Origin of the sequence: Peribacillus loiseleuriae (genome assembly GCF_001183985.1) — a bacterium.
GTDB classification, from domain to species: domain Bacteria; phylum Bacillota; class Bacilli; order Bacillales; family DSM-1321; genus Peribacillus; species Peribacillus loiseleuriae.
The window spans coordinates 2,583,736-2,692,244 of the sequence record NZ_LFZW01000001.1 but is presented as its reverse complement, the minus strand read 5'-3'; the positions used below and the strand labels follow the sequence as shown (position 1 = coordinate 2,692,244).

The window sequence follows — 108,509 nt, the reverse complement described above, 5'->3', positions numbered from 1 at the left end:
CTGCAACGATTATCTCTGAGATTGGTGAAATCGATCGGTTTAATCATCCCAAAAAACTCGTTGCCTTCGCTGGAGTCGATCCTAGTGTTCACTCATCAGGTAAGTTTACGGCAACAATCAATCATATTACTAAAAGAGGTTCGAGCAGACTACGCCATTCCCTGTATCTTGCCGTATTATGCGGTATAAGGAGTTCAAGAAACAAAAAGCTTAAAGCATTCTATGATAAGAAAAAATCAGAAGGAAAGCCCGCCAAAGTGGCGATCGTTGCCTGTATTAATAAACTTCTTCATTGGATTTATGCTTTATTAAAGAGAAAAGAAACGTTCCTTGATTTAGCTTAATTAACGGTTTTGTGAAACAAAGAGAAATCCTTCCAAAAGGGTTTTGGAGGGTTATTTGGCATGGCCAAAAATAGTATAACATAAGGGAAATGAAAATTTTAGAGAAAGATATTGACTTCCTATTAGCTGGTTTACTTGAAGAACAATGAGTTGCATAGGTGTTCTTTTTTCTTATTGAACTAACGAAGCAGAATAGTTGAATAAAGCTGTGTATAACTAAATGAGCCCAATTAATAAACTATCAAATATTGGCTTTAATTTTTAGCAGGAAAAGTGTACTCTAGAATATAAAATACTTAAAAGGAGGGGGGAGTAATGTGCAGTTTCCAACAAGAATAGATGTAGATAATGACGGGTATATCTTAAACAAAACCTCGTTAAATAAAATTGATGGTGTATACCAAGGACTTCTTAGTCAAGTTGTTGAGATTTTAAAAAGGTGTGCAGGAACAAAATTACATAGTGTTTATATCTATGGCAGTGTGGGTCGAGGCGAGGCTTTATTAGGTACTTCAGATATTGATTTATCAGTAATTTTGACATCTCCACTCTCTCCTCAAGAAATGGCACGTTTAGATGAAGAAACAAAAATGTTTATATGTGACAATCCAATCGTGCCAAAAGTAGATTACGATATAGGAGTTACAGCAGATGTATTTAAAGAAAATAGCCAATATTATTGGGGATTTTGGTTGAGACACGTCTGTACTAGTATTTATGGAGAGGATTTGTCCGTACACTTTCCTAAAATGAAGCCAAATGTTCATATCAGTAAGGCATTAAATGAAAATCTTATCGATTCACTCACAAGTTATCGTGATGTAATTCTGGAAAAAGAAGTTGACCATTATACATTACTATCGATATTAAAACGTATTGTAAGAGGAGCATATTGCTATGTAGCTGAAAGAGATAAAAGTTGGTCTACAAGTATTCAAGAAAATCTTATAATTCTTCAGTATTATTTCCCTAGAGAAGAATATTTTAAAGAAATCGAGTATGTATTTCTTCAACAAAAGGTCCCAACCTTGGATGAGGTATTAAATTACATTGATTATTTTATTATTTGGTTTAACGAGAATACCATTGAAGGAAAATAGAAAATGTGACCTTTTAGAGCTAAAAAGCGGTATTTATTTCGAAGGATTGCTTTTTATGTAGCTAATTAATTTGTGAAGAATCACACTTAAACAAACGGGTAGCTTTAGTGAAAGAAGAATTTGCATAAAATACCCCTTTTTATGCAGCTACCAGGCTTCTTCAGAAGCCGAAGATGTTGATATTCATCAACAATGTCTAAAATCATGTATAAACGATAAAAATGGACCCTTCGGTACCCCTTGAGTACCAAGGGGTTTTATATTTCGGAAGTTCCGAAAATTAGCATTATGTTAACTAGATTTGTATAATCTATTCATCTGATGCTTTGGGATCTTGTTCAATTATAGGGCCATTTAATGGAATAAGTTATGTTAATATTGAATCAATTTAAAAGCGGAAGAAAGGGGGATATATAATATGGACTTAGCTTTGGACATTGCTCGTATTTCACTGCCTGTTGTAATAGTGGGTGGAATTGCAGTATTTGTAATTCTAAGAATGAAACATAAATATAAGAAAGGTACCCTGGGTAAGAAAACATCTAAAAGCGCTCAAATTTTATTAGATAGTTTAATACCATTCGGAATGATGATTGGTTTTGCTGTTGCTGTACTTTTAAGCATATTTTCCTCAATTTCCTTACTATCTACAATCGCTTGGGGACCCGGGATAGGTTTTTTATTTGGATATTTTGCTTATGAAATTTATAGCAAAAAAGAAGAAATTCATTCGTAATAACTGTCTCCCAGAAAAGGGCGCTTTAATTAGACAAGCAGCTAAAAAGATCTTCCAGTCGAAGATCCTTTTTCAGGTGTGCCAGGCATGGCAACTATCTAGGTGGTGAAAGTCCACTGTGGGGGTGCACATCGACCAACCACTAAGGAAGCGTAAGGTACTTATCGCGAGGTAAGGGCTGGAGGAAGCGTGGAATAAAATCTTGGCTCGACGAACAGAAATCTGATACTAAGGCTCTATAAAAGGATGAGACTCCTTGACAAGTCAAAGTCCAAAAGATGTGCGTAACTTTGTAGGGTAAATCAGGCGAGTAAAAGAGGAAAGATAGTTGTCTTACCCTGGAGTAGTACAGTCGAAAAAGGTTAGTCGCAAGAAGTCAGCAGAAGCCATAGTAATGAGTAAAATCATGAAGGGCTGAACAATTTATAGTGTTTCAACGCCGCGAATGCGTAAGTGACGAACTCCGAATGGGTTAATGGTGAAAGTATGAGCGTATCTCAAAGGATAACCAAAATGGAGCTATCACTTACTACGTGAGAGGAAAGGAGAAACGAGTGTGAAACTTTTAGAACAAATTCTAAGTAATCAAAATATGAATGAAGCCTACTTACGTGTCTATAAAAATAAAGGTGCCAGTGGGGTTGATGGAGTTACGGTCGACGAACTAAAGCAATATCTGAAAGAGCACAAAGACGAGCTGCGTCAGCGCATCAGAACAAGAAAATACCAACCACAAGCTGCCTTAAGAGTGGAAATTCCAAAGGAAAATGGCAAGATGCGCAAATTGGGAATACCAACAGTAGTGGATAGGGTAGTTCAACAAGCCATTCATCAAGTACTCAGTCCGATATTTGAAAAGCAGTTCAGCGAATTCAGTTACGGCTTTAGACCGAAAAGAAGTTGTGAGATGGCCAATATAAAAAGCTTGGAATTTCTGAATGATGGACACACTTGGGTTGTGGATATCGACCTTGAAAGATTTTTCGATACAGTCCAACACGATAAACTCATGCGAATCAATTCTAATACAATAGATGACGGAGATATCATTTCTCTAATAAGAAAATATCTTGTCAGTGGGGTTATGGTGAATGGGAAATATGAAGAAACACCAGTTGGAACTCCGCAAGGAGGAAACCTAAGCCCACTGTTAAGTAATATTATGTTGAACGAACTGGATAAGGAACTAGAAAGTCGAGGACTCCAATTCGTGAGATACGCTGATGACGCCCTCATCTTCGTGAAGAGTGAGAAAGCAGCGAATAGAGTGATGGATTCAATCGTGAGATTTATAGAAAAGAAATTAGGGTTGATAGTCCATACAGAAAAGAGTAAAATCTCCCGTCCAAAGGATTTGAAATTCTTAGGATTTGGATTTTACTACGATTCTAAGAATGAGAAATATCAAGTAAAACCTCATCTCACATCCATACAAAAACTTCAAAGGAAGCTTCAAAAATTAACAAAGCGAAATTGGAGTGTTCCGTTGGACTACCGAATTTTAAAACTAAAACAAGTCATACTTGGGTGGGTTAACTACTTTAGAATCTCGAATATGAAAAAAGCGATGACTGAGATAGATAAGAAACTTCGCTCCAGAATTAGAGTTAACATCTGGAAGCAATGGAAGGTAGCGAAGAAACAAATCAAATCGCTTGTTCAATTAGGGATTCCAGAGGAAGAGGCGAAAGGGTTAACTTTCTGTAGAAGAGGTTATCGGTACATTGGACTATCGAAAGTTATTCAAAGAGCAATCTCAAACAAAAGATTAAAGCAGAGGGGGGTTCCCTCTGCTTTAGAACATTATCTAAAAATACACACTGTAATATAAATTGAACCGCCGTATACGGAACCGTACGTACGGTGGTGTGAGAGGGGCGAAAATAGTTAAATTATTTTCCCTCTACTCGATTGCCCATAAGAATGATTATGTAAACTCTTCTTGAAATAAAATAATAGGAGTTTTTTAATCTAGCTTATTAAACTAAAGGGGCAGGTGTGCGGCCGAGCCTAGGTCGTATCATATAACGGGTGGGATTCCCGTCGAGTAAGAATTAGCCATTCGCTCGTAGCGAGTCTTGGAGGGCTAAAGGTAACTTTAGTCCTTAAGCGTAGACAGTTAGGTGGCGGGCCGAAAGCCAAAAGGTTGAAGGGATTGAGCTCCATAATGTTAGTGAATCGAGAGGGCTGATGCCTTACCTGCAGCAGAAAGCTACATTTTATCCTTCGTTAAAAGGCAAGAAGGATAAAACCTCTCTGGAGTCAGAGACCTTGGCACGTTACACATTGATATGATACGGCAACTCGGGAGACCCTACCGGTCTTTTCTTCCTTTTAGAAGAGTATGGTGTACAAGCGATAATAAGCAAGGAAACCAAATGCCGATGTAGGGAGTCGGATAGCAGCGTAGTACCAATGAAGTTGGGTAATGCCGATGGAGGAAAGGCTAGCTACCAGTTATCACCCTTATTAGGGACACATTTACTACACACAGAGGTAGGTATAATAAATGGAAACAAAACTACTAAGGATAGCAGAATTAGCAAAATCTGATCCTAAAATGAAATTTACATCTCTTGCACATCTTTTAAATAAGGAAGCATTAGTTCAATGTCATCATGAACTTCCCAATAAGAGGGCAACTGGGATCAACGGTACAACTAAAGAGCAATACGGTGAAAGTTTAGAAGAAAACATAGAGGATTTAATAAGTAGGCTTAAAAGCAAAAGTTACCGTCCTGTTCCAGTAAGGAGAATGTACATTCCAAAGCTCAATTCAAACAAGAAAAGACCATTGGGAATACCTGAACATGAAGATAAAATTGTTCAAAAAGGCATTACAAAGATACTTAATACCATTTATGAAAATGACTTTCTAGATTGTTCATTTGGATTCCGTTCAAATAGGAGTTGCCATGATGCTTTGAAAATACTGAACCACTATATTGAAAAGAGGTCAGTAAATTATGTAGTAGATGTAGATATTAAAGGATTCTTCGACAACGTTGACCACATATGGATAATGGAGTTCTTAAAACTGCGAATCTCTGACCCTAACTTACTAAGAATGATTGGTAGGTTTCTTAAAGGTGGATATATGGAGGAAGGTAAGAAACATAGAACAGATAATGGTACACCGCAAGGTGGAGTGATATCTCCGGTATTAGCCAATGTGTATCTTCATTATGTCCTCGACCTTTGGTTTGAGAAAAGGGTAAGAAAACAGTGCAAAGGACAAGCATACATAGTGAGATATGCAGATGATTTTGTCTGTTGTTTTCAATATAAGAGCGAAGCTCAGGAATTCTTCCAATCATTAAAACTTAGATTAAAGAAGTTTAAACTAGAGATAGCTGAGGATAAAACTAAAATTATTCCCTTCGGGAGGTTTGCGGAGAAAGATGCGAAACAAAAGGGAAATAGAAAACCAGCAACCTTTGATTTCCTAGGTTTTACACACTATTGTGGGAAGAGTAAACAGGGAAATTTTCGAGTGAAAAGGAAATCAAGCAGGAAGAAAGTCCAAGGCAAACTTAAGGAATCAAAAGAATGGTTGAAGAATAATAGAAATAAAGATATTCATATGATTATGGATAGATTTAAACGCTCACTAATAGGTTATTACAACTATTACTGCATCACAGATAACACCCAAAGTGTAAACAAATTCAAAGACAAAATCGGATACATACTGTATAAATGGCTCAACAGAAGAAGTCAAAGGAAATCCTTTACATGGGATAAATTCAGACTATTTCTTGATAAATATCCACTACCTTCACCAAGAGTTAAGGTCAATATATATGACTTAAGAAAAGAGATTAGCTACATTTTGTGAATGATAACTAGGAGGAGCCGTGTGCGTGAATAGCGCAAGCACGGTTCTGTGAGGGGGGAGGAACACAATCTACCGAAAGGTAGAAAGGTTCCCTTCTACTCGACTAGTAAAAAAATGAGAAACCTTTTTAATATTCTTAACGACAAATTATAGAGGGGTGGGAAATTTGAAAAATATTATTGTGTTGCTTTCTTTAATGCTATTAGTTGCTTGTAACAATGAAACAACTTCTGAAAATCCCGAAGTAATCACTACTTCGGAAGCTTCTTGGGCGTATGAGTTTGTTAAAGTAGATAATCAATCTTACCAATTAACAAATGAAGAGGTTGATAAAGACGTTGTCGGTGAATTTATTGGAGAAGTTAAACGAAATATTGTAGATGGTGATACAAATCCTAATCTGAATGAAGAGAACTTTGATTCAAATTCATTAACGCCTGGAACGAAGTTATATAAAAATTTAGAAGATAAAAAGTCGATTATATACGAAATCAACGAAAAGTATTTTAAAGCAACTGTTTATTAGATTCAATAAATAAATTGTTCAACTACAGGGTGCTTGTGCGGCCGAGCCTAGGTCGTATCATATAGCGGGTGGGATTCCCGTCGAGAAAGAACTAGCCATTCACTCGTAGCGAGTCTTGGAGGGCTAATGGTAACATTAGCCTTTAAGCGTAGACAGTTAGGTGGCGGGCCGAAAGCCAAATGGTTGAAGGGATTGAGCTCCATAATGTTAGTAAATCGAGAGGGCTGATGCCTTAAGCACAGCAGAAAGCTACATTTTATCCATCGTTAAAGGCAAGAAGGATAGAACCTCTCTGGAGTCAGAGACCTTGGCACGTCACACATTGATATGATACGGCAACTCGGGAGGCCCTACCGGTCTTTTCTTCTTATAGAAGAGTATGGTGTACAAGCGATAATAAGCAAGGAAGCCAAATGCCGTTGTAGGGAGTCGGATAGCAGCGTAGTACCAATGAAGTTGGGTAATGCCGATGGAGGAAAGGCTGCTACCAAGTTATCACCCTTACTAGGGACACATTTACTACACGCAGAGGTAGGGATAATAAATGGACACAAAACTATTAAGGATAGCAGAATTAGCAAAATCTGAGCGAAAGAGATTAGCTATATTTTGTGAATGGTGACTAGGAGGAGCCGTGTGCGTAAATAGCGCAAGCACGGTTCTGTGAGGGGGGAGGAACACAATCTACCGCAAGGTAGAGAGGTTCCCTTCTACTCGACTAATTCAACAACGTGACCACCAATTTGGTGGTCTTTTCAATGTACTAAAATAACTAACATCATACATTCAGAAAAATCCCTTATTCAACTAAAATTTGAAAAATATGTGTGTTAAACTAGTAATAAAATTATAGGTGCAATGGGGGATATAAGTGGTTGAAAAAACTCAAACAAATAGTCATTCGATAATTTCGTTAATTAATGGTATTCTATCAATTTTAATTCCATTTATCGGCTTGATCCTTGGCGTTATCGGGGTTGTATTTTCAAGAAAAGCTGTAAAACAAATAGAAAAGACAAATGAAAGTGGTAGAGGGTTAGCAATTGCGGGTTTAATTTGTGCTGTTGTTGGAATTACACTTCAATTTTTAAGTGTGTTGGGCCTCATTCTTTTTTATTCTGTAACAATTACTAGTAGTATCAATATCCTCTAGAAATTCTTATTTCGGAACGTTCGAACCTTTGCTATTACTAGGTTTTGTTCTAGTTGAGGTATCGTCAGGAAAGTGCAGATATACAACGAATACATTAAAAAGCGCTAGCTTTGGGCTATAACGGAGGTGGACTTTTTGATAAAAGTTTTAATCCTTGCATCCACAATACTTTTATCAATGTTGTTTGCCTGTCAATCAATTAAGGATACCTCAGATTTAGTTATACCTACTAAGGATAGTATTATAAGCGATGGTTATCCAACAAATGAAAACGGGCAAACTTATGGTCCTAATATGGAAAACTTAATGCTTGTTGAACCTGATTTAATGTTGGCAGAAGGTGTGAACGGTGTATTAGGATATATTTATCAGCCTGAAGGTATATCTTCGCCAAGTGAGTTAGATGCATATAATAAATCATTCAAAGAATCGACACCATTATATTTACAAGATGGTAAAACGATTATTGGTACATTTTATTTTACGCATTGATTGTAAGTCGAAAATAAACTGAAAACATCTTTTTCAACAATAAGGGGAGGGTTCTTTATGAATTATGAGTATAAAGAGAAAGTAAATAAAAATGGTAATCAATTTGCATCGATTAGGGATAAGGGTGAGAATTCCTTGTTGGAAGTAGAAAGAAAAGGGAATCAGATAGAACTAGTTACATATTGGCGTAATGAGAAAACAACTAAAATCACCATTCCAGTGGACCTGTTTGAGAAAATTTACAAGGGTATGATCCAAGGTTAATAAAAAGTGTTATTACATAAAGGGCGCTTTAATTGAAAAAGCAATTAAAAGGATATTCTAACCAAAGATCCTTTTTTAGTACCGATAAGCAATTTTATGTTAACTAGATTTGTATAAAGTATTTATGTTTCCCTTAGAAACCTTGTTCAATTAAAGGGCCAGTTTTTGGAACAACACCTTTAAAGAAATTTGATATCTATGTTAAAGTTTTAAAAAACAAGAGAGGAAAATATATTTATGATTGTGAAAGTCGAATTTATGTACGAAGAGGATAACGAATATATACGTTGTCCTGCGAAAGTAGGGAGAAACATTTGTCAATTACAAAGAGATTTTGATAAATGGTTATATGACGGAGAAAACAATCATCCTTATTGGGTAGTAGCTGACGAAGACGAGGAAGGCAATAAAATCTATGGAGTTTGTTTTAATGCAGAGGCTTTCGTATTTTGGCTTAATAACGTAAGGTTTAACAAAGGTAAAAAAGTTGCAAAGTTAATAGAAACTCCAAATAAACCAGCTAAAAAGAAAATTAGGTTTTAAACTCAACCAGCTAATAGAAGCTATTCTGCTTATTCAATTTTTAATTGAACCGCTGTATACCGAACGGTACGTACGGTGGTGGGAGAGGTCGGGAGTTAATCACTCCCACCTACTCGATTTTAGCTTATGATTCACATTTCCAATCACCCATAGTCGGTTTACCACATTCTAGATGAACATCTTGGTACACTATAGACGAAACAGTCAAATTGGTGTTAGATATTTACATAGTATCCTTATTCTTTGATTGTGCTTTAACACGGCAATACAACGGTAAATATGCTACCTTTATCCTGATAACTTTGCACACCAACTTCACCCCCACATAGTTCTACTATGCGTTTTACAAGTGGAAGTCCAAGTCCGTATCCCTTTACGGTATGGGAAAGTATCAACCTGGTAAAATTTATCGAAAATGTGGACTTTAGAATGATCATCCATACCAGATCCGTCATCCTGAATAACAAACCGAATTTCGTCATCTACCTTTACAAGGGTAATATTTATTAATCCACCCTGGTAGGAAAATTTAATGGCATTATCAAAAAGGTTAAGCCAAATATGTTGTGTCAAATCTTCGTTTCCTTTATAAATTACTTTATCTAATTCCAAATTTACGGTAATGTCTTTTGCAGACCACTTGGGTTCCATTAATACGATTGTTCTTCTAATTTGTTCATCTAGTCTAAACGGAGCTTTATCTGCAATAATTCCAAGGTTTTCGTATTTTGCTAATGTAAGTACATTTGTGGAAAGTGTGGCTAACCGCTCTGATTCCGTTATGATGATGTCAAGAAAATCCCGTCGATCTTCCTCACTAAGATTATTGTCCTTTAGAAGCTTTGCAAAACCGCGTATAGATACGATGGGTGTTTTAAATTCATGGGAAAAGTTGTTGACGAAATCACTTCTTAGTGTTTCTATACTAGAAAGTTCTTGTGTCATTTTATTAAAGCTCTCAGATAGCTCTTCCAATTCTCCAATGCCTTTTATTTTTACCTTAACGCTAAAATCGCCTCCAGCTACTTTATGCGTGGCATCAATTACCTTGCTGATTGGATTTAGCGCTTTTTTTGCTCAGAAAGGCAGTAAGTGCTGTTCCAAGCAAAATGCAGAGACTAAAAAGTATGAATAAGGGGAATAGAGGGTTGCCGTTGTTTCCTCCCGGATTCTGTGGAGGGTGACCTGAAAAGGAAATAATCCCCAAATGTTGTAATAGTGCGGCAATACCTTCCATAACCAAAAATGTTGTCACCAAAACACCAAACACAAACATTACCAAAGTTATAGCAAGACTCAATCTCTTCTTAAAAAATCCCCTCATCTTTTCTTCACCGCCTTATAGCCAAGGCCCCGTATTGTCACGATTTCAAAATCCGACCAATCTCGAAATCTGTCTCTCAACCGGTTTATATGAACATTTAGTGTGTGGTCATTGGTTTCGGATTCCATTCCCCAAATCTCATCCATAAGTTGCAGACGTGTAAAAATCATGTTCGGATAGGATAGTAGCTTAAATAAGAGGTAAAACTCTTTTTGTGGCAGCGTAAAAACCTTATTTTCATGGGATACGGTAAGCGTATCATATTCAAGTACAATCTCACCGAATGTTAGTTTGTGGTCGCTGGCAATCTGTGCCCTGCGGAGAAGTGCTTTAATACGAAGTATCATCTCCTGCTCATCTACAGGTTTTGTCATATAATCATCTGTACCGACAATAAATCCTTGCCTTTTATCTTTTGGTTCCTGTTTGGCTGTGACCATCAAGATAGGTAAATTCCCCCACGAAAGCCTAAGTTGTCGTGTCAATTCATAGCCGTCCATATTTGGCATCATTAAATCAAGTACCACTAAATCAACGTGCTGTTTTTCCATTAAATTAAGTGCGGCAATGCCGTCCTCCGCTCCGTATGTTTCAAATCCGTTCTGTTTCAATACGGTACGCATTAACTTTCTGATATTCGTATCATCCAACTACTAATATCTTTAACAAATAAAGCGCCTCCATTTGACTTTGTTTTTTCATAAAAAATTATACCTTTAGAATATAAACTGAAAATCAATTGCATATTTCCATCTAGTTTATATTCAGTTTACTTTACAGGGATACAATACAAGAGTAGAAAGAAGTGGAGGTATGTTTATGTTGAAACTTAAACTGGACAATATTAGAAAAACATATGACAGCGGTGAAGTTGTTACCGCATTAAAAGGTGTATCTATTGGATTTCGTGAAAACGAACTTGTTTCCATACTTGGTCCGTCAGGCTGTGGGAAAACTACACTTCTTAATATTATTGGTGGTTTAGACCAATATGACAACGGCGATATGATAATAAACGACGTGTCGACGAAAGAATTTAAAAATAGTGACTGGGATGCATACCGTAACCGATCTATAGGCTTTGTATTCCAAAGCTATAATCTTATTGCACATCAAACGGTGTTGCAAAATGTTGAAATTGCTATGACTTTATCAGGCGTATCAGCCTCCGAGAGAAATCGTAGGGCGAGGCAAGCACTAATAGAAGTTGGGCTTGCAGATCAAATGAAAAAAAAGCCGAATCAATTGTCAGGTGGTCAGATGCAGCGTGTTGCTATTGCAAGGGCGCTTGTGAATGATCCCGATATTATCCTTGCGGATGAGCCGACTGGAGCACTTGATAGCCATACGAGTGTTCAGGTCATGGATATTTTAAAGGAAGTGGCCAAAACACGCCTTGTCATAATGGTCACTCATAATGGCGAACTCGCGGAAGAATATTCAGACAGAATCATCCGAATTTTAGACGGTGAAGTTCAGTCGGACAGCAATCCTGCTACAGAAACCAATGCGGAAAAGGCATCCAAACCTTCAAGTGAAAAACAGAAGTTTAAGAAAACCTCTATGTCACTATTCACGGCAACATCGCTTTCCTTTAAAAATCTACTGACAAAACGAGGCAGAACAATTATTACAGCATTGTACAGTCAGATACACTTTCAGGCTTTCCAATCACCATCAACACAGGTGAACAAACTTTAGACTTGATGGGACCCCCTGCTCCTGGTGATCTTGTGGGGAATAACGGTGCTTCGGAATATACAGAATACCCCCAAAAAGATATTGTGTATTCCTATGATAGGGAGAAAAATAGTAAGAAACATAGCAACATCATCACACAAGATTATCTAAATTATATAGGAAAACTTGAAACAAAGTTGCCAAATGCAATCAACAACATTTCCTATACACAGGGAGTTAAAGTCAATCTTTTGGCAAAAGGGCAAGATACAGCTGTAAAGTTTGGAACCACAGCCATTCCAGGTGAAATGCGAATGCCAGGTGGCAATAATGCTTATTGGCAGGAGATCCCCGACAATAACGAATTCATTTTATCCTTATATGACCTAATTGGTAATGGAAGCCGTATGCCTAAAGGAAAAAGCGAAGTTGTTTTAGTTGTTGATAAATATAACAGCATAGACAAAGCGTTTTTTGATAAACTTGGTATTACTGACAAGACAGAAGATTATAAGACGACTGATTTTGTTGGCAAAACTATCTTAAAAGTTATACCCAATGACGACTACTATTTAAAAAATGGAGATTTATTCAATGCGGTAGATCCTACTGGTTATGAGAAGCTGTATGACAGTGATACTGGGACAAAATTAACAATTACCGGCATTCTTCGTCCCAAAAAAGATCAGTCAAGTAGCTATTTATCACCGGGCATTGCTTACACTACCGCTTTAACTGCCAGCGTAGTTGAGGATGCGCAAAAAAGCGAAATTGCATCTACACAAAAAGATTCGAATAAGGATGTTTTGCTTGGTACTCCTTTAGACAATAAAGCGAAGGATAACGCATTGATTATGCTTGGAGCAGATACTACTCCTACGGGTATCAATATTTATCCAACAGATTATGAAAGCAAAGACAAGATAAAAGAATACCTTGATAAATTCAATAGTGGCAAAGCAGACGATGATCAGCTGATTTATTCTGATATGGCGGAAACGATTTCTTCCATAACAGGAAAACTACTTGATACCGTAACCTATGTATTGACCGGATTTGCCGCGATATCTCTTGTGGTATCCACAATTATGATTGGTATTATAACATATGTTTCGGTAATTGAGCGTACTAAGGAAATTGGGATCCTTCGTAGTGTTGGTGCACGGAAGAAAGATATTTCAAGGGTATTTAACGCAGAAACGCTGATTATAGGATTTGCGGCAGGAATTCTTGGAGTGGGCCTTTCATATCTGATGCAAATACCAATTAACGCCGTAATATCAAACTTGGCAGGAATATCTGGATTAGCGAATCTTAACCCACTTCATGCAGCAGTCCTTGTTGTTGGAAGTATGCTGCTCACCTTAATTGCTGGTTCTATTCCATCAAGAATGGCTGCGAAGAAAGACCCGGTTGTTGCACTTCGAAGCGAATAATATTCATGCTGTCTATCATTATCTAGTGGTGAAAAGGGACTGCACCTACAGTTACTTTTCACCATTTTCAAATAAACACTACAGTTCTTTCGTCATTTAAATTTATTTAAACCGTACGCATCCCTAGAGTTTTCCTTTCCAAAAAGGCAAATTTACGGTTCAAGTCACATAAGTGAATGTGGAGTGTTGCACTAAAATAAAGTTTCCGTTAGATTGCCACTAAATAATAAATTTGAGATTTCTCTGAGAAGAATAATAATATAATTATCATTTAAGTCCATACAATTGTCCCACTTCTTCTTTAAAGCAAGTATATTCAAGAAATTGAAACAAGGTGAGTGGAATGATTATAAATAAAAAAAGTCGATTCCTTGAGACTGGAAATCGACTTTTTTAGGACAAAACTTTCTTATCGTTGTAATTCTGCATTCTACCCCTTATAAAACAAAATTCTTTAGCGTTTCGTCGATTTCCTCTTGTGTAATCCCGATATAGCGTTTGGTGATCGACGGTGCGGAATGGTTAAAGATATTCTGCAGGAATGCCAGATCTTTCGTTCTTCGATAATAGGCATATCCAAATTTTTTACGCATTGTATGCGTGCCAATGTCATCCCTCCCAAGTACTTCTCCGGCCTTCACAAGCGCTCTATAAGCTTGAGTTGGTATATAATGGGGGTAAATTCCCATTCCGACTTGGAAACAGGTACTCTCCGTCGCTCATATGAGCCGTATAATCCTCAACTTCTTCACGAAGCTTCACGGGCAACATAAATCGCTTTGTTTTAGTCGTTTTTTTCTCTCGAATCACCACATGCGTTTTTCCTCGTACATCCCCAACGGTCAACGGAACCATATCGCTCACCCGTAAACCCGTGTTAATGCCAAAAACAAATAAAAAATAGTCCCGTTCGGAACTATATCGCCGTAGCTGTTGGTTTGAAATAAAGATGTATTGTTTATAAGAAAGTCGTACCGTTTCGAACAAAGTTTAACCGTTTACAAAAAAACGAACAGGAATTATCATATTCCCGTTTTTTTGAACTGATATTTTAGTATGATAAGATTTATTGTAAATGATATGTCGAAATTAAGGAGAGATTATGGAAGCGAAATTACGGAAATTCATCATTGTAGGCATCATTTTATATACAATTTTAATTTTATATTTTTTGTTCTTTGCTTTTAATAGAGTAGATCATGCAACCAGCGATTATGGATATACATTTATGCTTGTTCCGGAAAACGTTCCTCTTCGATTTCCAAAACCAACTTTTTCATGGTTATACGAATTTGGAAACATTACTGCTTTTATCCCTTTTGGAGTAGTAATACCTTTGTCGTTTCGTTCCAGTTTTGTGAAGTTCATATCCTTGTTTGTCTTGACGATTCTCATTCTGGAATCGCTGCAGGCTTTAACTTATCTTGGCAGCTTTGATGTAGATGATGTTATATCCAATACATTAGGTGCAGCGATAGGTTTTATCGCCTATAGAGTTGGATTTTCTTCAAAAATTACCTATAAAAAGCTTATTGCTTCGGCTTTATCTGTTGGTGTTCTTCTAGTTGGAGTAATCGTGGTCTCGGAAACTATCAAATATGTTGTAGCGACAAGAGAAAGCCCGATTCAAGCATTGCACGATGTGAAAGAAATGAATGGAACCATGCCTATGACTGAAAATCTTCCAAGCTTCACCGTAGCAGGCAAGAAAATAGAACCTAAAATGAACGTGTATAACAGTGAAGGGGATAAAAGCAAATCATACACTTACATCTTGGGGAACAAGAAAGATGTGATACTCTATTCTTATTATGGCATTCCAGACAACGGTGATTTCAAGGGTGAAGTCACTATACTGGCAGATGGAAAAGTAAGAGCTCAGTACAATGAACAATATAATAAAGGGGCAGAATCTTTAAACGTACCATTTTTTGACATGGTAAACGAAATTACGATTATCGTTTCCGGGAAAGCTAAACTATGGGACGTTGGGTTCAGTGAAATGAAGCATTGGTGGGAGTGAAGTATCAACATTCTAAGGGGCTTGCTTTGCAATGTTTTCAACAAATATGGCACGATTGTAGAGCAGACAGATAGAAAATAATTAAACTTTTTTATAAAACCGAAACTTAAATCTGCTGGATAAGAATCCATTTTGATCAATCTTTTTTCAAAATGGATTCTTTTTATTTATCGTAAAATGCCGGCTTATGAGGTGTTATTGATCAAACTTTATTTCAAAGCAACAGTAGCGCCCATTTCATATCCTCGATTTCTTTGGCCGTTCGCAACGGCTGCACGTTCTTTTCTTTCATGTTTTTCCGCCGATATCGTACATTAAACGTATGATAATGGTAGTTTATCAAAAATACCCAGTGATATCAAGGAAATGAATGTACGAAAATATACTAAATCATACATTCAAAAAAACTTACTTCAACTGACGGGCAGATTATTTGAAGAAAGATGTAGAGAAAATAATGGGTGGAAGAGATATATGAACAAGTCAATTGGTTCATTAATGCCGATATGACCCAGATTGCGTAGCAACAGGAGCGATTAAATGTATTCTTACAAAAAAATAATGGTGATGTCTTTATCTGTACTTGTCTTTGTGTTTCAAAGTGGATTCATCAAGGAAGGTCGTGAAGAATGTTTACAATGTGTAAAGTGCTATGACAAATAATGGGATGACGACTATAAATCAGGAAAAGCAACAGGAGCAGTTAACGAAAGATACAGCATAATTCGTAATCTTATTAATGCCCAGATGAACGATGAACAAATTATTCAATACGTACATACATCCTATGTGGAATTAGAAGGTGTCAAAAACCAATTAAAAATTTTCAAAGGTCGATTTGAATTTGAAATGCCTCAATGACCCATTGTTGAACTAACAAGTACTTTAGTGAAAGAAGAAGTTGCATAAAACACCCCTTTTTTATGCAACTACTAGGCTTCTTTAGAGGCTGAAAATGTTGATTCATCAACCATGTATAAAATCATGTATAATCGATAAAAACGGACGATTCGGAACCCCTTGAGGATTGACCCATTTATTAGGATTTAAATTTGCTTCAAGAAAAGAGATTTATCGGACTCAAAATTATTTACAATAGATAAAGCAATTGAGTATCCAAAACTAGAAACCATTTTACGTGGACAAATAGATACAAAGGTCATTAAAGAAAATTATGAGGATGTTTTGCGATTAGCTCATTCTATAAGGGAAGAAACAGTTTCAGCATCCCTTATTATGGGGAAACTAGGTTCTTATTCAAGACAAAACAGCTTAACTACATCCTTACGTGAGATGGGCCGAATAGAAAAAACGATCTTTATTTTGAATTACATTTTGGATGAATCATTAAGAAGAAAAATACAAAAAGGATTGAATAAAGGAGAAGCTATGAATGGACTGGCAAGAGCTATTTTCTTTGGAAAACAAGGAGAGCTTAGGGAACGAACCATACAGCATCAATTGCAAAGAGCCAGTGCATTAAACATAATTATCAATGCCATCAGTATCTGGAATACCCTACATCTAACAAAAGCAGTTGAATATCAAAAACGGACAGGTTGTTTTAATGAAGACTTATTGCATCGTATGTCACCTTTAGGCTGGGAACATATCAATTTACTAGGAGAATACCATTTTAATTCAGAGAAAGTGGTCTCATTAGATTCTCTAAGACCACTGAAACTTTCTTAGCGTTGTTAAAAATGGGGGAATCGTCTTGGAAATGGGCTTAGCGTTGTAAATCTGCATTTTCCTGACGATACCCCTACTTTAATTTTGTTCTGATCGGGTCATATTATTGAACAACACTTTTAAAGAAAATTGGTAAGTGTGAAGTGATTATGGAGATTTTTAATTAAGATACGGAAAGTTTACTTTAAGAAGGATTGCTTATATTAGTAGTGATACATTTTTTCTACTGTGGATTTGTTGACGAGAAGATAGGGTAGAAAATAAAAATATATTTTCAATACACACTTGACACATAGGAATTATATTGTTAATGTATGGATATTAAATACTTTGACATTAATTTTCTTAACAGTCATTATTTAACACTAAAACAATTTAAATAAGCTGTTTGGACAACCAAAGGCACCTATACATTTCATCATTCATGTATTATGAATGTTCAGAAATGTGTTCGGTGCCTTTTTTGTCTGCTTAAGGCTTGGAATGGAGGAGATATGGATACGATTAATCACGATGAGTTATTGGAAGTAGCAGATTGTCTGTTTCGCAAATTTGTAAAGGAACGCGACAAAATCAATATTGAAGGCATTATGTTGCCGGGGTTCATGATTCTAAAAAATTAATCAAGATGGTGAGCAACGATTAACAGATTTGGCTGAAGAGTTTGATTTCACTTCGGGGTCAATTACTGCACTTTGCGATAAGCTGGAAGAAAGAGGATTTGCTGTTCGAAAACGTCATAAGGAAGATAGACGAATCGTGTGGCTGGACATTACTGATGATGGCCGGGACTTTATAAATCGAAATAGCAACATATGGGTGACTACTATTTCTGTTTTGTTCGACGGATTTTCAAAAGAATTCAATCATTTTTATCAAATAATTCAATCACATTATTGGAGAGCAATCTAAAATTTTCCTCATTATGTATGCAACCTTCTTTATTGTCACCATTAACACCATTACTGGTGTGCAGGCTGTTGAGGAAGATAAAATTCGCTCAGCGAGAAGCATGGGAGCATCAAAATGGAAAATTATGCTCCATGTTATTATTCCCGCTTCCCTTCCTTATAATTTCACCGGTGCAAAGCTTGCGATGGGATCGTCTTTTATGGCCATTGTCGGGGCTGAGATGGTTGCTGCCAATGAAGGAATTGGTTATATGATTTGGAATTCACGGTTGTATTTCAAAACCGATTGGATTTTTGTCGGTCTTATATTACTCGGATTGATGGGGTTCTTTATGGACCGTGTATTTAATCAATTTGGAAAAGTTGTCTTAAAAAGATATCACGTTGTGAAAAAATAATTGATGAAACATTCGAAATTCGAGAAGTGTAGTAACTGTAGAATAAACGACAGTTTTAAGTAGAACTTATTAGGCCGTAACAGCTAATAGGAACTCCTGGTTATTCCATTAAAGGCGCTTATGATAATACTTAAAAATAGGAGTGGGCTATGCAGCCATTAATTATTAATTTGACAGGTAAAAAGGTCGTTATTGCCGGTGGTGGAAGGATTGCTGCTAGAAAAGCAAAGACTTTAGCGGATCAGAAAGCGGAAATTACTTTTATAGCTCCTGATTTTTGCGAAGAAATTCTGGAGCTATCTCGAGAAAAGGATTACATCTTCATTCATCGAAAGGCCCTACCAAATGACTTTGAGAATGCATTCCTTGCCATCCTCGCAACAAACGACAGAAATGCTAATAAAGACTTGGGGAATCTCCTCTCACCTAATCAATTAGTTTGTGTAGTTGATGAATCTGAAGAAGGAAATGTCTCTTTTCCCGCGACAATTCAAAGAGGGTATCTCCAAGTAGCGGTAACAACAAATGGTTCGAGTCCAAAGCTTACAAGGAAGCTGAAAAAAGAGTTAGAAAAAAAATTTGATCACTCTTGGAAATCTTATTCAGAATTTTTGCATCAATGCCGAAGAAAGCTGAAAAAGCTGAACATTACCTCTGAAGAAAGAAATGAATTATTAGAAGAAATTATTGATGAACGTTATCGTATAGATGAATCCGCTAAGGAGGAGATATTAAAGCATCTTCAAAAAATAGGATTTTGAATGCCTAAAAGAATGAAGGACCTAATTACTATTTATTGAAAAATTCAATTATCTTATTTAAATTATTCCTATCTGTATAGTGTTATTAATGTAAATAATTAACAACATTATTGAAGCGGTTTATGGAAAATAGACAATAATCTTGCAATCAGCTGGGATATAACGGTTATTCTAGTCATTAATTCTACATATGGGGCTTACCTATCCCATTTATAAAATATTTTGAAAGGGGGGACGAATCAGCTGACTATCGGGGGGAAGGAAGAGCTGTATTCTCAGCTTGATAAAATGCTAGTTTCTTTAAAATTTGGCTCCATCACAATTGTTGTTCAAGATGGAAAAATCGTACAAATCGAGAAAAATGAAAAGGTTCGTCTACAATCAAATAAAACTCGCTGACTAGATAAACTAGAGGCGGCCTCCATTTTATAAAAGTGGGAGACTGCCTTTTTTTATTGCAATATCCTAATTCTTCATAATTCCGCTTATATAAATTGTAAGGAGGTTTACCAATAATGGAGATTCCTGTCACATATAGAAACTGGGTTCAAGTTTCAGATCGTTTTAATATAAACGATGAAACAAAAGGGGCAAGGAAGGTTCTTGAATGGGCATACAGTTCCTATTCGGAAGAGCAAATCGTCTATGCCTCAAGCTTTGGGGCAGAAGCAGTTGTTTTAATAGATTTAATTCAACAATGTCAACCAAACGCCCATATTGTTTTTTTAGATACTGGTTTACATTTTCCAGAGACTTATGAAGTGATTGAAAAAATTAAAACCCGTTTTTCAAACTTAAGAATCGAGCTAAAAGAGCCAAGCTTACTACTGGATGAACAAGCAGCTCAATTTGGAACTGCATTATGGAAAAGAGATCCTAACGAATGCTGCCGCATTCGAAAAGTAATGCCATTGCAAAAAGTACTTTCGACAAAACAAGCATGGATATCTGGACTTCGCAGGGAACAATCGCCTACTAGAGTCAATACTGAATTCATTAATAAAGACGAAAAGTTCAAAAACGTAAAAATTTGCCCGCTCATCCATTGGTCATGGAGCGAGATCTGGGAACATATTCGAAAAAGAGATCTTCCATATAACAAATTACATGACCAAAAGTACCCGAGTGTCGGTTGTATTCCTTGTACCCAGCCTGTTGGTATAGATGGCGACTCACGTGCAGGTCGATGGCGTGGCAGCGGCAAGACAGAGTGCGGTCTTCATACCCGATGAGGAGGACATGAAAAGTGATAGCCATATTAGCAGTTATTATTGGATTATTTTTTGCTGTGAATATAGGTGGAAGCGGCGCGGCCGCTTCAATGGGAATTGCATATGGCTCAGGGGTCATTAAAAAATGGCTGGCCCTAGTGTTTTGCAGCATCGCCGTATTTTTAGGTGCTTGGCTTGGCGGCGGGGAGGTAGTAAAGACAATTGGGAGTGGAATTGTCCCATCGGCCACGTTCACAGTTCCAATTGCTTTAATCGTTTTAGCTTCTGCGGCTTTATCATTATTTTTGGCCAATATCTTTGGTATTCCGCTTTCAACGAGTGAAGTCGCAGTAGGATCAATCATAGGTGCAGGAATTGTATATCAGTCTGTTTATGTATGGAATCTTCTCTGGATTATGAGCTTCTGGCTAATTACACCGCTCGCTGCATTTTTGATTGCAGTCCTAGCTAGTTATCTATTAAAAAGTACAATCCTTAAACGGATCATGAAAGTACCTAAAGCTATTCCAATTCTAACGATTTTAGTTGTATTTATGGGCTTATTTGAAGCATTTTCAGCAGGGATGAACAATGTAGCGAATGCTGTTGGACCACTTGTGGGTGCAGGCATTCTTTCTACAGAAAGCGGGATATTTTGGGGCGGGCTATCAGTTGCATTAGGTGTCATTCTGCTTGGGCAGCGAGTGTTAGAAACAAACGGCAAAAAGATTACGGATTTAAAACTTGAGGAGGGCTGTGTTATTTCAGGAACAGGTGCAAGCATTGTCACAATCGCATCATTTTTCGGTATTCCTGTGCCGCTCACACAAATAACGACCTCTTCCATTATAGGAATTGGTTTTGCAAACCAAGGAAAAGCAGTATTGAAAAAGGAAATAGTTGTTCAATTGCTCACCGTTTGGATCGTATCACCTGTTCTATCTATGGTTTTATCCTACACGCTTATCCAGCTGCTTATAGAACAAAATTTTTACTCAGTCATTGTGATGGCAGGCGTCTTGATTTCTGTATTTGGAGTTCTGTCATTAATGAAACGGAAGAAGGCAGTGATCCATCCTTCACCTTTAAAAGAATAGCAATATATCTATCTTATAACTTAGTAATGTAGAAAACAAAAAATAATGAAAGGTATGATACGAATGTCATTTTTGCCAAAACCACATGGAGGAACATTAATACAAGCATTTCATCCAGACTTTGATTTTTCCCATATCGATAAAGAAATTGAAATTGATGCGGTAGCTTTAAGTGATCTAGAGCTTATCGGTGTTGGCGTATTCAGTCCCTTAACGGGTTTTCTTGGAAAAGAAGACTATGAATCTGTTGTAGCCAATATGCGCCTTGCGAACAACACCATTTGGTCCATACCAGTCACACTCCCTGTATCTTATGAATTTGCAGAAACACTTAAAAAAGACGAGGAAGTTAAGCTTGTTTTTAGTGAAGAGGTTTATGGTGTGATAAAAATTTCCGAATGGTATGAACCCGATTTAAATAAGGAAGCACTTTTCGTTTATCAAACGCAGGAGCTTGCCCATCCGGGTGTGAAGCGACTATTTGATAGAGGGAGGGTTTATGTCGCTGGGGATATTACATTAATTAATAAGCCAGAAAAAGGGATATTTAGGGATGTATGGTTTGAACCGAAGAAAACCCGGGCTCTTTTTGAAAAAAATGGTTGGAAAACAGTAGTGGGGTTTCAAACGCGCAATCCGATTCACCGAGCACATGAATACATTCAAAAGGCTGCACTAGAAACGGTTGATGGGCTGTTTGTTCATCCACTTGTAGGAGAAACGAAGTCTGATGACATTCCAGCTGATATACGTTTAAAAAGCTACCGCACCCTGCTTGAAAATTACTATCCAAAAGATCGTGTCCAGCTTGGGGTGTATCCAGCGGCAATGAGATATGCCGGACCGAGAGAAGCTATTTTCCATGCCATTGCCCGCAAAAATTTTGGTTGTACTCATTTTATTGTTGGTCGCGATCATGCGGGTGTAGGTAATTATTATGGAACATATGATGCACAGAAAATATTCGGCAATTTTTCAGAACAAGAATTAGGGATTAAACCATTATTCTTTGAACATAGCTTTTATTGCAATAAATGTGAGGGAATGGCCTCAGATAAAACGTGCCCTCACAATATAGAGGACAGAGTCATCCTTTCGGGAACAAAAGTAAGAGAAATGCTTCGCTCTGGTGTGACCCCGCCTTCCACCTTTAGCCGGAAAGAGGTTGTGGAAGTGCTCATCGATGGATTAAAGGATCATGTAGAGGTATAAGGAGGGGGAAAACATGTCCAAAGCAACAAATATTACATGGCACGACGCTGCTGTTACAAAAAATGACCGGCGAGCAAGTAACGGTCACGGAAGCTGTGTTTTATGGTTTACGGGCCTTTCAGGATCGGGTAAATCTACGATTGCAAATGCTGTTTCAAGTAAATTATTCCAACAAGGAATAAATGAGTATGTTCTGGATGGCGATAATATTCGCCACGGACTTAATCAGGATCTTGGCTTTTCTGACGATGACAGAACCGAGAACATAAGACGGATTGGCGAAGTGGCTAAGCTTTTTGTCGATAGCGGAAAGATCGTGACAACTGCTTTCATTTCTCCATTTCGTACCGATCGCGATCATATTCGCTCTCTTTTTGAAGAAGGGGAATTCATTGAAGTTTTTGTTGAATGTCCAATTGAAACATGTGAAGTTCGTGATCCAAAGCAGCTTTATGCCAAAGCACGAAGAGGGGAAATAAAGGATTTTACCGGGATAGATTCTCCATATGAGAGACCGCAGCATCCAGAAATCATTATTCAGTCCCACCTATTATCGGTTGACGAAGCGGTGCAGAAAATTTTTTCCAAACTTCGAGAACGTTTCATTATTTAGGATTTACCATAAAAATTTTACGAAAATAAAGAAAGGGTGGTAATGCAATGATAGGCAAGGTCTATTTAGTAGGAGCAGGTCCTGGGGATCCAGACTTGATAACGGTAAAGGGATTGAGATGCCTGAAAGAAGCAGATGTCATTCTTTATGATCGTCTCGTAAATCCGGAGCTCTTGCAGTATGCAAAGGACGGGGCACAGCTTGTTTATTGTGGCAAGCTTCCTCATTACCATACGATGAAGCAGGAAACGATTAATCATTTCATCGTGAAGTATGCAAAAAAGGGCTATCAGGTTGTCCGATTAAAGGGTGGCGATCCTTTCGTTTTCGGACGGGGAGGTGAAGAAGCAGAAAGCTGTGCAAAGCACGTCATTCCTTTTGAAATTGTTCCTGGTATCACAGCAGGTATTGCTGCTGCTGCATATGCAGGCATTCCTGTGACCCATCGACAATTGAGCAAAAGCTTTGTTTTTATTACTGGTCATCAAGTTGGTGATCAAGCAGCGGAACACAAATGGTCACATCTTGCTAATGGAGTAGACACTATTTGTATTTATATGGGAGTATCGCAGCTTCCGATAATTATTAAAAATTTAATCGAAAACGGCAAATCGAGGCAAACGCCTATTGCACTGATTAATTGGGGGACTCTTAGCGAACAGAGGACTGTGGTCGGAACCCTTGGAACGATTGAAGAGCTAGTTAAGAAAGCAGAAATTTCAAACCCTAGTATGATTGTGATCGGTGAGGTCGTTCATTTACATCAAAAATTAAACTGGTTCCAGGAAGAAATCAAGTCAAAAACACCTGTCATCCATGGATAAAGAAAGTTTCTATCAGTGGGAGCTTACTGCCATTAAAATAGCTATTTTCATCATAATTGGTGAAGTCTTGCTTCATGGTTGGCTGCCCGTTAAGAGTGGGGTAAAGGCAGGAAGGAGGATGAGATGAGAGCAATTCTTTATATTGCCCACGGCACACGTTCCAAAAAGGGGGCTAATGAAGCACGAAAATTTGTTGAACAAGTAATGAATCGGGTCGATATTCCCATTCAAGAAATTAGTTTCCTTGAGCTGACAGAACCACTAATGGATGAGGGTTTTAAGCGATGTGTGGAAAGGGGGGCGACGATCATTTCCGTTATTCCTCTTTTCCTGCTTGCAGCGGGGCATATTAAACAGGATATTCCTCAGACCTTGTCCTCTTTGCATGCCAGATTTCCTCTTATTCAGATACTGGTAGAGGATCCATTTGGTGTGCAGGAGAAGATTCTTGATGCTGCAGCCGAGCTTGTTAGGGGAACTGCAGGTGACCTTCAGCAAAAAGATCGACTTTTGATTGTCGGAAGGGGGAGCGGTGATCCGCAAATCCAGGCAGATTTTTCAATGATTGCAGGAGGGATGAGGAAAAGACTTGGGATTCAGCATGTATCTGTTTGTTATTTGGCAGCGGCTGAGCCAAGACTGAAGAGCGGGATGGATACCGTATTGAAAAATGCGGGTGGAAGAGTGATCGTTCTTCCTTATTTATTATTTTCCGGCCTTCTTAGTTCAGAAATAGAACGCGAAGTGATAAAGCGGATTAAAGAAGGAAAGCAACTGTTAAACATAGGCCCATTGAGCAGACATCATATATTTGAAGAGATTGTTATTGAACGAGCAACTGAAAATTGGCTACCCAGTGATTCACATAAAGTCTTATCTAGTTGAGTCTAATATATTGATAGATTCATATTTTCCCAAAAAATGATAATGAGGTGTTTTTCGTTGCAACTTCAGGTTTTAAGTAATCCGTTTAATCAGGAGCAGGCAGATCTTCTTAGTCGACTTCTGCCTACACTAACGGAAACACAAAAAGTATGGTTGAGCGGTTATTTAGCCGCAGCGATTCAGTCGGAATCCACTGCCACACAGATAGGGTCCCTTTCCCCAAAAGGAGCTGGAGGGGTTGCATCTAAAGATGTAACGATCCTTTACGGTTCACAAACGGGAAATTCCCAAGGACTAGCGAAGGAAACAGCAAAAAGGCTGGAAAACAACGGTTTTAACATAACTGTATTATCGATGAGTGAATTTAAACCAAATCAATTAAAGAAAATCCAAAACTTATTAATTGTTGTAAGTACACATGGAGAAGGGGACCCACCGGATAACGCATTAACTTTCTTTGAATACCTTCATAGTAAAAGAGCGCCAAAGCTAAATAATCTGCACTTTTCTGTTTTGGCGCTTGGTGACAGCTCATACGAATTCTTTTGCAAGACAGGTAAAGAGTTTGATCAACGCTTAGAGGAGTTTGGAGGAACAAGACTTTACCCGCGTTTTGACTGTGATGTTGATTTTGATGAGTTGGCGACTGAGTGGATTCAAGGAGTTCTTAGTAGCTTAAAAGCTGGGGGTAAGGAAAGTATTTTTAAAGCGGCCGCAGCACTGCAAACAGTCGAAACCGAGTATTCAAGAAAAAATCCGTTTCAAGCAGAAGTATTGGAAAATATTAATTTGAATGGACGGGGCTCGAATAAAGAAACTCGCCATCTTGAATTATCATTGGAGGGCTCTGGCCTATCATTTGAACCAGGTGATAGTCTTGGGGTTTATCCAGAAAATGAACCGGCGCTTGTCGAACTAATTCTTAATGAATTAAAGTGGGATCCCGAAACGACAGTGACAGTGAAGCAAGGGGATGTTCGTACACTTAAAGACGCCCTTCTCTCATTCTATGAAATTACTATACTAACAAAGCCGATTCTTGAGAAGGTGAGGCCGCTTTTATCCAATAATGAATTGCAAGAGCTTTTAACACCGGGAAACGAAGAAAAAGTAAAGGAATATATAGAAAGCCGTGATTTGCTTGATTTGATTCGTGACTTTGGTGCATGGGGTGAAACAGCACAGGAGTTTGTTTCCGTTCTTCGGAAAATACCAGTTAGACTTTATTCAATTGCAAGCAGCTTATCCTCAAATCCTGATGAAGTTCATTTAACGATTGGTGCCGTCCGCTATGAAGCACATGGTCGGGAACGTAATGGTGTTTGTTCAATTCTAGCAGCAGAGCGCCTCAAGCCTGGGAATTCCCTACCTGTTTTTATTCAGCATAATGAAAACTTTAAGCTGCCAAAGAGTCCAGAAACGCCAATTATCATGGTTGGTCCTGGTACAGGTATTGCGCCTTTTCGCTCATTTTTGCAAGAGCGTGAGGAAATAGGTGCTGAAGGGAAATCATGGCTATTTTTCGGGGATCAGCATTTCGTAACAGATTTTCTTTACCAGCTTGATTGGCAAAATTGGCTGAAGAGTGGAGTTTTAACAAAAATGGATGTTGCTTTTTCTAGGGACGGTGATAACAAGGCTTATGTGCAGCACCGTATGCTCGAACATAGTAGAGAATTATTTGAGTGGCTGGAGGAAGGGGCGTATTTTTACGTGTGCGGTGACGAGAAAAACATGGCACATGATGTCCATAATATTTTAATAGAAATTATCCAAAAAGAGGGTGGCATGAGCCGTGAACTGGCGGAACAGTATTTGGCTAGCCTTCAACAGAAAAAGCGTTACCAGCGTGATGTATACTAAATTTATTCAGCAATTTTTGTTGCGACGAAAGCGTAGCGACAGAGCAAAAGTCTTCCACTTTGATAAGCGGTTAGATGAACTTAAATGAAGAAAGGGAGTTTGTTCGTCATGGATTTTAAGCAAATATTAAAAGCACCGGACGGTCCACCAAGTGATGTTGAGCAGATTAAAGAGGATAGCCATTATTTGCGCGGGACATTAGAAGCAACTATGCAGAATCTTCTAAGTGTAGGAATAAACGATGATGATAATCGTTTAATGAAATTTCATGGCAGTTATTTACAGGATGACCGTGATCTTAGAAGTGAGAGACAAAAGCAAAAGCTTGAACCGGCCTATGGATTTATGCTGCGCGTACGAGCCCCAGGAGGTGTCGTAAGTTCAGAGCAATGGCGTGTTCTTGAGGAGCTTGCTGATAATTATGCCAATGGAGCTTTAAAGCTGACAACACGGCAATCCTTTCAAATGCATGGCATATTAAAATGGAATATGAAAAAGACGATTCAGGAAATTAATAGCATTCTATTAAACACGCTTGCTGCTTGCGGTGACGTAAATCGGAATGTGATGTGCAACCCTAATCCATATCAATCTGAAATTCATTCCGAAGTATATGAATATGCAAAAACTTTAAGTGATTATTTACTGCCGCAAACAAGGGCTTATCACGAAATTTGGCTTGATGAAGAAAAAGTAGCCGGTACGCCGGAAGTAGCTGAAGTTGAACCTATTTACGGAAAGTATTATTTGCCGCGAAAGTTTAAGATTGGCATTGCAGTACCGCCATCAAATGATATTGACGTCTTCTCTCAAGACCTTGGATTTATAGCGATTGTGCAGGAAGGCAATCTTAAAGGCTTTAACATCGTCATTGGAGGAGGAATGGGCTTTACACATGGTGATAAAGCAACTTATCCTCAAGTGGCCAAAGTGATCGGCTTCTGTACACCAGGAAAAATTACTGAAGTGGCAGAAAAGATCATTACCATTCAGCGGGATTACGGAAATCGTTCTGTTCGTAAAAATGCCCGGTTCAAATATACGATTGATCGGTTGGGACTGGAAGTGGTTAAAAAAGAACTTGAAAACCGACTAGGCTGGTGCTTGGAAGAAGCGAGAGCCTATCATTTTAATCATAATGGCGACCGATACGGCTGGGTGAAAGGGATTGATGGAAATTGGCACTTTACCCTTTTTGTTCAAAATGGCCGAGTAATGGATTATCCAAATTATAAATTGAAGACCGGCCTGCGTGAAATTGCAAAAATCCATACTGGAGATTTCCGTCTAACGGCCAATCAAAATTTAATTATCGCTAATGTTTCAACTGAAAAGAAGGAACAGATCGGTGAACTTATCGATAAATATGGATTGATGAATAGTGATTTTTATACAGCCCTTCGTCGCAGTTCTATGGCATGCGTAGCTCTTCCGACTTGTGGATTAGCGATGGCGGAAAGTGAAAGATACTTACCCGTCCTAATCGATAAAATAGAAGAAATAATTGATGAAAACGGTCTGAGAAATGAAGAAATAACCATTCGTATGACCGGCTGTCCTAACGGATGTGCCCGTCCTGCCCTTGGGGAAATTGCTTTTATGGGTAAAGCCCCAGGAAAATATAATATGTATCTCGGTGCAGCCTTTGATGGAAGTCGCCTAAACAAGATGTACCGTGAAAATATTGGTGAGGAAGAGATCTTAAGTGAATTACGTGTGCTGTTTTCACGCTACGCAATAGAACGAGAAGGGAATGAGCGCTTTGGTGATTTTGTCATCCGCGCTGGTATCATAAAAGCTGTAACCGACGGGACGAATTTTCACGAATAATTGAGACGGAGAAAATAGAAGCTGGGATTGATGGCTTCTATTTTTATTTATGTGACAGGGGGATGTGAACGATGTCCCAATCATACAAGTAAGTTGGACACGAAACAAGATAAAGAAGGCAATGTACCACATTCATGGCAACGGATGACGGAAGTAAAAGTAGGAGATCAAATATTTCACTTTGATAGAATTGCATATACCAAAGCGAAGGAACCGTTTATTCAAAATGTAATTAAGAAGGTAAAAGAAGAAAGAGTTAAGTAAATCCTTATCCAAGTAACGGGGAGCGTTAGCGCCATAAAAAGGCCGCCAATTGGGGGCCTTTTTTACACTCTTTTCAATGTATGAAAATATATGAAATCATACATTCAGAAAAAAACCTTCTTCAACTAACGAAGCAGTTTAGTAGAACAATAAAATTATCGGAATTAAACAATTAATGTGTTAACATTATTAATAAGTGGGAAATCGTGGATATTGACTTGGTGTGATAGGAGGGTGGAAATGTACCTAAATATGATGTCTATGGATAATGAGATATTTTGGGGAACTCTTCTAATAATTATCAGTTTGATAATGGGTAGCTTAGCATGGGTTGTTTTTTCTTCTCTAATCCGCAATAACAAGAAAAAAAGATATATATATTTATTGTTATTGCTTGGAGTAGCTGTTATATCTTTAAAAAATGTATTTAATTATTCATCAATTGTTGGTTGGATTGTGGTTTTTATATATTTCATAATTCCACTCACAGATTTTATCTTTAGACATGCAAGAAAAAGGGAATTAAATTAATTTTAGTATTGAATTTATATTCAACTAACAGGTGCTTCGTATTAAAAGGTTAACCAGTAAAAATTACTGGTTGACCTTTTTTTAATAGAATCTATTATATCAGTAGCCAGGGTAGGACGTACGGGTGCGTGGGACATAATCCCCGTGAGCTAAACTGTCCGCCCCCTACTTGTAGAAACATGTTTGAGGCTGGTTGGGACGTAGATCTCGTATAACAAGCGAAGCTATGACACTACATGGAGGACTAGGGGTACTGGTTAGTAAGTAGAGGAGGAAAAAATGATGAATCCAGTAGTTGGTCTGGATGTGGCAAAGGGCGAGAGCCAAGTTCAGGCATTTTTAAATAACTCAAAACCGTATGGAAAGAGCTTTTCAATAAAGCATACTAGAGAGGAATTAGATCATTTTATAGGATTTTTAAAAGAGATCGAAGAGGTAACAGGGAAAATGCCTATGATCATTTTAGAATCTACAGGGCATTATCATACGCCCGTTATTCAATACTTGGAGGAACAAGGGGTCCTATATATCTTACTAAATCCCATTATTTCTTATCAGGCAAAGAAGTCTAGTTTACGAAAGGTAAAAACAGACGCAATCGATGCGTACCAGTTGTGTGTGCTGTATTACAAAGAGGATTTTGAACCTCATAAAATTAGAGGAATTAAGCTTTTAGACCTTCGGAATTTGTCAAGACAACAGGAAATCGTAACGAATATGTATGTGGAAGCTAAACTTCAGTTTCATACTAGTTTAGATCAAGTGTTTCCTGAATACCGAAAGGTTTTTGGCGATTTATTTTCAAAGGTTTCATTATTGATGTTAAAAGAATACCCTACTTCAGAGGCGGTATTAACAGTCGGGGAAAGTAAACTAGCAGAGAGTGTAATGGAGTTCTGTCCTAGCCGATCTGGTCAATGGGCATGGGAAAAATCCAAAAAAATAATGGATTCCGCATCTCGAAATCCATTTCGAACAAACGTGTATCAAAGTCACTTAATTAATCTACGTATGTATATTGAGCTTCTTTTTCAATACCAGGGACACCTTTCCGATTTGGAAGAACGTATCGTTGCCTTGGCAAATGAAGTGGAGGAATACAAGATCATCCAATCGATTCCGGGAATCGGAGAAAAAATCGCTGCCACGATTATCTCTAAGATTGGTGAAATCGATCGGTTTAATCATCCCAAAAAACTCGTTGCCTTCGCTGGAGTCGATCCTAGTGTTCACTCATCAGGTAAGTTTACGGCAACCATCAATCGTATTACTAAAAGAGGTTCGAGTAGACTACGCCATTCTCTGTATCTTGCCGTATTATGCGGGATAAGGAGTTCAAGAAACAAAAAGCTTAAAGTATTCTATGATAAGAAAAAATCAGAAGGAAAGCCTGCCAAAGTGGCGATCGTTGCCTGTATGAATAAACTTCTTCATTGGATTTATGCTTTATTAAAGAGAAAAGAAACGTTCCTTGATTTAGCTTAATTAACGGTTTTGTGAAACAAAGAAAAATCCTTCCAAAAGGGTTTTGGAGGGTTATTTGGCATGGCCAAAAATAGTATAACATAAGGGAAATGAAAATTTTAGAGAAAGATATTGACTTCCTATTAGCTGGTTTAGCTGAAGTTTCTTTATGGAACTATCGGGGCAGAATAGTTCAAAAAAGATAACAAACAATATAAGTGAATAGTTTTGATTGAGAGGAAAAGTAAATGGATAAGGTAAAACTCTATTTAAAATATCGAAAAAAATCATATTTTTTAAAAGCGATACTTTTTATTTCACTTTTTATTATCGTTATCTTAGTATTTGGACCTCCGAAGTATTATGTTGTGCCTATTTTATCAATGATAACAGTTTTCGGTATTTCTGAATTTGTAGAATATAAACGTTGGAAAAAAGATAAGTATTGAATTTAGCATCCTCAACTAACGGGGGCTTGTGCGGCCGAGCCTAGGTCGTATCATATAGCGGGTGGGATTCCCGTCGAGAAAGAACTAGCCATTCACTCGTAGCGAGTCTTGGAGGGCTAATGGTAACATTAGCCTTTAAGCGTAGACAGTTAGGTGGCGGGCCGAAAGCCAAATGGTTGAAGGAATTGAGCTCCATAATGTTAGTAAATCGAGAGGGCTGATGCCTTAAGCACAGCAGAAAGCTACATTTTATCCATCGTTAAAGGCAAGAAGGATAGAACCTCTCTGGAGTCAGAGACCTTGGCACGTCACACATTGATATGATACGGCAACTCGGGAGGCCCTACCGGTCTTTTCTTCTTATAGAAGAGTAGGGTGTACAAGCGATAATAAGCAAGGAAGCCAAATGCCGTTGTAGGGAGTCGGATAGCAGCGTGGTACCAATGAAGTTGGGTAATGCCGATGGAGGAAAGGCTGCTACCAAGTTATCACCCTTACTAGGGGCACATTTACTACACGCAGAGGTAGGGATAATAAATGGACACAAAACTATTGAGGATAGCAGAATTAGCAAAATCTGAGCGAAAGAGATTAGCTATATTTTGTGAATGGTGACTGGAGGAGCCGTGTGCGTAAATAGCGCAAGCACGGTTCTGTGAGGGGGGAGGAACACAATCTACCGCAAGGTAGAGAGGTTCCCTTCTACTCGACTAATTAAGGGTATTGTTTGGAGGGGAAATGTTGATTTTAATATTTTGTTTAACTATCGTAGGGGCGATTCTGGGAATATTAGGTTTCTTATATCAAAGAAGGGCTATTAATAAATTAGTAAAAAAAGAACAACCAATTGATACAAAGGATAAAAAAAACAAGCGTTTATTAAAGCAAAATGTAATCGGTATAGGTTCGATGTTATTAGGTTCGCTATTAGTTCTAATAGCATTAATTTTATCTCTTTTTACCTAATAAGTTTGAATGATATTTTAAGAATCTTATTGAACTAACGGGGTGCTTGTGCGGCCGAGCCTAGGTCGTATCATATAGCGGGTGGGATTCCCGTCGAGAAAGAACTAGCCATTCACTCGTAGCGAGTCTTGGAGGGCTAATGGTAACATTAGCCATTAAGCGTAGACAGTTAGGTGGCGGGCCGAAAGCCAAATGGTTGAAGGGATTGAGCTCCATAATGTTAGTAAATCGAGAGGGCTGATGCCTTAAGCACAGCAGAAAGCTACATTTTATCCATCGTTAAAGGCAAGAAGGATAGAACCTCTCTGGAGTCAGAGACCTTGGCACGTCACACATTGATATGATACGGCAACTCGGGAGACCCTACCGGTCTTTTCTTCTTATAGAAGAGTATGGTGTACAAGCGATAATAAGCAAGAAAGCCAAATGCCATTGTAGGGAGTCGGATAGCAGCGTAGTACCAATGAAGTTGGGTAATGCCGATGGAGGAAAGGCTGCTACCAAGTTATCACCCTTACTAGGGGCACATTTACGACACGCAGAGGTAGGGATAATAAATGGACACAAAACTATTAAGGATAACAGAATTAGCAAAATCTGAGCGAAAGAGATTAGCTATATTTTGTGAATGGTGACTGGAGGAGCCGTGTGCGTAAATAGCGCAAGCACGGTTCTGTGAGGGGGGAGGAACACAATCTACCGCAAGGTAGAGAGGTTCCCTTCTACTCGACTACTTGATTAATGAGTAAAGCCTTTTTCTTATTGAAGTAACGAAGCAGTTTAGTTGAATAAAGATTTGGTATAATAAGCGACAATAAACTAAGTTGATTAAAGGAGAGTCAATATGATTACTGTCCAAAATGCTGAAGGTTTCCTCAAAGAGAAGATTGGTGAAAATACAACTAATGTGGCAAATGATTGGAATGAATTTGTATCGTTTGGAAGACAACCAGTTGAAGGAGAAGAGGAAATAGCTTTACTCTTCCAATGTGGAGTATACGATTTTACAGGAGAAGAATTATTTTATTTTGATTTCGTTAGACAATTTACTGTCTATGAAGATGACGAATATTCTGGGATGGAACAACTCCATTGTGAATTTGTATTTACCCCAACTAATGAACTTAGAAGTTTGGAAGCGTCAGAATGGTATTTTGATTCCGATGGTGATGTGGATGATTTTTACCATTTGGTCGAAAATCTTGAAGAGTTTAAAATAGCATTAAAATTAGAACCTTTACGATTAAATATTTATCAAGAACAGATATAAGTTATTTAACTAACTGTGCTCTGCTTCAATATGGGAAGCAGGGCATTTTTTTTATTGAACTAACGGGTGCATAACTTCAATAAGAAGAAATGCTTTTTTACTACACCAGCTAATAGAGGTTATTTTTTTATTGCATTAAAGGGTGCCAATATTGATAATTAGGAGTAATTGGCAATTCTAAAACAGTTGATACTGTTAAAAACCAACATAAATGAAAATGTTCAAATAAAGATACACTATCTGATGACAAAAAAGTTATTTTAAAATAACTCTAAATCACTGAATTATATGATTTATGAAGATAAGTTTCTATAAACTCAGCCAATCCATCATTTTCGTGGTGTCCTGTAACAAAATCAGCTGCTGCTTTAACCTCTTCGCTAGCGTTCCCCATTGCCACGCCAGTACCGACATGACGAAGCATCTCTATATCATTGGGTCCGTCTCCAATGGCTACGACTTCACTTGGACTAATTCGAAATGCGTGAAGTAAGTTTTTTATAGCAGACCATTTGGAAACATTAGGAGCAACCATTTCAAACCCGTCATTCCAATTGATGACCTCTGCTTCCTTTTTAAACAAAGCGGATAATTCAGGTTTTGGTACACCTGTTCGAACACTATATTTAAGAACATCTTGATAATTTGCCTGTCTTAAATCTCCAATATAACGTGGCGGAATTTGCCCAACTTTTGTCCAATAATCGATTTCTTCATTTGTTTCCTTACAATAAAGCCCATTTGCTGTATGGATAATAACATTACAAGAATTTTCAGCGGTCAGCTGGTGGAATCGTTCTTCGTTCAGTCGGACGGTTTTCATTTGCATAGCTCTTCCTGTCTCTGCATCGTGAATAGCGGCACCATTCAAACAGATCATTGGAGTTTGTAATCCAATTTCTTTATGGTAGGGAGCGGTTACTTCATAGTGTCGACCAGTAGCTAGAAAAACCTTGACTCCCTGATTAATGAGCCTATTAATGGCTTCCATATTTCGGCGGGAAATGTTGTTTGAGGCCTTTAGTAGTGTACCATCCATATCAATAAATATTGCACGCACATTCATTTATACTGCCTCCTCATCGTTGGTAAACCAATCATATCATCTGACTATTAAAGTCTTGTAAACTCAGTGTACAGATTTAATAAAGTTTATTGGGAAGTAAGGGACGGTTCTATGCAAGATAAAAATATTATTCCATTAACGGGTGCTATTGTTGAATAAAACTTAGATTTTCATACGACTTTATTGTTATATTGTTTAGTGTAGTGAAGTATCTTACATTAAAAATTAAATAACTTTATTATCTCTACACATTTGCATACATTACCAATACCTTAAGCGGCACCATCTCGACTTACCGAATCGATCCCAATGGATCACTTTCGGTGGTAAGGCATATTATCAGTACACCGCCAGGTACAGCTCCAGGACTGCCGATGGTTGTTGGAGTGAGTAAAGATGGACGGCATATTTACACCCTTAACGGAAACCAGGGTACAGACTCCGTATTTACTATTCAAGGTGATGGAAGTCTGGTTAGATTGCAGGTTGCTGCTTGGACTAACTTTCCTTACCTTGGATCGCAAGGATTAGCTATTCTTTGATTTTATTAAGTTCACTATATTTGGTGGAATAAAAAATAAGGGGATTTTTAAAAACAGGGCTGCCGACATAATGGCGGCTTTTGTTATGAGACAACATAATTTTCAGCATGAGTGTGAAGCATTGTACTTAAAGTAACGGGTAGCTTTACTTCAATAAGGAGTAAAGCATTTTTCATATTCAAGTAACAGGGCAGGATATTACAATGTCACCTTTTATATATTTTAAACATTCATATAGGAGATATTTGTATTTAGCGTTATTCCTTTATCTTAAGTTCAGAAATGTAGTCTGAAAATAATCTAAAGGCAAGTAAACCTCGCATAATATCCAGCTTTCTGTCGAAATCCTATAGATGGAAAAATTATTGAATATAGGATGTAAGTATGCAGATGAGGGTAGACTAAATATAATTCGGATTATTTAGTCAAAATAATAATGATTTCTATTATATTGTATACAATATAAACGTCTAGTTTACATAATGCTGCTTATCGGAATGTGTAAAAAGCTAATCTTAGCAATAATGACAGTAATATAACTTTTTATTTTCTAGCCTTACAAGTGACAGACATACCGAACATATGTTATGTTGATGTTGTCATTACTACATACTAATGAAGAATAAAGGACGAGGTGTATGAATATGAACAAAACTGAACTAGTGAATACGGTAGCCGTACAAGCTGAACTAACAAAAGGAGACGCTAAAAAGGCTGTTGATGCATTGATTGAAACGATCTCTGTTACGCTTGCTAAAGAAGAAAAAATCCAATTAGTTGGATTTGGCACATTTGAAGTGCGCGACCGAGCAGCACGAACAGGTAGAAACCCACAAACAGGAGAAGAAATGCAAATTGCTGCATCTAAAGTTCCTGCTTTTAAACCAGGTAAGGAATTAAAAGAGGCTGTTAAATAATATAAATAGATCTATTTATAATAGTGTAAAGATACTCTGGGGATGAGATATTCTCCAGAGTGTTTTCTATTTAAAATAGTATTCTTTCTGTTTTATTCGATGGATGTGAATTTAAAATTCATTTTGATCATTTGTAATTTGTTTCTGTCAGGGATAGACGATTCGGTCATGAACTGTTCTGTGATGAACGAGCAAGCATGGAGGCTACATATAATGGGTTAACCTTCACCAATATTGGCTGCCCTTTATGAGTAGCCTTTTTTGTGTCCTTTCATGAAGGGGGGATTAAAAAGGTTGGTTTTTTATGTTGACTAGTATAATGGGTTATGTAGAATTTGATGTTAATAAATTGAGATCAGGATTAGCGAATAATTGACCTATTAAAAGAGCCAATTGGCTCTTTGGTTGACCTTTCAGTATATTTATTGGATTAAATTAGGCAAATTTTCCTTTGGTGCATTAACATCAGAGACGTGTTTCGGTTTGATCATTCGTTAGCCGGTGGACGATTGTGTCGATAATTTCTGAATCTGGCCAATGCATCTATAATCCGAATACGTTAGAAAGCAGAAATCATGTGTGAAGATAGCGATTGTGTCGCACAGAGTTTTTGTGTTAGAAGCGAATTAAAGACTTCCCGGAGGAATTGACAGCTGCTGGATTAAAGCTTTGATTGAGTCCCTCTTGACTCATGAGTACGCCCGTTGAAGCCTCTAACTGTAACTTTTGGAGATATCTTGTACATGCTTTAAGTGTTAATTTGCACGTCCAACTTGTAATTCCAGATACCTTTACATGAGAAGATTAGCTGGGATTAACGTCCAAAAGGTAATACTTTTAAACGACTTTATTTTTAATGTAGTTCAATTTCATAGCGTAATAATGCAGGTTCAAGCGTGTAAATTTAAACAACTATATTGTCACTACACAGCTATAATAGAGGGTGTTCAAAAAGTCTGATTTTAAGTTTTGTCGATTCTCATCGCTCTTCTTTTTGAACTGCACTTATAGATTCATAAATAAATGATAGAAAGTTTGATAAAATGGCTATTTATCTTGAATTCCCAAAATTAAGCAGAGATTTTCCGTTTCGTTGTCTAGTGAATGATGGAAGCATACTAACTACTCCACACTGGCATAAAGAGATCGAAATTATTTTAATTACTAAGGGGAAGGTCAATCTTGGTATCAATGATCGATTGATGCAGCTAAAAGAAAACGAAGCAGTAATCATCAATGGTGGGGACGTCCACTATGTTCTTGCATCTCCAGGAAGTGAGCGCCTTGTTTTTCAGTTTGAATTAAATTTGTTTAACGATACAGTGTTTGTAAATCATACACCAATTACTCTTAAAGAGTTATTTGGCCGAATTGAATATTTTAGTCCTTCCTGGAAACCAGATGTTCAAAATAAAATAATTGAGCTCTTAAAATTAATATATATGGAGGAAGAAAATAAGGATATTGGATATATTTATTCGATTAAAGGGAAATTGTACGAATTAGTTACCATTTTATTTAGAGAGATGACCCATTCCAATGTGTCATATGAAGGAAAGACCGATGTGAATTCTAAAGAAATCCTGGAGCAGTTAGCACTCGTTTTTCAGTATATTGAAAGAAATTATACACATCCAATCAAATTAGAGGACGCTGCCAAAATCATCGGATTTTCAACATGTTATTTTACGAAGTTTTTTAAAAAATACACGGGTAAAACCTTTGTGACATTTTTAAATGAATACAGGATTGATAAAGCGAAGTGGATATTATTAAATGAAGATATCCTAGTCACTGAGCTTATAGAAAGAGTTGGATTGGGTAGTAATAAAACCTTTTATCGCCTTTTCAAACAACTTATCGGAGTATCTCCATTGACCTTTAAGAGGTTGGCGAGGGAAGGTAAATAAAGAGCTTTGGAGATAGGGTTTTCCAGGTGATAGGAAAGTATAACCAACCAAGCAGCCAGCATCTAACGTACTTCAAGCTACCCCCTAACGATCAGTCAACATTGATTCAGCATGTTTCCCGCCTAGATGGGAGATTACGATTCAGCTACTTTTCCAAGAATCTACTGAAAGAGGCACTCAAACAATGATGAGCTAAATAGATGTAACCGAAGAGATTGCTATATCGTCGTTAAGGTTGTACTGAATCTAGTACAACCTCTATTTATTATTCATCAATACATGCCAATTGTTCTACAATGTATTCCCTCAACTCTCCCTTTATATCATCCAAGGATTCATCGAGAAGTTCACCAATAATCGTGCTTCAAGGAAAGTTGATTGAAGTGGGTCAGTACCTTCTTTGGAAATCCAGCATCAAAACCCAAACCGTTCTTATCAAAAATAAATCTATTCTCAGTTTATAATTTTTTATTAACTCTCTTAATACGTACAAACCCTTTCATAAGGGGTCACTATGTTACTTAACTTTGAATGCATTTTCACCATTTTGTTAGCGGAGGACAAAATATGAGAATAAGTTGACAAAAATAAGGGATATAAAAATTCGTGGAAAGAGGTAATATGAGCATATAGAGAGAGAAGACTTTAATAATCAAATGTTTTTAAGAGTATCAGAATCAAAAATCAGAATCCTGTATATAGGCTATCTCATTATTGACAGCGTTTGAATATTAAATGATTACTATATAAATAAATAATTATCAGAATATTCAGTTATTTAAAATGAGCATAAAGTATGGATTCATTCTTAAATGGAAGGAAGTACAACTAATGAAACTACGAAATGATTTTTTATGGGGTGGAGCAATATCTGCCAATCAAACGGAAGGATCCTATCTAGTAGATGGAAAAGGATTATCTAACTTCGATATGTTACCTATGAATGATAAACGTCTTAAAGACGTCATGCTAGATGAACCAAATATCTTTAACGAGGAAAATCAACATTATCCAAGCCATACAGGGATTGATTTTTATCATAGCTATAAGGAGGACATTGCTCTATTAGCAGAGATGGGCATCAAATGCTTCCGGTTCTCCATCTCTTGGCCACGTATTTTTCCAAATGGAGATGATGCACAACCAAATGAAATGGGATTAGCCTTTTATGATGCGGTGTTAGTAGAACTTGAGAAATATCAGATTGAACCTATGATTACCATTAGTCATTTCGATATACCGATGCAATTAGTGAATAAGTACGGTGGTTGGTCTAATAGGAAAGTAGTCACTTATTATCTAAATTATGCAGAAACCCTTATGAACCGTTATCGCCATCAAGTGAAATATTGGGTTCCGTTTAATGAAATGAATATGGTTATGCATATTCCGTTTATTGGAGGAGGTCTTGCCTTCTCGAAGGATGAAAACAAATTACAAAGGAAATATCAAGCAGCTCACCATCAATTACTAGCTAATGCATTAACAATTGAGGCTGGAAAAAAAATAAATCCAGACTTTAAATTTGGTTGCATGTTAGCAGCGGGAAAAACATATCCGTATACATGTAAACCAGAGGATGTTTTTGCTGCATTGGAAAGTGATAAACACAATTTGTTCTTCTCTGATGTACAGGTCTATGGTAAATATCCGAACTATATTGATTATTATTTTGCGAAGAATGATATTCAAATCGATACAAACCTAGAGGATTTCGAGGTATTAAAAAATCACACTGTGGATTATGTATCATTCAGTTATTATTCTAGCGCATGTACAGCTGCTTCTGTGGAAGGGTTAGAAAAAACGAAGACAAATGGCTTTGAGACGGTCAAAAACCCACATCTTCCACCTTCAAATAGTGTCTGGCAAGTCGATCCGATTGGTTTACGGATTACTATGAATCAATTGTATGACCGTTATCATTTGCCATTGTTCATTGTTGAAAACGGATTAGGTACCCCTGATCATCAGGATTCCACAAATAGGGTCAATGATGATTACCGTATTTCCTATCTAGCAGATCACATTAAAAATATGATCCAAGCCGTTGAGGAAGACGGAGTGGAATTGTTAGGCTACCTTACTTGGGGATGCATTGATTTAGTGAGTGTCAGCGAAGGGAAAATCTCTAAACGCTATGGTTTCATTTATGTTGATAGTGATGACAAAGGCAATGGATCGAATAAACGGTATAAAAAGGATAGCTATTATTGGTATCAAAAAGTGATTGAAAGTAATGGGAAAGTACTTTACTGAACTGAAATGACCATTGGAGCTTTCCTCAATAGATCAAAACAAGTAGAAAGAGGTTTTACAATTTGAATCAGTTTTCTAATGAAAATTCAGCATTGATAGAACAAACGGTAGATAAAGAGACGATTAAGTTTCATGAAACATTGTTTACATTGTCAAATGGGCATATTGGCATAAGAGGTAGTCTGGAAGAAAGTGATTTAGATTGGGATTATGCAGAAAATATTGGCACATATGTGAACGGTTATTTCGAAAAGGCACCAATCCAATACGGGGAGTGGGCCTATGGGTATGCCAAAAATCATCAAACAATTTGTAAATTACCAAATAGCCATCTCATCAGTTTCTCCATAGATGGGGAATGGTTCAATTTGGGAACTGGTACGACGACAAATCATCAACGTACCTTAGATTTGCAACAGGGATTATTAATTAGAACATTTACTTGGGAAAGCTCGAATGGGAAGAAAGTAGATGCTCGAATTGAGCGTTTGGTTTCTTATGATTTTCCAGAGTTATTGTTAGTCTCTTATCAGCTTACACCGCTTAACTTCGATGGAGAAATTGTGTTTCAAAATAAAGTACAGAGAACATTGAAGGAAGTGGCAGATTCTGATGATCCACGAGTAGCATCAGGGCATGGAAAACAGATCGCTACTAAAGCTGTCGATACCAAAGGGCTACCAATGATGTTAGTTTCTACTTTGAACAGTCACTTACACATCTGGTGTACAGCGAAGGCTATTGTGGGAATGGGGCGTACAACTAAACAAGAAACAACCTTACAAGATGAAGCAATCATGACCACTACTGCTTTTGAGGCTAAAGCAGGAAAACCTATTCAGCTAGTTGTTGTTGCGGGATATGGCGATAAATTTAATGAAGAATCTAAAAAAGAGCACTTTGCCGAAAAATTAGAACAGGTTATTCAAGAGGCAAGCCGTTTAGGGTATGAAGAAATAAAACACATGCATATTTCGAATATGGCTAATTTTTGGAGGGGTAGTGATGTCCAATTAGCAGGTGATGACCAACTACAATTAGGCTTACGATTTAATTTATTCCATTTAAATCAAGCGGCTGGTAGAGACGGATTAACGAACATAGCGGCAAAGGGATTAACTGGCGATGGCTATGAAGGTCATTATTTCTGGGATACGGAAATGTACATGTTACCATTTTTCATCTATACCCAACCAAACGTGGCTAGACAATTGTTGTCCTATAGACACTCTATTTTACCAAAAGCACGAGAAAGAGCACGAGACCTTGGTGTGGAACAGGGTGCACTTTATGCCTGGCGTACAATTGATGGGGAGGAATGTAGTGCCTATTATCCTGCGGGAACTGCGCAATTCCATATCAATGCCGATATTGCCCATGGTGTTAAGGTGTATTATGAGGCAACTCAGGATGCCGATTTTATGCGCAAACATGGATTAGAAATATTAATCGAAACGGCACGCTTCTGGGTAACATTCGGAGACTTTATCCCGGAAAAAGGCAATCACTTTTGTTTGAATGGTGTAACGGGTCCTGATGAATATACGGCTATTGTAAATAACAATTATTATACGAACCTAATGGCTAAACACAATCTATTATTTGCAGCCAATATGGTAAATCACTATCAAGAAGATTTGGCATTCGAAGGTTTATCTAAACGTTTGAACTTTGATCTGCAAGAAGTGGAGAAATGGCAGGAAGCCGGTAATCAAATGTATCTTCCTTATGATGAAGAGCGGAAGCTGACGAAGCAGGATGACTCGTTTTTTGATAAGGCTGTGTGGAATTTTGAGAATACACCTAGAGAGAAATATCCATTATTGCTTCATTATCACCCACTGACTATATATCGTTATCAAGTAAATAAACAGGCTGATACGGTACTAGCTGCATTTCTTTACGGAGAAGATTTTGCTTTGGAGCAAAAAAAGCGTGATTATCATTATTATGAAAAAATCACAACTCACGACTCCTCGTTATCTCATTCTGTTTTCGGCATGATGGCTAGTGAAATTGGAGAAAAGGAAAAAGCGTATAAATACTTCATGAATACAGCCTTAATGGATTTGAATGATATGCAAAAAAACACAAAGGATGGAATTCATGCTGCTAATATGGGCGGAACGTGGATGAGCCTAATTTATGGATTTGCTGGTATGAAGGTCGTAAACAATCAACTAGGATTCTCACCACGAATTCCTGAACAGTGGGGAAAATTAAGTTTTCAAGTGTATTTTCATAATCAATTAATTCGGATTGAAATGACACATGATGTGACCGAGTATCGCTTATTAGAGGGGGAATCTCTAGAGCTTTTCCATCAAGGGGGAAAATTACTTCTGAACACCAATCATCTGGTAATTATAGAGAATTGACATCTTAAGAAAAATGGGGAGTAGTGATGGTATGCAGGTAGTTCTATTCGATTTGGACGGTGTTATTGCTGATACGGCTAAATACCATTTTCTGGCTTGGAAACACCTTAGTGAAAAAATAGGCGTGACGATTGATGAGGAGTTCAATGAGCAACTCAAAGGGATTAGTCGGATGGAATCATTAGAGAGAATTTTAGAGTTGGGACAAAAAAGTGATCAATATAGCTTGGTTGAGAAGGAAAAAATGGCGGATGATAAAAACGAGCTCTATATCGAGTTAATCCAAACTATTACTCCCGAGGATGCTCTACCACAAATCCCACAAGTTTTAGCTAGCTTAAAAGATAAAGAGATAAAAATTGGTTTGGCATCAGCAAGCAAAAATGGGCCGTTGCTATTAGATTTATTGGGTTTAACGGAATTTTTCGATTGCATTGTTGATCCTACCAGTGTAGTAGCGGGGAAACCTGCACCAGATATCTTCCTAAAAGGCAGTGAATTGTTAGGAGTTCAACCGAGTCAGTGTGTTGGAATTGAGGATGCTTCAGCTGGTGTTTGGGCGATCAAGGATGCAGGAATGACCGCGATTGCGATCGGTGACGTAATAAACTTAGCACATGCAGATAAGGTTCTTTCTTCAACCTGTGAGTTAACTAGCAATGTGATCACACAAGTGTGGCATGAGAACCATAAGTGAGCCATTAGATATCAACTTGACGACTGTACATGATAATTAAGGGGAGTAAGAATGATGAAAAAAGATTATAAACAAACCGCAAAGCTCATTGTCGACAATGTTGGCGGTAAAGAAAACATCATAGATTTAGTTCATTGTATGACCCGACTTCGCTTCCGTTTAAAAGATACTTCCTTGGCGAATGAAGTGCAATTAAAAAATATCGATCATGTAGCAGGTGTGGTGGAAACAGCTAGCCAATATCAGGTAGTAATCGGGAATGAAGTGAATGCTGTCTATAAAGAAGTGCTAGCTCTCGGTATTAAAAGCCCTGAGGATGCAGAGGAACCCAATACTCAAAAAAAGAAAACAGGCTTCTTGAATAATATTATTGAGACCATTACCGGATGTATGACGCCAATGATCCCGGCTTTAACAGCTGCCGGTATGATTAAGGTTATATTATCATTAATAATGACATTTGATTTGATGTCAAAAACATCAGATACCTATCGTTTATTGGACATTATCGGGGATGCGGCGTTTTATTTCATGCCGATTCTGTTAGCGGTCAATGCGTCTAGAATGTTTAAAGTAAATACGTCATTAGCTGTAATTGTTGCTGGTGTACTCTTGCACCCTAACTTTGCTGCTTGGATTGCATCAGGGGACCCTATTTCATTCATCGGTCTTCCGGTACCAGCCGTTATTTATGCAGCCTCTGTGATCCCAGTATTATTGATAGTTTGGATCATGTCTTATATTGAGAAATATGTAGATAAAGTAGTACCTAATATGTTAAAAATCATTTTAAGCCCGACTTTAATACTCTTAATTAGTGCTCCAATCGCTTTGATTGTAGTAGGTCCTTTAGGTAATTTTGCAGGACAAGGCTTAGCAGGTTTGATTAATTTACTGCAGGGTAGCCTTGGATTAGTTATGGTAGCCTTGTTAGCTGCAGCATTCCCGTTCATTGTTATGACTGGGATGCATCACGCTTTAACACCAATATTTATTTCTACCTTTGCTGCAACTGGACAAGAGGCTTTAATTCTTGTCGCTCAGGTTTGTGCAAACTTAGCTCAAGGTGGGGCAACATTGGCTGTAGCAGTTCGAACTAAGAGTAAAGCAATGAAACAATTAGCTTCCTCAGCAGGTATTTCCGCAGTAATGGGGATTACGGAACCGTCTTTATACGGTGTAACGTTAAAACTAAAAAAACCAGCCATTGCCTCAGCAATTGGTGCCGGTATTGCAGGGTGTTTCGCGGGAATTATGCATGTAACCCTATATGTACCACAAAATAGCTTCATGGCCATTCTCGGATTCTCTGGTGATAAAGGAGTATCAAACATTGTCAGTGGACTGATCATGATGGTCTTAGCTTTTATTGCATCATTCGTCATTTGTCTCGTTCTTGGATTTAAAGACCTAGAAGAAAAATAATGAATATTCGATAAGAAGGTCATACAAACCTTTACTATGAATGTAACCTATACGTTGTATAGTAAATGTTTTCAATTAACGATAAATATTTAAGAATGAAGAACAGGATGGCGGAAACGTCATCCTGTTTCATTATAACGACAATTGAGCGAACGAGGTTAATATAATAAAGCAGACAGTCCTATTAATCGTCTTAATTAAATAAAAAATATAATTCAGGTTTAATTGTTGTCGATTTGAAACAAAGTTATACTGTTTATAAAAAAGTCGTACCGTTTTGAAGAAAGTTTAACCGTTTATAAAAAAGATGAACTGGAATGATTCACACTCCGATTTTTCTTATTTAACTATTGGGAAATTAGTCGAAGCAAGGTTCCATTGAAATAGCCTTATTAGCTCTAGATTTCAATAGAGGATTGATAAAAAACAAATATTTTAATTCTCATCTTGATACATAGTTAAAATTTCTTCAGCTTGTTTACGTAATCCAACTATTAATTCCTTTGGTTCTAAAATTCGTGCATGACTTCCAAATCTCAAAAATAATGATGTTATAAAACTAAGCTCACCTTTATCAATGATTGTATCTATATATCCAGTTCCATCTTCTTGTGTAACTACCAAACCATCAAAATAAGGAACACTTTTACATTGACGGACACCTTCCGTTGTTAAGCGTATATGCAGTCGAATCGGGTTTTTTACTTCATGAGAGTTGAACCATTCTTTTAAATTCATGAATTCATCTTCACTTTTTTCAGTGGATAAGATTGAAAGAATGCGATCTACACGATACATTAATATTTTTTTCTTATGATAATCGTAAGCAGGCAAATACCATAATCCATCATGAGCATATACACCGATAGGGCGAATGTGTTTTTTTCTCATACCTGATTTAGATTCATATTGAATGTGTAAATTTCTATTCTCAATAGAATGCTCTAAAACATCTTTTAAAAATGGGGCATCAATGGTTCTTTTAGGATTCCAAAAAGCAATATAAGAATGAATTTTATCCACTTTTATTTTAGCTTCACTCTGAAGTGAACTATATAATTTATGTGCAACCGAGGTAATTTCAGCATCAAAAGGCAAGCTACGATAGTAATTTAGAGATTGAAAAGCAAAGAAGATTGAAACAGCTTCTTCTTCTGTAAATAGAATAGGGGGAAGAAGTCTACTTGTTAATACGGTATATCCCCCATTCCGTCCTTGTTCAGCGTAAATTGGCAATCCCATATCACATAAATCTAATATATATCTATGTACAGTACGAATGGATATATGGAATTCATCTGCTATTTCTTGTGCTGTAAACTTTTTTTTAGCAGTAACAAACATAAGAATATCTAATAGACGTTTGGCTTTTGACATTTTTCTCACCTTTTTTTATTTAATCATGCCATTACTTGTCATGTTTTACAGATAGTATAGTTTATACCTTATGATTTTATCAACAAGGGAAATTCTATAAGATAAAAGGGGATAAAAGTATGGCCATTAACGAAAGACCAAGAAGAATAATTTTAGATTTAGCAGTTACTTTAGATGGATTTATTGAAGGGTCCAAAGGGGAAGTTGACTGGTGCGTTATGGACCCTGATATGGGATTCATTGATTTTTTAAATCATATTGATACGATACTATATGGAAGAAATAGCTATGATTTATGGGGGCAATATATTCCCAATAATGAAGATTCTGATACCGAAAAAGAACTGTGGAATATAGTTCATAGTAAAGAAAAATATGTGTTTTCGAGAACGCAACAAGCGACTGATAAAAAAGCAAATTTCATAAATGATAATATTCTTGAAGAAGTAAATAAATTGAAGATCAAACCTGGTAGAGACATCTGGTTATATGGTGGGTCAAGCCTTATTACAACTTTTATAAATTTAGGGCTGGTTGATGAATTTAGGTTATCTGTTCACCCTGTTATTTTAGGGGAAGGAAAACCTTTGTTTATTGACATAAAGGAGAGATTGAATCTAAGCCTGGTTGATACAAAAAGATTTTCCTCTGGCGTTGTTCAACTTTGCTATCATTTTAGTGAAGAGTGATTGATAAGCATCATGATATGCTTAATCCAAGGTGAAAATAAATTTCTTCTTCAACTAATGGAGTTTGTGGAATAAGGATCATTGAAAGGATCAACCTTTTTTATAAAAAATTCATATTTAAATAAAAAGAGTAACTCCATTTTGATCAAACTTTTTTCAAAATGGAGTTTTTATATTTGCTGTTAAATAAGTATTCAAGGGAATTTTTTAATCAATCTTTATTTTAAAGCTACAGTTTGAACTAAAGTCACGATGTTTATAAAAAAGATGAGATATTTTTAATAAAGTCGCGACGATTTAAAAAAAGTTGCGAAGCTTTACCCCTTTGGATTTTTTATCTAGAGGGGTGTTTCGTTGTAAACTAAATTTATAGAAATAATTGAATGATATATGGAAGTTTGTGAACAAATGTACTTAAACTAAAGAAGCAGTTTAGTTGAATAAGAGAAGGGGAGTTTTTATGTCGCATTTGACACAAACTGTGTAGTGATGAGTTTTCACTTTAAAAATAGTCCCTTCTTAATTAGCTATTAAGAAGAGACTATGGCTTATTAAACTTATTCGTATTTATTCAATGTGATGATCTAAAATTAATCCGTTATGGTTTAATTTCCCTTTGATAAAAGTCGTATAATTGGTTAATAGATGAACTGGACAAGATATGACTAGCTTGTTCAATTTTCTCACGTTCCCAATCGAACCAACGCATTTCCTTCAACTTTTCGATTTCTTTGTCTGTAAATCGTTTTTTTATCTCTTTAGCAGGGTTGCCTCCTACTATCGTATATGGTGGGACATCTTTCGCAACAACTGATCCAGCCGCAACAATGGCACCTTCACCTATTGTCACACCGGGCATAATCATTGCATTCATACCAATCCAGGCATCATTTTCGATGATTGTATCCCCTTTAGGTTCGTAAGAAGTTTCAATTTGCTCCACAAAAGGATAGACGGTAATCCATTCAGAATGATGATTGTGATTTCCACCCATTAAAATAATTACACCACTTGCAATGCATACGTAATTTCCTATAATCAACTTATCTAAATGCCAACCATAGTCTTCGATGGGGTTAAATAACTTTCTAGATTCTTCATCTCCCCATAAGTATCTAACGCACCCATCTTCAAAATCATGATTATCGTAATAACCAGAGTAGTAGGAGTATTCCCCTACTTCAATCATTGGGTTGGTGACAATATCTTTTAAATACTTAATTTCAGACCAGTGGTTAAATCGATGTTGTTTCATTTTTTTCCCTCGCTCCTAAGTAGTATAAATCATTTTTTACTTAGAAGCTTAATGCCGTAGCAACATTCTTAAACCGTTTCAAACGACGAACCATCGTCCTCATCCTTTTCCTATTTAGTAGGGAGATTGTAACAAATGAATCATCTGTTCGTCAAACCTTACTGCACAAATTTGTAATAGAAGAGAAGGTGCTAGTTCAACTAACGGGGTGCTTGTGCGGCCGAGCCTAGGTCGTATCATATAGCGGGTGGGATTCCCGTCGAGAAAGAACTAGCCATTCACTCGTAGCGAGTCTTGGAGGGCTAATGGTAACATTAGCCTTTAAGCGTAGACAGTTAGGTGGCGGGCCGAAAGCCAAATGGTTGAAGGGATTGAGCTCCATAATGTTAGTAAATCGAGAGGGCTGATGCCTTAAGCACAGCAGAAAGCTACATTTTATCCATCGTTAAAGGCAAGAAGGATAGAACCTCTCTGGAGTCAGAGACCTTGGCACGTCACACATTGATATGATACGGCAACTCGGGAGGCCCTACCGGTCTTTTCTTCTTATAGAAGAGTATGGTGTACAAGCGATAATAAGCAAGGAAGCCAAATGCCGTTGTAGGGAGTCGGATAGCAGCGTAGTACCAATGAAGTTGGGTAATGCCGATGGAGGAAAGGCTGCTACCAAGTTATCACCCTTACTAGGGACACATTTACTACACGCAGAGGTAGGGATAATAAATGGACACAAAACTATTAAGGATAGCAGAATTAGCAAAATCTGAGCGAAAGAGATTAGCTATATTTTGTGAATGGTGACTAGGAGGAGCCGTGTGCGTAAATAGCGCAAGCACGGTTCTGTGAGGGGGGAGGAACACAATCTACCGCAAGGTAGAGAGGTTCCCTTCTACTCGACTAGTTTAATAAGGATTACTGAAATGATCAAACTTTATTTTAAAGCTACACTTGCGATCGGTTAAACAGACAAGCTTAACAGCTGGCACTGGCAGCTTAATAATTTTTAAAAATGGATTCTTGGATTGGGTTAGTCTACAGTTTTTTGAATAGATGCATTATGAAATTGATTCATTTAATCAACTATTGAACCATAATAAAAAGCCCTATCTCTAGGGCTAATGACTTTTAACCTTGCTCGTGTTTTATGACTTTCAATAAGCAGAAAATCATATTTGAACGCTTTGTTTCATGAATGAATGAAAAGTTAAATAATTCACCGAATCTTTCAAACTTCATAGGCCCAAGTTGCACAGGAGGTTCAAGTATATGATCTAAAACCTTTGGAGAAATCTTAGATAATTCTTGAAGCTGTTCATTCAGATATTTTACAAGCTCTTCCTTGGAGGGTGGAATGATCGTCCAATCAGAAGGCTTACTTCCCCCGACGAATAAAGCGTGATAACTCTCTGGAAAATTGCAATCTGGGCTACACCCTTCACACGATTGAAGAGGGAGTCTTCTTTCGGAAAATGATAAAATGTAAATATATAGACCAAAAGTGAGGTGTCACCATGAAAACAATAAAAAAGGGAGAGAAATATTTAATAGAATCGACGGTAAAAAAATTAGATATTGAATTAAGATGGGATGCTCCTGCAATTTATGATATGGATGGTTCGGCTTTTTTAGTAGCTAGTGATGGAAAGGTTAAACAAGATTCGGATATGATTTTTTATAACAACCCGTGCTCTTCTAATCAATCTGTTATTAGATTGATGCCTGTCTCTACCCAACAAGAGCAATATGAAGTGAACTTAGAACGAGTATCTAGTCATATTCAAAAAATTCCATTCGTATTAACGATCCATGAATCCGCTCATACGAAACAAACCTTCCAGAACATTTCTCAACTCCGTTTACAAATACGAAATGGTTATACTCATTTACCACTTCTAACTTTTCGAATGGATGACTTTACAAATGAAACAGCTTTGATTTTATTTGAACTTTATCGTTATAAAAACCAATGGAAAATCAACGCTGTGGGAAGTGGCTACTTTGGGGGGCTAGCGGATATTTGTAAAGAATATGGATTAACCGTAGAAGACCCTTCCGACTTGCAAGAAACAACTCCTGCGTTTTCTTCTGATAGCTTGGATATAGAAAGAATCCTATACGAAAACATGGTCAACCGTCTAACAGCTTTTCAACTAATTATAGAAAATAAAGGCATGGAACAATCAAAACAGGTGATTAATCAAGCTTTTCGAAACATCTGTGAAAAGGATCATTATTTAGAACGTTCTATCAAATCGCAACAATTTCAAATTTCACATTTGAATGGTCATAACACAATTAATCTGACAATGGAATATCGCACGACGAAAGAACAAGAATTAGTGGTAGACCGCAAAATTAAAGAAATTATACAAACAATTCCTATGAATCTATCACCACTTGAAAAAGTAAAAGCAGTTCACGACTTTATTGTTCAATCTGTAGAATATGATCAAACTCTAACTGAGTACACCGCTTATGCAGCATTGATCAAAAGGCGAACAGTTTGTCAGGGATATGCACAGTTAGCTTATCGATTATTAAACGAAGTATCTATAGAATCCATTATTATTCATGGAGAGGCTCAAACTAGGCAAACGGGTAAAAGAGGCCTACATGCTTGGAATATGGTAAAGATTGATGGTGAATGGTATCACATGGATTGTACGTGGGACGATCCAATAGGAAGTAATCAAATCCATTATGATTATTTTTTAATTAGTGATTCAAAAACCAGAGAAACGCACTCATGGAATTATAGTAAATTCCCAGTTGCTTCTAAAAGTATTACGATAAGGAACTAAATAGAAAGATCATGTTTTGAAAAAAGATAAAAACATGATCTTTTTTTATGTATGTAGATAATCTCTTCATAATTTTGATTTTATTTTCAGGAAGGATGTAGAAACGACTTAAAGTATAAAAATGTAAAATATATGGATTAACTTTCGATTTCCCCCCTGGATACCGAAGCGAAGAAAGTCGCCTAAATGTTATGTCGGAATGGGGAGGGATCACGTTTTTATCTTGTTTATTTTTAGAAGGGTGAAAAGATGCTGTTCCGCAGTCGGATTAGAAACGTATATCCACCATAATGGGAAGTTAGCAGCGGTTCCACCATTTCATTTTCAAGTCTTCCGTGCTAATAGGGGTACAGCCAAGCTAGATGAAAAACAGCGAGATTGCATATACGACAGATGTACCTTAAATAAGAATAGACCAGATAGCTACAAAGGGTTTAGGATTCACTTTACATGCTCTGCCATCCAACACCTTTACCTATATGCATTACGATCATAACTATACAGCTACAAAGAGGGATCACAACAACAGATAACATGCCATATTCATTAGCTGAGGTCATAAACGAAATAGACTGGAATATTAAACGTATAGACCTGGCATTCGATTTCAAGACACCACAAGAAAAAAGTATGATCATTAAGCACCACGGAAATGTACAATTTGATTTCCAAGAAAAATGGGACACTGAATACCTTGGAAAACTTAAAAGTAGGTCGCCATCAAAATAGCCATCTACGACCGAAACAATGAAGCTCCACGCTATGCAGGACACCTTCATTCTTAAACATCTAAAAAAATATATCATAATCCCTAACATTGATGATTTGCCAATAAGCAAGCCAGATAAGAAGAAACTATCTAAGATTAAAGACGATTACAATTTTATAAAAACACTACCGCCATCCAAACAAAAGGAGCTAAAAACAATCACAAAGGCTCACAGGTTACCATTGGAGAGCATTTACTTAGCTAACAAAGATAAAATCTATTTAAGTTTAAAGACACAGCTTACAGCGCCTTAGAGCAACCATTAAAGCAAGCACAATAAATAGAAAAAGAGATCGGGAGATTTTTGCCCATCTCTTTTTTATATAGGGTGGCATCAGGAAAAGATTCCGATAAGAGATACTCACTTCTTAATTTTCTTAGATTGCCCCTCCATCCATTTCGCTCTAGCTACCAATCCCCAAAGTCCGCATCCTGTCGCAATAATTGCAAAAATAAGGTAGATCCAACCCATATAAGACTCCTTTCATTCTACAAATTTATCTAATTACTATTAGCATAATTATATCATCAAACCTATTAAAGTGTAAAAAAATATATTTTTTGGTAAATATATGTAAATATTTTTTTATTAATGACCTTGTGAACAATAAACAACCAATAAACACAAAACCTAGTAATAGCAAGGGTCCGAAAGTTGCGAACTCTTTAAAACCGCTAACTAATGCACCTTTTTTTGAAAGAACTAGTATTTTTCTTTGATGTTTTTAATTGAAAGAATACATATAATGGAAGGGTGTGTGGATTTGTGAATTGGTTATTTGGTATAAAGTTATTATGAATCTAAGAGCAGGTGAGTAGTGATGAAAAAATAGGAATAATTTTACATTTATTTATAACTACAATTGCATATGTAATATTTAATGAAGGTGCAATATTCAGTCTTAACCAAGGGACAATCTTCTCAGGAACTATCACTGTAATTTCTTTCATAGCTTATGGACCAATATGTTACTTTATAGCAAGGAATTTTGAATTTGGTAGATGGAAATATGTATTTTATATTCCGTTTATTAATGGAATAATGTATATTTTAGTAATTTACACAACAAATATCCGAAACTATTTTCCTTTAGATGATGATAATTTTGGAGTTGGAATTATGATGTTACCTTCAACATTTTTAATGTGGATTGCTTTTATTGTGTCAATAATTATGGATATCCACATTAGAAAAATGGCATTTCTAAGGGATCCTGCAAGTTTTTAGAAACGTATAAAAATAAAGGAAAGGAGATGGCTTCTATAATGAGAGGGAAAGGAATGTCCAAGTTTGTTGTAAGTATTTCCACAGTTCTAATACTCTTGACAGGATGTTCAGCTAAACCTTCTTTAGAACTTATGGGAGCATCCGTTGAAATTCGAGATGATAGGTTAGGCGGAACTGAAATTATGTCGGGAGAAAGTAAAGGCGAAATCATTCAGCCTGTATCTCTAAGTTACGATTTTGTATTAAAAAATATAGGCAAGAGTACACTTGGAAGTGCAGAAAAAATGAATACAGAGACATATGAGTTTGAAGATGGCATAAAAATTGTTATTAAACCTAACAAAGAATTGCAAGATGTTTCTAAAGAAGTAATGGGTTTTAACATTTTAAATGAAGAAAAAAGAGAACAAGCACATTTAGGGATTGTTAAACAGATTTCCTCAATTCTCGAACCTAACCAGGAAGGTGAATATTCGCTAAATTTCGAATTAGGAGCATTAGAAGATAATCCAGAATTAAAGAAAGCACCTTCGCAAGAACAATTAGATAAGTTAAAAAGAAGTGCATTGGATGCAACATTAGTTATTTTAGTTGAGGATGAAGAAATAGCACGTTTTGACCTTAATAATTTAGAATAAGTAACCTTATATCAAAAGTTCGACAATCGAAGGGGGATTTAGTTTAATAAAGTAAAAGGTATCCATCTCATACGAGGTGGTCTTTTTTTACTTTAATAGTGTTATAACTTATAAGAAATGACACCGTTTTGGGAATGTTGAATTATCAATATTGTCACTTTGACCGATAATTTGCGTTGGTTTTAAGCGTTATTTTGCACATTCAATTTTTAAAAAAATCAGCTATCTCCACATGAGAAGATAGCTGGGTTACTTAATATTTATATCCAATCTTTTATAGGGGTAGCGTCAGGAAAATGCGGATTTACAACGTTAAAGAAATTACAATATTAAAAAGCCCAATTTCTCATTACTTCAGAATAGCGTCTATTAAAAGAATAACATTCGCGCTATGTGTGATCCAATTAAGGTATCCCCCGCTAGGGCGTATTTTCAATGATATACATTAAGGGGTGTTATTGGTTTCATTGAAGTGCATATTGTCTAAACGATCAATCAATTGTCGCAGGCCTGTTTCATCTTTAGCATAATGCCTGACATCCTCCCCAAATAGTTTGTCTGCCTGTTCTCTTGTGAACGTAAAGGTATTAACCATATCATCATTTTGCCCCGAGTTGTCAACAAACGAATAGGTTATAATATCGACGTTATCAATGAGGCTTAATAGTAGAATGGAATTACGAAGGAAAACTTCGTTATTTATTTCCCTTTCCTCCATCCCATGAATAGAGTCATTCATTATATAATTGATCGTTACTCCATAAGGCTGAGCTGTTGTTTGAAGTGCCATCCCATTCCATTCAACACCTGTTGGTTTGGCCATTCCACCAATGAGTCCACCTACCTTACTAGCGCTACCAACATAAAGTGTTTTGTTCTCCATTAGCTTATCTATATTATATCCTGAATATAATGGCTGCGAGGATTCCTGTGGCGATTGCTGCAAAGGCATCGGATTGGACGTACATCCTACAACTAAGGCTACAATAGCGAGTATATAGATTGCAATCATCCTCTTAGAAGGTTGACGGTAAGTAAGAATATTTTTAATTCTTGCCTTCACATTGCTCTCTCCAAAAGCAAGTGGACTACCAGTTAGTAACCCTTTTTTTCTAACGGAAAGCGTAAGCAATGAGGTTGAATAGCTTCCTTTAATCTGATGCCCCATTTTGTTAACAACACTTTCATCGCAGGACATCTCCATATCTTTACTCATAAGTGCGTAAGATAACCACATTAGCGGATTAAACCAATGAATGATAAGGAGCATAAATGCAAAAGGTTTTATCAGATAATCACGTCTTATAATATGAATTTTCTCATGTAGTAAAATGTAAGACAGCTCATGATTACTCATGCCAATTGGGATGTATATTTTCGGATTCAGAAAACCGCAAACAAAGGGTGTGTCAATTTGGTCAGTCTCATAGATATTATCCTTGACAAATGTTGCCGTTCGGACCTTAATTAATATTTTCAAGTAAGACAGAATGCTAAAAAGTAAAAAAATGATTACACCTGTTATCCAAATTATACTTCCGATCCACACGATGATTTGCATGGGGTTTGCGCTCGCCATCGGGGTAGCCACTGGAAGGGATGAATTTATAAAATGGCTTATCTCTTTAATTCCGATATCCACAACTGGATTTTTCTGCATCCCAATTTCTTGGGGTATAAATTCCATGAAACCTGTGCCAGTTTTCTTCTGGAACTTTATAAAACCTAACATACTAAAGCTTGAGGTAAAACTAACAGGGGTGATCAGTCGGATGGCTACGGCTGCCCATAGAATATAGGAGAATATTTTAGGAGCGCGTCTCAAAAGAAATCTCACCATGATAACTGCAAGTGCAACAAAGCTTGCAGTTATGCTCATATTAAGGATTACAAGAAACAGGTTCATGATTTAGTTGCCTCCTCAATAATCCGTTTCAACTCTTCGGCTTCCTCATTAGAAATCCCCTTTCCACCTAGAAAAGCAGTTAAAAACTGCGGTAAGGACCCATTGAAGGATTTTTCAACAACCATCTGACTTTCGTATTTCTGTGCGTCCTCTTTTTTAACAATAGATGTGACCGTTGCTTCCTCGTTTCTAAGGCTTCCCCGTTTACATAACTTTCTTAAAACAGTGTAAGTTGTGGACTTTTTCCAGCCAAGCTCTGCTAGGCATAGCTTTACAAGATCAGTAGAATTAATAGGTTCGTTATCCCAAATCAGGCATGTAAATTTGTATTCGGCATCAAACAATTTATACGGCTCCATTCTGATCGCCCTCCCTATCTGGTTTATCGAGATAGACCTCTTGTTGATTAGTTTATTGTAATAAACCCATCTTGTCAATAATCGGGTTATTGTTTTTGAATACTGTTACAGGGAAATTCAACAACGTATGCATCGGCTACTTCTTGCAAACGATTTTTCCTGTTTTCATACGGTACCATCTGTCTTGAAACCGTAGAGGCAGGCGATCTACGTTTGCGTGATCTTGGTTACTTCGATTTAGGAGACTTACAAGCCATTCATGATAAAGAGGCTTACTATATCTCGCGGTTGAAGCTGAATACACGCATTTATATTAAAAACCCTGAACCAGAATACTTCAAAAATGGCACGTTAAAAAAGCAAATAGAATACATCCAGCTTGATATGACACAAATGATGTCTGGTCTAACCCCTGGTGACACGATGGAAATACCCGAGATAAAACATTGGCAAAAATCAGAAGCTTTCAGCACGTGTCATTATCCATCGTTTAACCGACGATCAAACGCAAATACGCCTGAAAAACCAAGAGATACGTGAAAAGAAGAAAGGCATTGTCATGAAAGATAAAAGCAAATGTTTAATGGGCATGAATGTATATATCACGAACACGTCGCTAGAAGGCATACCGACGAACTACGTACATTCATTGTATTCACTTCGTTGGTAGATTGAAATTTTGTTCAAAACGTGGAAGTCATTCTTTGAAATTGATGAATGTAAACATATAAAAAAAGAACGCCTAGAGTGCCATTTATATGGACAACTCATCGGCATTCTCCTCTGTTCTTCTACCATGTTTCAAATGCGGCAGCTTCTGCTTGAAAAGAAAAAACAGGAGTTGAGTGAATACAAAGCGATTTATATGATTAAAGATTACTTTCCGTTATTGTTTCAAGCGATAGCAGTTGGTGAAGAAGAACTTTTGGACATTCTGCATCGTCTTTATCAGCTGCTCAAAAAGAACGGTCGCAAATGTCATCGGTATAAGAAGACCGTCTTTGATATTCTAGGGGTTATGTACGAAACAACAGTAATACATAGACAAGCTGCCTAGTAAAAAAATTGTATGTTAATAGGCTTCTTTGACATGCCTACTTTTCCATCACTCGCTCGTTTTGAAACAAGAATGATTTCGTATCTAGTCATTTACGTCTTTAGCTTGATGGGCATGTGGAGGTACCCCTAATAGCAATATTATTTTTTGTTTAAACGATAGATTCTATCTTTCTTATTCTTATCGGCAATAAATATGACATTTCCTTGCTGAACCATTTCATCTAACAATGAACATATTTTTGGATATGCTTTTGGTTTATTACTTGAATACCGTTCATTAGACACCTGCCCCGATTCGATCAAGCACTCACATATTTCTAAAGCACTTGAAATTTCTGATTCTATTAATGCTAATATTTCTTTGTATAACGGAGTAGGGGTACTCTCTCTCTTTTCTTTTGCTTGTTCAGCGAAAAGGTCCTCAAAAGATATTTGACCCATAAATCCACATCCTTACCGTTGGCTATTTTATGTCATCTTCAAAATATAGATTCAACTTATTACATTCTGTTAAGTGCATGTTTTCAATCTGTCTTTTTATTTCTACGCTGATCTAATAGTTCAGCAGCTTTACGTTGTTTCTCCTTAGTTGTATTTATGTAAAGAAGGGAGATATCAGATTGAGTATGACCGAGCTGATTCATTATCAGTGGTATATCACCGCCGGTTTGTTCTGCTAAATTTGTAGCATAAGTATGTCTAAGCTTATGAGGGGACATTCTTTTATCAAATGACTTGGTATATTTATATACGATATTCTCAACAGCTCGATTGGTTAGAGGTTCGGTTTCCCCATTGTAAAGTTTCACAAATAAATACTCATTTTCTCCAGTACCAGCTTTATATTTTTCTTTTCTGACCAATAAGTAATGATTTAAAACTTGAAGGGAGGAAGGTGTTACAGATACAGTATCTTTTTTCCACCTTTCCGAATCACCTTTATTTCTTGAGAACTTAAGTCAATGTCTTTGATACGTAAATTATTTAATTCATTTACCCTGATACCAGACCCTAAGAAGAGAGAGTTTAGCAAAATCCCGCTCTTTATCCCGTCTATAATATTTCAGTTGAGCAGAGGAAAGGGAAGCTGCATATTCATTTTGAACATATTCTAAAAAGTCTATATCCGTATCATCAATAAATATTTTATCAGTAATTTTACTTGCGCGTTCGTTAAAAGTCTCTGTAACTTTCTTGATCGGTATCTTTGCCATAACAATTCTTTCAAAATAAGGCTCTCCGGCTTTTACTTCTGATTCAATCGTTAAATACTTAAACAGGGAACGGAGAGAAGACTTATGATGATTAAGAGTTTTGGTATCAATTTGTTTGGTTTCATCCTCTTTTTTAGAAATTTTAACCTTTTTTCGAGCAATGAACTTAAAGTAATTATTTGCATCATCTAGAGAAAGAGTTCCTAAAGCTTCGATGGGTACTTCTTTTGTAGTTTTTGATTCAACAATCGCCTCAGCAATTAACCAGTTAAAGAACTCTTTATAATCCCGTACATAGTTAAATAGGGTAAGAGGGGAGCGAATATCTAATTTATCATCTATATATTTAATTACATAAAAAGGAATCTATCTATTTTTCTACCCTCTGATTATCCAAAAAATCGTATACAGAAAAAAGTATAAATGCAGCCACAAGTATACCTAACCCCAGAAAAACCTGCTTTCTAAATTTTCTCACTTTGTATCTCCTTCTTCAAGCTTCTGTTCTTTTTACACCTCTTTGATTTTATCGTATATACCCATTAATGGAAATGCATGGTGTATATAAGTCGTTTATCTTCTACCATTAACCTTCTCCGTTAATTGAAGAATAGATTTTTCTGAATGTATGATTTTGCATAAAATCATACATTCGAATCGAGTGAAAAATGAAATATTATGTTAAATTTAAAGGTGTAGTAATATTTTACATTTATAGGAATATCGCTATAGAAATTCCGGTGTAATGTTTGATAGAATAGTAATGTAATAGTAGGTGTTGATTGAATAAAAAATTAAAGATTTTATAAAAGGAGTAAACTTCAAATGAAACGTCATTCCCTGTTGATTAGTGGTATTTTATGTATTTGCTTATTATTTACTAGTGTTCAAGCTATTTTTGCTAGTTCTATTACATTGAACGAAAAAGGGGCATACCGTCCCACCATCTATATTAATGGTGAAAAAAGAGAGTTAAAAGGAGTTATCCCTTCTAGTGGTAGTACATTAGTTCCGTTTAGAGAATTCTTTTCAGTGCTGAACATTGAACCAACGTTCAACAATAAAACAAAAACAGTTACTGTGAAGAATGATAAAACGACAATTACTTTAACAGCAGGAAAAAAAGTAGTCACACTAAATGGTAAAGAAGTACAACTGTTACAAGATCCCAAAATTGAAGATGGTATTATGTATGTCAATCTTCGCTTTATTGCAGAATCGTTTGGAGGAACAGTTCGATTCGACAAAAATAGTTTAACGATTTATATAGACTTTCAAAGTATTACTGATTTGACTACGATTTGGGCAAATGCACTCAAAACAAGGGATGGAAAACCTCGCTATGAAATGATGTCTGAGCAAGCGAAAGAAAAATTCAAACAAGAACAAATTAAAAGAAGTGGAGAAAACTGGAATTATATTATCGGAGGTTCAAGTCCTTGGGTTGTCGATTTTGAATTTGAAATTAACGGTATGAATGCTACGATAACTTATCGGACTCAAACAAGTGAACCAGCCTATTACAAGACAAAGGAAACGATCACATTTGTTAAGAAAAACGATAAACTTTTCGTAGAAGATTATCAAACGATTTTTGAAGATCAATTGATTAAAACCAATTGATCCTTTGTGGAAGTGAACTATATATTTAATTTAATAAAATGAGAGTAGCTATAATATTACTGATACTCTCATTTTATTTTTTGTTTAGAAAATAATTTATTGGATCTGAGTCAATATCGTGGACACAAATAAGTTAACTTTTCACGCTGATTGATGGAACTGATTTTCAACTTCTTGCGGCGTATGAAAGTTTAATTGGCCGTGAATACGTCGACGATTATACCAGCCTTCAATAAACTGAAACAAGGCTGCGTTCGCCGATTCGAAATTTAAATAGGTTACGTGATGGACTTCTTCCTTCTTTAAAATGGAATGAAAAGATTCAATACATGCATGATCGTATGGGCAGCCTTTACGACTAAAAGATGGAATGATTTTCTGTTCTTTAAGCGCTTGGCTAAACCCTTCACTTGTGTATTGAGAGCCAAGATCTGTATGCAAAATGAGGCCAGGCGTTGGCTGTTGGATAGAAACGGCATTGTCTAAAGCATGCAAAACAAGTTCAGTCGTCATAGAACGAGAGAAAGAATACCCAATGATTTTTTTAGAATACAGATCTAAGACCGTCGCTAAATAACACCAGCCATCTCGCAAAGTGTGGATATAGGTAATATCGGCCAACCATTTTTCATTCAATTTAGAAGTAGAAAAATCCTGTTGTAGTATGTTCTCACGGGCCTCAATCGGTTTTCTATTTGTTTGTGGACGGAATTTTTTAATCGTAATCGAATAGATTCCCGCCTTTCTCATGATCCGTTGAACTCGTTTAAGACTAACCGAAAACCCTGCTTTTAATAGAAGGAAATGAATCTTAGGTGCTCCATATCGGCCTTTACTCTTGATGTGGATCAACTGAATCTGTTCAAGAAGCAGTCGGTTTTCCCGGTCACGTGCTGATTCTGTTTTAATCAAGGACTGATAATACGTGCTTCTTGGCATATCCAACACTTCACACATGAACTGGATGGGGAATACTTCTTTTTGATCGTGAATCAAGTTTGTTAGCTCGGTATCGGTTACTTTCTGGCGAATATGGCCATAGCCTTTTTTAAGATTTCAATTTCCTGTTTCATTCGAAGATTCTCTTTTTGGATTTCAGTTATATCCTGTGGTGTTAGACTATTTTCCTCGCCATTCACTGGAGTAAGAGCTTTAATCCATTTATAAATTGTGACTTCAGATACACCATATTCGCTGCTTAACGTACTCACCGAGCTACCAGTGTGATAAAGTTCCACCACCATTTTCTTAAAATCATCGTTATATTTACGCTTGTTTCTTGATTCCATGCCGGACACTTCCCCTCTTATTTTTTATCATAGAGAGTTAACTAAACCGTGTCCATGAAACTATACTAACTCCAATGATGATGAAAACATTTTGTTTATATTTAGTAAAAAGAAAAATAGAAACCTTTCGATGGGAAAGGAAGAGGAGAGATAGTATGAATCAGATAAATGCAAACACAATAAAAACAAAAAAAACCTTTTTTCGAGCAGATCAGGTAGGTAGTTTTCTTCGTCCACAGGTTTTAAAGGATGCAAAAGCAAAACATCAACAAGGTCAAATTTCTAAATCAGAATTGCGCTCAATTGAGGATATCGAGATTGGAAAGCTTGTAGAAAAGCAGAAAGAAGTTGGGCTTACCGCTGTGACGGATGGTGAATTTAGACGGAAATGGTGGCACTTGGATTTTATAGAGGCGTTAGAAGGTATTCGAGTTTATGAAATAGACGCATCTGGGTTATTTCATGGAGCCATGAAGAAAGCAACGTTATATACCGTTGCTTCTAAATTGAAGTTTCCTGAAAATCATCCGTTTTTAGAGGATTTTAAATTTTTAAAAAGCCTTGCAGGAGACCATGTTGCCAAATTTACGATTCCAGGGCCTAATATGATTTTTTACTCGGGTGTGGTTAACAGTCAAGTTTATCTAGACAACCCTTCATATTCATCACTAGATGAGGTTGCACAAGATATTGTCAAGGTATATCAAGAAGCGATTCAAGCGTTCTATGATGCTGGATGCCGTTATTTACAACTAGATGATACGAGTTGGGGCGCTTTATTCAGTGATGATTTCAGAGTAAAGATTAAAGAAAAGGGTTTTGATCCCGATGAATTGGTGAAAAAGTTTGCGGATATTACGATTGAAGCTGTTTCGAATAAACCAGAAGATATGGCTATTACCATACATATTTGTCGTGGTAACTTTAAATCATCATGGTTGTATCAAGGGGGATATGAGCCAATTGCAGAAGAATTATTTTCACGAGTAAATGTGGACGCCTTCTTTTTAGAGTTTGACAGCGATCGTTCAGGTGACTTTAAGCCATTGCGATTCATTAAAGATCAGCACGTAGTTTTGGGGTTGATCACATCAAAGACTGGTGAACTCGAAGACAAGGAAGAGATCAAACAACGTGTTGCAGAAGCAGCAAAATATGTGAAAATCGATCAACTTTGTTTAAGTCCACAATGTGGATTTTCCTCTACAGAAGAAGGAAATGTAATTACCGAGCAAGATCAATGGAACAAGTTAGGACTTGTTGTTGAAATCGCAAATGAAATTTGGAAATAATATCAAATTTTAATTATTTCCAAATAGAATCTTATAGATGCATAAAAATTAACTTAATCGTCTTCTCAACGAAAATTTATCTAAACTTCAGTAACATACACATTCCTGATACTGGAAAAAGAGGGCGAGAAGCCATCTCCTAAGAGTCACCTGAAGAAAAGCCTATATTCTTGTACATAGGTCACTGCAATAATCTGAAATGTTATACAAAAAAGGAAATGGACCTATTCTTTTAGTAGAAGAGCTCCATTTCCTTTTTTACTTTCAAAAAGCGTGGTTCAAAACCACCGTCTTTAGACGGTATACGTTTTAGCCCAAATGGATTCCTCCTACTTTAGTAGGTGGACGTTCAAATTTTCGTTTTTTTATAAAATTACATTTCATTAATACCACAGTTAAATTGCCAAATAATCCCGAATTTATCTGTTAATTGGCCGTAGCATTTGCTCCAGAATGTTTCTTGAAGTTCCATACCAACGGTGCCACCTTCTTTTAATTTATCAAATTGAGATTTAATTTCATCTAAGTTCTCGCTTACAATAGCAAGACTAATGTTGTTACCTTTAATAAAAGGCATCCCAGGAAAAACATCAGAAAACATAACATTACTGCCACTAATATTAAGGCGTGTATGCATGACTAAATTTTTGGCTTCTTCTGGAAGAGGAAATTCTGGATTAGGTGGCGACTCCCCAAACGTCATAATTTTTGGCTTTTCTGTTTCAAAAACCTGTGCGTAGAATTCTACTGCTTCATGACAGTTTCCATTAAAATTAAGATAAACATCAATAGACATTTCCCTCACTCCTAAGTGTTTACTTGTTAATCATTGATAAATGAATCCATTTTATATTGTATCATTTACCAGCTCAATATCAAAAATACCTACTTAGAAAGATAGTGGAAACTTTTCATTTTATTCTCTAGAAAATTAGAGATGATTAAAGCAGATGATTATAAATTACATTTTGATTAATGAATCAACTCATTTTCAAACCTAACATACCTCAAACAGCTAATAGTTGTTTGAGGTGTATTTTTGTTTCGATTAAAGGTGCATCCGGTTGGACTTGACGTCTTATGCGGCAAAAAGAGAACTCCAGCTTTTCAAAGATGATAGTAAGAGACTCATTGTAACAATTAGTGGTCATTTTATTAAGAAAATTAATATTTTGAAAAAATTACTAGATTGGGTATGATGTACTCTGTATAATTAAGTCGTAGTATTAATATATTTGTAAAATAAGACGCATTAATAGAAAATGCGAGATTAAAGTTTCAATTGGATGTACTTGAAGTAAACTGCTACCTCTTACATATATGGTGTAAAAAATTCACCACATTCCCCTATGTGCATAGTAGTGTATTCATAAAATGTAGGAATTATTGGTGATTTTTTTAAAAAAAATATATGGTAGCGATTACAGTTTTTTTGGAGGGTAATATGTTTAAATTTGGAAAAAATGACGAGGTCAATCAGGAAGATTTTTCTACACATCAATTAATTGATGAATTAGAAAGAATTTATGAAATGAATGCAAACTATGGAACATCGGGTGATGCATATTTACAAGGAAATAATGAAATAGAGATTATGATTAATAAAATTCTAGAATTAAAGAATTCTCAAGTTAGAGAACAATTTCTACTAAATAGTGATTTGATAGAATTTGTTACTCAAATGGATTACGTAAAAGATATGGTAGACCATATAGCTATTCAAAAGGAATCTATGGAGGAAGTTGCAGCTAGTAGTGAAGAGATGAGTCATGCGATTGAAGAAGTAGCAAATCATGTTCAAACTTCCTTAAACACAACGAGGGAAGCAGTTTCGATATCAACAAATTCTCTTGAAACGATCAGTGAATCATTTAAATACATAAATAAATCATTCGAAGAGATGAATATTGCTCAGGATAAAATGCATAATGTAGCAGAAAACACAAAAGAGATTGATGCAGTAGTTAACATCATTAACGAAGTGGCAGAACGAACGAATCTACTAGCCTTAAATGCAAGTATAGAAGCAGCGAGATCTGGAGATGCAGGGAGAGGTTTTGCAGTTGTTGCAAAAGAGATAAAAAAATTAGCGGAGAGTACAAAAAATTCAGCTAATTATATAAAAGATATGGTAAAGAAGTTACGGGACGAAATCGGTGTTTCAGAACAAGCAATTACTGAAGCGGTTCATGTGTTTTCTACAGGGAAAGAACATCTCGATCAAGCAGTTTTATCAATGGATAAAATGGAAGTGTCATTAGATGGAATTAATTCAGTCTTTGAAAGTATAACTGCCAATGTAGAAGAACAATCTGCTACAACACAAGAAGTAACGGCAAGATTAAGTGAAATTAACCATCAGACTCAGATGTTAAGTGACATTTGCATGAAAACTGGACAAGGTATATATACGATAAGTACGATGGCTGAAAATCTTAGGAATACAGCACTTCCTTATTTTAAGGACTTTAGAGGAAATCAGCGCTTAAAACCAATTGCTGCTGAACATCTATTATGGAAATGGAAAGCCTATAATGCAGTATGTGGTTTTGTAAAGCTTGATGAAGATTGTTTAGGGGATCATACTACATGTACGCTTGGAAAGCATTTAGAATATACGAAACAATCTAATCCTAGAGATGAGATGGTGGTGAAAATGTACGAACCACATAAAAAAGTACATGCACTTTCAAAAGAAATAATTCGTGCAGTAAATCGTGGAAACAGAAGCAATATTGCTAGTTATTTAAGGGAGCTAGATGAAGCTACAGTAGAATTAATGAAAGGTTTAAAATAAAATAGATAGAAGTGGTGGAATTAAGGATAGTAGAAGGAGAGCAAACATGGAATATAATGAAAAAGAATATGAAATATTAATTGAAAAAGCCATCGAGTTTACCCCGATTTGGTTGAAACAGGACATTGAAAGTATTATTCAAAAAAAAGATGAGACAACTAGAATAAGTTATGTCATTAGCGAGCTTTATAAAAAATATACGTTTAATGCTACCCATATTTTAGCTGCTATGGGTCAAAATACAGAGTGGTCAGTAGTTTCCCGTGAAAGATTGAATTTTATTGATAACAATATAGACTTAATACAGGTGATACTAAAAAGATGTGAGTAAATAAAGGGCTGAATCTGACAAGAACATTAAAGCGATGTTCTTGTTTTTCGATATCTTGATGTTTAAATGAGATTATTTTCAAAAGGAAAAAAATAAGAAACTTACACCGAAGTGCTGAAATAGTCGAGGCAATATTTGCCTTTGATTTTTCCAGCGGCAGGAGCATGGTTTGCCTTCGCTTATACGGACTGGAAGTGATGTACTCTTAGGGAAACTGATGAATTTATTTGTCTTTCTCTTTTTATTAAGTGTGATCGCTTATATTGGGAGCCTAATGATATTTGAACGCAAGTCATTTTAATAGAAGTAAGGAAAAGTTGCAGTGACAATCTGCAATAGACTTATCTTTTCTTATTTTCTAAACTCGATTTAAACCGTTTGCCATTTCAATTTGAGAATATCGATTTTGTTGTTAAACAAGGATAATAAAGTTGTTTAATTTACAATAAAGTCGTTTGAAAAGTAATATAGTTATTTAAAAATCCTTCCGTCACTAAATTGTAAATTTAGCGAAAGAAGGAATAATGTAGGCAGAATGGTGGACAATGTCGGTACATACTGTGTAATTCAACAATGTCCTAAGTGGTCCTTAGTTCGAGTTAATCGTATTGGACTGTGTGGCAAACATGCTGACAAAGTTGTTGAAGTTGGCTAGCCAGTCGTTAGTGATAATGCTTCCAATGTAACCGTCTGGTCGGATTAGCACTAATGTTTCACCAGTGATGCCGTAAATACTGCTCAGCTTGCCGGTTGTGTCGTCGAGGCGATAGTTGTTAACTCCGAGACCGTTACCGACGGCGTAGCAGCGTAATTCGGCATCACCAATCGGCCAGCTTGTCTTAATCGGCGTTGGGCTCCAAAGGCTAGCAGGGTGAAGTGTGGCCCCTGCTAGAGCTCGAATAAGCGACTTGAACCTTTCGTCCTATACAAGGAGCGTCCGGTGCTCTGTCGCCAACATGTAGAGTTTTAGTGGCCGAGCTATTTCCGTTACGCGAGCTATGTGTACGATGAAGAAACAGGCTTCTATTATTTGAAGTCTCGTTACTACAATCCAGAAATTGGCCGTTTTATCACCCGTGATATCGTAGCCGACAGCAACATGTATCTCTATGCGGATAATAATCCGGTGAATTTCGTGGATCATGATGGAGCGTTCATATTCCCAATCATTTTATTTTCCTTGCGATTCGCTTAGGAATTGCGGCTTATGATGCCTATACGACCTATCAGTCCATAAAAAATGACCCTAATATTCGCTGACTATGGGTATAATAGTAACGTAGGGGGAATTTCTATGCGAATTTTTATTGTACGATTTTAGGTGGAGGTCCTGTTACTTTCGGAAGGAACTGTATGATAGCTCCAGGCGAACATATCCACAAAAACACTCATCATGTGAATACAGAAGAGCGGATTACAGAAATTGAGTAAACAAAACTTGTAACGATTGGAAGACGAGCCGTTATTAATTCAGGCGTTACCATTGGAAACAATGCACTAATTTCTTCTGGATCTGTTGTGATCAGAGATGTTCCAGATAACGTGGTAGTCGGAGGAAATCCCGCGAAAATGATAAAAAAGTTGTTTTGTTAAGTGGGTTGATAGTTTATTATAGAAACCGCTTATAGTACCCTTATGGAGAGAAGTTCTATACCGATGTAGAAATTGATAGAAGCAAGTTGGTGAAAAGTATTGTTATAGATACTTGATATTAATAGTATAAAGGGAAAGGATGAAGGAGTTGGCAACAATAAAGGATATTGCTAGAGAGGCAAATGTAAGTGTTACCACGGTATCAAATGTTATTCATAATAGGGCATCTAGAGTTTCAACTGAAACTGTAAATAGGGTTCAATCAATCTTAGAAAAATATAATTACATTCCAAACATGAATGCAAGGTCTTTAGTTAATAACAAATCAAAACTAATTGGGGTCTTTTTTAATCAACTGACAGAAGGGACTTTATTTGAAAGTCCGTTTAATACTGAAATACTTGGTGGAGTTGATGAGATATTGAAAGATAATGGATATTACTTATTAGTCCGTTCTATATCATCGATAAGTGAAATCCAGCAGGTTTTAAAAACTTGGAAAATAGATGGGGTGATTTGTTTAGGATTTTTGGTAAATGATGTAATAGATCTGGAACGAAGCATAAATACACCGTTGGTTTTAATAGACATAGAAGTTGATCATAAAAATTCTCGTTCAATGCATTTAACTGTTGGAATTAATGATTGGGAAGGATCTAAAATAGCAACCGAGCATTTAATTGAGAACGGACATCACAACATAGGTTTTGTTTCGTACCCCATTGTTTCTGGTGGAGTTATTGAACGACGTTATTTAGGATATTTGGAGGCTCTTAACAATCACGGTGTTAAACAGAACAAGGAATTTATATTTGAATATGATAAAACGAAAGTCAGCTTGGCCGAATTTTGTGATGAGATAGTAAAAAAAATAGATGATATCACTGGGTTAGTATTTACGGCTGATTATTTAGCGATCGAAATTATGGATAATCTCAAAAACAAGGGCATTTTGGTCCCGAATGATCTTTCGGTCGTAGGATTTGATGACATAGTTATGTCACAGTTTGTAAGTCCGAAGTTAACATCTATTCGTCAAGACATACGATTAAAGGGAAGGAAAGCCGCAACTTTGTTAATTGAATCATTAAACGTTGATACTAATCAAGAATCAAAGAAAGTAGAACTACCTATCCAATTAATTACTAGAGAATCTGTGAAAAAATTTAAAAAGTAATTGCGATAGCGTTTTCAATATGATAATATTCAGAAAAAGGTTTAACGTTAAACCTAAGAACTAGAAGGTCAATATTTTTTTAAGAAGTTTAACGTTAAACCTAATAGGAGGGGTAAATGGTGAGGAAATTAGTTATTAGTCTCTTAACTCTATGTTTATTTTTGGCTTTAGCTGCTTGTTCAGGAGAAGACAAAAGTCTTAAAGGGCTTTCAAAAGATGAAAAGTCGGATAAGGGTATGGAAGTCATCGGGGAGAATGTGAAATTTGACCCTAACAAACTTGTAAATAATGGTGAAACAATTGCAATAGAATTATGGACCTGGGGTGGAAAGGAAGTTTTCCAAAAGCAAGTAGATGCTTATGAAAAAATTTATCCCAACGTTAAAATAAAAGTTGTAAACCAACCGTGGGATGATTATTGGACTAAACTTCCACTTCAATTAAAAGGAAAGAATGGACCTGCGTTGTTTAATGTCCATAATTCATATCATTCAAATATTATCAAATTCATGGCGCCATATGATATTTCAACCGAAGCGTTGGATAAAGATTACATAGGAGTGACCTCGCATGTTATCGATGATCATGTTTACTATATTGATTATGCTATTAACTCTGGAAATATTTACTATAATAAAAAGATGTGGAAAGAAGCTGGTCTTACTGAAACAAATATCCCGACTACATGGGATCAATTCATTCAAGTAGCTGAAAAGTTGACTAAAAAAGATGCAACGGGAAAATTGATACAAGCCGGATTTAATTTCAATGGGGAAACTTACAAAGCTATTATTGCTGGTTTAGGTTATCAAAAGGGAGAATTATTATTTAAAAAGGATGGAAAAACAGTTGATTTTGATAATAAGACAACGATTGGAAACACACAAATGCTCTATGATCTATACAACAAATTCCATGTTGGATCACCAGACTTTGGGGATGACTCGACAAAAAGCTTTGGTAATGGACAATCTGCAATGGTTTACAAATGGGGATGGATGCAAGGGGAATTGAACAATAATTACCCTGATATTGAGTGGGGAGTTTTCCGAATTCCAACGCCAACGGATGAAGTTCCATTTGCTTTTGATCGCTACAATGGTGAGAGTACACCTGGTATCAATGCAAATGCTTCAAGAGAAGAGCAAGCAGTTGCACAAGACTTCTTAAAATTTATTTTAGCTGGTGAAGATTTTGGTAGGGAGTTTTCGTTATTCAACGCATCTTTCCCTTCAAAAAGATCACTTGCTAAAGACCCTGATATTCTTGCAGATCCTGTATTAAGGGCTCTTGCTCCAAACGTTGATCGTTATATATGGCCAGGCTCGTTCCCGAGCGCTGTTGAAACTCAATCAGGAAGAGTGTTTGAAGAAATTTTCTATAATGGTGTCGATATTAAAGATGCAATAAAGGCTGGTCAAAAACAAATGGAAAAAGATATGAAGAATGCTGATTTTGAAACAGTGGAATCAAAATATAAATTCTATTCAGAAAGATGAAAGCGGTTTTAGTGATAGCATAAAGGTCTCAAAATCAACCTTTACATATTCTGAAATGTGAAGGTTGATCTTAATTAACTTCTAGCGTTTGTAGAAAGTGAGAGTGGAATATGGAAAACGTCGGACGTAGGAATAACAGTATTTTCACTTTAAAGAATATAGTTGTCACCTTATTGCTTATCTATTTTGCAGTATTTCTGATTTATCCAATTGGAATGGCCTTAGTAGGAAGCTTCTATAACTGGAATCCAATGAATGGTACATTTGATTTTAACGGTATCCGCAACTATACAGAAATCCTAAAGGATAAACTGTTTTGGACTTCGATGTCGAATACAATGATTTTTTCAATTGTCGTGATTGTTTTTAGAGTTCTAATTGGTTTACTTTTAGCCCTTGCCCTATTTTCGAAGCTAGCAAGATTTAAAACTACATTCCGAACGGTTTATTACATGCCAACAATCACCCCACTTGTTGCTGTTTCATTTGTATGGGTTTGGCTTTATAATCCTCAATTTGGTTTAATTAATGATATTTTTGGTTTAGATATTAACTGGTTAAAAAATAAGGACACAGCCCTAGGTTCCGTCATGCTAATGACAATCTGGAAAGATTTTGGGTATGCAACAATAATCTACTTAGGTGGCTTAATGTCATTGCCAGATGACTGTTTTGAAGCGGCCGATATTGATGGCGCAAGTGGTTGGGAAAAGTTTAAGTACATTACTTGGCCATTGCTAAAACCAACAACAATGCTTGTAGCTGTCACATCCCTGATTACTTATTTGCAATCTTATATTCAGATATTGGTTATGACTGAGGGGGGACCAGGAACATCAACCTATACGATATCTTATTTGATATTTGATGAGGCATTTCAGAATTATAACTTTGGAACAGCTTCAGCCATGTCAATCGTATTATTTTTCTTTATTGGATTATTAACCCTTATTTCATTTAAATTGACCAAGGAAAGGAACTAACTAGAATGCTGCAAAAAGTGAAAGTAACATCCTTTAATCTACTTCTTGTATTTTTTTTGATTATTACGGTATTTCCTTTTGTATGGATGTTGGTCTCATCTTTTAAAACCAATAGTGAGATAGTCAAAATAGGTGGGAGCTTTTGGCCCGAGCACTTTAATTTTTCGAATTATATAAAAGTGCAAGAAAACTTCCAGTTTATGACGATGTTTTTGAACACATTAATCATTGCAACGGTTATTACGGCTTGTGTCATCTATACAAGCTCAATCATTGGATTTGTATTAGCAAAATATAAATTTAAAGGGAGAGACCAATTATTTGGTTTAATCTTAGGAACAATGATGATTCCTTGGGCAGTAACGATTATCCCTAAATATGACATGATGGAAAAATTCGGATGGATGGATAGTTATGCAGCTTTAATCATTCCTTCGCTTGTTAGTGGATTTGGGATATATGTATTACGACAAAATATTATGTCAATACCTGATGAAGTCATTGAGGCGGCCAGAATTGATGGGGCATCAGAGTTTTATATTTTTCACCGTATTATATTCCCTATGTCGCGAAACGCAATATCAAGTGTAGCTATATTTCAGTTTTTATGGGTGTGGGAAGATTATCTCTGGCCATATTTGGTGATTAATACTGATTCAAAACAACTAATAGCAGTGGGCTTAGCGATGTTTAACGGCCAATATTCAACCGATTATGGTGGTTTATTTGCAGCTACAGCTATTTCAATAATTCCAGTCATAATCGTTTATATTATATTCCAAAAACGTTTTATCGAAGGAATAGCTGGTGCCTCAGTAAAAGGTTAATAACGAAGTAGAGTATATGATAGGAAATCACACATTTTGTATCATATAAAAATGGTAAAAGAATCATTAAGGTGAAAGAAATAGCATTTTTAGTGGTGGAACCGGTTAAATTTTAATTGAATATCAGTATATTAATATATTTGAAGAAAGCTAGGTGCTAAACATGATAAAAGTAACAGTATGGAATGAAAATCGTCATGAGAAAAAAAATCCAGTTGTAGGAGATATATATCCAAATGGAATTCATGGTACAATTGCGGAATTTCTAACAGAAGCAGGATTTGAGGCAGGAACGGCTACCTTGGATGAGCCAGAAAACGGTTTAACAGATGAGATTTTAAACAATACCGATGTGCTAATTTGGTGGGGGCACCTTGCACACGGGGAAGTGAAGGATGAAGTGGTCCATAAAGTACACCAACGTGTTTTGGATGGAATGGGACTAATTGTGCTTCATTCTGGGCATTTCTCTAAAATTTTCAAATCATTAATGGGGACAAGTTGTGATTTAAAATGGAGGGAGGCTGGTGAGAAAGAACGTCTCTGGGTAGTAGCACCAAGCCATCCGATTGTTGAAGGAATTGGAGAGTATATTGAATTAGCCAAAGAAGAGATGTACGGAGAACATTTTGACATACCAGTCCCAGATGAGCTTATTTTTACAAGCTGGTTTGAAGGAGGAGAAGTGTTCCGAAGCGGCTGCGCATATAATCGTGGAAATGGTAAAGTGTTCTATTTCCGACCTGGACATGAAACCTATCCGACATACCATAACAAAGATATCCAACGAGTTATTGTGAATGCCGTGAAATGGGCACAGCCCATAAAGAGTAATCGTCCGGTTTATGGAAATTCACAACCGTTAGAAAAGCTTTCATTGAACAACTAATTTAATCCAAGGGGGAAGTAATGATGGGGAAATTAAAAGTTGGCGTAATTGGATGTGGCAGTATTGCTCAGCATCGTCATTTACCGGAGTATGCAATGAATCAAAATGTACAGATTATTGCGGTTTGTGACGTTGTTGAGGAGCGTGCACAAGAAGTGGCTGAAAAGTACGGGGCAAAAGTGTATACGAACTATGAAGAATTATTACAAAGTGGTGAAGTTGACGCAGTAAGTGTATGTACACCAAACTATCTTCATGCACCCATCTCTATAATTGCTTTAAACGCGGGTGTACATGTTCTATGTGAAAAGCCGATAGCGACTTCAAAGGAAGAAGCACAGGCAATGATTGAATCGGCTGAAAAAAATGGAAAAAAATTAATGATTGCTCATAATCAGCGCTTTGTTCCATCACACCAAAAAGCGCGTCAATTGATAGAAAATGGGGAATTGGGCAAGATTTATAGCTTCCGTACGGCTTTCGGACATGGTGGACCAGAAGGATGGAGTGTGGAAGGAAAAGAAGGATGGTTTTTTCAAAAGGAAAAGGCATTCATTGGAGCAATGGGTGACCTAGGCGTACATAAAACAGATTTACTTCGTTATTTGCTTGGTGAAGAATTTGTAGAAGTGGGTGCATTTATTGAGACTAGCGCAAAGGACTTTGCAAATGTAGATGATAATGCGATTTGTGTACTGAAAACTGAGAGTGGTATTATCGGCACGCTTGCAGCAAGCTGGTCTTATGTCAGTAAGGAAGATAATTCAACGATTATTTACGGTGAGAAAGCGATTCTTCGTTTAGAAGAGGATCCGACATACTCCTTAGTTGTGCAGTATGCGACTGGAGAAAGTGTGAACTATAAGCTTGGTAAAATTCAGTCTAATGAAAATGGTGGGCAGGTAAACTCACATATTGTTGAACAATTTGTGGAATCCGTTGTTCAGGAAAAAGAACCACCGGTAAATGGCGAGGAAGGCATGAAATCATTAGAAGTCATATTAGCAGCTCTAAGATCTAACGAAACAAAACAAATTACCCGCGTGTAAATAAGAGGAGACACATATGAATAAGCTTCGAATAGGAATCATTGGGATAGGTGGTATTGCCAAAGGCCGCCATATCCCCGCTTTATTGCAACTAAATGATCAATGTATTATCACTGCGGTTAGTGATGTGAATTTAGAACGTGCCAAGGAAGTAGCTGAAACACATCAAATTACTCATGTATTTGAAAACTACCGAGATGTATTTCCTGAAGTTGATGCAGTGTGTATCTGTACACCGAATAAGTTTCACGCTGAAATCTCAATTGCCGCTTTGGGTGCAGGTGTTAATGTGTTCTGTGAAAAACCAATGGCTCTTACTACGGCAGAATGTGAAGCAATGATTACAGCCGCAACGAAAGCAAAAAAGGTGTTAGCTATTGGGTATCACTACCGTTTTATGAAAGAAGCACAGTCAGCTAAGAAAATGATGCATGGAGTCGGAAAGCCGCTTGTGGCCAGAGTTCAGGCATTAAGACGTCGTAAGGTACCAGGATGGGGTGTTTTTACCAATAAAGAACTTCAAGGTGGTGGTAGCTTGATTGATTATGGGTGTCATCTACTTGATTTAGCTCTTTGGTTAATGGGGAATCCGAAACATGTCACAGTATGCGGTAGCACATATAATGCGTTAAGCAAAACAGAGAATCAAGTGAATATGTGGGGTGAATTTGACCATAAAACATTTAATGTGGATGACCATGTAACCGCCTATATCAAATTTGAAAATGGAACTTCCCTGCTTTTTGAAACATCATGGGCAGCTAACATTAAAGAGGATCAAGAACATGTCAGCATATCTGGTGTTGACGGGGGACTAAGTGTGTTTCCATTTGAACTTTATTCATCAAAGAATGGAATGCTATTTAACAGTGAACCAGCATGGCTTCCAGTTGAAGAAGCCACGGGACTTCTGCAGCTAAAAAACTTTATAGACGTCTGCCATGGAATAGATGAACTTATTGTAAAGCCTGAAGAAGCCTTGCAAGTATCGCAAATTATCGATGCTATTTATGAAAACAGTAGCAGTAAAGAGGGTATGTAAACATAGAACTAGGCGTATTTACTGTTTTATATGCAGATCAATCAAATGAAGAGATGTTTGATAAACATAAGATCAGAGGGTTTACATGCTGTTGAAATCGGAACTGAAGGTTATCCAGGTAATGCACATTGACCACTTGGTAAGAGTTTAACAGATGAGCATAATCGACATAATTAATTAGAAGTATTCACGTCACGAGGTTAATAATCATTACCTTTAGCTGACATGGAAATCAGATTTCTCCAGATGAAGTCTTACAGATGTGATGGATCTAACAAATATATTATAATAAACCTCTGGCTAAATAATTAGCAGGAGGTTTATTAATTTACCTTCAATTCTTCCTTTCCTTAAGTTGCTATGACTGACCTGTAGTTTAAATAGTAAGAGGTACCACCTAACAACTAACCTTGTTCTTTTTTCTAAAATATAGGCAAAGCATCAACCGTATCTGCTAAATCACTATACGAATCGTTCAAAATTTACTTGCTTCGTAAGAAATTAAAAATGCAGAGAGCACATATTTTTGTATTATAGAAAACAATTCTTTTTCTCTACTTCGTAATGTTAAGATTTCAAGCTTATAGCGTTTACTATCTTTTCCTTCTCCAACAAATAATCTGACACCAAAACCTTCTTGGTGTAAGGGTGAGATAAAATCATCATTTCTATTCGTAATATTGGCGACAATTGTGGTATACCCAATAGCAAGTCTCTCCTCTACATATCCTCCAATAGCAATTCCTACGGAAAAACCAATCGCATATACAAGCGTAGCCCAAATGGATTGCTCACCTGTAAAGATAATGGCTAAACCAAATACATACACTAATGATTCTATAAATCCTAAAATGGAAGCAAGCCATTTTTGTCTTTTACTAAAAAAATAATTCGTAACGTATATTTCCAATCCTTGAACTCAGGATAAAATAACTTATTAGGTTCTTGAGTTAATGCTTGCCTTGCGTTATTACTGCTATCAAATACTTTCCATTCAAATCCGTAGATAACTCATTAAATAATGAATCAACGTAACTTCTTATTTGTGCATTGCAAGAAGCTCATTCACCTCTTGAAAATGCTCTAATAGCCAAATCATAATGTCCTTTTTCCGTTTTTAAATTATACTTATTTAGGAATAGAACAAGTAAACTTTCCTTCTCAATGTAACTATTTATTGAATCAATCCTACGAACTAGCTCACTATGGATGAGTGGGTGTTCACCGGGTTTTAATGCCGTAATAGCTAGCTTTATTGTTTGAAATACTAGTAGATTATTATTTGAATGTCCGAATACATAACTCACAATGTGATCACTTAATTGGTCATAAATACCACAAAATCACTCCAAATATAAAGGTCTTTCATTAATTCACTGAATTGTTGAGAGGCCTTTTTTTCTACTACTTTTGTAGATATGTCCCCTAACGGCGTTGACGATATTTTAAATGTAGGCTATTATGTACGTATATCAGTGGAATTGGGTAGTAATTGTTTAAATACAAGCTAAGCCTATTCATTAGTGTGCAGAGAAGATTTTAGGTACTTCTATGCATTGTAATGAATGGGTTTTTTTTTGTTATATTGGGATAATAGATGATCCCAATAAAATATCCTTGATGGGAGTGAAATATATGGAAATTAAAAGGCTTCTAAATAACAATGTCGTTATTACGGAAGATAAAAACGGTGAAGAGATAATTGTTATGGGAAAAGGAATAGGCTATCAAAAATCAAAAGGTGATGTGATTGATGAAAGTAAGGTAAATAAAATTTTTCGCATAGCCAATCAAGATATATCTACTAAATTACAAGAACTGCTAAATAACATACCCATTGAGCATATGAAACTCTCAGATAAAATTATTGAATATGCCCAAAGCAAATTAGGTAAAAAACTAAATGAAGGTATTTATATTTCATTGAGTGACCACACCTATACTGCAATTCAAAGAATTAGTGAAGGAATTCAGGTGAAAAATGCACTTCTTTGGGAGATAAAACGATTTTATAAAGATGAATTTAATATTGGCATGAAAGCACTGGATATTATAGAAAAAGAAACACATATCCGTTTACCTGACGATGAAGCAGGTTTTATTGCTTTTCATATTGTAAATGCTCAGTTGGGTAAAGAACAGCCAATCGTACAAGAGATTACGCAGTTGATTCAAGAAGTGCTGACAATTGTTAGAGTTCATTTTGGTGTTGAGATTATGGAAGAATCAGTTTCCTCTTATCGTTTTATTAGCCATTTAAAGTTTTTCGCTTCCCGGCTAATTACGGATAGCACATACAGTGATGAATCTGATGAAGAGTTACTTGAAATCATTAAAAACAAGTATGTGAAAGAGTTTAAATGTGTTTCGAAGATTCAACTATTTATCCATAAGAAATACGGATACGATTTAACCTCAAATGAAATAATTTATCTGACCATTCATGTAGCAAAGGTAGTTCGGGAGTCGAGTAGATAGGTAAAGGAACATTAAAGGTGGTGATGACTGTAAACATGCAATACATAGCTGGATGGTAACATTAAGTTGGCCAAACCTTCACTATTTCTGTTAATAAATACAAGAGAAAATGGAGGATTAAAAAATGGGGAAATACAACGAATTAGCAAAAAAAATTATTGAAAATATAGGTGGAAAAGAAAATATAAATAGCTTAACACATTGTGTGACTCGACTACGGTTTAAATTGAAGGACGAGGACATCGCAAATGATGACATCCTAAAAAATATAGATGGTGTTGTCATGGTCATGAAAAGTGGTGGGCAGTACCAAGTCGTTATCGGAAACCATGTACCACAAGTATATGATGACATTAGTGCACTGATTGACGTAGATCAACTGAATGCATCTCAACAAGGTGAGCAAAAGCCTGAAAAATTACTAAATAAGGCAATTGACATCATATCAGGCATATTCCAGCCAATATTAGGTATTATGGCTGCATGTGGTATGTTGAAAGGACTAGATGCGCTGTTCGTTGCTATAGGATTATATAGTCCAACTTCGGGTGGCTCAATGGTTATTAACGCAATCGGTGATGCTTTATTTACTTTTCTACCATTGTTTTTAGGCTATACTTCAGCTAAAAAGTTTGGTTTAAAACCGATGTTAGGCTTAGTTGTAGGGGCCATTATGTGTTACCCAAACATACAAGCTAGTGTTGTTTCTTCAAGTACTGATGCAATGTATACATTATTTCAAGGTTCCATGTTTGAAGCGCCGATTTACATTGACTTCTTTGGCATACCTTTAATTTCGATAGATTATACAGGGACAGTTATTCCTGTTATTTTAGCTGTATATTTTGCTGCAAAATGCGAAAAAGTATGTAATAAGTTTGTACCAGATTTACTTAAATTCTTCTTCGTTCCGATGCTTACATTATTAATTGCATTACCAGTTGCATTTATTGTAATTGGCCCACTTGCAACATTTGGCTCAACGGTTGTTTCTGAATTTGTATTTGCAGTTAGAGACTTCAGCCCAGTGTTTGCTGGCGTCATCGTAGGAGCTACGTGGCAAATACTAGTTATCTTTGGTATGCACTGGGGATTCATACCTGTATATCTAAATAACATTATGACTATGGGATACGATAATGTGATGATGCCTTTCTTTGCTTGTACTTTTGCAACTGCGGGAGTTGTCCTAGCAATTTTTCTTAAAACAAAAGACAAGAAGATGAAGGAAATGTCTTTGCCAAATTTCCTATCCAGTATATTCGGAGTAACAGAACCAGCTATTTATGGAATTCTATTACCCTTAAAGAAACCATTTATTATTAGTTGTATTGCTGGTGGGATCGGTGGAGGATTCTATGGATTCTTTAATTTAAGAAAGTTCATGGCTGGTGGAATGGGTATTTTTGAATTACCCGCAATGATTGAACCGGATGGAGCAATGGGGAATTTAATTGTCGCTGTTATCGGTATTGCAATTTCGATGGTATCGGCATTTATATTGACGATGATTGTCTATAAAGAGAAAGAGGCTGTTTACGCAGGTGTGAATGAGGCTCAAATTGAGATTATCCAAGAGGAAAAGAAAAGTAGATTAGAGAAAGAAATAATTGAAAGCCCAATAAAAGGTGAAGTGATTCAATTAAAAGATATAGAAGATGCGGCTTTTTCATCAGGTGTATTAGGCAGTGGAGTTGCAATCGTACCTGTAGAAGGAGTAGTTGTGGCCCCTGTTAATGGGGAAGTAACAGCGTTATTCCCTAGTTTACATGCGATTGGAATTATATCGGAGAATGGAGTGCAGATTCTTATTCATGTTGGTTTAAACACAGTCCAATTAGAAGGTAAAGGATTTAAAGCTTATGTAAAACAAGGAGATAAGGTGAGGAAGGGTCAACGGTTGTTAGATTTCAATATTGAAGAAATAGAACAAGCTGGTTACAGTGTTGTAACTCCAATAGTTATTACGAATTCCGCAGATTATTTGGAGGTTGCTGAGAATAAAGAGGGGAACGTGGATAGAGGAACGAATTTAATTACGGTTATATTTTGATACCAAAAACGGCCTAATTTAGGCAAAAAAGTTTTCTGTACACGGTCAATAGGAATAATACTTCGATACTGGAGGAATGAGTGATGAAGTTTAGTGATGATTTTTTATGGGGTGGGGCTACCGCAGCCAATCAATGTGAAGGTGGATATGACGAAAATGGGAGAGGACTTTCGAATGTTGATGTATGCCCAACAGGAGAAGCTCGATCTTTAGTAATTACAGGAAAGCTGAAAATGTATGATTTTGATGAAAATTACTATTATCCGGCTAAAAGAGGCATTGATATGTATCATCATTTCAAGGAAGATATTCAACTATTTGCTGAAATGGGCTTTAAGGTTTATCGAATGAGTATTGCTTGGAGTAGAATCTTTCCATTAGGTGATGAAGAAAAACCAAATGAAGCGGGACTTCAATTCTATGAAGGTTTATTTAAAGAATGCCGTAAATATAATATAGAGCCACTCGTAACCATTACTCATTTTGATTGTCCTATGCACCTGATTAAAGAATACGGTGGCTGGAGTAACCGTAAAATGATTGATTTCTATGTACAACTATGCCAGGTTATTTTTAAAAGATATAAGGGTTTAGTTAAATACTGGTTAACATTTAATGAGATTAATATGATTTTACATGCGCCATTCATGGGGGCGGGAATTTATTTTAAAGAAGGTGAGAATGAAGAAAAGATAAAATATCAAGCTGCACACCATGAACTTATTGCAAGTGCCAAGGCAACTAAAATGGCTCATGAAATAGATGAAAATAATGTAGTCGGTTGTATGTTTGCGGCAGGGAGTGTATATCCCTATAGTTGTAATCCAAATGATGTTTGGGAAGCAACAAAATTAGATCGGGAAAATTATTTCTTTGTTGATGTACAAGCAAGGGGAAAATATCCAAACTATGCTCTAAAAGAAATGGAACGTAATGGGACGATGCCAATAATGGAGAAGGGGGATGAAGAGCTCCTCGCAAAATATACAGTAGATTTTATTTCCCTTTCTTATTATAACAGTCGCTGTGTAAGAACAGATGGCGATGAGGGAGATAATGCAGAAGGAAATTTATTTGCCTCCACCAAAAATCCTTATTTGGAGTACAGCCAATGGGGATGGCCCATCGATCCATTGGGGCTAAGAATTACTCTAAATCATGTCTACGATCGTTATGAGAAGCCTTTATTTATTGTAGAAAATGGGTTAGGGGCAAAGGATGAAGTGGACAAAAATGGTTATGTGGAAGACGATTATAGAATTGATTATTTAAGAGAACACATCCAAGCGATGAAAGATGCGATTCAGGTTGATGGGGTAGATATTTTAGGATATACAACATGGGCACCTATAGATTTAGTGAGTGCAGGATCTGGCGAGATGGACAAGCGGTATGGATTTATTTATGTTGACCAGGACAATAAAGGAAATGGAACATTAAAAAGAAGTAAAAAGAAGAGCTTTTATTGGTATAAAAAAGTTATTTCCACGAATGGCGAAGATTTAGATTAACTAGTGTAGATGGTCTAAATAAAGTTTATCTAGATAGATTCTATCTAATCTACATCGAATTATAATAGTGTAAACATACTCTGGGGATGAGATACTCTCCAGAGTATTTTCTATTTAAGTTAGTATTCTTTCTGTTTTATTCAATGGATGTGAATTTAAAATACAGTTTGATCATTTTTAATTTGTTTCTGTCAAGGATAGATTCCGGTCATGAACTATTCTGTAATGAACGGACAATCGTGGAGGCTACATATCTTAGATTACATGAAATTGCCATTGACCATTCATTTAGAATTAAGAATCTGATAATCTCAGGTTTTGAAATGAAAAAAGCCTTACTAAAGGACGCTGAATCTATTCGTAAAAGACAAGATCACCTAGCAGATAATTTAGGGGGTTTTTCACACATTGTAAATGATGATTTAGAAGTATACGATGACCTTAAAACTTTTCTTTGTGAAATACCAATGAAGGTAAAGGGAACTTGGCAAATGATATATATTTCGAATTTGAGTTAGAGATTTGTTTTTTGCTTCTTCAATTAATGGAAACTTTAATGGAGGAAAGCTCGTAGAAATGATCAAACTTTTTTATCGCATACTGGAGCAAAAACCGAGATTGATATGCTTGATGTCCTGCTACATAGCCAATCATGACGAGATATTCTATAAATTACATTTAAAGAAAAAGCCGTCTCGGTTTTTAGATAATGTCTGTAAATTGATCTCGGTTGTTTGATGATAAACTTATTTTAATAAAAATAGGAAGATATATTTTCAGAAGATATTTGAAGTGAGGGAGGTGGAATCAGATATTTCCTTTCTACGAAACTACCTAACAAAAGAACTGGTCACAAAGGAAGATATGTACTTATTCAGAAAACAAGGAAAAGACTATAAAGTCATTGATAAAGATTGGACGCAAGTACGTGATCAACTCGTGAACATGCGTATAAATGGTGGATTTCCGTACCTCACAGTCAATGACGGAGATTACAATAGAAACGGTGAGTTGTATTTGAAGCATGAATATGAAGGAATTGAGTTGGATTTGAAGTATTTGGAGAAGGTGATACCTTATATTTATCAACTTTGGGGCAGAGGGGTCCACATGGAGTCGATAGTTGAGAAGAAACAAGTTCTTTTCTCATATGATGGTAAAGGGCTACATCGTAAATATTTATTAAGAAAAGAAAAGTTTGGCAACTACAAAACAAATATCACTTTTAAAAACAGTAAAAGAGCAATGTGATTCCAATAAGGGATTTAACGATTCCTATGGTCATTATGTAGGGGATGATTGTCTAAAGCAAGTCGCAGGTTTATTTAGAGAAAACAGTGAAGCAGACAATAGATTTGGTAGCTCGGCTTGGTGGAGAAGAATTTTCCGTAATTTTACCAGACACAGATGCAATGGGGGCTTTGGTGAAGGGGCCGATGATATTTCTAATACATCACGATGGCTTTTAGTTCTGTCTCTGTCGTATTGAATGCTTTACGACTCCAAAGAGTAAAACTGTGAGGAGAAAGGTAAGAGAAACGCCGAAAAGGAACTTTCCCTTTTTAAGCTAATAAAACAGTTTTTACAGTTATACTTTGTTTGCCTTACCTGACCACTAAATATTTTATATCTGCAAAGTTTTTTTACAATTTCCATACAACCATTATGTTCGAAAAAAATAACATTGACTTTCATTCTCAATTAAAATATAATTTTTTAGAGCCAATTGAAAATGATTTTCATTATTAATTTAATGAAATAGGAACTTAAAAAATTAATGGTGTACATAAGGAGGAAATTATGAGGAGCAAGCTATTTACTACTCTGTTGATTTTACTTATAGGTTTTATCGTCCTTCCAATTAACAGTTTTGCTGCTAGTGCATCGGATGATATGCAGCAAGCAAATAATATAATTATTCAAACTATTCAATCAGTGGATAAGGGAGAAATGGAAGCAGCCTCCGAGCAATTCAAGTCCTTTAGAACCACTTGGCTCTCAATTGAAGATGGAGTTAAAAAACAATCACAGCAGGCTTACCATGATATTGAAGACAACATGGGGCAAGTATCATTTGCCTTGGCTCAACAACCAATAAATCAAAACAAGGTTAAAAATGCACTTATAGGATTAAAAAACATAAATCAAAAGTTTATAGACGGTAAGTTTACCGTAACGTCCGATAAAAGTAGTGACAGCTCTGCTCAAAAGGGTGATGTAGCGGATTTGGTCTCTTTGCTTAATCAATCGCTTTCAAAAATTAAGGACAATGATATTCAGGGAGCAAAGGGAGATATAGAAAAATTCCGCCAATCTTGGTTGAATGTCGAAGGTGTTGTCCTTACCCAATCTTCCAAAATATACGGTGATGCAGAAAGGGATATGGTTGCGTCATACTCGATGCTATCCTCCAATGATGTATCAGGAGCTAAAAAGACAATTGAAGGAATGCGAGATTATCTTTCACCACTTGTATCGAAGACAAGTTATAACATGATGGATGTGATTACGATTCTTCTGCGTGAAGGATTAGAGGGATTGCTTGTCGTTGTCGCCTTGCTTGGGTTTTTAAGAAAAGCGGGTCATGAAGAGAAAAGCAAATGGATTTGGATAGGGGTAGGATCAGGAATAGGAGTAAGTATTATTCTTGGGACTATTGTAAACCTGTTATTTTCAGCAGGAGCGTTTGGAAGTAACAACTTCTTAATTGCAGGCTGGACTGGGGTATTTGCAGCAGTTATGCTTCTATACATGAGCTATTGGCTTCATAGTAAATCAAGTATTTCAGAATGGCAGAGGTACATTCGTACCCAAAGTACCAAAGCATTGGATACTGGAAGCTTAATTTCTTTAGCTCTTTTATCTTTTCTTGCCGTTTTTCGTGAAGGTACGGAAACAGTTTTATTCTTTATCGGAATGACTTCTTCAATAAAAATGACTTCTCTTTTATTGGGTATTGCCATTGGATTGCTCATACTTGTGGTTATATCTTACCTCATACTTAAGGTAGGTTTGAAAATTCCGATGCGTCCATTCTTCTTAGTCTCAAGTATTTTAATGTTTTACTTATGCTTTAAGTTTACAGGGATGGGGATTCATGGGCTTCAGCTAGCAGGACTATTACCTGCCACCCAAGCACCAATTCCAACGATTGACTTTTTTGCTTTATATTCAACCTGGGAGAGTTTTATTCCACAGATGATATTGCTAGTTGTTGCGGCGTTTGCTGCAATAGTAAATAAAAGGAAAGATAACAAAGTAAAATTACAATCTGGAGGAAACTTAAATGAAATCGCGTAAATTAATCGTTCCAATTTTATTTGCCACTTCTTTAACATTGGCTGCGTGTGGTGGAGCAAATACAGACAAAAAGACAGAGGAGTCAAAGACAACAGTTTCCATTAGTGATGGTGCGAAGGAAATGAGACAAACAATCGCTGATTTGAAAACTCAATTAGATGCAAAGGATGCTACCAAAGTAAAAGCAAGTGGAGAAAATCTAGAAAAATCATGGCAAACATTTGAAGATGAAGTGAAAGATAAGAGTGCCGATCTATATGAAAAAGTTGAAACTCCACTTCATACAATTGAAGCGGGGGCAAAAACAGAACCACTTGATGAACAAACCCTTAATAAAGCAGCAGATGAACTTGATACGGTATTATCTGATGTGGAAAAATTAAAATAACAAAACGCGGTAACTCCTATTAGGATTTACCGCAATTTTTTTAATAAAGATAATTCGGCTAATAAGCACCCGTTCAAGAAGATGATGCCACTTTTTAGGGTTATGAACAGCAAGAGGAGGTTTTTATTTCTTCCTTGGTTGATTGAGTTCCACAACATTTGAACGCAGTAGCGATAGTCTCTACACCACCTTTTGTGTAGAAGAATTCCCATTCATTTCCGTCTGGATAAGCTAGTACATACACCTTGTGTTAAATAAAAGAGTTGTTTAGATAAAAAGAAGGCTTGATCCGTATGATAGGAAACTATCACGTACGGTTCTTAGGGGAGTTAGGGGCAGTGATGCCCCTCGGACTTAACTAGCTTTGCATAGAGTATTCACGTGATACTTTAAGGGGTAGTATCAGGTAAATGCGGATTTACAACGCTAAGGAAATTAATAAAAGTTTTGATCAAACTTTTTTACAAAGCTACAGTGGCAGGTTAGTTGAATAATATTTGTTGACAATAGATTGCCGTTAGAATTAAAATTCAAGTATTCAATAAAATACTTGAATAGATAAAGGGTGATTTTTATGTTTAATGAACGAAAATTAAAAGATTTATTGTATCAAGAGTTTGCAAGAATAGGTAAAAGTCTTTCTAGCCCAAAACGATTAGAGATTCTTGACCTTTTATCTCAAGGACCAAAGTCTGTGGAAGCTTTATCAAAAGGAACAACTATGTCTGTTGCGAATGTTTCTCAACATTTGCAAACTCTTTCTAATGCTAGATTGGTAAAGTTTAAGAAGAAAGGTAACTACGTCATATACGAGCTAGCCGATGAAGCAATTTTGGACTTTTTATCAGTTTTGCATACTTTATCCGAAAAACAATTTGTACAAGTTCAACAAATTAAACAAGAGTTCTTAAATAACCAATTTGATTTGGATGGGGTTTCTCTTTCAGAACTTAAGGATCGGATGGATAAGGGTGAAGTTTTATTGTTAGATGTACGACCGAAGGAAGAATATGAAGAATCTCATATTCCTGGTGCTGTTTCTATACCCATTGAAGAATTAAAAGAAAAGCTTTCTTTTTTACCGACCAATTGTGATGTTGTTGCTTATTGTAGAGGACCTTACTGTCTAATGTCAGTTGAAGCAGTTGAACTTTTAAAATCCAGTGGCGTAAATGCATTTCGTTTAGAAGAAAGTGTTCATGACTGGAAACAATTCACAAAACAATTGAACTAGCCTGGGAGATTGATATTAAATTAGGAAGCATTGTATAGCTTGTTGAATAGACTGACAAAACGGTAACCTTTTAAGCTGTGGATGAAATTTTGCGAAAGAAGGGGTTTAGAAATGTCTAGAAATACTTATGATTTAACCCAGAGTTTTGTAGATTCTTCAGAAAAACAAAAAAAATTATACATACGGACTTTATTAATAGTTAGTATTTCACAAATTTTTGGTGGGGCAGGACTAGCTGCCGGAATTACTGTGGGTGCACTTCTTGCTCAACAAATTCTGGGAACAGATGCATTTGCTGGACTGCCAGCTGCATTATTTACTTTAGGCTCTGCAGGAGCAGCTTTAATTGTAGGGAAGCTTTCACACCGTTATGGACGTCGCATAGGTCTCACAACAGGTTTTATGACAGGTGGGGTTGGTGCAATTGGTGTTGTGATTGCAGCGATAACAAATAGTATTTTTCTCTTATTTGCTTCCCTTCTTATTTACGGTGCAGGTACAGCGACAAATTTACAAGCACGTTATGCAGGGACGGACTTAGCAAATAAAAAACAACGAGCTACAGCTATTAGTATAGCAATGGTTTCTACAACGTTTGGTGCAGTTGCAGGTCCAAACTTAGTGGATGTAATGGGACATTTTGCTCTTTCTATTGGTGTTCCAGCACTTGCTGGTCCATTTATTTTATCTGCAGTTGCATTTATATTAGCTGGTCTTGTTCTTTACGTTATGCTTCGTCCAGACCCACTAATTATCGCAAAAATGATTGATGAGAATAAACAAAAACAAAAACAAAAACCCAAAGGGCATTCGGAAACTACAGAACCAATAAAGAATAAAAGAGGAGTTACAGTTGGTGCCACAGTTATGGTACTTACTCAAATTGTGATGGTTGCCATTATGACAATGACACCAGTACATATGGCACATCATGGTCATAGTTTAAGAGAAGTCGGTCTTGTTATTGGTTTTCATATTGGATCAATGTACCTTCCTTCCCTTGTTACGGGAATTCTTGTTGATAAGATTGGTCGAACTGCTATGTCTATTGCTTCTGGAGTTACATTACTTCTAGCAGGTTTAGTAGCAGCGATTGCACCAAGTGATTCTATGGTTCTCCTAATAATTGCTCTTTCTTTACTTGGATTAGGATGGAATTTTGGTTTAATAAGTGGAACTGCTCTAATTGTTGACTCAACAGAAACATCAACACGTGCTAAGACTCAAGGTACATTGGATGTCTTTATTGCGTTGGCAGGAGCTTCTGGTGGAGCCATGTCTGGAATGATTGTTGCTAATTCAAGTTACACAACATTATCATTAACTGGGGGAATTTTGTCTTTATTACTCATTCCAGTGGTTATATGGTCTCATAAAGGAAAAAATAAAGTCTTGAAATATAAAAATTGAAACCTTACATAAACTAAGCAGATAAGTTCTAATTCAACAATCGAGCGCTAATGTGGAATAAAACTTAGATTTTTAAACAACTTTATTGTTATATTTTTTAGTATAGTGAAGTATCTTACATCAATATTAAACAACTATATTTTTAACCCCGACCTAAATTTATAACGGGGTTATGCTTGTCTGAGCTTTATAATAAAATAACTTCATTGTCATTTTACAATTAATTCACATATTAATTAGGCTTAATATTGTCTCATAAGGCTTGTACCAAAATCTAATCGTTGTAAATCCGCACTTCCCTGACTCTACCCCTTTAAGGCCTTGTTCAATTAAAGGGCCATTTAGCTGAAAAAAAAAGACACCCCTTTTACAAAGGATGTCTGCACTTAGTTATTTCATTTGGCTTTAACCTTCTTCTTTTGAAATCAATAGCCTGCCACTCTATGGATTTTTCATTACTAAAAGTGATCGCCACTAAATCATTGGGAGGATCGTGAGCACCTTCAAATGTTGTTACCTGCACGGTGACATTAAATAAGTAACTGCCTTGTGGCAGCTTCTTAATTTGGGTTATTTCACCACAATAATTTTGTTTAATTTCGCCATATTGCTTCTTCAATTCCTGTTGAATTGAGGGATAAAACATAATGAAAATCAAGTCATCATGCAACTGTATATCATTTTTAGATACGGTTTCGGCTTGGACGGGAGAATAAGAGAAAAGAGTCAAGAAGGTAATTAATATTAAAAGGCTTTTTTTCATAAGGAACCTCGCTTATAGGCTTTTTCTTATTTTATCCAAATTACAAAAATGAATTTATGTGATTTGGTATTCAATTAAAGGGCGCTTTAATTGAACAAACAGCTAAAAGGATCTTCCAACCGAAGATCCCCTTTCAGTACCCATAAGGGTGATTATGTAAATTCTTCTTGAAATAAAATAAGAGGAGTTTTTTATCTAGCTTATTAAGCTAATGGGTGACATCAGTTCAAGAAAAAGCCCCTTTTTGGTGGTCTTTTCAATGTACGTAAATATACAAAATCATACTTTCACTTTACCATCTTGAACTATCGGGAGCTGGATGTATCTCATTTTTTTATTATCAAAAATGAAGCCTCAACAGTAAATATAAACGGGCTTATATTTACTTCCCTAATTTATACTTGCTTCTCTTTATATAAGTGATTTATTATATAATTAATTGCTTATATACATATGTTAGGGGTGTGAAAATGGGAAAAGAATCGATAGAGGGAACTGCTAAAATATTAAATCTCTTAGGTAATGAAACTAGACTTTCTATGATGGGGCTCCTTTTAATTAATGACTGTTGCGTTTGTGAGTTCGTCGATATTTTTAAAATGTCTCAACCAGCTATAAGTCAGCATTTACGGAAATTAAAAGATGTTGGATTAGTAACTGAACAAAAAAAAGGACAGTGGGTTATCTACTCACTGAACCGTGAAACTACTTATTTTTCATTAATCCAGGATATTTTAAATCATATCCCGGACCAAAAAGAGAAGCTCATCTGGTTAGAACAACAAGGATTAAAAATATCGTGTAATTAATGGAGGTTAGATTGTGTTACAACCGGTTTTAGCATCTGTCATCTTTTTGGTGACGCTTGTACTTGTAATATGGCAGCCAAAAAATTTATCCATTGGTTGGTCTGCTTGTGGTGGAGCTATTTTAGCACTTATCGTTGGAGTAGTTGATCTACATGATGTTTGGAATGTAACTGGGATTGTGTGGAATGCAACCCTTGCATTTATAGCTATTATCATTGTTTCACTTATTCTTGATGAAATAGGCTTTTTCGAATGGGCTGCTCTACATATGGCAAGAGTAGCAAAGGGAAACGGAGTAAAAATGTTTGTCTATGTATCCATATTGGGAGCAATCGTGGCAGCATTTTTCGCAAATGATGGGGCTGCACTCATCTTAACACCCATTGTTCTTGCAATGGTAAGAGCGTTGAAATTAGATGAAAAAATGGTTTTTCCCTTTATCATCGCCAGTGGTTTTATTGCTGACACTACTTCATTGCCTTTAGTCGTTAGTAACTTGGTAAACATCGTTTCCGCAGATTTTTTCGGTATTGGTTTTAGTGAATTTGCTTCCCGGATGATAGTTCCGAACATCTTCTCTTTAGTTGCTACTATTCTTGTTTTGTACTTATATTTCAGAAGAAACATTCCGAAACAATATGACTTAACTCAACTAAAGAAACCGGTTGAAGCGATTCGTGATGACAAAATGTTTCATTTATCATGGATTATACTCGGTGTATTGTTAATTGGATACTTTGCCAGTGATTTTTTGAATATCCCGGTATCTATTATCGCTAGTATAATTGCTATTTTCTTCTTATTAATGGCGAGACGTAGTTCAGTAGTTAATACTAAACAAATTCTTAAGGGAGCCCCTTGGGCAATCGTCTTTTTCTCAATTGGGATGTATGTTGTTGTCTATGGTCTTCGTAATGCAGGGCTTACTAACTTACTTGCAGATGTGATTCAAATTGGGGTTGATAAAGGTGTATTTGCTGCAACAATGACGATGGGGTTCCTGGCTGCAATTCTTTCTTCCCTTATGAATAACATGCCAACGGTAATGATTGATGCTTTGGCAATATCAGATACATCAGCAACTGGAACAATTAAAGAAGCTCTTATCTATGCAAATGTAATTGGTTCCGATTTAGGACCTAAAATAACCCCTATCGGTTCTTTAGCAACGTTATTGTGGTTGCATGTACTTTCACAAAAAGGTGTAAAAATATCCTGGGGTACCTATTTTAAAACAGGAATTTTTTTAACATTACCAGTATTGTTTATAACCTTATTAGGACTATATCTGTGGTTACTTATAGTGTAATCAATAATTAAATTAACAGTAAAAGGAGATTCATTACTATGTCTAAAAAAACTATCTATTTCTTATGTACAGGAAACTCTTGCCGGAGCCAAATGGCTGAAGGTTGGGCTAAAAAGCATTTAGGCAATGATTGGGAGGTTCGAAGTGCTGGAATTGAGGCGCACGGACTGAATCCTAATGCAGTAAAAGCCATGAACGAAGTAGGAATGGATATATCAAATCAAACATCCGATATTATTGACCCAGAAATTTTAAATAATGCTGATTTAGTTGTAACATTATGTGGTGATGCGGCTGATAAATGTCCGATGACACCACATAATGTGAAACGTGAACATTGGGGTTTTGATGACCCTGCAAAAGCTAAAGGAACGGATGAAGAAAAATGGGCATTTTTCCAACGGGTTCGCGATGAAATAGGTGACAAAATCAAACATTTTGCTGAAACAACTTCATCGTTAATAAGCTAAAGGTAAGAAAAACGAACAATGAATATAAGACGGGTTATATTTATTTGAAATCCACTTATTTGGTTTTGGTTGATCAAATAAATGGATTTTTTCTTTTTACTGTTTTCGGTAAGATCAATTATGTTAATTGTCTTAAGACAATATTAAATGGATTAAACCACTCTTCTGAATGTACGAAAATAACTAAAATCATATATTCAGACCATCCTTTAATCAGCGGTGCAGGATAGTTGCATAAAGAAATTTACGGAAAAACATGGTAAAATTATTATAAAAATACTAAAGTGGGTAATTTTATTTTGGGACTATTTACAGAAAAGTTAATACTTATATCACTATTTATATTTATAATCCACTCGATCGAAACACTTGCCTATGCCGTCAGATTATCTGGTGCAAGAGTAAGATTGTTAGCTTCAGCTTTATCTTTATTTAATTTGATGGTTATGGTCTCCCGACTAGCAAATATGATGCAACAACCTTTTACAGGGAGCCTTATTGATAATGCTCCTAAAGTAAATACTTTAGAGTTTGTAGAAAATCAATATAGAGTCATTATTTGCTCATCCACACTGGGAACAATAATAGGAATTCTCTTGCTTCCTACATTTATTGCAATATTTTCAAGAGCGATTATTCATTTATCTGAAGAAAGAGGTTCAATTCCCTCTTTGATAAAAAAAGGATTAACTCTTGAATACATAAAGCGTGGAGTAAAACACATTCATTTACCAAGGCTGTCTTACTTAAAGGATTTTAGATTGAAAGATATTCCGATAAGATTGTTTATCATTAACATGGTAATAACTGCAATCTATACAATTGGAGTCTTATCTGCTTTATATGCAGCATTATTAGCTCCCGAAAGAGCATCTACAGCTATTATGGCTTCGGGTCTTATTAATGGTATAGCTACTATTTTACTAATAATCTTTATTGACCCTAAAATATCTATTCTTGCCGATGACGTAATAAATCAAAAGGGAAGTTACGATAAACTCAAGGGGGTATCCCTTATGATGATTACTTCTCGTTTACTAGGAACGATACTCGCCCAATTATTTTTTATTCCAGGAGCAGAATATATAGCGTGGTTTACTAAATTTATTGTCTAGTAATTATTTGATTTTCTTATTGAGCTAGCAGGTGTGTTAGTTACATTAGGTAAAAAACACTATTGTGGTCTTTTTTATGTACGAAAATATACAATGTCATACGTTCGGAAAAAATCCTTTTTCCACTAAAGGTGCAGGATACTTCAATAGTCTTGTTATGGTGAAGTGATGAAAAAGAAGGGGTGTTATGGGTTTGTTAACCAAAAAAAATGTTTTAAACATAATTTTAGGTATTATTCTCATAGGAATAGTCTCGTTTCTCTTTATTACGATGTATCTTCTTAATAATGGAAATCCTTATCATAATTATCTAGTTAATAAGCATATTCCAGCTCATTTGGAGCAATTGGGGTACACGGGTGAAGATATAGTAAAGCAACAAAGAATAGCGCCAAAACACGGGGTCAATCACAGTGTTTATCATGAACACTATGAGGTGATTTTTAAGGATGAACCTCAATTGGAATATTTATATGGTTTAACAAAAAAGGAGAAAAACGTTGTGCAGTTTTGTGAGAAAGAAACCTTGATTGCTAAAAATACATATGGATATATGACAACGGAGAAAACCAATCATAGTGAAAGTGAATGTATAGGATATTTAGACAATAGAAATTAAATTTTTATTCAACTAATGAGTGCTTGTGCGGCCGAGCCTAGGTCGTATCATATAGCGGGTGGGATTCCCGTCGAGAAAGAACTAGCCATTCACTCGTAGCGAGTCTTGGAGGGCTAATGGTAACATTAGCCTTTAAGCGTAGACAGTTAGGTGGCGGGCCGAAAGCCAAATGGTTGAAGGGATTGAGCTCCATAATGTTAGTAAATCGAGAGGGCTGATGCCTTAAGCACAGCAGAAAGCTACATTTTATCCATCGTTAAAGGCAAGAAGGATAGAACCTCTCTGGAGTCAGAGACCTTGGCACGTCACACATTGATATGATACGGCAACTCGGGAGACCCTACCGGTCTTTTCTTCTTATAGAAGAGTATGGTGTACAAGCGATAATAAGCAAGGAAGCCAAATGCCATTGTAGGGAGTCGGATAGCAGCGTAGTACCAATGAAGTTGGGTAATGCCGATGGAGGAAAGGCTGCTACCAAGTTATCACCCTTACTAGGGGCACATTTACTACACGCAGAGGTAGGGATAATAAATGGACACAAAACTATTAAGGATAGCAGAATTAGCAAAATCTGAGCGAAAGAGATTAGCTATATTTTGTGAATGGTGACTGGAGGAGCCGTGTGCGTAAATAGCGCAAGCACGGTTCTGTGAGGGGGGAGGAACACAATCTACCGCAAGGTAGAGAGGTTCCCTTCTACTCGACTAGTGAAAGAAGAATTTGCATGAAACACCACTTTTTTATACATTGTTGATTCATCAACAATGTATAAAATCATGTATAAACGATAAAAATGGACCATTCGGAACCCTTTGACCACCAAGGGGGGTATATTTCGGAAGTTCCGAAAATTAACTTTATGTTAGCTAGATTTGTATAGAGCATTCATGTGTTCCTTAGAAACCTTATTCAGAAAACGGACCATATTGTTGAGGAAGAGCAGCAATTAACCATATATTTTAGAAGGTAAATGAGTTTAGGGTTAAATCGGTCCGAAAAATGCACTTTTTCGGACCGGGTTTTTGAGGTGTTTTATAGATGGCATTCGCCATCATGCTATTTTATGATTGTTTTTTGTTATAATTTGTATGAAATTTTGTAAGTTAGGGTGGCGGCTTTAATTGAGTATTCCTGTATGGGGATTAATTTTACAAGTCTTATTTATCTCGGTTATTTCTATCTTTAACAATATTAGAATTTCTATAATGGAACATTTATTCGTATATCCAGTGGCATTTTTCGAGCTATTCCTTGGCTTAGCCAGCTTTGTTAGTGGAATATATGGAATTATAAAAAGAGTCAAACCTTTACTTTCTATTTTGGTTTCTTTTTTTGGTGTATTAATTTGTTTGTATTTCGTCTTTGTTTATCTTTTACCTGAAGCAGGAATCCCACCAGTTATCCCTTGGTTCTATTCTGAATAAATTTTGGTTTCATTTTTCAACCACTTTAATCGAAGATCACTTATGAAATTGAGGTGATCATTAACGAACAACGATCTTCACCGTAATCGGGCGTACTTTAAAGGAGCCTCTTTTGTATGAGGGGATTTTACAGAACAGTGGGGAGTTTATGGTAACATAAATGGAAAATATTGGTACCTTCATGAAAGGGGATATAAAGTATGGAAGATGAACAATTAAAAATTTTTGACGAAGACAGAAACCAAATAGGTGTTTCTTCCCGTAAGGATGTACATAGAATTGGATATTGGCATGAAGCGTTTCATTGCTGGTTCGTCAGCAATGAAAAAGGAATAGATTATATCTATCTACAGCTTCGTAGTGATATAAAAAAAGACTATCCAAATCTTTTGGATATTACTGCTGCTGGACATTTACTGGCTGATGAAACGGTTAGGGATGGTGTAAGGGAAATAAAGGAGGAAATTGGAATTGATGTCCCTTTTGATGAATTAGTATCGTTCGGAGTATTTGATTATTGTGTAATTAAAGAAAACTTTATTGATAAGGAATTAGCAAACGTTTTTTTATATAAGAGTGAGAATACATTTGATGACTTTACACTTCAAGTAGAAGAAGTTTCAGGTATTGTGAAAGCAGAATTTAACGACTTTACAAAACTTTGGTTAGGTGAAAGAGAAACAATTGAAATAAAGGGATTTGAAATAAATAAAGATGGTAATAAGACCTTGATTGAAGAATATGTGGGAAGGAATAAATTCGTACCACATCAAATTTCATTTTATAAAGCAATTATCCAAAAAATAAAAGAACATATTAAACAGATAGAAACCTCTTAAGTAAAGGGGCGTTTCTTTAAGGTGAAATACTCTTTTTTATACTAATTTAACTAGAAATAATCTTCAGCAATCAGGCGCTTTAATTTAACAAGCAGCTAAAAGGATCTTCCAACTGTTATTACCCCCTTATAGTGGACAGTAAAAAGAAAGGATTATACTGTTTCTATAAGGGGATAATAACAAATCGAAGACCCTTTTTTATTGCCTATAAGAGACTTTATGTTAAAAAGATTTGTATATCGTATACAGTACAAAAAATGATTAAAATAGCCTTCTTATGAGCAGTCCTCAACTTGCTAATATTTATTTGCCACAACTCCTAATGTAGCTGATTTTATATAATTTTGTTCTTTTAAGATTTTTAAGTTTTCTGCTGTTCCAGTTACAACAACACCGAGTATCTTTACATCGTTTTTTACTGGTTTCTCTTTTTCCTTTCTTACGAAGATAAAAAGTACTTCTCGTTCACATTACCGTTATCAATACCTGGACCAAAACCGTATATCATACTTAGCTGATTCTGGCATAGGATGTTCATCAGATAACCTATCCTTATCAGAATAAGTATCTACCCAGTACCACACAGGGTGAACATTTGATGGCAACATTGTTTTGGCTTGTTCAAGAGTGTAACTTTGATCGAAAGAGATTCCCATTTCAGCTAGTTTCCGGTTGTCCATTTCATCGAGCTGTGGTAAATCATTTATATATTTTTTATAAGTAAGCGTCAAATATTCCCCACCTATTACTTGTAAACAGCTCATATATGCATAAAGTAATCTCCTTAGTAATTTTAATGCGATTATAGCAAAAAAGAGCCCCCTCATTTAGAGATACTGCGGAGAACCGTATCATATCGCCAAATCGCCATTTGAAGGTTTCAGATTACAGTTGGGTTTAATAGGTATTGACATTGGGTTAGAAGAATACTATTATTTTAATTGTAAATGATTATCATTATCAATAATAAAAAGGTTGGAATGATACCGTACATAAAGGAGAAACTAAATTTGAAAAAAATATTAATACCATTCATCTTAATTTTTGTTCTTATTATTAGTGCCTGCGGCAATAATACAAAAAGTCAATCAGCAGGCGATGTAAATAAAGAGGACAAAAACGAAACGATTACATATCAATCTGAAAATGGTCCTATTAAAGTTCCCGCTCACCCTAAAAGAGTAGTCGTATTGACTAGCTATGCAGGAGATTTAATCTCACTAGGCGTCAATATCGTAGGGGTAGAAGAATGGTCTAAAAAAAGTCCATTGTTTAAAGATCAATTAAAAGATGTCCCTGCCGTTTCAGATCAGGATTTAGAAAAAATTATTGAATTAAAACCCGATTTAATTATTGGAGCAAATGATAATAAAAACCTAGATAGGTTGAAAGAAATTGCTCCAACAGTTACCTATACTTACAATAAAGTAGATTATTTAACACAACACTTAGAAATTGGTAAGTTGGTAAACAAAGAAAAGGAAGCTCAAAATTGGATTGATGATTTCAAAAAACGTGCAAATACAGTAGGAAACGCAATTAAGGCTAAAATTGGTGAAAATTCAACTGTTACTGTAATGGAAAGTTATGATAAAGATATGGGTATTCTTGGTGATAGTTGGGGACGAGGTACAGAAGTTTTATATCAAGCAATGAATCTAAAAATGCCTGAAAAAGTAAAGGAAATGACAAGTAAAGAAGGATACTACATGATTTCTTCTGAGGTATTACCTGATTATGTTGGGGACTACTTGATTGTTAGTAAATACAATGACCAAGATAACTCTTATCAAGAGACAAAACTATATAAAGGAATGCCTGCAGTGAAGAACAACCATGTAATTGAAGTGGATGCGAATGCCTTTTTGTTTAACGATTCTGTAACTTTAGATTACCAATTGAAATATTTTGAAGAACAATTTTTAAAATAAAACAAAAAAAGAACGCAGAATATGAATTCTCAGTATTCTGTGTTCCTTTTTTTATCCCCTTGTAACTACTCAGCCTCTATATAAAAATACAAGGCAAAAAGAGATAACGGCTGAAAATGTTACCTCTCGTTGGTTGTAGGATACAAGTCAATGGTTCCCGTTTCTATTAATTTTGGCAGGGAGTGAAAAATAGACTTACCTTGTTTTTTAGTGTGTTGAAGACACTTTTTACTCGTAGAAAGTTGTCAGCTCCATACTCACTACGGAATGAACCATTCACCTTTTGTTGGACTTTAATAGAACGGATATCTCGCTCAGTGCTGCGATAAATGGGCCAGCTCTGGCGGAGGTATGGAGTTGGCGATGAGCTGTCACTTTAGAATCGTATCAGATCAAGCGACGGTAGGTCTGCCGGAATTAAAGCTCGGACTTATACCTACGTTTGGTGGCACACAGCGGCTTCGCAAGATAACAGATACGCAACAGCATTGGATCTTATCCTTACGGGCCGAACCCTTTCAGCAAGTGAATCCGTAGAGCTTGGGATCACCCAGTTAGTTGTAAAAGAAGATGAATTGTTAAAAACAGCAACAACTATTGCAACGTCATTTGTGGAAGGAAAAAGCATGACTAGTGTGATACGCGCTGTGGAATGTATCGTTCAAGGAAGCAACGAAAGCGTGGAGCAAGGATTGGAAAGGGAACGAAAAAGGTTTGCAGAACTGTTTCTGACAGCTGATGCCAAAGAAGGAATTCATGCATTCGTTGAGAAACGAAAACCAGACTTTAAACATTCATAAAAGGGAGTAGATAGGATGTCCGATGAAGTTTTGTTTTCCGTTAACCAAAATGGTGTTGCTGTGATTGTTCTGAATCGCCCGAAAGCTCTCAATTCACTATCTCATGAGATGGTGCGTGCTATCGGTGGAAAATTAATAGAATGGAAAACAGATCGTAACGTATCGATCGTTGTTATAAAAGGTGCAGGTTCAAAAGGACTTTGTGCAGGCGGTGATATTAAGACACTCTATGAAGCTCGTTCGTCTGAAACAGCGTTACGAAAAGCAGAGGATTTTTTCGAGGAAGAATACGAGGTCGATATGGCTATCTATCAATTTCCAAAGCCGATCATTGCTTATTTAGATGGAATCGTGATGGGAGGAGGCGTTGGCCTGACATACGGGGCGAGTCATCGGATCGTAACGGAGCGGACGAAATGGTCGATGCCCGAAATGAATATTGGTTTTTTTCCAGATGTAGGAGGAGCCTATTTTTTAAACAAAGCTCCAGGGCACTTAGGGCATTATCTCGCTCTAACTGCGTCTGTTATACAGGCTCCTGATGTACTGTATATGAACGGTGCAGACATCTATATGGAGAGTAACACTATGCAGCACTTTATGGAAAAAGTAGAGAATACGGACTGGACCAAAGGAAAAGTTGACGAAAAGCTTGATCAGCTGATCGATGGGTATCGAACACAGCCATCTCAAGAGAGCAAACTTGCTCCTTTTCAAAAAGAGATCGATCAACATTTTGCGTTTGAAACAGTCGAAGAGATTCTTCAGTCGCTCGACAGTGAGGGCAGTGATTCTTGCGTGAATATAAAGGAACTGCTTCTTTCCAAATCCCCATTTTCATTAAAGATCACGTTAAAACAACTGAACGACGGAAAAAACAAAACAATGCAAGAATGCTTTGCAACCGATCTTTTGCTAGCCAAAAACTTTTTGAAGCATGGAGATTTCTATGAAGGTGTACGATCCATCCTCATCGACCGAGACCAATCGCCGAACTATGAATACAAACATGTTTCAGATGTAACGGATGATATAGTGAATAAATTTTTTAAACCAAGATCACCTGTTTCATAAGATGAAGGGGGTGTGAGTTTTAATTACATGAGAACGGAAGGGTCAATCGAAGAGGCAATGTGAATACTAAGGTCTTATTGTGTTTGAATTTGGTCCGTACAACCTCCTTATTCTAGAAACGGGTGCGTTTACGCAATAACCCCTCAGTAATGGAGATGAATATCCTTCTTCAACAATCGGGCGCGATTGAATAGCAGCACAGATAGAAATGATTAAACTTTTTTATAAAAACCGAAACTTATATGCTGGCTATGAATCCATTTTGATCATTCCTTATTCAAAATGAATTCTTTTTATTTATCGTAAAGTATGGGTTTGCGAGGTCTTTTTGCTCAAACTTTATTTCTTAGCAACAGTTATTGAGTTACTTTTAATGACTATCCCTGAAATATTGATTGATGAATCAAATGAAAATATAAGTTCAGATATTGAGCCCATGGAATTTTATGAATAAATTTTACAAGCTATAAAAGAAATAGAAGCTGATATTTCAAATCATTTCATTAGGCACGATGTTTGTCATTTCAGTCTTTAAACCGTGGGGACAACGGGAAAAATCAGATAAATCAAATTGATTAGAGTCCTCATTCACTATAGATACGAAACAACCACCCGCATATATAGCGGGTGGTAACTTACTCTTTTGTTAAGAAGATATCTTTACTTATTTTCTCAAGTAATTTCCTGCATCCGTCTGTGATGAGGTCATATGTTTCCTGAAAATCACCTGTGTAATAAGGGTCTGGAACATCCATTTTATCATCAGTTAAGTCGAGTAGACGAATGATTTTAGGATGATTAGGTTGACCAGTCATTTCATATATGTTCTTTATATTGCTATTATCCATACCTACAATGTAGTCGAATTTCTCAAAGTCTTCTTTTATCAGTTGACGTCCAGCAAGGCCTTTTGATGAGACGTTGTATTTTTTTAAAATGGAAAGTGTGCCTTTATGTGGAGGGGCTCCAATGTGCCATGAACTTGTTGCAGCGGAATCAACTGTAACTTTGTCGTGGAGATTTTCTTTTTCGAGTAAGTCACGGAATAATGCTTCAGCCATCGGTGAACGACAAATGTTTCCTAGGCAAACGAATAGAACGTTGATCATGTATTCAACTCCTTTATGACTTAAATATAGCGTAAAAAAGGTACCCGTTACCCAATTAATTGGTACCCACCAGGGAAGAGGAAGCTTAGAAAAAAGATAGTAGTCAGAATAAACCTATTGTGGTGAGTATTGAAGGCTATATATATCTTTGATGATATGTTCGTATAAATATACTGAACAACTCCTCAACTAAATTCATTTTAACACATTATGAAAATTTATGTTGCAACTGAATAGCATGTGGTTGAGCCCGGCATTTGATGAAGAAATATAGATCTTCAACAAACGCTGGGCTCAAATTTTTGCAAATCATAAAGCCAATTCAAGTCAATTACCATATATAAAAATCAAGGATTTTTTTCAAACTAAAAGGTGAGCAAGTACCAAAGTATCTCGCTCACCAAGCTGTGAAATAGAATATCGTATAATACTTAATTCCGTATTATTTAAAATTATTAATAAGCTTTATCACCATTAAAGATTGAATTCTTAACAACGACATAATCCACATTGCGGATTGCATCCAACTTATTTCCTCCCGCATAAGAAATAGAGGATTGTAGATCTTGCTCCATTTCGTTTAACGTATCTTCTAAAGAACCTTTATGTTCCATTAACATTTTCTTACCTTCTACATTTTTCTTTTCACCTTTTTGAAACTCTGAAGCTGAGCCAAAGTATTCTTTATAAAGCTTGCCATCTTTCTCAATTGTTTCTCCTGGAGATTCTTCATGTCCAGCAAATAATGAACCAATCATAACCATCGATGCACCAAATCTAATAGATTTAGCTATATCACCATGCGTACGAATTCCTCCGTCAGCAATAATAGGCTTACTTGCTGCCTTTGCACACCAACGTAGTGCAGCTAATTGCCACCCACCAGTTCCAAATCCAGTTTTAATCTTAGTGATACATACTTTCCCAGGTCCAATTCCCACTTTTGTTGCATCTGCACCAGCATTTTCTAATTCTCTTACTGCTTCTGGAGTTCCAACATTTCCTGCAATAACAAAACTTTGAGGTAAGTGTTTCTTAATATGTTGGATCATCTCTATCACTGCATTGGAATGACCATGTGCGATATCAATCGTAATGTATTCCGGTACTAGCTGTTCATCTGATAGTTGTTGGATGAAATTATATTCTTCATCTTTAATTCCAACACTGATAGATGCGAATAAACCACGTGATTTCATATCTTTAATAAAAGATTGTCGTTTCTCAGGTTCAAAACGATGCATTACATAGAAGTAACCATTTTCTGCTAAGTATATGGCGATTTTTTCGTCTATAATAGTTTGCATATTTGCAGGTACAACAGGCAACTTAAATGTATGACCGCCTAATGTTACAGCTGTATCACATTCAGATCGGCTATTTACTATACATTTTGCAGGAATTAATTGAATATCTTCATAATCAAATACATTATCCATGGATTACACCCCTAAATACGAATATTGAAGTTTATATAAAATAAAATTGTTCGTCCAAATGGTAATTTACCTTATTTTCATCAGTATGTCAAAGGTTTTATACCAAATCATGTTTATGGCATACAGAAATTAAATGACCTATATACGAAAAGAGAAATTCAACTAACATTTCACACGAAGAAATGTTAGTGATTCCAATACTATTATTGTGAAACATTTATGACAGCTGAACATAATCTTTCTGGCAATCTAGTAGTAATTATTGATAAAAATGATCTATAAATGCCTGCTGGTCCTACAAATAAAAGGAATCCGATTAATCTACTTGATGATAAAATAAGAGCGTTGGGCTGGGAAATTATAAAAATTATATGGTGGAACTCATTTCATCTGGTCATATCCCTTTGGTGGAATTTGAAATCTCAATGACTGGGGATGTAAACGACATAACCATCCAGAATACCAAGAAACAAAAAAAGAGCAAGACAATTAAAAGTTGTCTTGCTCTTTTTATGATAATTTTATTACACACGTGAATGAACTTTTTCGCCTTGTACCCAGACTTCACGAATGTTTTCAGGTCGAACAAGATACATGATCTTTTGGAAGACATCATGTAAATCTTCATTAGCATAAAAAATAGGTAGTTTTGCAGCATCTATTGTAGTATCGATGATTTGTACATCCCAAGCATAGTTTTCTGTCAAGCGACCGATTGGCAAGTTTAAACTTTCACCACCACCAGAAGTTGCGAAATAAAACGCTTCATTAATTGTGATGCGTGAATTTGGTACACCGCGCTCTTTGGCAGGAAGAACCGTATTAACACCGTCTTCTAACATTCTCGATGACATTACAGCCTGTCTAGCATTATCGAAAAGACTAGGTGAAAAACCGCCAGAAATATCGGAACCTAAACCAATATCAACACCTTTTGAATGCAAATGAGCGATTGGAATGACGCTATTGGCAAAGTAAGCATTTGAGATTGGACAATGACAAACAGCGGTGCCTGTTTCAGCAAATAAATCTGCATCGTCATGATTTAAGAAATTACAATGTGCCATAATAGACTTATCACGTAATAAACCAAAATCATGTAAAGCAAAAGCATCGTTCTTATCGAATCGATCTTGCACATAGCCATGCTCCCAATCACTTTCACTGCAGTGCGATTGGACGTAAGTATCATACTTAGCAGCTAATTCTCCCAAACCTTTTAACGCGTCGTCAGTACAGCTTGGAATAAAGCGTGGCGTAACTACAGGGTAAACACCCTGTTTAGTTGAGTTTGCTAATTCTTTGACAGCTAAAATAAATTCCTCGGTATCCGCTAATGCCGTTTGCGTATCAACGTCACGATAATACTCTGGATTTTGTTCTGGATTGTCCATAACAACTTTCCCAACTAATCCACGTTGTCCCTTTTCAGCACATATTTCGGCTAGTAATAAACTTGCTTCTTTATGAACAGTTGCAAAATAAAGTGCTGTAGTTGTTCCGTTTGCTAGTAGGGTGCGGACAACATCTTGGTAGACATCTTTCGCAAAATCTAAATCTGAAAATTTGGACTCAAGTGGAAAGGTATAAGTGTTTAACCAATCATAGAGTGGGATGTCTAAAGCAGTTCCTGCTTGGGCCCATTGCGGCGCGTGAACATGTAAATCGACAAAACCCGGTAAGAAATACTGGCCTTCAGCTAAACAATGGAAGTTTTCTAAGCCTTGATAAGCGTCTAATAAGATTTGGTAGTCAGCGTCTTCTGGGGCAACGACTTTTTCAATCATTCCATTATCATTAATGCAAAAGAGAGATTCTTTTAAAATTTGTACTTCTTTTGGTGATTTGCTGGAAAAAGCAGTCCCTTGAAAAACTTTCGTATATTTTTTCATTTTTCCACCTTGTTGTTCGTATTTTGGAAATATATTTGCTATTATAGGGCATTTAAAATGCGAAGTCTATTAAAAAAAAGAACCAAATAGACAAGCTAGTTTGCTTATCTATTTGGTACCTACACCGAACAAATCCTTAAATATAAGTATTTCAACACATACTTTATTCAAGTTATCATATCAACTATTACGCTAGTGATGTAATAGTTTTTTTATGAAACAGTGTTTAATATAAATATACTAGACAATTTTTTATTGAGCTGTAAAAATTGTCAAAAATGGAAATATCTTTCTTGTTTACTGTTGCTTGTTATCTAATCGGTTATATGGTTTTTTTATCAGTTTTGGTTCAGTACATAATTAATATATAGAGAAGACAAACTATCTTTCTACTATTTACATTTGTCTATTTTTATACTGACGGAGCCAGAGCATTGGTTTAATCCGTATACTACCTAGGTTTTAAAATAGAAAGGACGGCAATGACAATGAGCTTTTTGGAAACAGTATGTAAAGCGGCTAAGCAGGCTGAGAAGATGATTCTTTCCGAAGTAAGGATATGGTCACTGAGAAAAAAAGCTCCAGCTTTGATGTAGTGACAGAGATTGACAAGCGTTCGGAGCGAATGATACGTTCCTGTATTTTGGAATCAGCCCGAGACATTCCTTATTTGTGGATTGTTGATCCGATTGGTGGAACGGCAAATTTTATCCACAGTATTCCTGGCTTTACTGTTTCAATTGCATGGGTTTATCAAGGAAAGCTTGTGCTCGGCGTTATATATGATCTCCTTGCCGAGATGAATTGTTTTGGGCAGAGCGAGGCAAGGGGGCGTATTGCAATGGCAATCCAATTTCAATCTCAACAGTAGAGCGAGCTGTTGATTGTGTTATAGCTACCGGCTTTGTATCCACATCTGAATTTCGTGAAATTAACATCGCCAGCATGGAATATATCGAGAAAGAATGTAGGACGATTCGTGTATTAGGTTCAGCTGCCTTACATTTGGCATACGTCGCTTGCGGTAAATTCGACGCCTTCTGGGAGTACAGTTTAAGTGCATGGGACATAGCGGTAGGTGTATTGCTGGTAAGAGGAACGGGAGGAGACGTACCAGCTCTAATCAAAACATCGTAGCCAGCAATTTGAAAGTATATTCAACGATTCTGAATTGTTTAAGTCATTCTAACGCTGAGATCGCTAGAATAGTATCAGTGGCAAAACATGAAAGTCAAACAATAAGTGAGTAAATTTAATTCTAATTAATTTCCACACAATAGCACAGAGGCAAACATACAGAGATTTTTTATTAGATGAGGAATGGGCAAGTGGAAAACATAATTGATTACTTATAAAAGAGCTGGGCAATCATCGAAACAACCAAAGAGGATTCCGAAGACGGCAGTAGTACATATCTTAAGTGTCATGTAGGCTATCCTTTCGCTAGACATACGCAAGAGTTAAATGACTATTTAGAGGAATACGAAACGGCTGGTTTCTTCTCGATTAATAACGAGTTGACGGCTTTTTTTAAAAAATATGAGTATATTGTAAATGATAAAATTGTTGTTTACTATAAACAAACTATAGAAAATAATGTATGGCAATTTAGTCATTGTTTTTTTAAAAGCATTCCTATGCAGGAATGCTTTTTATTTTTGAGAACGTAGGTGATTAGATAAAAGTAACCTGTAATGAGTGTACCAAAGAGTTTCTTACTTAAAAGAAAAGAAACATAGCAAAGACATAGTCAAAACCTACTATTTGTTCTTATTGTTTCACACGGTTTAGTACAGTATTTACAAATGATTGAGCTTAGAATTGTCGGAAGCAAATATAAAAACTATGGTCAGAAATCAGAGGCTACGGAAGTCCACAATTGGCTAAACATATAAAAGAGAAGATTGATAAATGAACTCAGGAAAACAAAAAAATTATGAATGAGATAAAGGCAAAGTACACAACTTATCGATGGAGGATTTTTACATTTTTCATAATGTTGAGCCTACTGATTTTATTAATTGTGATTTGGAAATTTTGAAAAGTGTTTATTTATCTGGATAATCACTCTTTGGTGCTGGTTCCTACGTAACCGGATCTTTGTTCTCTAGTGCTAAACACTACCTTTTGTTTATATAGCAGACGGACAGTCACATTTGGTGTGGGAATGGTAGGAGTAGTTATCAAGAGTGCTATATTAAGTAACTATATTATGATGAAAATTGTTATTAATTATCATAATGTACCGTTTTATACAATCATATAATAAGGTGATTCATTTAATATAAATGTAAATCAACTGCATTATACATAACGTGCTAAGAAAGGATTTTCCATTGTTTTGATAAGTGCATTAGCTGATTTTAGAAGTCAGATGTAATCTTTTTTAAAAATTGAGTAGAGAGATCCAATATTACTAAGAGTACAAAGAAAACAAATTTTAACATGTTTGGAGTAGGTAGGTACCTTGGATATATGTGAGCAGATTGGAAATATTCTTGTATCAATCATGGGATAAAAAACGGAGGTTGATAAAATATCAAATACTAAAGATTTAAATCAAACAAGTATAAGCGAGTTGAAAGATGGCTGAAAAAAAGAGATTTGCGAACTATTATTATTCTTTGTTTCAGAAAGAGGGATTAACAGATTGATCAATTTCCAAAATATAAAAACTACTTTGGTAGATTCAAGTTCCTTTTCCAAAAGGCAGCAAGGCAAGAACGTTTAATACATGTTGATGGTCTATTCAAAGATTCAGTGCATGTACTCAGTACGGGTTTTATTGTTTTAAAATAATATAAAAACGATTGGAGATTCTATGATGAAAAAATTATTAACAATAACGGTGTCGATGATTGGTGCAATCTTTCTTTTTTCTGGTGTGGCAAGCGCCCATGTTACTGTACAGCCGAAGGAAACTTCACAGGGGAAATATGAGGTGTTTACGGTCAGAGTTCCATCTGAAAATGAAGTGGTACCAACAACAAAAATAGAAGTTAAATTTCCAGATGAGGTAGATATCACTCGATTCGAGCCAAAACCAGGTTGGGTTTATGAAGTTCAAAAAGATGATGCTGGTAAAATTATGAGTGTTACGTGGATAACAGAAGGAGTAGGCTTATCACCAACAGATTTCGGACAGTTTAACATGCAAGGAAAAGTAGCCGAAGATGCTACAGAAATTGTTTGGAAAGCATATCAAACTTATAAAGATGGTAGTGTAGTAGAATGGGTTGGGGCACCGGATGCTGAAAAGCCAGCCTCTGTGACCGTAGTGAATCCAACTGATGGATCTGCCCAAAAACATGGACATGGAGAAGTTTCAACTGATTCTACTTCTAATAAGCAAGGTGCCGCTAAAGAAGATACGACTGAAGAAGAAACAAAATCAAGTTCGAGTAATGCCCCAATTTTTTTATCTATTGCAGCATTGATAGTTGGATTGTTATCATTGACTATTTCCTTCAAAAAAAGAAGCTAAATAATATCGTCTAGGCAAGAGAATGGATTCTCTTGCTTTTTAGTTTTTTTACGAAAAAAAATCAAGCCTTCTTTTTTATACATTTCATAATAAATTTCTATTCAAAGTACTACTTGCTGTTCTTCGTCTTTATTAATAGTAAATTCACATTAGGAGCCTTAAATACCATCTTGTTAATTCTCAATTATTTTACTATTAAACCTCAAATCCTTAAACAATTAAGATAGTTTCTTAATTACAGAAAATTTGCTAAAATCCTAATATATACTCTAATTAATAAGAAAAAATTAAGTTTTATCTGAGTGTTACCTGTCTAAGGAGTTCTTTCATATTATATTTGATCGGGGAGTGAAGTTATAAAATGAGTTATCTAATGGGAATTGATTTAGGGACATCGAGTGTAAAAACGGTCATTCTCGATATCGATGGAAACATGAAAAGTTCTGCTCAAGCATTCTATGATATTTCTATACCAAATAAAGGCTATGCGGAGCAAGATCCAAAAAGATGGTGGAAGTCCACTGTACAGACGATAAAGGAAGCATTAACTAATGCCCATATTCAATCGCAGGAGGTAAAAGGAATAGGCTTCTCTGGTCAAATGCACGGTATGGTGCTTATCGATAAACAGTTACAAGTAATTCGTCCAGCTATTATATGGTCAGATCAAAGAACGCAGGAGGAGGTAGACTCTATCTACGACTTGTTAGGGAAAAATTATGTAGGGGAAATTACCTTAAATCCACTATCTACCGGATTCCAAACTCCTTCCTTACTATGGATTAAGCAAAACGAACCTGAGACGTATGAAAAAATTTATAAAGTACTGTTGCCAAAAGATTATATTCGACTAATGATGACAGGGGAAATTGGGACAGATGTGACCGATGCTTCTGCAACATTGGCGTTTGATACGAAGAATTTAGTTTGGTCGGACGAACTAATTTCAGCAATAGGATTGAATCGTGATTTCTATCCAAATGTAAGCGATCCGTATGATATTGCTGGTGAAATAACAGGAGAAACTGCCAAAGAAACAGGATTATATAAAGGGACACCAGTCGTCTATGGGGGAGGAGATCAGTCAATGCAAGCGGTCGGAAACGGTATTGTAGAAGCAGGTCAAGTTTCTTTAACAATTGGCACTGGTGGGCAAGTTTTTTCAGTGATCGCAGAACCTAAATATGATGAACAAATGAGAACCCATACTTTCTGTAATGCTGTCCCTGGAACCTGGAATATTATGGGAGCGAGTTTGGCTGCTGGATTATCTTTAAGCTGGTTGAATGAAAAAATACTATCGAATATGCCCTATCACGAAATAAATGAGTTAGCGAAAAGTGTCAAACCGGGAAGTGAAGGGTTGTTATTTTTGCCATATTTGACAGGTGAACGAACTCCGCATATGGATTCTTCTGCGCGTGGAACATTTTTAGGGTTAGTACTAAATCATTCTCGGGCACATCTTATCCGCGCAGTGATGGAGGGAGTAGTATTTGCTCTAAAAGATTCAGTTGAAATTATCAAAAGTCTCGATACAAAAATGGATACCTTTATTGCATCTGGCGGTGGAGCACGTAGTGATGTTTGGCTGCAAATGCAAGCTAATATCTTAAATCAAGAAATTTACAAAGTAAGTCAAGAAGAACAAGCCTGTGTAGGGGCAGCAATCATGGCAGGAGTTGGTGTTCAAGCTTATCCATCTATTCAAGAAGCGTGTCAAGCAATTATCCAATTTAGTGATGAACCTGTCGTTCCAGAACCAGAAGATGTTCGTATTTATAACGACATGTATGAAAACTACAAATGGGCCTACAAGCAGAATAAGGAGCTATTTCATCGCCTTTCGGATATATCTTAATCATTTTTACTCTTCTAGAGGTTGTTCAAAAAGTCCGGTTAAAAAGCTTGCGAATTGCTTCAAAGCTCTTTAATGACCTCCTATTAAGTTTGCACGTCCTCGCGTATTACTGTATACCTGAAAGGTTTGAGACGATTACTTCTCGGCTCTTTTTGAGCACGCACTATATATGTGAATGAACTTTTTCGCCTTGTATCCAGACCTCACCAATGTTTTCAGGTCGAACAAGATACATGATCTTCTGGAAGACATCATTTGAATTTTCACTTTCATGAAAAATTGGTAGTTTTGCAGATACAAATGTAGTATCGATAATTTGTACATCCCAAGCATGGTTATCTGACAAGCGATCGATGCCACCAGAAATGTCTGTTCTTAAACCATTCTCAACTCCTTGAGAATGCACATGAACGATTGGAATGACGCTATTGGCAAAGGTAAGCATTTGAGATTGGACAATGGCTAACAGCAGTGCCTGTTTCAGCAAATAAAACTGCATCGTCATGATCTAAGAAATTACAATGCGCCATGACAGACTTTTCACTTAATAGACCGAAATCATGTAGAGCAAACTCATCGTTTTTATGAAGCGATCTTGCACATAATCATTGCCG

General features: G+C 36.3%; 95 protein-coding genes and 14 pseudogenes (1 of these 109 running past the window's edge). 83 read left to right on the top strand and 26 right to left on the bottom strand.

The window, feature by feature from the left end; genetic code table 11:
• The 10 genes from AC625_RS12540 to AC625_RS12490 all read left to right on the top strand — a co-directional run.
• On the top strand, nt 1–344 hold a 344-nt coding region (locus AC625_RS12540), incomplete at its 5' end, for an IS110 family transposase (protein WP_049681570.1).
• Nucleotides 345–661: 317 nt separating this feature from the next.
• Nucleotides 662–1,444: a nucleotidyltransferase domain-containing protein gene (locus AC625_RS12535; RefSeq protein WP_049681569.1), complete on the top strand. Its 783-nt coding sequence runs from the start codon at nt 662–664 to the stop codon at nt 1,442–1,444.
• A 418-nt stretch (nt 1,445–1,862) separates the two neighbouring features.
• A complete protein-coding gene (locus tag AC625_RS12530) occupies nt 1,863–2,180 on the top strand; it encodes a hypothetical protein (RefSeq protein ID WP_049681568.1) in 318 nt (105 codons plus the stop codon).
• A 556-nt stretch (nt 2,181–2,736) separates the two neighbouring features.
• Nucleotides 2,737–4,011: a group II intron reverse transcriptase/maturase gene (gene ltrA, locus AC625_RS12525; RefSeq protein WP_049681567.1), complete on the top strand. Its 1,275-nt coding sequence runs from the start codon at nt 2,737–2,739 to the stop codon at nt 4,009–4,011.
• Between the two features lie 678 nt (nt 4,012–4,689).
• Nucleotides 4,690–6,018: a group II intron reverse transcriptase/maturase gene (gene ltrA, locus AC625_RS12520; protein ID WP_049681089.1), complete on the top strand. Its 1,329-nt coding sequence runs from the start codon at nt 4,690–4,692 to the stop codon at nt 6,016–6,018.
• A gap of 166 nt (nt 6,019–6,184) precedes the next feature.
• On the top strand, nt 6,185–6,544 hold the full coding sequence (locus tag AC625_RS12515; protein WP_049681566.1) for a hypothetical protein: 360 nt from the start codon (nt 6,185–6,187) through the stop codon (nt 6,542–6,544).
• 871 nt (nt 6,545–7,415) lie between these two features.
• Nucleotides 7,416–7,697, top strand: a complete 282-nt coding sequence (locus tag AC625_RS12505; protein ID WP_049681565.1) for a DUF4190 domain-containing protein — start codon at nt 7,416–7,418, stop codon at nt 7,695–7,697.
• A 135-nt stretch (nt 7,698–7,832) separates the two neighbouring features.
• Nucleotides 7,833–8,189, top strand: coding sequence for a hypothetical protein (locus AC625_RS12500; RefSeq protein WP_049681564.1), 357 nt, complete (start codon nt 7,833–7,835; stop codon nt 8,187–8,189).
• A 57-nt stretch (nt 8,190–8,246) separates the two neighbouring features.
• The gene (locus AC625_RS12495; protein WP_049681563.1) at nt 8,247–8,453 is read left to right on the top strand and encodes a hypothetical protein; all 207 of its coding nucleotides are present in this window, start codon (nt 8,247–8,249) and stop codon (nt 8,451–8,453) included.
• A 237-nt stretch (nt 8,454–8,690) separates the two neighbouring features.
• The gene (locus AC625_RS12490) at nt 8,691–8,996 is read left to right on the top strand and encodes a hypothetical protein (RefSeq protein ID WP_049681562.1); all 306 of its coding nucleotides are present in this window, start codon (nt 8,691–8,693) and stop codon (nt 8,994–8,996) included.
• Nucleotides 8,997–9,250: 254 nt separating this feature from the next.
• On the opposite strand, the pseudogene AC625_RS12485 reads toward AC625_RS12490, so the two are convergent.
• The 3 genes and pseudogenes from AC625_RS12485 to AC625_RS12480 all read right to left on the bottom strand — a co-directional run bounded on the left by AC625_RS12485 (nt 9,251) and on the right by AC625_RS12480 (nt 10,970).
• Nucleotides 9,251–10,040 (bottom strand): annotated as a pseudogene (locus tag AC625_RS12485) (HAMP domain-containing sensor histidine kinase).
• A complete protein-coding gene (locus AC625_RS26790) occupies nt 10,036–10,320 on the bottom strand; it encodes a hypothetical protein (RefSeq protein WP_053178095.1) in 285 nt (94 codons plus the stop codon). The pseudogene AC625_RS12485 and the gene AC625_RS26790 overlap by 5 nt, the downstream one beginning before the upstream one ends.
• Nucleotides 10,317–10,970, bottom strand: coding sequence for a response regulator transcription factor (locus AC625_RS12480; protein WP_425415449.1), 654 nt, complete (start codon nt 10,968–10,970; stop codon nt 10,317–10,319). The genes AC625_RS26790 and AC625_RS12480 overlap by 4 nt, the downstream gene beginning before the upstream one ends.
• 169 nt (nt 10,971–11,139) lie before the next feature.
• Between AC625_RS12480 and AC625_RS27820 the strand changes: the two genes are divergently transcribed.
• Entirely contained in the window at nt 11,140–12,021 is an 882-nt protein-coding gene (locus AC625_RS27820) for an ABC transporter ATP-binding protein (protein WP_082191077.1), read from the top strand.
• A 32-nt stretch (nt 12,022–12,053) separates the two neighbouring features.
• Nucleotides 12,054–13,436: an ABC transporter permease gene (locus AC625_RS27815; protein ID WP_245644999.1), complete on the top strand. Its 1,383-nt coding sequence runs from the start codon at nt 12,054–12,056 to the stop codon at nt 13,434–13,436.
• 437 nt (nt 13,437–13,873) lie between these two features.
• On the opposite strand, the gene AC625_RS28205 is transcribed toward AC625_RS27815, so the two are convergent.
• A complete protein-coding gene (locus tag AC625_RS28205; protein WP_281177232.1) occupies nt 13,874–14,077 on the bottom strand; it encodes a tyrosine-type recombinase/integrase in 204 nt (67 codons plus the stop codon).
• A 7-nt stretch (nt 14,078–14,084) separates the two neighbouring features.
• Nucleotides 14,085–14,300, bottom strand: coding sequence for a site-specific integrase (locus AC625_RS28200; protein ID WP_281177231.1), 216 nt, complete (start codon nt 14,298–14,300; stop codon nt 14,085–14,087).
• Between the two features lie 238 nt (nt 14,301–14,538).
• Here AC625_RS28200 and AC625_RS12465 point away from each other — a divergent pair, with 238 nt between their 5' ends.
• The 21 genes and pseudogenes from AC625_RS12465 (at nt 14,539) to AC625_RS12375 (ending at nt 33,700) form a co-directional block, all read left to right on the top strand.
• Nucleotides 14,539–15,459, top strand: a complete 921-nt coding sequence (locus AC625_RS12465; protein ID WP_049681561.1) for a VanZ family protein — start codon at nt 14,539–14,541, stop codon at nt 15,457–15,459.
• A gap of 1,024 nt (nt 15,460–16,483) precedes the next feature.
• Nucleotides 16,484–17,151: pseudogene (locus tag AC625_RS12460) on the top strand (Tn3 family transposase); the annotation flags it as partial.
• Nucleotides 17,152–17,645: 494 nt separating this feature from the next.
• Nucleotides 17,646–17,774 carry a hypothetical protein gene (locus AC625_RS28595; protein WP_425415448.1) on the top strand — a complete coding sequence of 43 codons (129 nt, stop codon included), beginning with the start codon at nt 17,646–17,648 and terminating at the stop codon, nt 17,772–17,774.
• Nucleotides 17,775–17,802: 28 nt separating this feature from the next.
• Nucleotides 17,803–18,063, top strand: a complete 261-nt coding sequence (locus AC625_RS28590) for a MarR family winged helix-turn-helix transcriptional regulator (protein WP_425415447.1) — start codon at nt 17,803–17,805, stop codon at nt 18,061–18,063.
• Nucleotides 18,047–18,460 (top strand): annotated as a pseudogene (locus tag AC625_RS12450) (ABC transporter permease); the annotation flags it as partial. The gene AC625_RS28590 and the pseudogene AC625_RS12450, both read left to right, overlap by 17 nt.
• Nucleotides 18,461–18,609: 149 nt before the next feature.
• Nucleotides 18,610–19,221, top strand: coding sequence for an NAD(P)-binding protein (locus AC625_RS12445; protein ID WP_049681559.1), 612 nt, complete (start codon nt 18,610–18,612; stop codon nt 19,219–19,221).
• Between the two features lie 288 nt (nt 19,222–19,509).
• Nucleotides 19,510–19,620, top strand: coding sequence for a YezD family protein (locus AC625_RS25875; protein WP_156187524.1), 111 nt, complete (start codon nt 19,510–19,512; stop codon nt 19,618–19,620).
• 116 nt (nt 19,621–19,736) lie between these two features.
• Entirely contained in the window at nt 19,737–20,453 is a 717-nt protein-coding gene (locus AC625_RS12440) for a phosphoadenylyl-sulfate reductase (RefSeq protein WP_049681558.1), read from the top strand.
• A 14-nt stretch (nt 20,454–20,467) separates the two neighbouring features.
• On the top strand, nt 20,468–21,529 hold the full coding sequence (locus tag AC625_RS12435) for a sulfate permease (RefSeq protein ID WP_049681557.1): 1,062 nt from the start codon (nt 20,468–20,470) through the stop codon (nt 21,527–21,529).
• A 63-nt stretch (nt 21,530–21,592) separates the two neighbouring features.
• Complete coding sequence (gene sat / locus AC625_RS12430) at nt 21,593–22,741, top strand: sulfate adenylyltransferase (RefSeq protein WP_049681556.1); 1,149 nt, start codon at nt 21,593–21,595, stop codon at nt 22,739–22,741.
• A 13-nt stretch (nt 22,742–22,754) separates the two neighbouring features.
• Nucleotides 22,755–23,354 carry an adenylyl-sulfate kinase gene (gene cysC / locus AC625_RS12425; RefSeq protein WP_049681555.1) on the top strand — a complete coding sequence of 200 codons (600 nt, stop codon included), beginning with the start codon at nt 22,755–22,757 and terminating at the stop codon, nt 23,352–23,354.
• A gap of 47 nt (nt 23,355–23,401) precedes the next feature.
• Nucleotides 23,402–24,178 (top strand): uroporphyrinogen-III C-methyltransferase, encoded by a 777-nt coding sequence (cobA, locus tag AC625_RS12420; protein ID WP_049681554.1) that lies wholly within the window; start codon nt 23,402–23,404, stop codon nt 24,176–24,178.
• Nucleotides 24,179–24,301: 123 nt separating this feature from the next.
• Nucleotides 24,302–25,063 (top strand): sirohydrochlorin chelatase, encoded by a 762-nt coding sequence (locus AC625_RS12415; protein WP_049681553.1) that lies wholly within the window; start codon nt 24,302–24,304, stop codon nt 25,061–25,063.
• A gap of 57 nt (nt 25,064–25,120) precedes the next feature.
• Nucleotides 25,121–26,926, top strand: coding sequence for an assimilatory sulfite reductase (NADPH) flavoprotein subunit (locus AC625_RS12410; protein WP_049681552.1), 1,806 nt, complete (start codon nt 25,121–25,123; stop codon nt 26,924–26,926).
• A 108-nt stretch (nt 26,927–27,034) separates the two neighbouring features.
• On the top strand, nt 27,035–28,756 hold the full coding sequence (gene cysI, locus AC625_RS12405) for an assimilatory sulfite reductase (NADPH) hemoprotein subunit (RefSeq protein WP_049681551.1): 1,722 nt from the start codon (nt 27,035–27,037) through the stop codon (nt 28,754–28,756).
• Nucleotides 28,757–28,786: 30 nt separating this feature from the next.
• Nucleotides 28,787–29,020, top strand: a complete 234-nt coding sequence (locus AC625_RS26780; protein ID WP_180320098.1) for a hypothetical protein — start codon at nt 28,787–28,789, stop codon at nt 29,018–29,020.
• Nucleotides 29,021–29,260: 240 nt separating this feature from the next.
• Nucleotides 29,261–29,551, top strand: coding sequence for a hypothetical protein (locus AC625_RS12400; protein WP_049681550.1), 291 nt, complete (start codon nt 29,261–29,263; stop codon nt 29,549–29,551).
• 282 nt (nt 29,552–29,833) lie between these two features.
• On the top strand, nt 29,834–31,036 hold the full coding sequence (locus AC625_RS12395; protein WP_049681549.1) for an IS110 family RNA-guided transposase: 1,203 nt from the start codon (nt 29,834–29,836) through the stop codon (nt 31,034–31,036).
• 227 nt (nt 31,037–31,263) lie between these two features.
• Nucleotides 31,264–31,464: a hypothetical protein gene (locus AC625_RS12390; protein WP_049681548.1), complete on the top strand. Its 201-nt coding sequence runs from the start codon at nt 31,264–31,266 to the stop codon at nt 31,462–31,464.
• A 738-nt stretch (nt 31,465–32,202) separates the two neighbouring features.
• Entirely contained in the window at nt 32,203–32,430 is a 228-nt protein-coding gene (locus AC625_RS12385) for a hypothetical protein (protein WP_049681547.1), read from the top strand.
• Nucleotides 32,431–33,274: 844 nt separating this feature from the next.
• Entirely contained in the window at nt 33,275–33,700 is a 426-nt protein-coding gene (locus tag AC625_RS12375) for a hypothetical protein (protein ID WP_049681545.1), read from the top strand.
• Nucleotides 33,701–33,971: 271 nt separating this feature from the next.
• Here the strand turns inward: AC625_RS12375 and AC625_RS12370 are convergent, their stop codons facing one another.
• Entirely contained in the window at nt 33,972–34,766 is a 795-nt protein-coding gene (locus AC625_RS12370) for a Cof-type HAD-IIB family hydrolase (RefSeq protein WP_049681544.1), read from the bottom strand.
• Between the two features lie 251 nt (nt 34,767–35,017).
• Between AC625_RS12370 and AC625_RS12365 the strand changes: the two are divergent.
• Together AC625_RS12365 and AC625_RS12360 are read left to right on the top strand one after the other, a co-directional pair.
• Nucleotides 35,018–35,308, top strand: a pseudogene (locus tag AC625_RS12365) (beta-propeller fold lactonase family protein); the annotation flags it as partial.
• Between the two features lie 644 nt (nt 35,309–35,952).
• Nucleotides 35,953–36,225, top strand: coding sequence for an HU family DNA-binding protein (locus tag AC625_RS12360; protein WP_049681542.1), 273 nt, complete (start codon nt 35,953–35,955; stop codon nt 36,223–36,225).
• Nucleotides 36,226–36,787: 562 nt separating this feature from the next.
• Here AC625_RS12360 and AC625_RS26775 read toward each other — a convergent pair.
• Nucleotides 36,788–36,945, bottom strand: a pseudogene (locus tag AC625_RS26775) (IS4 family transposase); the annotation flags it as partial.
• A gap of 323 nt (nt 36,946–37,268) precedes the next feature.
• Between AC625_RS26775 and AC625_RS12355 the strand changes: the two are divergent.
• The 5 genes from AC625_RS12355 to AC625_RS12335 all read left to right on the top strand — a co-directional run bounded on the left by AC625_RS12355 (nt 37,269) and on the right by AC625_RS12335 (nt 44,894).
• A complete protein-coding gene (locus AC625_RS12355) occupies nt 37,269–38,135 on the top strand; it encodes an AraC family transcriptional regulator (RefSeq protein WP_049681541.1) in 867 nt (288 codons plus the stop codon).
• 831 nt (nt 38,136–38,966) lie between these two features.
• The gene (locus AC625_RS12350; RefSeq protein WP_049681540.1) at nt 38,967–40,394 is read left to right on the top strand and encodes a 6-phospho-beta-glucosidase; all 1,428 of its coding nucleotides are present in this window, start codon (nt 38,967–38,969) and stop codon (nt 40,392–40,394) included.
• Between the two features lie 62 nt (nt 40,395–40,456).
• Nucleotides 40,457–42,772, top strand: a complete 2,316-nt coding sequence (locus AC625_RS12345; protein ID WP_049681539.1) for a glycoside hydrolase family 65 protein — start codon at nt 40,457–40,459, stop codon at nt 42,770–42,772.
• Between the two features lie 31 nt (nt 42,773–42,803).
• Complete coding sequence (pgmB, locus tag AC625_RS12340; RefSeq protein WP_156187521.1) at nt 42,804–43,469, top strand: beta-phosphoglucomutase; 666 nt, start codon at nt 42,804–42,806, stop codon at nt 43,467–43,469.
• Between the two features lie 54 nt (nt 43,470–43,523).
• The gene (locus tag AC625_RS12335) at nt 43,524–44,894 is read left to right on the top strand and encodes a PTS transporter subunit EIIC (RefSeq protein ID WP_049683715.1); all 1,371 of its coding nucleotides are present in this window, start codon (nt 43,524–43,526) and stop codon (nt 44,892–44,894) included.
• A 435-nt stretch (nt 44,895–45,329) separates the two neighbouring features.
• Here AC625_RS12335 and AC625_RS12330 read toward each other — a convergent pair whose 3' ends face one another.
• On the bottom strand, nt 45,330–46,271 hold the full coding sequence (locus AC625_RS12330) for a helix-turn-helix transcriptional regulator (protein WP_049681537.1): 942 nt from the start codon (nt 46,269–46,271) through the stop codon (nt 45,330–45,332).
• A gap of 119 nt (nt 46,272–46,390) precedes the next feature.
• On the opposite strand from AC625_RS12330, the gene AC625_RS12325 reads away from it, so the two are divergent.
• Nucleotides 46,391–46,960, top strand: a complete 570-nt coding sequence (locus AC625_RS12325; RefSeq protein ID WP_049681536.1) for a dihydrofolate reductase family protein — start codon at nt 46,391–46,393, stop codon at nt 46,958–46,960.
• A 598-nt stretch (nt 46,961–47,558) separates the two neighbouring features.
• Here the strand turns inward: AC625_RS12325 and AC625_RS12320 are convergent.
• Nucleotides 47,559–48,215 carry a CatB-related O-acetyltransferase gene (locus tag AC625_RS12320; RefSeq protein WP_049681535.1) on the bottom strand — a complete coding sequence of 219 codons (657 nt, stop codon included), beginning with the start codon at nt 48,213–48,215 and terminating at the stop codon, nt 47,559–47,561.
• 1,511 nt (nt 48,216–49,726) lie between these two features.
• On the opposite strand from AC625_RS12320, the gene AC625_RS12310 reads away from it, so the two are divergent.
• The 3 genes from AC625_RS12310 to AC625_RS12290 all read left to right on the top strand — a co-directional run bounded on the left by AC625_RS12310 (nt 49,727) and on the right by AC625_RS12290 (nt 53,651).
• Nucleotides 49,727–51,016, top strand: coding sequence for a TerD family protein (locus tag AC625_RS12310; RefSeq protein WP_049681534.1), 1,290 nt, complete (start codon nt 49,727–49,729; stop codon nt 51,014–51,016).
• Nucleotides 51,017–52,596: 1,580 nt separating this feature from the next.
• On the top strand, nt 52,597–53,013 hold the full coding sequence (locus AC625_RS12295; protein ID WP_049681531.1) for a hypothetical protein: 417 nt from the start codon (nt 52,597–52,599) through the stop codon (nt 53,011–53,013).
• Between the two features lie 38 nt (nt 53,014–53,051).
• Complete coding sequence (locus AC625_RS12290; protein ID WP_049681530.1) at nt 53,052–53,651, top strand: hypothetical protein; 600 nt, start codon at nt 53,052–53,054, stop codon at nt 53,649–53,651.
• A gap of 445 nt (nt 53,652–54,096) precedes the next feature.
• Here the strand turns inward: AC625_RS12290 and AC625_RS12285 are convergent, their stop codons facing one another.
• A complete protein-coding gene (locus tag AC625_RS12285; protein ID WP_180320097.1) occupies nt 54,097–55,557 on the bottom strand; it encodes a M56 family metallopeptidase in 1,461 nt (486 codons plus the stop codon).
• On the bottom strand, nt 55,554–55,916 hold the full coding sequence (locus tag AC625_RS12280) for a BlaI/MecI/CopY family transcriptional regulator (RefSeq protein ID WP_049681528.1): 363 nt from the start codon (nt 55,914–55,916) through the stop codon (nt 55,554–55,556). Before AC625_RS12280 ends, AC625_RS12285 begins: the two co-directional genes overlap by 4 nt.
• A 165-nt stretch (nt 55,917–56,081) precedes the next feature.
• Here AC625_RS12280 and AC625_RS12275 point away from each other — a divergent pair.
• Nucleotides 56,082–56,973 (top strand): annotated as a pseudogene (locus AC625_RS12275) (IS4 family transposase); the annotation flags it as partial.
• A gap of 140 nt (nt 56,974–57,113) precedes the next feature.
• Here the strand turns inward: AC625_RS12275 and AC625_RS12270 are convergent.
• From AC625_RS12270 to AC625_RS27805, 3 genes and pseudogenes are all read right to left on the bottom strand, one after another.
• Entirely contained in the window at nt 57,114–57,416 is a 303-nt protein-coding gene (locus AC625_RS12270; RefSeq protein WP_049681527.1) for a DUF3895 domain-containing protein, read from the bottom strand.
• 83 nt (nt 57,417–57,499) lie between these two features.
• A pseudogene (locus AC625_RS27810) lies at nt 57,500–58,008 on the bottom strand (tyrosine-type recombinase/integrase).
• The gene (locus tag AC625_RS27805; protein ID WP_245644997.1) at nt 57,965–58,189 is read right to left on the bottom strand and encodes a hypothetical protein; all 225 of its coding nucleotides are present in this window, start codon (nt 58,187–58,189) and stop codon (nt 57,965–57,967) included. Before AC625_RS27805 ends, AC625_RS27810 begins: the two are co-directional and overlap by 44 nt.
• A gap of 825 nt (nt 58,190–59,014) precedes the next feature.
• On the opposite strand from AC625_RS27805, the gene AC625_RS12260 reads away from it, so the two are divergent.
• Nucleotides 59,015–59,812: a copper amine oxidase N-terminal domain-containing protein gene (locus tag AC625_RS12260; protein ID WP_049681526.1), complete on the top strand. Its 798-nt coding sequence runs from the start codon at nt 59,015–59,017 to the stop codon at nt 59,810–59,812.
• Between the two features lie 141 nt (nt 59,813–59,953).
• Here the strand turns inward: AC625_RS12260 and AC625_RS12255 are convergent.
• A protein-coding gene (locus AC625_RS12255) for an IS3 family transposase (protein WP_425415446.1) occupies nt 59,954–61,101 on the bottom strand; the annotation gives its coding sequence in 2 pieces (ribosomal slippage) (nt 59,954–60,855 and nt 60,855–61,101; 1,149 coding nt in all).
• Nucleotides 61,102–61,256: 155 nt separating this feature from the next.
• Here AC625_RS12255 and AC625_RS12245 point away from each other — a divergent pair.
• A complete protein-coding gene (locus AC625_RS12245) occupies nt 61,257–62,393 on the top strand; it encodes a 5-methyltetrahydropteroyltriglutamate--homocysteine S-methyltransferase (RefSeq protein ID WP_049681523.1) in 1,137 nt (378 codons plus the stop codon).
• Between the two features lie 373 nt (nt 62,394–62,766).
• Here AC625_RS12245 and AC625_RS12240 read toward each other — a convergent pair whose 3' ends face one another.
• Complete coding sequence (locus AC625_RS12240; protein ID WP_049681522.1) at nt 62,767–63,189, bottom strand: VOC family protein; 423 nt, start codon at nt 63,187–63,189, stop codon at nt 62,767–62,769.
• A 648-nt stretch (nt 63,190–63,837) separates the two neighbouring features.
• Between AC625_RS12240 and AC625_RS12235 the strand changes: the two genes are divergently transcribed.
• From AC625_RS12235 to AC625_RS12195, 11 genes and pseudogenes are all read left to right on the top strand, one after another.
• A complete protein-coding gene (locus AC625_RS12235; RefSeq protein WP_049681521.1) occupies nt 63,838–65,190 on the top strand; it encodes a methyl-accepting chemotaxis protein in 1,353 nt (450 codons plus the stop codon).
• A 46-nt stretch (nt 65,191–65,236) separates the two neighbouring features.
• Nucleotides 65,237–65,521: a hypothetical protein gene (locus AC625_RS12230; RefSeq protein WP_049681520.1), complete on the top strand. Its 285-nt coding sequence runs from the start codon at nt 65,237–65,239 to the stop codon at nt 65,519–65,521.
• Between the two features lie 1,000 nt (nt 65,522–66,521).
• Nucleotides 66,522–66,716: an RHS repeat-associated core domain-containing protein gene (locus AC625_RS28585; protein ID WP_082191072.1), complete on the top strand. Its 195-nt coding sequence runs from the start codon at nt 66,522–66,524 to the stop codon at nt 66,714–66,716.
• A gap of 63 nt (nt 66,717–66,779) precedes the next feature.
• Nucleotides 66,780–67,114 (top strand): annotated as a pseudogene (locus AC625_RS25865) (LbetaH domain-containing protein); the annotation flags it as partial.
• Between the two features lie 148 nt (nt 67,115–67,262).
• On the top strand, nt 67,263–68,291 hold the full coding sequence (locus tag AC625_RS12225; protein ID WP_049681519.1) for a LacI family DNA-binding transcriptional regulator: 1,029 nt from the start codon (nt 67,263–67,265) through the stop codon (nt 68,289–68,291).
• 116 nt (nt 68,292–68,407) lie between these two features.
• On the top strand, nt 68,408–69,790 hold the full coding sequence (locus AC625_RS12220) for an extracellular solute-binding protein (protein ID WP_049681518.1): 1,383 nt from the start codon (nt 68,408–68,410) through the stop codon (nt 69,788–69,790).
• Nucleotides 69,791–69,900: 110 nt separating this feature from the next.
• Entirely contained in the window at nt 69,901–70,773 is an 873-nt protein-coding gene (locus tag AC625_RS12215) for a carbohydrate ABC transporter permease (protein ID WP_049681517.1), read from the top strand.
• Between the two features lie 5 nt (nt 70,774–70,778).
• Complete coding sequence (locus AC625_RS12210; protein ID WP_049681516.1) at nt 70,779–71,600, top strand: carbohydrate ABC transporter permease; 822 nt, start codon at nt 70,779–70,781, stop codon at nt 71,598–71,600.
• A 163-nt stretch (nt 71,601–71,763) separates the two neighbouring features.
• Nucleotides 71,764–72,489: a ThuA domain-containing protein gene (locus AC625_RS12205; RefSeq protein WP_049681515.1), complete on the top strand. Its 726-nt coding sequence runs from the start codon at nt 71,764–71,766 to the stop codon at nt 72,487–72,489.
• A 23-nt stretch (nt 72,490–72,512) separates the two neighbouring features.
• Nucleotides 72,513–73,538 (top strand): Gfo/Idh/MocA family protein, encoded by a 1,026-nt coding sequence (locus tag AC625_RS12200; RefSeq protein WP_049681514.1) that lies wholly within the window; start codon nt 72,513–72,515, stop codon nt 73,536–73,538.
• A 16-nt stretch (nt 73,539–73,554) separates the two neighbouring features.
• Nucleotides 73,555–74,580, top strand: coding sequence for a Gfo/Idh/MocA family protein (locus tag AC625_RS12195; RefSeq protein ID WP_049681513.1), 1,026 nt, complete (start codon nt 73,555–73,557; stop codon nt 74,578–74,580).
• Between the two features lie 475 nt (nt 74,581–75,055).
• On the opposite strand, the gene AC625_RS12190 is transcribed toward AC625_RS12195, so the two are convergent.
• Both AC625_RS12190 and AC625_RS25135 read right to left on the bottom strand, forming a co-directional pair.
• Nucleotides 75,056–75,490 (bottom strand): DUF5698 domain-containing protein, encoded by a 435-nt coding sequence (locus tag AC625_RS12190; protein WP_049681512.1) that lies wholly within the window; start codon nt 75,488–75,490, stop codon nt 75,056–75,058.
• A 151-nt stretch (nt 75,491–75,641) separates the two neighbouring features.
• Nucleotides 75,642–75,887 carry a hypothetical protein gene (locus tag AC625_RS25135; protein ID WP_053178094.1) on the bottom strand — a complete coding sequence of 82 codons (246 nt, stop codon included), beginning with the start codon at nt 75,885–75,887 and terminating at the stop codon, nt 75,642–75,644.
• A gap of 328 nt (nt 75,888–76,215) precedes the next feature.
• Between AC625_RS25135 and licT the strand changes: the two genes are divergently transcribed.
• The 11 genes and pseudogenes from licT to AC625_RS12140 all read left to right on the top strand — a co-directional run bounded on the left by licT (nt 76,216) and on the right by AC625_RS12140 (nt 86,954).
• Complete coding sequence (gene licT / locus AC625_RS12180; protein ID WP_049681511.1) at nt 76,216–77,058, top strand: BglG family transcription antiterminator LicT; 843 nt, start codon at nt 76,216–76,218, stop codon at nt 77,056–77,058.
• A 124-nt stretch (nt 77,059–77,182) separates the two neighbouring features.
• Nucleotides 77,183–79,111 (top strand): beta-glucoside-specific PTS transporter subunit IIABC, encoded by a 1,929-nt coding sequence (locus AC625_RS12175; RefSeq protein ID WP_049681510.1) that lies wholly within the window; start codon nt 77,183–77,185, stop codon nt 79,109–79,111.
• A gap of 83 nt (nt 79,112–79,194) precedes the next feature.
• Nucleotides 79,195–80,622 carry a 6-phospho-beta-glucosidase gene (locus AC625_RS12170; RefSeq protein ID WP_049681509.1) on the top strand — a complete coding sequence of 476 codons (1,428 nt, stop codon included), beginning with the start codon at nt 79,195–79,197 and terminating at the stop codon, nt 80,620–80,622.
• Nucleotides 80,623–81,399: 777 nt separating this feature from the next.
• Nucleotides 81,400–81,804, top strand: a pseudogene (locus AC625_RS12160) (SpoVR family protein); the annotation flags it as partial.
• Nucleotides 81,805–81,820: 16 nt separating this feature from the next.
• Nucleotides 81,821–81,919 (top strand): annotated as a pseudogene (locus AC625_RS28380) (hypothetical protein); the annotation flags it as partial.
• A 40-nt stretch (nt 81,920–81,959) separates the two neighbouring features.
• Nucleotides 81,960–82,091, top strand: a complete 132-nt coding sequence (locus tag AC625_RS27800; protein ID WP_245644996.1) for a hypothetical protein — start codon at nt 81,960–81,962, stop codon at nt 82,089–82,091.
• A pseudogene (locus tag AC625_RS28580) lies at nt 82,081–82,143 on the top strand (cation transporter); the annotation flags it as partial. The gene AC625_RS27800 and the pseudogene AC625_RS28580, both read left to right, overlap by 11 nt.
• A gap of 279 nt (nt 82,144–82,422) precedes the next feature.
• Nucleotides 82,423–83,922, top strand: a complete 1,500-nt coding sequence (locus tag AC625_RS12155) for an FTR1 family iron permease (protein ID WP_049681506.1) — start codon at nt 82,423–82,425, stop codon at nt 83,920–83,922.
• Nucleotides 83,909–84,310, top strand: coding sequence for a hypothetical protein (locus AC625_RS12150; protein WP_049681505.1), 402 nt, complete (start codon nt 83,909–83,911; stop codon nt 84,308–84,310). Before AC625_RS12155 ends, AC625_RS12150 begins: the two co-directional genes overlap by 14 nt.
• Nucleotides 84,311–84,884: 574 nt before the next feature.
• A complete protein-coding gene (locus tag AC625_RS12145) occupies nt 84,885–85,544 on the top strand; it encodes an ArsR/SmtB family transcription factor (protein WP_049681504.1) in 660 nt (219 codons plus the stop codon).
• Nucleotides 85,545–85,655: 111 nt separating this feature from the next.
• Nucleotides 85,656–86,954: an MFS transporter gene (locus AC625_RS12140; RefSeq protein ID WP_049681503.1), complete on the top strand. Its 1,299-nt coding sequence runs from the start codon at nt 85,656–85,658 to the stop codon at nt 86,952–86,954.
• Nucleotides 86,955–87,321: 367 nt separating this feature from the next.
• Here the strand turns inward: AC625_RS12140 and AC625_RS12135 are convergent, their stop codons facing one another.
• On the bottom strand, nt 87,322–87,717 hold the full coding sequence (locus AC625_RS12135) for a DUF3888 domain-containing protein (RefSeq protein ID WP_049681502.1): 396 nt from the start codon (nt 87,715–87,717) through the stop codon (nt 87,322–87,324).
• 470 nt (nt 87,718–88,187) lie between these two features.
• Between AC625_RS12135 and AC625_RS12130 the strand changes: the two genes are divergently transcribed.
• The 7 genes from AC625_RS12130 to AC625_RS12095 all read left to right on the top strand — a co-directional run bounded on the left by AC625_RS12130 (nt 88,188) and on the right by AC625_RS12095 (nt 94,305).
• Nucleotides 88,188–88,526 (top strand): ArsR/SmtB family transcription factor, encoded by a 339-nt coding sequence (locus tag AC625_RS12130; protein WP_156187519.1) that lies wholly within the window; start codon nt 88,188–88,190, stop codon nt 88,524–88,526.
• Between the two features lie 13 nt (nt 88,527–88,539).
• Complete coding sequence (locus AC625_RS12125) at nt 88,540–89,835, top strand: arsenic transporter (protein WP_049681500.1); 1,296 nt, start codon at nt 88,540–88,542, stop codon at nt 89,833–89,835.
• A 38-nt stretch (nt 89,836–89,873) separates the two neighbouring features.
• Nucleotides 89,874–90,305, top strand: a complete 432-nt coding sequence (gene arsC, locus AC625_RS12120) for an arsenate reductase (thioredoxin) (RefSeq protein WP_049681499.1) — start codon at nt 89,874–89,876, stop codon at nt 90,303–90,305.
• A gap of 299 nt (nt 90,306–90,604) precedes the next feature.
• Nucleotides 90,605–91,420, top strand: coding sequence for a lipid II flippase Amj family protein (locus AC625_RS12115; RefSeq protein WP_049681498.1), 816 nt, complete (start codon nt 90,605–90,607; stop codon nt 91,418–91,420).
• 187 nt (nt 91,421–91,607) lie between these two features.
• The gene (locus AC625_RS12110; protein WP_053178092.1) at nt 91,608–92,039 is read left to right on the top strand and encodes a DUF3139 domain-containing protein; all 432 of its coding nucleotides are present in this window, start codon (nt 91,608–91,610) and stop codon (nt 92,037–92,039) included.
• Nucleotides 92,040–93,163: 1,124 nt separating this feature from the next.
• Nucleotides 93,164–93,466 (top strand): hypothetical protein, encoded by a 303-nt coding sequence (locus tag AC625_RS12100; RefSeq protein ID WP_049681497.1) that lies wholly within the window; start codon nt 93,164–93,166, stop codon nt 93,464–93,466.
• 200 nt (nt 93,467–93,666) lie between these two features.
• The gene (locus AC625_RS12095; protein WP_049681496.1) at nt 93,667–94,305 is read left to right on the top strand and encodes an NUDIX hydrolase; all 639 of its coding nucleotides are present in this window, start codon (nt 93,667–93,669) and stop codon (nt 94,303–94,305) included.
• 296 nt (nt 94,306–94,601) lie between these two features.
• Here the strand turns inward: AC625_RS12095 and AC625_RS28575 are convergent, their stop codons facing one another.
• A complete protein-coding gene (locus AC625_RS28575) occupies nt 94,602–94,754 on the bottom strand; it encodes an anti sigma factor C-terminal domain-containing protein (RefSeq protein WP_082191259.1) in 153 nt (50 codons plus the stop codon).
• A gap of 30 nt (nt 94,755–94,784) precedes the next feature.
• Nucleotides 94,785–95,036, bottom strand: a complete 252-nt coding sequence (locus AC625_RS12090) for an anti sigma factor C-terminal domain-containing protein (protein WP_049681495.1) — start codon at nt 95,034–95,036, stop codon at nt 94,785–94,787.
• A 279-nt stretch (nt 95,037–95,315) separates the two neighbouring features.
• Between AC625_RS12090 and AC625_RS12085 the strand changes: the two genes are divergently transcribed.
• The 3 genes and pseudogenes from AC625_RS12085 to AC625_RS12075 all read left to right on the top strand — a co-directional run bounded on the left by AC625_RS12085 (nt 95,316) and on the right by AC625_RS12075 (nt 98,110).
• Nucleotides 95,316–96,236, top strand: coding sequence for an iron-hydroxamate ABC transporter substrate-binding protein (locus tag AC625_RS12085; RefSeq protein WP_049681494.1), 921 nt, complete (start codon nt 95,316–95,318; stop codon nt 96,234–96,236).
• Between the two features lie 319 nt (nt 96,237–96,555).
• Nucleotides 96,556–97,036, top strand: a pseudogene (locus tag AC625_RS28375) (enoyl-CoA hydratase-related protein); the annotation flags it as partial.
• A gap of 15 nt (nt 97,037–97,051) precedes the next feature.
• The gene (locus AC625_RS12075) at nt 97,052–98,110 is read left to right on the top strand and encodes an enoyl-CoA hydratase/isomerase family protein (RefSeq protein ID WP_049681493.1); all 1,059 of its coding nucleotides are present in this window, start codon (nt 97,052–97,054) and stop codon (nt 98,108–98,110) included.
• A 635-nt stretch (nt 98,111–98,745) separates the two neighbouring features.
• On the opposite strand, the gene AC625_RS12070 is transcribed toward AC625_RS12075, so the two are convergent.
• The 3 genes from AC625_RS12070 to guaD form a co-directional block, all read right to left on the bottom strand.
• Nucleotides 98,746–99,219 (bottom strand): low molecular weight protein-tyrosine-phosphatase, encoded by a 474-nt coding sequence (locus AC625_RS12070; RefSeq protein WP_049681492.1) that lies wholly within the window; start codon nt 99,217–99,219, stop codon nt 98,746–98,748.
• A 455-nt stretch (nt 99,220–99,674) separates the two neighbouring features.
• On the bottom strand, nt 99,675–100,658 hold the full coding sequence (guaC, locus tag AC625_RS12065) for a GMP reductase (protein WP_049681491.1): 984 nt from the start codon (nt 100,656–100,658) through the stop codon (nt 99,675–99,677).
• Nucleotides 100,659–101,182: 524 nt separating this feature from the next.
• Nucleotides 101,183–102,550 carry a guanine deaminase gene (gene guaD, locus AC625_RS12060; protein ID WP_049681490.1) on the bottom strand — a complete coding sequence of 456 codons (1,368 nt, stop codon included), beginning with the start codon at nt 102,548–102,550 and terminating at the stop codon, nt 101,183–101,185.
• Between the two features lie 559 nt (nt 102,551–103,109).
• Between guaD and AC625_RS27785 the strand changes: the two genes are divergently transcribed.
• From AC625_RS27785 to xylB, 4 genes are all read left to right on the top strand, one after another.
• Complete coding sequence (locus tag AC625_RS27785) at nt 103,110–103,421, top strand: inositol monophosphatase family protein (RefSeq protein WP_245644994.1); 312 nt, start codon at nt 103,110–103,112, stop codon at nt 103,419–103,421.
• Complete coding sequence (locus AC625_RS27780; RefSeq protein ID WP_245644993.1) at nt 103,355–103,687, top strand: inositol monophosphatase family protein; 333 nt, start codon at nt 103,355–103,357, stop codon at nt 103,685–103,687. The genes AC625_RS27785 and AC625_RS27780 overlap by 67 nt, the downstream gene beginning before the upstream one ends.
• A 1,687-nt stretch (nt 103,688–105,374) precedes the next feature.
• On the top strand, nt 105,375–106,034 hold the full coding sequence (locus AC625_RS12050; RefSeq protein ID WP_049681489.1) for a YcnI family copper-binding membrane protein: 660 nt from the start codon (nt 105,375–105,377) through the stop codon (nt 106,032–106,034).
• A 361-nt stretch (nt 106,035–106,395) separates the two neighbouring features.
• A complete protein-coding gene (gene xylB, locus AC625_RS12045) occupies nt 106,396–107,895 on the top strand; it encodes a xylulokinase (protein WP_049681488.1) in 1,500 nt (499 codons plus the stop codon).
• A gap of 163 nt (nt 107,896–108,058) precedes the next feature.
• On the opposite strand, the pseudogene AC625_RS12040 reads toward xylB, so the two are convergent.
• Nucleotides 108,059–108,499: pseudogene (locus AC625_RS12040) on the bottom strand (guanine deaminase); the annotation flags it as partial.
• Nucleotides 108,499–108,509 (bottom strand): annotated as a pseudogene (locus AC625_RS27775) (IS5/IS1182 family transposase) (its annotated part continues 140 nt past the right edge of the window); the annotation flags it as partial. The pseudogenes AC625_RS27775 and AC625_RS12040, both read right to left, overlap by 1 nt.

Bases quoted from the DNA above. Each gene is read 5' to 3' on its own strand.
- AC625_RS12530 (WP_049681568.1), top strand. From the start codon at position 1,863: ATGGACTTAGCTTTGGACATTGCTCGTATTTCACTGCCTGTTGTAATA.
- ltrA (WP_049681089.1), top strand. From the start codon at position 4,690: ATGGAAACAAAACTACTAAGGATAGCAGAATTAGCAAAATCTGATCCT.
- AC625_RS12495 (WP_049681563.1), top strand. From the start codon at position 8,247: ATGAATTATGAGTATAAAGAGAAAGTAAATAAAAATGGTAATCAATTT.
- AC625_RS12490 (WP_049681562.1), top strand. From the start codon at position 8,691: ATGATTGTGAAAGTCGAATTTATGTACGAAGAGGATAACGAATATATA.
- AC625_RS26790 (WP_053178095.1), bottom strand. From the start codon at position 10,320: ATGAGGGGATTTTTTAAGAAGAGATTGAGTCTTGCTATAACTTTGGTA.
- AC625_RS27820 (WP_082191077.1), top strand. From the start codon at position 11,140: ATGTTGAAACTTAAACTGGACAATATTAGAAAAACATATGACAGCGGT.
- AC625_RS12465 (WP_049681561.1), top strand. From the start codon at position 14,539: ATGGAAGCGAAATTACGGAAATTCATCATTGTAGGCATCATTTTATAT.
- AC625_RS28595 (WP_425415448.1), top strand. From the start codon at position 17,646: ATGGATACGATTAATCACGATGAGTTATTGGAAGTAGCAGATTGTCTG.
- AC625_RS12445 (WP_049681559.1), top strand. From the start codon at position 18,610: ATGCAGCCATTAATTATTAATTTGACAGGTAAAAAGGTCGTTATTGCC.
- AC625_RS25875 (WP_156187524.1), top strand. From the start codon at position 19,510: ATGCTAGTTTCTTTAAAATTTGGCTCCATCACAATTGTTGTTCAAGAT.
- AC625_RS12440 (WP_049681558.1), top strand. From the start codon at position 19,737: ATGGAGATTCCTGTCACATATAGAAACTGGGTTCAAGTTTCAGATCGT.
- sat (WP_049681556.1), top strand. From the start codon at position 21,593: ATGTCATTTTTGCCAAAACCACATGGAGGAACATTAATACAAGCATTT.
- cysC (WP_049681555.1), top strand. From the start codon at position 22,755: ATGTCCAAAGCAACAAATATTACATGGCACGACGCTGCTGTTACAAAA.
- cobA (WP_049681554.1), top strand. From the start codon at position 23,402: ATGATAGGCAAGGTCTATTTAGTAGGAGCAGGTCCTGGGGATCCAGAC.
- AC625_RS12415 (WP_049681553.1), top strand. From the start codon at position 24,302: ATGAGAGCAATTCTTTATATTGCCCACGGCACACGTTCCAAAAAGGGG.
- cysI (WP_049681551.1), top strand. From the start codon at position 27,035: ATGGATTTTAAGCAAATATTAAAAGCACCGGACGGTCCACCAAGTGAT.
- AC625_RS26780 (WP_180320098.1), top strand. From the start codon at position 28,787: ATGGCTTCTATTTTTATTTATGTGACAGGGGGATGTGAACGATGTCCC.
- AC625_RS12400 (WP_049681550.1), top strand. From the start codon at position 29,261: ATGTACCTAAATATGATGTCTATGGATAATGAGATATTTTGGGGAACT.
- AC625_RS12395 (WP_049681549.1), top strand. From the start codon at position 29,834: ATGAATCCAGTAGTTGGTCTGGATGTGGCAAAGGGCGAGAGCCAAGTT.
- AC625_RS12390 (WP_049681548.1), top strand. From the start codon at position 31,264: ATGGATAAGGTAAAACTCTATTTAAAATATCGAAAAAAATCATATTTT.
- AC625_RS12385 (WP_049681547.1), top strand. From the start codon at position 32,203: ATGTTGATTTTAATATTTTGTTTAACTATCGTAGGGGCGATTCTGGGA.
- AC625_RS12375 (WP_049681545.1), top strand. From the start codon at position 33,275: ATGATTACTGTCCAAAATGCTGAAGGTTTCCTCAAAGAGAAGATTGGT.
- AC625_RS12370 (WP_049681544.1), bottom strand. From the start codon at position 34,766: ATGAATGTGCGTGCAATATTTATTGATATGGATGGTACACTACTAAAG.
- AC625_RS12360 (WP_049681542.1), top strand. From the start codon at position 35,953: ATGAACAAAACTGAACTAGTGAATACGGTAGCCGTACAAGCTGAACTA.
- AC625_RS12355 (WP_049681541.1), top strand. From the start codon at position 37,269: ATGGCTATTTATCTTGAATTCCCAAAATTAAGCAGAGATTTTCCGTTT.
- AC625_RS12350 (WP_049681540.1), top strand. From the start codon at position 38,967: ATGAAACTACGAAATGATTTTTTATGGGGTGGAGCAATATCTGCCAAT.
- pgmB (WP_156187521.1), top strand. From the start codon at position 42,804: ATGCAGGTAGTTCTATTCGATTTGGACGGTGTTATTGCTGATACGGCT.
- AC625_RS12335 (WP_049683715.1), top strand. From the start codon at position 43,524: ATGAAAAAAGATTATAAACAAACCGCAAAGCTCATTGTCGACAATGTT.
- AC625_RS12330 (WP_049681537.1), bottom strand. From the start codon at position 46,271: ATGTCAAAAGCCAAACGTCTATTAGATATTCTTATGTTTGTTACTGCT.
- AC625_RS12325 (WP_049681536.1), top strand. From the start codon at position 46,391: ATGGCCATTAACGAAAGACCAAGAAGAATAATTTTAGATTTAGCAGTT.
- AC625_RS12320 (WP_049681535.1), bottom strand. From the start codon at position 48,215: ATGAAACAACATCGATTTAACCACTGGTCTGAAATTAAGTATTTAAAA.
- AC625_RS12310 (WP_049681534.1), top strand. From the start codon at position 49,727: ATGAAAACAATAAAAAAGGGAGAGAAATATTTAATAGAATCGACGGTA.
- AC625_RS12290 (WP_049681530.1), top strand. From the start codon at position 53,052: ATGAGAGGGAAAGGAATGTCCAAGTTTGTTGTAAGTATTTCCACAGTT.
- AC625_RS12285 (WP_180320097.1), bottom strand. From the start codon at position 55,557: ATGAACCTGTTTCTTGTAATCCTTAATATGAGCATAACTGCAAGCTTT.
- AC625_RS12280 (WP_049681528.1), bottom strand. From the start codon at position 55,916: ATGGAGCCGTATAAATTGTTTGATGCCGAATACAAATTTACATGCCTG.
- AC625_RS12270 (WP_049681527.1), bottom strand. From the start codon at position 57,416: ATGGGTCAAATATCTTTTGAGGACCTTTTCGCTGAACAAGCAAAAGAA.
- AC625_RS27805 (WP_245644997.1), bottom strand. From the start codon at position 58,189: ATGGCAAAGATACCGATCAAGAAAGTTACAGAGACTTTTAACGAACGC.
- AC625_RS12260 (WP_049681526.1), top strand. From the start codon at position 59,015: ATGAAACGTCATTCCCTGTTGATTAGTGGTATTTTATGTATTTGCTTA.
- AC625_RS12245 (WP_049681523.1), top strand. From the start codon at position 61,257: ATGAATCAGATAAATGCAAACACAATAAAAACAAAAAAAACCTTTTTT.
- AC625_RS12240 (WP_049681522.1), bottom strand. From the start codon at position 63,189: ATGTCTATTGATGTTTATCTTAATTTTAATGGAAACTGTCATGAAGCA.
- AC625_RS12235 (WP_049681521.1), top strand. From the start codon at position 63,838: ATGTTTAAATTTGGAAAAAATGACGAGGTCAATCAGGAAGATTTTTCT.
- AC625_RS12230 (WP_049681520.1), top strand. From the start codon at position 65,237: ATGGAATATAATGAAAAAGAATATGAAATATTAATTGAAAAAGCCATC.
- AC625_RS12220 (WP_049681518.1), top strand. From the start codon at position 68,408: ATGGTGAGGAAATTAGTTATTAGTCTCTTAACTCTATGTTTATTTTTG.
- AC625_RS12215 (WP_049681517.1), top strand. From the start codon at position 69,901: ATGGAAAACGTCGGACGTAGGAATAACAGTATTTTCACTTTAAAGAAT.
- AC625_RS12210 (WP_049681516.1), top strand. From the start codon at position 70,779: ATGCTGCAAAAAGTGAAAGTAACATCCTTTAATCTACTTCTTGTATTT.
- AC625_RS12205 (WP_049681515.1), top strand. From the start codon at position 71,764: ATGATAAAAGTAACAGTATGGAATGAAAATCGTCATGAGAAAAAAAAT.
- AC625_RS12200 (WP_049681514.1), top strand. From the start codon at position 72,513: ATGGGGAAATTAAAAGTTGGCGTAATTGGATGTGGCAGTATTGCTCAG.
- AC625_RS12195 (WP_049681513.1), top strand. From the start codon at position 73,555: ATGAATAAGCTTCGAATAGGAATCATTGGGATAGGTGGTATTGCCAAA.
- licT (WP_049681511.1), top strand. From the start codon at position 76,216: ATGGAAATTAAAAGGCTTCTAAATAACAATGTCGTTATTACGGAAGAT.
- AC625_RS12175 (WP_049681510.1), top strand. From the start codon at position 77,183: ATGGGGAAATACAACGAATTAGCAAAAAAAATTATTGAAAATATAGGT.
- AC625_RS12170 (WP_049681509.1), top strand. From the start codon at position 79,195: ATGAAGTTTAGTGATGATTTTTTATGGGGTGGGGCTACCGCAGCCAAT.
- AC625_RS12155 (WP_049681506.1), top strand. From the start codon at position 82,423: ATGAGGAGCAAGCTATTTACTACTCTGTTGATTTTACTTATAGGTTTT.
- AC625_RS12150 (WP_049681505.1), top strand. From the start codon at position 83,909: ATGAAATCGCGTAAATTAATCGTTCCAATTTTATTTGCCACTTCTTTA.
- AC625_RS12145 (WP_049681504.1), top strand. From the start codon at position 84,885: ATGTTTAATGAACGAAAATTAAAAGATTTATTGTATCAAGAGTTTGCA.
- AC625_RS12140 (WP_049681503.1), top strand. From the start codon at position 85,656: ATGTCTAGAAATACTTATGATTTAACCCAGAGTTTTGTAGATTCTTCA.
- AC625_RS12135 (WP_049681502.1), bottom strand. From the start codon at position 87,717: ATGAAAAAAAGCCTTTTAATATTAATTACCTTCTTGACTCTTTTCTCT.
- AC625_RS12130 (WP_156187519.1), top strand. From the start codon at position 88,188: ATGGGAAAAGAATCGATAGAGGGAACTGCTAAAATATTAAATCTCTTA.
- arsC (WP_049681499.1), top strand. From the start codon at position 89,874: ATGTCTAAAAAAACTATCTATTTCTTATGTACAGGAAACTCTTGCCGG.
- AC625_RS12110 (WP_053178092.1), top strand. From the start codon at position 91,608: ATGGGTTTGTTAACCAAAAAAAATGTTTTAAACATAATTTTAGGTATT.
- AC625_RS12095 (WP_049681496.1), top strand. From the start codon at position 93,667: ATGGAAGATGAACAATTAAAAATTTTTGACGAAGACAGAAACCAAATA.
- AC625_RS12075 (WP_049681493.1), top strand. From the start codon at position 97,052: ATGTCCGATGAAGTTTTGTTTTCCGTTAACCAAAATGGTGTTGCTGTG.
- AC625_RS12070 (WP_049681492.1), bottom strand. From the start codon at position 99,219: ATGATCAACGTTCTATTCGTTTGCCTAGGAAACATTTGTCGTTCACCG.
- guaC (WP_049681491.1), bottom strand. From the start codon at position 100,658: ATGGATAATGTATTTGATTATGAAGATATTCAATTAATTCCTGCAAAA.
- guaD (WP_049681490.1), bottom strand. From the start codon at position 102,550: ATGAAAAAATATACGAAAGTTTTTCAAGGGACTGCTTTTTCCAGCAAA.
- AC625_RS27785 (WP_245644994.1), top strand. From the start codon at position 103,110: ATGGTCACTGAGAAAAAAAGCTCCAGCTTTGATGTAGTGACAGAGATT.
- AC625_RS12050 (WP_049681489.1), top strand. From the start codon at position 105,375: ATGAAAAAATTATTAACAATAACGGTGTCGATGATTGGTGCAATCTTT.
- xylB (WP_049681488.1), top strand. From the start codon at position 106,396: ATGAGTTATCTAATGGGAATTGATTTAGGGACATCGAGTGTAAAAACG.